General features: G+C 67.9%; 106 protein-coding genes and 2 tRNA genes (2 of these 108 cut by a window edge). 36 read left to right on the top strand and 72 right to left on the bottom strand.

Going from position 1 to position 113706, the window contains the following annotated elements; translation table 11 throughout:
- From KTC28_RS10560 to KTC28_RS10535, 6 genes are all read left to right on the top strand, one after another.
- On the top strand, window positions 1–385 hold the 3' portion of the coding sequence (locus KTC28_RS10560; RefSeq protein ID WP_216710810.1) for a GMC family oxidoreductase. 1235 nt of this gene lie to the left of the window's left edge; only the last 385 of its 1620 coding nucleotides appear in the window; the start codon falls outside the window, past its left edge; its stop codon occupies window positions 383–385.
- Window positions 382–1524 (top strand): epoxide hydrolase family protein, encoded by a 1143-nt coding sequence (locus tag KTC28_RS10555; RefSeq protein WP_216710811.1) that lies wholly within the window; start codon window positions 382–384, stop codon window positions 1522–1524. Before KTC28_RS10560 ends, KTC28_RS10555 begins: the two co-directional genes overlap by 4 nt.
- A gap of 7 nt (window positions 1525–1531) precedes the next feature.
- A complete protein-coding gene (gene lipB / locus KTC28_RS10550; RefSeq protein ID WP_255601913.1) occupies window positions 1532–2191 on the top strand; it encodes a lipoyl(octanoyl) transferase LipB in 660 nt (219 codons plus the stop codon).
- A 113-nt stretch (window positions 2192–2304) separates the two neighbouring features.
- Window positions 2305–2580 carry a hypothetical protein gene (locus KTC28_RS10545; RefSeq protein ID WP_216710813.1) on the top strand — a complete coding sequence of 92 codons (276 nt, stop codon included), beginning with the start codon at window positions 2305–2307 and terminating at the stop codon, window positions 2578–2580.
- A gap of 141 nt (window positions 2581–2721) precedes the next feature.
- Complete coding sequence (locus KTC28_RS10540) at window positions 2722–3021, top strand: SCP2 sterol-binding domain-containing protein (RefSeq protein WP_216710814.1); 300 nt, start codon at window positions 2722–2724, stop codon at window positions 3019–3021.
- 171 nt (window positions 3022–3192) lie between these two features.
- A complete protein-coding gene (locus KTC28_RS10535; RefSeq protein ID WP_223132236.1) occupies window positions 3193–3843 on the top strand; it encodes a hypothetical protein in 651 nt (216 codons plus the stop codon).
- Window positions 3844–4088: 245 nt separating this feature from the next.
- Here KTC28_RS10535 and KTC28_RS10530 read toward each other — a convergent pair whose 3' ends face one another.
- From KTC28_RS10530 to KTC28_RS10425, 22 genes are all read right to left on the bottom strand, one after another.
- A complete protein-coding gene (locus tag KTC28_RS10530; RefSeq protein WP_216710816.1) occupies window positions 4089–5264 on the bottom strand; it encodes an OmpA family protein in 1176 nt (391 codons plus the stop codon).
- 140 nt (window positions 5265–5404) lie between these two features.
- Entirely contained in the window at window positions 5405–5908 is a 504-nt protein-coding gene (locus tag KTC28_RS10525; RefSeq protein WP_216710817.1) for a DUF2793 domain-containing protein, read from the bottom strand.
- Between the two features lie 34 nt (window positions 5909–5942).
- Window positions 5943–8135, bottom strand: a complete 2193-nt coding sequence (locus tag KTC28_RS10520; protein ID WP_216710818.1) for a phage tail protein — start codon at window positions 8133–8135, stop codon at window positions 5943–5945.
- A gap of 4 nt (window positions 8136–8139) precedes the next feature.
- Window positions 8140–8550 (bottom strand): peptidoglycan endopeptidase, encoded by a 411-nt coding sequence (locus KTC28_RS10515; protein ID WP_216710819.1) that lies wholly within the window; start codon window positions 8548–8550, stop codon window positions 8140–8142.
- The gene (locus KTC28_RS10510; protein WP_216710820.1) at window positions 8547–9374 is read right to left on the bottom strand and encodes a phage/gene transfer agent baseplate hub protein; all 828 of its coding nucleotides are present in this window, start codon (window positions 9372–9374) and stop codon (window positions 8547–8549) included. Before KTC28_RS10510 ends, KTC28_RS10515 begins: the two co-directional genes overlap by 4 nt.
- Window positions 9375–11705: a DUF2460 domain-containing protein gene (locus tag KTC28_RS10505; RefSeq protein ID WP_216710849.1), complete on the bottom strand. Its 2331-nt coding sequence runs from the start codon at window positions 11703–11705 to the stop codon at window positions 9375–9377.
- Entirely contained in the window at window positions 11705–12286 is a 582-nt protein-coding gene (locus tag KTC28_RS10500; protein ID WP_216710821.1) for a tail tape measure protein, read from the bottom strand. The genes KTC28_RS10505 and KTC28_RS10500 overlap by 1 nt, the downstream gene beginning before the upstream one ends.
- Window positions 12267–12461 carry a phage tail assembly chaperone gene (locus tag KTC28_RS10495; protein WP_216710822.1) on the bottom strand — a complete coding sequence of 65 codons (195 nt, stop codon included), beginning with the start codon at window positions 12459–12461 and terminating at the stop codon, window positions 12267–12269. Before KTC28_RS10495 ends, KTC28_RS10500 begins: the two co-directional genes overlap by 20 nt.
- Entirely contained in the window at window positions 12458–12769 is a 312-nt protein-coding gene (locus KTC28_RS10490; protein WP_216710823.1) for a gene transfer agent family protein, read from the bottom strand. The genes KTC28_RS10495 and KTC28_RS10490 overlap by 4 nt, the downstream gene beginning before the upstream one ends.
- Window positions 12766–13173 (bottom strand): phage tail tube protein, encoded by a 408-nt coding sequence (locus KTC28_RS10485; RefSeq protein WP_216710824.1) that lies wholly within the window; start codon window positions 13171–13173, stop codon window positions 12766–12768. The genes KTC28_RS10490 and KTC28_RS10485 overlap by 4 nt, the downstream gene beginning before the upstream one ends.
- Window positions 13174–13184: 11 nt before the next feature.
- Window positions 13185–13577, bottom strand: coding sequence for a tail completion protein gp17 (gene gp17 / locus KTC28_RS10480; RefSeq protein ID WP_216710825.1), 393 nt, complete (start codon window positions 13575–13577; stop codon window positions 13185–13187).
- Window positions 13574–13795 carry a hypothetical protein gene (locus KTC28_RS10475; protein WP_216710826.1) on the bottom strand — a complete coding sequence of 74 codons (222 nt, stop codon included), beginning with the start codon at window positions 13793–13795 and terminating at the stop codon, window positions 13574–13576. Before KTC28_RS10475 ends, gp17 begins: the two co-directional genes overlap by 4 nt.
- Entirely contained in the window at window positions 13792–14124 is a 333-nt protein-coding gene (locus KTC28_RS10470) for a phage head completion protein (protein WP_216710827.1), read from the bottom strand. Before KTC28_RS10470 ends, KTC28_RS10475 begins: the two co-directional genes overlap by 4 nt.
- A 10-nt stretch (window positions 14125–14134) precedes the next feature.
- Window positions 14135–14659, bottom strand: a complete 525-nt coding sequence (locus KTC28_RS10465) for a head-tail connector protein (protein ID WP_216710828.1) — start codon at window positions 14657–14659, stop codon at window positions 14135–14137.
- Window positions 14659–14940, bottom strand: a complete 282-nt coding sequence (locus tag KTC28_RS10460) for a phage fiber-tail adaptor protein (protein ID WP_216710850.1) — start codon at window positions 14938–14940, stop codon at window positions 14659–14661. Before KTC28_RS10460 ends, KTC28_RS10465 begins: the two co-directional genes overlap by 1 nt.
- 57 nt (window positions 14941–14997) lie before the next feature.
- Complete coding sequence (locus KTC28_RS10455; RefSeq protein WP_216710829.1) at window positions 14998–15363, bottom strand: hypothetical protein; 366 nt, start codon at window positions 15361–15363, stop codon at window positions 14998–15000.
- 32 nt (window positions 15364–15395) lie between these two features.
- Entirely contained in the window at window positions 15396–18593 is a 3198-nt protein-coding gene (locus KTC28_RS10450) for a hypothetical protein (protein ID WP_216710830.1), read from the bottom strand.
- Window positions 18594–18688: 95 nt separating this feature from the next.
- Window positions 18689–19837, bottom strand: a complete 1149-nt coding sequence (locus KTC28_RS10445) for a phage major capsid protein (RefSeq protein ID WP_216710831.1) — start codon at window positions 19835–19837, stop codon at window positions 18689–18691.
- Entirely contained in the window at window positions 19834–20280 is a 447-nt protein-coding gene (locus KTC28_RS10440; protein WP_255601912.1) for an HK97 family phage prohead protease, read from the bottom strand. Before KTC28_RS10440 ends, KTC28_RS10445 begins: the two co-directional genes overlap by 4 nt.
- On the bottom strand, window positions 20277–20579 hold the full coding sequence (locus tag KTC28_RS10435; RefSeq protein WP_216710833.1) for a DUF6127 family protein: 303 nt from the start codon (window positions 20577–20579) through the stop codon (window positions 20277–20279). The genes KTC28_RS10440 and KTC28_RS10435 overlap by 4 nt, the downstream gene beginning before the upstream one ends.
- On the bottom strand, window positions 20576–21730 hold the full coding sequence (locus tag KTC28_RS10430) for a phage portal protein (protein WP_216710834.1): 1155 nt from the start codon (window positions 21728–21730) through the stop codon (window positions 20576–20578). Before KTC28_RS10430 ends, KTC28_RS10435 begins: the two co-directional genes overlap by 4 nt.
- A gap of 201 nt (window positions 21731–21931) precedes the next feature.
- The gene (locus tag KTC28_RS10425) at window positions 21932–23245 is read right to left on the bottom strand and encodes a DNA-packaging protein (RefSeq protein WP_216710835.1); all 1314 of its coding nucleotides are present in this window, start codon (window positions 23243–23245) and stop codon (window positions 21932–21934) included.
- 87 nt (window positions 23246–23332) lie between these two features.
- Between KTC28_RS10425 and KTC28_RS10420 the strand changes: the two genes are divergently transcribed.
- Window positions 23333–23764 (top strand): DUF4174 domain-containing protein, encoded by a 432-nt coding sequence (locus KTC28_RS10420; RefSeq protein WP_216710836.1) that lies wholly within the window; start codon window positions 23333–23335, stop codon window positions 23762–23764.
- Between the two features lie 84 nt (window positions 23765–23848).
- Here KTC28_RS10420 and KTC28_RS22770 read toward each other — a convergent pair whose 3' ends face one another.
- From KTC28_RS22770 to KTC28_RS10405, 3 genes are all read right to left on the bottom strand, one after another.
- Complete coding sequence (locus KTC28_RS22770; RefSeq protein WP_255601911.1) at window positions 23849–24712, bottom strand: PEPxxWA-CTERM sorting domain-containing protein; 864 nt, start codon at window positions 24710–24712, stop codon at window positions 23849–23851.
- 190 nt (window positions 24713–24902) lie between these two features.
- Window positions 24903–25463: a hypothetical protein gene (locus tag KTC28_RS10410; RefSeq protein WP_216710837.1), complete on the bottom strand. Its 561-nt coding sequence runs from the start codon at window positions 25461–25463 to the stop codon at window positions 24903–24905.
- 307 nt (window positions 25464–25770) lie between these two features.
- Window positions 25771–26319 carry a DUF6456 domain-containing protein gene (locus KTC28_RS10405; protein ID WP_226895927.1) on the bottom strand — a complete coding sequence of 183 codons (549 nt, stop codon included), beginning with the start codon at window positions 26317–26319 and terminating at the stop codon, window positions 25771–25773.
- 102 nt (window positions 26320–26421) lie between these two features.
- Between KTC28_RS10405 and KTC28_RS10400 the strand changes: the two genes are divergently transcribed.
- The 4 genes from KTC28_RS10400 (at window position 26422) to KTC28_RS10385 (ending at window position 28948) form a co-directional block, all read left to right on the top strand.
- Window positions 26422–26985, top strand: coding sequence for a helix-turn-helix domain-containing protein (locus tag KTC28_RS10400; protein WP_216710838.1), 564 nt, complete (start codon window positions 26422–26424; stop codon window positions 26983–26985).
- A gap of 48 nt (window positions 26986–27033) precedes the next feature.
- Window positions 27034–28032 carry a GTP 3',8-cyclase MoaA gene (gene moaA, locus KTC28_RS10395; RefSeq protein WP_216710853.1) on the top strand — a complete coding sequence of 333 codons (999 nt, stop codon included), beginning with the start codon at window positions 27034–27036 and terminating at the stop codon, window positions 28030–28032.
- An 8-nt stretch (window positions 28033–28040) separates the two neighbouring features.
- Entirely contained in the window at window positions 28041–28799 is a 759-nt protein-coding gene (locus KTC28_RS10390) for an NAD kinase (RefSeq protein ID WP_226895926.1), read from the top strand.
- A 74-nt stretch (window positions 28800–28873) separates the two neighbouring features.
- Window positions 28874–28948 (top strand) — tRNA-Asn (locus KTC28_RS10385).
- 98 nt (window positions 28949–29046) lie between these two features.
- On the opposite strand, the gene KTC28_RS10380 is transcribed toward KTC28_RS10385, so the two are convergent.
- From KTC28_RS10380 to KTC28_RS10365, 4 genes are read right to left on the bottom strand one after another with little or no spacing between them, the layout of a single operon-like run.
- On the bottom strand, window positions 29047–30621 hold the full coding sequence (locus KTC28_RS10380; protein ID WP_216710840.1) for an alpha-N-arabinofuranosidase: 1575 nt from the start codon (window positions 30619–30621) through the stop codon (window positions 29047–29049).
- Window positions 30614–31546: a Gfo/Idh/MocA family protein gene (locus tag KTC28_RS10375; RefSeq protein WP_216710841.1), complete on the bottom strand. Its 933-nt coding sequence runs from the start codon at window positions 31544–31546 to the stop codon at window positions 30614–30616. The genes KTC28_RS10380 and KTC28_RS10375 overlap by 8 nt, the downstream gene beginning before the upstream one ends.
- Entirely contained in the window at window positions 31543–32538 is a 996-nt protein-coding gene (araD1, locus tag KTC28_RS10370; protein WP_216710842.1) for an AraD1 family protein, read from the bottom strand. The genes KTC28_RS10375 and araD1 overlap by 4 nt, the downstream gene beginning before the upstream one ends.
- 4 nt (window positions 32539–32542) lie before the next feature.
- Entirely contained in the window at window positions 32543–34072 is a 1530-nt protein-coding gene (locus tag KTC28_RS10365) for an aldehyde dehydrogenase (NADP(+)) (RefSeq protein WP_216710843.1), read from the bottom strand.
- Window positions 34073–34361: 289 nt separating this feature from the next.
- Here KTC28_RS10365 and KTC28_RS10360 point away from each other — a divergent pair, with 289 nt between their 5' ends.
- The gene (locus KTC28_RS10360; RefSeq protein WP_255602435.1) at window positions 34362–35105 is read left to right on the top strand and encodes a FadR/GntR family transcriptional regulator; all 744 of its coding nucleotides are present in this window, start codon (window positions 34362–34364) and stop codon (window positions 35103–35105) included.
- Window positions 35106–35247: 142 nt separating this feature from the next.
- Here KTC28_RS10360 and KTC28_RS10355 read toward each other — a convergent pair whose 3' ends face one another.
- Window positions 35248–36531 carry a sugar MFS transporter gene (locus tag KTC28_RS10355; RefSeq protein WP_255602433.1) on the bottom strand — a complete coding sequence of 428 codons (1284 nt, stop codon included), beginning with the start codon at window positions 36529–36531 and terminating at the stop codon, window positions 35248–35250.
- A gap of 185 nt (window positions 36532–36716) precedes the next feature.
- Between KTC28_RS10355 and KTC28_RS10350 the strand changes: the two genes are divergently transcribed.
- The 3 genes from KTC28_RS10350 (at window position 36717) to KTC28_RS10340 (ending at window position 40624) form a co-directional block, all read left to right on the top strand.
- The gene (locus tag KTC28_RS10350) at window positions 36717–37868 is read left to right on the top strand and encodes an aldose epimerase family protein (protein ID WP_216710845.1); all 1152 of its coding nucleotides are present in this window, start codon (window positions 36717–36719) and stop codon (window positions 37866–37868) included.
- 132 nt (window positions 37869–38000) lie between these two features.
- Entirely contained in the window at window positions 38001–39581 is a 1581-nt protein-coding gene (locus tag KTC28_RS10345) for an amidase (RefSeq protein ID WP_223132235.1), read from the top strand.
- Window positions 39582–39604: 23 nt separating this feature from the next.
- Complete coding sequence (locus tag KTC28_RS10340; protein ID WP_255601910.1) at window positions 39605–40624, top strand: acetamidase/formamidase family protein; 1020 nt, start codon at window positions 39605–39607, stop codon at window positions 40622–40624.
- A 157-nt stretch (window positions 40625–40781) separates the two neighbouring features.
- On the opposite strand, the gene KTC28_RS10335 is transcribed toward KTC28_RS10340, so the two are convergent.
- From KTC28_RS10335 to KTC28_RS10290, 10 genes are all read right to left on the bottom strand, one after another.
- Entirely contained in the window at window positions 40782–41927 is a 1146-nt protein-coding gene (locus KTC28_RS10335; RefSeq protein ID WP_216708828.1) for a M42 family metallopeptidase, read from the bottom strand.
- Between the two features lie 258 nt (window positions 41928–42185).
- On the bottom strand, window positions 42186–42920 hold the full coding sequence (locus KTC28_RS10330; RefSeq protein ID WP_216708827.1) for a DUF72 domain-containing protein: 735 nt from the start codon (window positions 42918–42920) through the stop codon (window positions 42186–42188).
- 4 nt (window positions 42921–42924) lie between these two features.
- Window positions 42925–43314 (bottom strand): MAPEG family protein, encoded by a 390-nt coding sequence (locus KTC28_RS10325; protein ID WP_216708826.1) that lies wholly within the window; start codon window positions 43312–43314, stop codon window positions 42925–42927.
- Window positions 43315–43340: 26 nt separating this feature from the next.
- A complete protein-coding gene (locus KTC28_RS10320; protein WP_216708825.1) occupies window positions 43341–44063 on the bottom strand; it encodes a ParA family protein in 723 nt (240 codons plus the stop codon).
- Window positions 44064–44109: 46 nt separating this feature from the next.
- On the bottom strand, window positions 44110–44517 hold the full coding sequence (locus tag KTC28_RS10315; protein ID WP_216708824.1) for a MerR family transcriptional regulator: 408 nt from the start codon (window positions 44515–44517) through the stop codon (window positions 44110–44112).
- Window positions 44517–44906 carry an integration host factor subunit alpha gene (locus KTC28_RS10310; RefSeq protein WP_216708823.1) on the bottom strand — a complete coding sequence of 130 codons (390 nt, stop codon included), beginning with the start codon at window positions 44904–44906 and terminating at the stop codon, window positions 44517–44519. The genes KTC28_RS10315 and KTC28_RS10310 overlap by 1 nt, the downstream gene beginning before the upstream one ends.
- A 25-nt stretch (window positions 44907–44931) precedes the next feature.
- Window positions 44932–45906, bottom strand: coding sequence for a beta-ketoacyl-ACP synthase III (locus KTC28_RS10305; RefSeq protein ID WP_216708822.1), 975 nt, complete (start codon window positions 45904–45906; stop codon window positions 44932–44934).
- Window positions 45907–46083: 177 nt separating this feature from the next.
- Entirely contained in the window at window positions 46084–47148 is a 1065-nt protein-coding gene (plsX, locus tag KTC28_RS10300) for a phosphate acyltransferase PlsX (RefSeq protein WP_216708821.1), read from the bottom strand.
- 22 nt (window positions 47149–47170) lie between these two features.
- Complete coding sequence (gene rpmF, locus KTC28_RS10295; protein ID WP_216708820.1) at window positions 47171–47350, bottom strand: 50S ribosomal protein L32; 180 nt, start codon at window positions 47348–47350, stop codon at window positions 47171–47173.
- 211 nt (window positions 47351–47561) lie between these two features.
- The gene (locus KTC28_RS10290) at window positions 47562–47738 is read right to left on the bottom strand and encodes a CsbD family protein (protein WP_216708819.1); all 177 of its coding nucleotides are present in this window, start codon (window positions 47736–47738) and stop codon (window positions 47562–47564) included.
- Between the two features lie 99 nt (window positions 47739–47837).
- Here KTC28_RS10290 and KTC28_RS10285 point away from each other — a divergent pair, with 99 nt between their 5' ends.
- Window positions 47838–48230 (top strand): MAPEG family protein, encoded by a 393-nt coding sequence (locus KTC28_RS10285; RefSeq protein WP_216708818.1) that lies wholly within the window; start codon window positions 47838–47840, stop codon window positions 48228–48230.
- 178 nt (window positions 48231–48408) lie between these two features.
- Here the strand turns inward: KTC28_RS10285 and KTC28_RS10280 are convergent, their stop codons facing one another.
- Window positions 48409–49074 (bottom strand): MBL fold metallo-hydrolase, encoded by a 666-nt coding sequence (locus KTC28_RS10280; protein WP_216708817.1) that lies wholly within the window; start codon window positions 49072–49074, stop codon window positions 48409–48411.
- A gap of 31 nt (window positions 49075–49105) precedes the next feature.
- The gene (locus tag KTC28_RS10275; RefSeq protein WP_216708816.1) at window positions 49106–49534 is read right to left on the bottom strand and encodes a PaaI family thioesterase; all 429 of its coding nucleotides are present in this window, start codon (window positions 49532–49534) and stop codon (window positions 49106–49108) included.
- Window positions 49535–49596: 62 nt separating this feature from the next.
- Here KTC28_RS10275 and pabB point away from each other — a divergent pair, with 62 nt between their 5' ends.
- Window positions 49597–51327, top strand: a complete 1731-nt coding sequence (gene pabB, locus KTC28_RS10270; RefSeq protein WP_255601908.1) for an aminodeoxychorismate synthase component I — start codon at window positions 49597–49599, stop codon at window positions 51325–51327.
- Window positions 51328–51483: 156 nt separating this feature from the next.
- Here the strand turns inward: pabB and KTC28_RS10265 are convergent, their stop codons facing one another.
- Window positions 51484–51840: a hypothetical protein gene (locus KTC28_RS10265; protein WP_216708815.1), complete on the bottom strand. Its 357-nt coding sequence runs from the start codon at window positions 51838–51840 to the stop codon at window positions 51484–51486.
- 337 nt (window positions 51841–52177) lie between these two features.
- Between KTC28_RS10265 and KTC28_RS10260 the strand changes: the two genes are divergently transcribed.
- Window positions 52178–53380 carry a pyridoxal phosphate-dependent aminotransferase gene (locus KTC28_RS10260; protein ID WP_216708814.1) on the top strand — a complete coding sequence of 401 codons (1203 nt, stop codon included), beginning with the start codon at window positions 52178–52180 and terminating at the stop codon, window positions 53378–53380.
- Between the two features lie 463 nt (window positions 53381–53843).
- Complete coding sequence (locus tag KTC28_RS10255; protein WP_216708813.1) at window positions 53844–55004, top strand: choice-of-anchor tandem repeat GloVer-containing protein; 1161 nt, start codon at window positions 53844–53846, stop codon at window positions 55002–55004.
- A 225-nt stretch (window positions 55005–55229) separates the two neighbouring features.
- Here the strand turns inward: KTC28_RS10255 and KTC28_RS10250 are convergent, their stop codons facing one another.
- Together KTC28_RS10250 and KTC28_RS10245 are read right to left on the bottom strand one after the other, a co-directional pair.
- Entirely contained in the window at window positions 55230–56141 is a 912-nt protein-coding gene (locus tag KTC28_RS10250; protein WP_216708812.1) for a ketopantoate reductase family protein, read from the bottom strand.
- Window positions 56142–56269: 128 nt separating this feature from the next.
- Window positions 56270–57019 carry an SDR family oxidoreductase gene (locus KTC28_RS10245; protein WP_216708811.1) on the bottom strand — a complete coding sequence of 250 codons (750 nt, stop codon included), beginning with the start codon at window positions 57017–57019 and terminating at the stop codon, window positions 56270–56272.
- Window positions 57020–57110: 91 nt separating this feature from the next.
- On the opposite strand from KTC28_RS10245, the gene KTC28_RS10240 reads away from it, so the two are divergent.
- The gene (locus KTC28_RS10240; RefSeq protein ID WP_216708810.1) at window positions 57111–57524 is read left to right on the top strand and encodes a winged helix-turn-helix transcriptional regulator; all 414 of its coding nucleotides are present in this window, start codon (window positions 57111–57113) and stop codon (window positions 57522–57524) included.
- A gap of 19 nt (window positions 57525–57543) precedes the next feature.
- Here the strand turns inward: KTC28_RS10240 and KTC28_RS10235 are convergent, their stop codons facing one another.
- From KTC28_RS10235 to KTC28_RS10225, 3 genes are read right to left on the bottom strand one after another with little or no spacing between them, the layout of a single operon-like run.
- Window positions 57544–58956, bottom strand: a complete 1413-nt coding sequence (locus tag KTC28_RS10235; protein WP_216708809.1) for a DUF445 domain-containing protein — start codon at window positions 58954–58956, stop codon at window positions 57544–57546.
- A gap of 11 nt (window positions 58957–58967) precedes the next feature.
- Complete coding sequence (locus KTC28_RS10230; RefSeq protein WP_216708808.1) at window positions 58968–62081, bottom strand: efflux RND transporter permease subunit; 3114 nt, start codon at window positions 62079–62081, stop codon at window positions 58968–58970.
- Window position 62082: 1 nt separating this feature from the next.
- Window positions 62083–63264, bottom strand: coding sequence for an efflux RND transporter periplasmic adaptor subunit (locus KTC28_RS10225; protein WP_216708807.1), 1182 nt, complete (start codon window positions 63262–63264; stop codon window positions 62083–62085).
- A gap of 144 nt (window positions 63265–63408) precedes the next feature.
- Here KTC28_RS10225 and KTC28_RS10220 point away from each other — a divergent pair, with 144 nt between their 5' ends.
- From KTC28_RS10220 to KTC28_RS10210, 3 genes are all read left to right on the top strand, one after another.
- Window positions 63409–63663, top strand: a complete 255-nt coding sequence (locus KTC28_RS10220) for a GlsB/YeaQ/YmgE family stress response membrane protein (RefSeq protein ID WP_216708806.1) — start codon at window positions 63409–63411, stop codon at window positions 63661–63663.
- Between the two features lie 59 nt (window positions 63664–63722).
- Window positions 63723–64415, top strand: coding sequence for an SIMPL domain-containing protein (locus KTC28_RS10215; protein ID WP_216708805.1), 693 nt, complete (start codon window positions 63723–63725; stop codon window positions 64413–64415).
- A 96-nt stretch (window positions 64416–64511) separates the two neighbouring features.
- Window positions 64512–64946, top strand: a complete 435-nt coding sequence (locus KTC28_RS10210; protein ID WP_216708804.1) for a CBS domain-containing protein — start codon at window positions 64512–64514, stop codon at window positions 64944–64946.
- 37 nt (window positions 64947–64983) lie between these two features.
- On the opposite strand, the gene KTC28_RS10205 is transcribed toward KTC28_RS10210, so the two are convergent.
- The 10 genes from KTC28_RS10205 to KTC28_RS10160 form a co-directional block, all read right to left on the bottom strand.
- Window positions 64984–65361: a DUF1636 family protein gene (locus KTC28_RS10205; RefSeq protein ID WP_216708803.1), complete on the bottom strand. Its 378-nt coding sequence runs from the start codon at window positions 65359–65361 to the stop codon at window positions 64984–64986.
- Window positions 65362–65413: 52 nt separating this feature from the next.
- A complete protein-coding gene (locus KTC28_RS10200) occupies window positions 65414–65680 on the bottom strand; it encodes a hypothetical protein (RefSeq protein ID WP_216708802.1) in 267 nt (88 codons plus the stop codon).
- A 259-nt stretch (window positions 65681–65939) separates the two neighbouring features.
- The gene (gene gltB, locus KTC28_RS10195) at window positions 65940–70508 is read right to left on the bottom strand and encodes a glutamate synthase large subunit (RefSeq protein ID WP_216708801.1); all 4569 of its coding nucleotides are present in this window, start codon (window positions 70506–70508) and stop codon (window positions 65940–65942) included.
- Window positions 70505–70978: a hypothetical protein gene (locus KTC28_RS10190; protein WP_216708800.1), complete on the bottom strand. Its 474-nt coding sequence runs from the start codon at window positions 70976–70978 to the stop codon at window positions 70505–70507. The genes gltB and KTC28_RS10190 overlap by 4 nt, the downstream gene beginning before the upstream one ends.
- Window positions 70975–71271, bottom strand: a complete 297-nt coding sequence (locus KTC28_RS10185) for a hypothetical protein (protein WP_216708799.1) — start codon at window positions 71269–71271, stop codon at window positions 70975–70977. Before KTC28_RS10185 ends, KTC28_RS10190 begins: the two co-directional genes overlap by 4 nt.
- Complete coding sequence (locus tag KTC28_RS10180; protein WP_255601905.1) at window positions 71268–72698, bottom strand: NAD(P)-dependent oxidoreductase; 1431 nt, start codon at window positions 72696–72698, stop codon at window positions 71268–71270. The genes KTC28_RS10185 and KTC28_RS10180 overlap by 4 nt, the downstream gene beginning before the upstream one ends.
- A gap of 401 nt (window positions 72699–73099) precedes the next feature.
- Entirely contained in the window at window positions 73100–73774 is a 675-nt protein-coding gene (locus KTC28_RS10175; protein ID WP_216708798.1) for a hypothetical protein, read from the bottom strand.
- A 136-nt stretch (window positions 73775–73910) separates the two neighbouring features.
- Window positions 73911–74627, bottom strand: a complete 717-nt coding sequence (locus KTC28_RS10170; protein WP_223132234.1) for a hypothetical protein — start codon at window positions 74625–74627, stop codon at window positions 73911–73913.
- A 315-nt stretch (window positions 74628–74942) separates the two neighbouring features.
- Window positions 74943–75725 carry an undecaprenyl-diphosphate phosphatase gene (locus tag KTC28_RS10165; RefSeq protein ID WP_255602432.1) on the bottom strand — a complete coding sequence of 261 codons (783 nt, stop codon included), beginning with the start codon at window positions 75723–75725 and terminating at the stop codon, window positions 74943–74945.
- An 83-nt stretch (window positions 75726–75808) separates the two neighbouring features.
- Window positions 75809–76783 (bottom strand): complex I NDUFA9 subunit family protein, encoded by a 975-nt coding sequence (locus KTC28_RS10160; protein ID WP_255601904.1) that lies wholly within the window; start codon window positions 76781–76783, stop codon window positions 75809–75811.
- A 217-nt stretch (window positions 76784–77000) separates the two neighbouring features.
- Here KTC28_RS10160 and KTC28_RS10155 point away from each other — a divergent pair.
- Window positions 77001–77087, top strand: a tRNA-Leu gene (locus KTC28_RS10155).
- Window positions 77088–77118: 31 nt separating this feature from the next.
- On the opposite strand, the gene KTC28_RS10150 is transcribed toward KTC28_RS10155, so the two are convergent.
- Window positions 77119–78126, bottom strand: a complete 1008-nt coding sequence (locus KTC28_RS10150; protein WP_216708796.1) for a glycosyltransferase family 2 protein — start codon at window positions 78124–78126, stop codon at window positions 77119–77121.
- Between the two features lie 300 nt (window positions 78127–78426).
- On the opposite strand from KTC28_RS10150, the gene KTC28_RS10145 reads away from it, so the two are divergent.
- Window positions 78427–80928, top strand: a complete 2502-nt coding sequence (locus KTC28_RS10145) for a DegT/DnrJ/EryC1/StrS family aminotransferase (protein ID WP_216708795.1) — start codon at window positions 78427–78429, stop codon at window positions 80926–80928.
- Here KTC28_RS10145 and KTC28_RS10140 read toward each other — a convergent pair.
- Both KTC28_RS10140 and KTC28_RS10135 read right to left on the bottom strand, forming a co-directional pair.
- Window positions 80874–82250 carry a HAMP domain-containing sensor histidine kinase gene (locus KTC28_RS10140; RefSeq protein WP_216708794.1) on the bottom strand — a complete coding sequence of 459 codons (1377 nt, stop codon included), beginning with the start codon at window positions 82248–82250 and terminating at the stop codon, window positions 80874–80876. The genes KTC28_RS10145 and KTC28_RS10140 overlap by 55 nt on opposite strands.
- On the bottom strand, window positions 82244–82975 hold the full coding sequence (locus KTC28_RS10135; RefSeq protein ID WP_369426550.1) for a response regulator: 732 nt from the start codon (window positions 82973–82975) through the stop codon (window positions 82244–82246). Before KTC28_RS10135 ends, KTC28_RS10140 begins: the two co-directional genes overlap by 7 nt.
- A 320-nt stretch (window positions 82976–83295) precedes the next feature.
- On the opposite strand from KTC28_RS10135, the gene KTC28_RS10130 reads away from it, so the two are divergent.
- Window positions 83296–84594, top strand: coding sequence for an MFS transporter (locus tag KTC28_RS10130; protein WP_255601903.1), 1299 nt, complete (start codon window positions 83296–83298; stop codon window positions 84592–84594).
- Between the two features lie 99 nt (window positions 84595–84693).
- Complete coding sequence (locus KTC28_RS10125) at window positions 84694–85287, top strand: DUF4337 family protein (RefSeq protein ID WP_216708792.1); 594 nt, start codon at window positions 84694–84696, stop codon at window positions 85285–85287.
- Window positions 85288–85308: 21 nt separating this feature from the next.
- Here KTC28_RS10125 and KTC28_RS10120 read toward each other — a convergent pair whose 3' ends face one another.
- The 7 genes from KTC28_RS10120 to KTC28_RS10090 form a co-directional block, all read right to left on the bottom strand.
- On the bottom strand, window positions 85309–87000 hold the full coding sequence (locus KTC28_RS10120; protein WP_216708791.1) for a hypothetical protein: 1692 nt from the start codon (window positions 86998–87000) through the stop codon (window positions 85309–85311).
- 119 nt (window positions 87001–87119) lie between these two features.
- The gene (paoC, locus tag KTC28_RS10115; RefSeq protein ID WP_216708790.1) at window positions 87120–89339 is read right to left on the bottom strand and encodes an aldehyde oxidoreductase molybdenum-binding subunit PaoC; all 2220 of its coding nucleotides are present in this window, start codon (window positions 89337–89339) and stop codon (window positions 87120–87122) included.
- On the bottom strand, window positions 89336–90289 hold the full coding sequence (locus KTC28_RS10110) for an FAD binding domain-containing protein (protein ID WP_216708789.1): 954 nt from the start codon (window positions 90287–90289) through the stop codon (window positions 89336–89338). The genes paoC and KTC28_RS10110 overlap by 4 nt, the downstream gene beginning before the upstream one ends.
- Complete coding sequence (paoA, locus tag KTC28_RS10105) at window positions 90286–90921, bottom strand: aldehyde dehydrogenase iron-sulfur subunit PaoA (protein WP_216708788.1); 636 nt, start codon at window positions 90919–90921, stop codon at window positions 90286–90288. The genes KTC28_RS10110 and paoA overlap by 4 nt, the downstream gene beginning before the upstream one ends.
- 124 nt (window positions 90922–91045) lie before the next feature.
- Entirely contained in the window at window positions 91046–92269 is a 1224-nt protein-coding gene (locus tag KTC28_RS10100) for a dicarboxylate/amino acid:cation symporter (RefSeq protein ID WP_216708787.1), read from the bottom strand.
- Window positions 92266–93300 (bottom strand): LLM class flavin-dependent oxidoreductase, encoded by a 1035-nt coding sequence (locus KTC28_RS10095; protein WP_216708786.1) that lies wholly within the window; start codon window positions 93298–93300, stop codon window positions 92266–92268. The genes KTC28_RS10100 and KTC28_RS10095 overlap by 4 nt, the downstream gene beginning before the upstream one ends.
- A gap of 2 nt (window positions 93301–93302) precedes the next feature.
- The gene (locus KTC28_RS10090; RefSeq protein WP_216708785.1) at window positions 93303–94226 is read right to left on the bottom strand and encodes an ATP-grasp domain-containing protein; all 924 of its coding nucleotides are present in this window, start codon (window positions 94224–94226) and stop codon (window positions 93303–93305) included.
- 136 nt (window positions 94227–94362) lie between these two features.
- Here KTC28_RS10090 and KTC28_RS10085 point away from each other — a divergent pair, with 136 nt between their 5' ends.
- The 6 genes from KTC28_RS10085 to KTC28_RS10060 all read left to right on the top strand — a co-directional run bounded on the left by KTC28_RS10085 (window position 94363) and on the right by KTC28_RS10060 (window position 101149).
- Window positions 94363–94794: a DUF2231 domain-containing protein gene (locus KTC28_RS10085; protein WP_216708784.1), complete on the top strand. Its 432-nt coding sequence runs from the start codon at window positions 94363–94365 to the stop codon at window positions 94792–94794.
- Between the two features lie 11 nt (window positions 94795–94805).
- Window positions 94806–96137, top strand: a complete 1332-nt coding sequence (locus KTC28_RS10080; RefSeq protein WP_216708783.1) for a PQQ-dependent sugar dehydrogenase — start codon at window positions 94806–94808, stop codon at window positions 96135–96137.
- 54 nt (window positions 96138–96191) lie between these two features.
- Window positions 96192–96893 carry a glutathione transferase, Atu5508 family gene (gst, locus tag KTC28_RS10075; RefSeq protein ID WP_216708782.1) on the top strand — a complete coding sequence of 234 codons (702 nt, stop codon included), beginning with the start codon at window positions 96192–96194 and terminating at the stop codon, window positions 96891–96893.
- A 172-nt stretch (window positions 96894–97065) separates the two neighbouring features.
- A complete protein-coding gene (locus KTC28_RS10070; protein WP_216708781.1) occupies window positions 97066–98361 on the top strand; it encodes a cytochrome c in 1296 nt (431 codons plus the stop codon).
- Window positions 98358–98822: a (2Fe-2S)-binding protein gene (locus KTC28_RS10065; RefSeq protein ID WP_216708780.1), complete on the top strand. Its 465-nt coding sequence runs from the start codon at window positions 98358–98360 to the stop codon at window positions 98820–98822. The genes KTC28_RS10070 and KTC28_RS10065 overlap by 4 nt, the downstream gene beginning before the upstream one ends.
- Window positions 98819–101149: a xanthine dehydrogenase family protein molybdopterin-binding subunit gene (locus KTC28_RS10060; protein WP_216708779.1), complete on the top strand. Its 2331-nt coding sequence runs from the start codon at window positions 98819–98821 to the stop codon at window positions 101147–101149. Before KTC28_RS10065 ends, KTC28_RS10060 begins: the two co-directional genes overlap by 4 nt.
- Before the next feature lie 335 nt (window positions 101150–101484).
- Here KTC28_RS10060 and KTC28_RS10055 read toward each other — a convergent pair whose 3' ends face one another.
- Both KTC28_RS10055 and KTC28_RS10050 read right to left on the bottom strand, forming a co-directional pair.
- Entirely contained in the window at window positions 101485–103551 is a 2067-nt protein-coding gene (locus KTC28_RS10055) for a TonB-dependent receptor (protein ID WP_216708778.1), read from the bottom strand.
- Between the two features lie 82 nt (window positions 103552–103633).
- On the bottom strand, window positions 103634–105544 hold the full coding sequence (locus KTC28_RS10050; protein ID WP_216708777.1) for a M61 family metallopeptidase: 1911 nt from the start codon (window positions 105542–105544) through the stop codon (window positions 103634–103636).
- Window positions 105545–106005: 461 nt separating this feature from the next.
- Between KTC28_RS10050 and KTC28_RS10045 the strand changes: the two genes are divergently transcribed.
- Window positions 106006–108708, top strand: a complete 2703-nt coding sequence (locus KTC28_RS10045; RefSeq protein WP_255601902.1) for a TonB-dependent receptor domain-containing protein — start codon at window positions 106006–106008, stop codon at window positions 108706–108708.
- Between the two features lie 22 nt (window positions 108709–108730).
- Here KTC28_RS10045 and KTC28_RS10040 read toward each other — a convergent pair whose 3' ends face one another.
- Window positions 108731–110671 carry an alpha/beta hydrolase family protein gene (locus KTC28_RS10040; protein WP_216708775.1) on the bottom strand — a complete coding sequence of 647 codons (1941 nt, stop codon included), beginning with the start codon at window positions 110669–110671 and terminating at the stop codon, window positions 108731–108733.
- Window positions 110672–110812: 141 nt separating this feature from the next.
- Here KTC28_RS10040 and KTC28_RS10035 point away from each other — a divergent pair, with 141 nt between their 5' ends.
- Both KTC28_RS10035 and KTC28_RS10030 read left to right on the top strand, forming a co-directional pair.
- Window positions 110813–112369 carry a DUF1800 domain-containing protein gene (locus KTC28_RS10035; RefSeq protein WP_216708774.1) on the top strand — a complete coding sequence of 519 codons (1557 nt, stop codon included), beginning with the start codon at window positions 110813–110815 and terminating at the stop codon, window positions 112367–112369.
- A 9-nt stretch (window positions 112370–112378) separates the two neighbouring features.
- Window positions 112379–113581, top strand: coding sequence for a DUF1501 domain-containing protein (locus tag KTC28_RS10030; RefSeq protein ID WP_216708773.1), 1203 nt, complete (start codon window positions 112379–112381; stop codon window positions 113579–113581).
- 7 nt (window positions 113582–113588) lie between these two features.
- Here the strand turns inward: KTC28_RS10030 and KTC28_RS10025 are convergent, their stop codons facing one another.
- Window positions 113589–113706, bottom strand: partial view of a metallophosphoesterase gene (locus tag KTC28_RS10025; protein ID WP_216708772.1) — the 3' end only. The gene runs 1265 nt beyond the window's last position; 118 of the gene's 1383 nt are visible here — the last part of the coding sequence; the start codon falls outside the window, past its right edge; it ends in the stop codon at window positions 113589–113591.

Raw genomic sequence — 113706 nt, 5'->3', positions numbered from 1 at the left:
CCTGACGGCGCATGAGGATGTCGACACGCTCGTCGCCGGGGTCGCGATCGCCCGCAAGATCGGCGCGGCACCGGCGTTCGATGCGTTTCGCGGCGCCGAGACGTGGCCCGGCGCTTCGGTGCAATCGCGCGATGTGCTCGTCGCGGCAATGCGCGACTGGGGCGAGACGATCTACCACCCGGTGGGCACCTGCCGGATGGGAGCCGACGACGCCTCGGTCGTCGATGGATCTCTGCGCGTTCGCGGAGTCGACGGGCTGCGCGTCGTCGACGCGTCGGTGATGCCGTATCTTGTCTCGGGCAATACCAATGCGCCGACGATCATGATCGCCGAAAAGGCCGCCGATTTGATCGCCGCGACGGCAAAGCAAAGGCTCGCAGCATGAACACGATCGAGCCGTTCGCGATCCCGGTCAACGCCGACGAAGTGGCGTGGATTCGCGACCGCGTCGCCGGCTACCGCTTCTTCGAGGAGCCCACCGATGCCAAATGGGATTACGGAGCAAACCGCGCGTACATGGCTCGGGTGCGCGACTATTGGCTCGACGATTTCGACTGGGCGGCAGCGGTTGCCGGGCTCAACCGCCACCCGCATTTCCGCGTCGAAGTCGAGCCCGGGCTAAAGCTTCACTGTATTCACCGCCGGTCGACGCGCCCGAACGCGCGGCCGTTGTTGATCGCGCACGGCTGGCCAGGGTCGATCGTCGAGTTCGACGCGATCGTCGATCGCCTTGCCGAACCTGAGGTGGAGGATGGGCCTGCCTTCCATGTGATCGCTCCTTCGCTGGCGGGGTATGCGTGGTCGGACAAGCCGGCGTCGCCGATCGGGCCGCGCGCGATGGCGAGGCTCTACGACCGGCTGATGGCGGTGCTAGGTTACGACGGGTATCTGTATCAGGGCGGCGACTGGGGCTGCGTCATCGGCGGCTGGATCGGGCTTGACAGCACGACGGTCGAGGCGATCCACCTCAGCGGCTACGGGCTGCGCTCGGCCGACATGCACCCCGATACGCCCGCCGAGGTCGCGTGGCTGATGAAGGCGCAGAAGGTGCGTGACCGCGAGACCGCCTATCTCCAGCTCCAGGGAACCAAGCCGCAGAGCCTCGGCTTCGCGATGATGGATTCGCCGATGGGGGTCGCAGCGTGGTTCGCCGAAAAGTTCGTCGGCTGGTCCGACACCGGCGACGGGCGCGACGGTTATGTCGACCCGCCGTTCAGCCTCGACCAGATGCTGACCAACATCATGATCTACCTGACGACCCGTAGCTTCAACACCGCAACATGGATCTACAAGGGTATGTTCGAGGAGGGTGGCGCGGCGATCCCGCAAGGGCGGCGGATCGAAGTGCCGACCGCGGTCGCGGCATTCCCAAAGGACCTGCTCGCCTTCCCGCCGCGTGCGATGGTCGAGCGCGGCTATAATGTCGTTCGCTACACCGAGATGCCGCGCGGCGGCCATTTTGCCAGCCTTGAGGAGCCCGAACTGTTTCTTGCCGACGTTCGCGCGTTCGCCGCGTCGCTGTGAGCGAGGGTTGACCGACTCCATCGAATGGCGCGTCGAACCGGGGCTGCTCGATTACGCCGAGGCGGTCGCGGCGATGGAGGCGCGCGTCGCGGCCATCCGGGCGGGAACCGCGCGCGAGCTGATCTGGCTCGTCGAGCACCCGCCGCTATACACTGCGGGGACCAGCGCCGATGCCGCCGACGTCCTCGATGCGCGCTTCCCGGTTCACGCTACCGGGCGCGGCGGGCGACACACCTATCACGGGCCTGGCCAACGCGTCGTTTATGTCATGCTCGATCTCGACGCCCGCGGGCGCGACGTCCGCCGATACATCACCGCACTCGAGGCGTGGGTGATCGAAGCACTTGCCCGTGAGCGGGTAGCCGCTTTCACCGATCCGGCGCGTGTGGGCGTCTGGGTTCACACAGAAAATCACGACGCGAAGATCGCGGCGATCGGTGTCCGGATTCGCCGCTGGGTCACGTTCCACGGGGTCGCGATCAATATCTCTCCAAATCTCGCGCATTTTGACGGAATCGTGCCGTGCGGCCTCGCGGAATCGGCGGTAACGAGCCTCTTGGCACTGGGCCGACCGTCGACGATGGAAACGATCGATGCTGCGCTGCACACGGAACTGTCGCGGTTCATCGGTCGTTTAACCGTTACGGAGATGCGCAATGACGCTTGAGGGGGAAGAAGTTTCTGTCTAATGTCCACCACGGTTAGGGGATAAGGGCTGAACCGAAACCGCCGCTATCATGCTCGCAAACGATGAACAGGAGTCCAAAGATGGGTGATCTCATGACGAAGATTAAGACGGTTACGCTCGTCGCCGGCCTCGCGCTGGCAGTCGTCGCTTGCGGCGAAAAGAAGGCCGACACGACGTCGACCACGACCACCACCGACACCACGACGCCTGCTTCGGCGCCGATGGCAACCGACACCACGACGATGGCCCCCGCTTCGGGCGCTGCCGACGCGATGGCGACCGCTCCCGCCGCTGGCGATGCGATGGCACCGGCTTCGGGCGGCACCAGCACGACGACGACGGATTCGACGACCACCACCAAGCCGTAATAGCTTCGGTCGTCACGATCTCGGAAGGGCCGCCAGTCAAATGGCGGCCCTTCTTTTATGGCCGATCGGTTTGCGTGAACTTAGTTCATCGCAGAATGTTCGGTCCGCGCGACACCACGTAATCCGCTGGGGAGAACAGCAATGAGCCTTGAACAGATCACTGAAGGCATGCGCACGCGCGTCGGTGCGAGTGCGGGTCTCAAGAAATCGGTCAAGTTCGATTTCGGCGACGATGGTGTCGTCCGGATTGACGATACCGCGACGCCGGCTGTCGTCGACAATCAGAACGTCCCGACCGATTGCACGGTCAAGGTTTCGATGGCCGATTTCATGGACATGGCGAGCGGCAAGCAGAACCCGCAGATGGCGTTCATGATGGGCAAGCTGAAGGTCGATGGCGACATGTCGGTTGCGCTGCAGCTCGGTAGCCTGCTCGGCTAAAGACGTCTGTCCAGATCGATCACCGTGTGACGGCCCATCCGACGTTATATTACAACAGGATGGTGCCGCACCGCGGTAAGCCGCAGCATTGCGGAAACAGACTCTAGCGGCGCGCGATGTGCGGCGGTAAGGCTGTCGGGCGCCGAGTTCTGCGCCGGAGACAGTCGCAATATGCTAAGACAGGCCTTCATCTCGCTCGCCGTTTTGGGCGTTTGCGGTGTTCCCATCGCAAATGCTGCCGCCGCTCCCGCGAAAAAGCCGGTTCGCGCGCGACCGAAGACCGTCGATGCAGCACCCGCAGCAACCCTGCCTGGCGAAGAAGTCTTCACACGATCGGCAGACGGGATGATGACGCCGAATGCCGTCAAGCTGCGGCCGACGACGCCTGCAGAAGCCGAGGCCAATGCGGTGTGGAGCGTCCGCGCCGCACTCAACATCGCCGCGCTGCAGTGTCAATTCTCGCCGTTCCTTGCGACGGTGCGAAACTATAACGATGTTCTCCGCCAGCATTCGGACGAACTCGATCGTGCCCGCGCGACGATGGTCGCGCACTTCCGCCGCTATGACGGGGCGCAGGCGCAGAACAGCTTCGATCGCTATACGACGCAAACCTACAACAGCTATTCGACCCTCGATGCTCAATACTCGTTTTGCGAGCGGGCAGCGGTCGCTGGTCGCGCGGCGCTGACGCTACGCAAGGGCGACCTGGGCAAGCGCGCCGCCGCATTACGCGATGATGTTCGTGCCGGGCTAACGCCGGTCTCGCACAAGGCGTTGCTCACCCCGATCGAAGTGACAGGGGTCGACCTCCCGCCTCTTTGAAGTCCGGCTGAGATCAGCCGCGATCGGGTGATCTTTCATCCCGGCATCAGCAACGCACTTTTCGAAATATCGTCACCGTCACTTCCGGTTTCTTTCCGGGTCAGGACGACGTGCGCGATCTCGCGGGATGATAAGGACGATCGCGCGCATCGGCGCAAACTGCCTCGGTCTGACAGTCGAACTCATCGCAATCGCGCAAAAAAAAGGCCGCCCTTTCGGGCGGCCTTTCCTTTTTCGTGATCCGCTTACTGCGGGGTGCAGGGACCCGCGGAAGCCGGAGCCGGAGCACCACCGAAGGTGATCTCGACGCGGCGGTTCTGCGGTTCGCGAACACCGTCGGCCGTATCGACCAGCGGACGGCTCTCACCGAACGCTTCGGTCGTGATGACGCCAGCGGCGACACCCTTGCCGGTCATGTAAGCCTTGACCGCATCAGCGCGGCGCTGCGACAGCGCAACGTTGTAATCCGGCTTACCCGACTTGTCGGCGTGACCGGCGAGCGTGACGCTGGTCTGACCCGTCGAGGCATACTGGTCGGCGGCACGATCGAGGATCGCGGCGGCTTCCGGTGTGATGACCGAACGATCCCAATCGAAGAAGACGAGGAACGGCCCGGGGGTGACGGCAGCCGGCGGGCACGGCGGCAGCGGAGCCGGCGGCGGCGGCGGGGGAGCCATCGGAGCCGGCGGCGGCGGCGGCGGCGTCTCGCCACCGAAGTTGTACGTCAGACCGACGAGCAGGCTGTGCGAACGAACGCGCGTGTTTGCCTGGTTCCCGGTGAAGGTCAGCGTGTTGACGTTATCGACGTTGAAGTAACGATACTTCAGCGTCACGTCGACGTGGTCGGTCAGCGGCTTGTAAACGCCGGCGAGAAGCTGCCACGCAACGTGCGTGTCGCTGTCGTCGAGATACGGAGCACCGCCAGCAGCGAAGCCATAACCCTGCTGCTTGACGCGAGCGACGCCGACGCCGCCGCCGAGGTAACCACCGAAATCACGCCCCTTGCCGCCGAAGTCGACGAGGCCGTTGACCATGAACGACAGGATGTTCTGGTTGCCGGGAGCGTTGTAATAGTTGCCGAGCGCGGGAACACCGGCGACACCGTTCGCGAGCGTCAGCGGCGGAGTGCCGCCGTTGACCTGAACGTAATCGACGTTGTTACGCTTGTAGCCGACCTCGAACTCGGTACGGAACATACCGAAGTCGTAGCCGAGGATTCCGTCGATGTCGTAGCCGACGTTGTAGGTGTTGCGCAGCGGCGCCTTATAGGCAACGCCGGCGGTCGTCCGCAGGTCGAACGACGAAGCCTGCGAGATGATCCCGCCGCCTTCGAGGCCGACATAGAACGAATCGTCTTTCGCCAGCGCCGGGCCGGCAAGCGCGGTCGAACCCAACGCTATTGCTACGGCAAATTTCCGCATCATTATTCCCTTCACGGTTTCGATAGTCCACTGAACTGCTCGAACGCTCTAACGCAGCAGTTATACCAGCGCAAGTCGAGATTCAGATGGTGTGTTGCATAGAAACAACAGCTTTTCCATGAAGTAACGTTCGGCATTCGCTACGCAACCGCAACGAGTCCCATGGCACGCATCGCGCTGGTTAGCGCCGCCAATTCCGCCCGCGCCTCGGTGTCGATTATCGTGCCGCCAGCCGCTCCGGCAAGCGCGACCGGCGTCACGGCGAGCATCGTTCGCCCGTTAACCGAAAGTGCCCGCACCGGCCATGCGGCACCGTTCCAGACGCCGCCGACACACACAGCATAGACGCCTTCGTCGCGCACGTAGGCGAGGCAGCCATCGCGCGGCACGACGAACGACCAACCGCCGGCTTCGAGGACGGCGATCTCGCCTGTGCGACCAGACCATGCGCCGGTCGCATAGCTGCTGACGATCCAGCTTGCCGGTGACGTCGCTCCTGCGGGTGGTGCCGCAAGGGTCCGGCTTTCGACGGCGAGATGGAGCAGCGCATCGATTGCCGCGATCGCGCTGTTGTGGGTGATTTCCTTCTGCGCCTGCCCGCTTTGGAGCAGCGCAAACGCGTAGCGCGCCGATACCTCAGCCATGATCGTCCTTCCAAAAATGTGAGTTAATGCAAAGTTATATCGTGCATGTCGCTGCACTGCCGGGGCCGACGGCGGCCCCGAGCTGAGCGACGGCGGCGGTTAGCGACCCAGCGGTGCCGCCACCGTCGGCCGCGAACGATGCAGCCGGGTAGGTCCACGACGTTCCACCAACCTCGACCGCGCGAACGACAGTTGCGCCGAACGCGATCGTGACCCGATACCGCTCGGCTTCCTCTCCCAGCGGTGCATCTGCCCCGTCGATCCACGCGAACCCTGCCCGGCTACGGCGGATCCAGCTGATCAGCCGATCGCCATTGGCGAGCGTCGTGACCGTCAGGGCGACCGGCGACAACGGACGGAGCGCAACCCCCACGGGAACGACGGCGATGCCGAATACCGTGACGATGTCCTCTCCGGGGCCGACCGCCTTGAAGATCAGCGGCGATCCAATCGCGTCGATCGGGGGATCGAACGCGGTGACGCTGCCGGCATCGAGCATGACGAAGCGCTCGCTCGCAGCATGGGTGGCGACCGCCGCCTCGGTCCCGCGCCGCCCGCGCAGTAGCACGCTGAGGCGATAGCGCCGCGGTGCGACGGCTTCGGCGCGGGCGAACTGGAACACCTCGTCGCCCGCGAGCGCGAGGTTGGCCCCGGCGAGGACCGCCGCCTCGCTCGCGCTCTCGAGCGTCATCGCTCCCTCGAGCAGGTCGACGTCGATCGTCGACAGCCGGTCCCAGCAGTCGGTCGTGCCGGCGGGGAGCGGGCTCGCGGCGACCCCGAGCGTCGCCGGCGTGTCGATCGTCGCGACCGTCGCATAGCTCGCGCCGCCATCGCGGCTGACGACGACGCCGGCGCGCCGCCAGCCGCTGCTCGGCCCCGCCGCGGCGAGCAATAGCCGCGGCGTGGTCGCGACGCCGTCGAGCGAGGGGAGGTCGAGAACGTGGAGCACGGTCGGGCCATTCGGAGCATCGCCGGGAGCATAGACGCGACCGGAATCGGCAGTCGTCGACGGAGCCCCGGGCGGCGAGGCGATGCGTTCGACCTCGCACTCTATTACTGCGCCGGTGATCGTCGTCCGGCGGACCCGCCACGGATCGGGGTAGCCCTCGACCAGGACAGCATCGCCCGGACGCAGCGCGGCGTAGCGCCACGACATCGCCAGCAGCGCGGTCGACCGCCTGGCGATCGCGCGGCGGAGGAGGATTTCGGCGAGCTGCTTCGCCGCAGCGGCGGTCGCGGCGACGGGGAGGTCATGCGCTTCGCTCCGCAGCACCGGGCTGCGCCGGACCGCGCGCTGCTGCCCCGGCTGGAAGTCGCGCGCGGGGTCGCTGAAGCCGAAGACAAGCGCATCGGGGATGCTGTCGCCGGCCTCGCGGCTCGTGTGCCAAGCCGGAGCGGCGTGCGCCTCGCTCGCGCCGAGGACATCGGCCGGGATCGTCGTCGACGTGCCCGGCCCGAGGACGAGCCCGGCGTCGGCGTCACGGACGACGAGGTCGCCGATCTCGGCGAGCTGGGTCATCGTCGCGCGGATGCTGCCTGCGCGCGCGGCGGCAAAGCCGAGCAGCATCGGGCCGGCGGTGTCCCCACCGAGGCCGGGACCGGCGATGTCGCGGGCGATCGCCTCGACTGCGATATCGTCGTCATCGGCAACGACCTCGAAGGTCAGGTTGGGGATGCGGTTGCCATAGTCGGCGAGCGGCAGGTCCTCGAACACGACGTGCGCGCGGTCGCGGTAGGCGGGCGCGGCACCGACGCCCTCGGCAGCGGCGATCAGCGGATCGACCAGCTGCCCTTCGCTACCGGTGTATGCGCGGATCGTCGCCGGATAGATCAGCGTGCCGTCGGTCGCGCGGAGCAGTTTGCCGTCGGCCCAGATGCGCTCGACGCGAACGATCGCCCGCGCCGCAACGATCACCGCGAACGATGCCGAATAGCTGTAGCTGCTCGTCGCAGCGCCGCGCTTGCCGCCGCTCGAGCTGGTCCGGCTTTCGCGGATGCCTGCGGTCCAGACGAGCGACCCGGCGACGCGCATCCGGCCATAGATGCGCGGCAGCGGCTCGCCATAGGCGGCGCTCTGGACCGCGAGGTTGGCGACGCGCGGCCCTTCTCGCGTCGCGCCGCCGCCGAAGATGCCGCGGTCGAGCGTGCTGCCGATGACGGTGCCGACGAGCCCGCCCAGCGGGCCGCCGAGCGCGCGCCCGACGGTGCCCAAGATCAATGTCGCCATCGGCTCACTCCTGTTCAGGCAGCCGCCACGCGGCGACGATGGTCCAGCCGAGGTCGAGCGGCCCTTCGACGACGCGGCCCAGCCCGGCATGCGCGTGGACGACGCCGGTCCCGGTGACGACGGCAAAGTGGCGGCGGCCGGGCGACGGCGCGATGGTGAGCAGGTCGCCCGGCGCGGCGGTGGCGACACGGCGGCACCCAGCGGTAGCGATCAGATCGTCGAGCGCGGCTTCATGGTCGCCTCCGAGTGCGTAGGCGGGCGGCACGAAGGAAATCCCGGCAGCAGCAGCAGCGATCAGCGCGACGCCGACGCAGTCGAGGCCGAGCCCCGGCGCCCTGCCCTGCGCGCGGAAGCGCGTGCCGACGCAGGCGCGCGCGGCGGCGACGATTACGGCGCTGTGCGGATGCGCGGTCATACGCCGGGGAACCGGGTGAGGACGTCGCCGCCGGGGACGTGCGGCTCGCCGCGAAAGTTGATCGCGTTCGCGAAGCGCGCGCTGCACGTCGCCAACGTCTTGTCGCAGCCCTCGCGGAGTTCGACGCGTGTTCCGGCGGCGAGCGCGAAGGGCAGCGCCTCGAACAGGACAAGCGCGTCGCCGTCGACCCCCGCGATGCGCGCATCGAGACCAGCGTTCGGCCCGTCGAGCGGGCGCACCCGGCCGCCGCTGAAGCGCTCGATCGCCGTCACCGCGACACCGATCCGGTCGCGCGTCGAGGCGGTGGTGCGCGCGGTCGTCGTCAGCGGCGCGAGATCGACCCGGCAGCGGCGGTCGCCGAGTTCGGCGCGGCAGTCGGGCGAGCAGGTCTCGATCGCGATGGCCTCGAACGCCGCGGTCGGCCCGCGCACCGTCGCGGTGAAGCTGCCGCCGCCCGGCCCGGTGCGCTGCTCGATCGCGCCGATCGTACCGCCCGCCAGCCGCAGCGTGCCCGCCGCCGGATCGTCCCAGTCGGCCATGAACACCGTCAGCGCAGCGCCGTCGTAGCGCCCCGCCGCGAGGTCTTCGCCGGTGATCGCCGCCGCCGACAATGCCCCGGCGAACTCCATCGTATCGACCTCGAGCCCATCGCCGAGGCTGATTGCCGACGGCGTCATCCCCGGGGCGGCGGCATAGCGCAGCCCGCCGATGTCGAGCGGGCGGTCGTGCGTGGTGAAGCCGAGGACGACGCCGTCACTCCGGGCGACGCGCCAGCACAAGGCGATCGTCGTCAGGTCGCGGGCGAGACTGTCGGAGAACGCCATCTAAGCCTCGCGGATTTCGATGAGCGGGACCGACGCGGCGTCGCCCGACCGCCAGCCACCGGGCGAGACGTCGAGCCGGTCGTCGGCGAAACGCACGGGCACGTCGAAGGCGAAGCCCGCGGTGACGATCGCCCCGGCGGGCGGAGGCGCGGCGAGATCGACGAAGCCGCCTTCGGCCAGCTGCCAGCCGGTGACGGCGGCCCCGGCGACCGCGACGACGACGCTGCCCGCGACCGGGCGCGTGATCCGGCGGTCGTGCGGATCGTCGGCGGTGCCGTAGCGCTTGGTCAGGACAAAGCGCGTCGCCACCCCGTCACCGATGCCGATCGGCTGGTCGAGCGCGGTAATCGTGTCGCCGTCGCCCGAAGAATGGTCGAGCGGATCGGTGAAGCGGAAGCCGCTCGCCTGCCCGCGCCGCGCGCGGAAGAACGCGAGAAGCAGCCGCAGGTCGGCTTCGGAGCGGACCCCGACCCCGGCGTCGTAGTGGAGCCGCGCCTCGGCCCAGCTGCTGTTACGCTGTTCATACCCCGAGCTCGACGTCGAGATCTGCGTCGAGAATTCGGGGCCGCCGCTCGCGTGCAGGCCGATCGCGAGCGGAAAGCAGACGTCGTCGAATGCGGCCACGGCCTCGTCTCCCATGATGTCGAATGCGACGAAGCCGTCGCGTGCCACTTCGGGCCATGCCCAGACGAAGACCTCGGCGACGCCGCGATCCTGCGCGGCGGCGGCGGCCTCGGCGATCGCCGGCCATTGCCCGCGATCCTCGATTCGCGCGACGAAGCCGGCGAAATAATGCTGGACGGCGGGCGGGTAGCCGAGGCGGCTCGCGACCACCGCGCGCGCCGCCGCCTGCGCGGCGAAGTTGCCGCTCGTGACGAACTCGTAATCCTCGAGCTGGAGGACATCGAATGCGGGGTACGCCCATGCCGCGGGCAGGTCGGCGCGGACCAGTTCTGGCGAGGCTGAGCGAACCACCTGCGGAGCGTAGAACAACAGGTATGTCGTCACGGTGGGAGCGATCCCGCGTACCGCGTCGCGCAGCACCATCGTCGCCGCGCCGAGCTTTACGCCGAGCCAATCGGCGAAGGCGCGGTTCGGCGCATCGAACGTCCCGCGCGCATCGAGCACCAGCGGCGGTGGTGCCCCGCCCTCGCTGTGATACGCCGCAGTCGTCGCCGCGTCGTAGAAGCACGGGCGGTGGTCGGGCCCGACCCACCACCACGGCTCGCCGATCTGGAAGTGCGGCGCGTGACCGGCGGCGACCGCGAGCGCGACGAACGCCCGCGCGACCGCCTGCAGCCACGCCATTGCGGGCGCACTACACGGTGACAGCAGCGTCGACGGCGGGGTGTAGCCGGTCAGCGCCGGAGCCCCCGCCGCGTCGCGCTGCTTCCACGCCGCGGGCGCGTTCTGGTCGAGCAGCTCGAACGACTGCGACACGATCAGCGTCAACCCCGCCGCTGCGGCCCGCTCGGCGAAGTCGCGGTGCCACGCCGCTGCCGGGGCGCACAACGGCCGCGATGGATCGACCTCGTAGCGCGCCGTCGCCGGATCCCACGCCACCTGGAAGAAGTGGCTCATCCCGACATAATGGTTGAGCCACGTCGTATAACCGGTCGCGACGATGCCGCGAAGCAGCCGCTCGGGGGTCACGTTATAGCTGTCGTCATAGCCCGTCGCCATCCGCAACCGGTGCTGGGGTACTACGGTGTCACCGATCGCAATCGTCGAGTTGGGCCCATCGCAGGCGATGTCAGACAGCGTCACGGCTGCATCGACCGCGACCGTCAGCGGCGCTTCGATGCCGGTGAAGCCGGCGGGTACGAGCGAGACGAACAGCCGGTCGATGTCGCCGGTGAACACCGGATCGGCCTCGCCCGGCAGCAGGAACCCGCCGCTCAGCGCGTCGAAGTCGAGCGTGATCACCGCGTCGGTCGGCGTCCCCACGGCGTAATTCCACAGTCGCACGTACCAGCCGCGGAAGTTGCCCGCCGCGTCGCGCCCCTCGATCGTCAGCACCGGGCCGTTGACCGCGTCGAGCGGCATGACCCCGCTCGACTGCCAGCGGAAGCTGAGCACCAGCCCGCGATAGTCGCGGTCGGTGGCATAGCTCAGCAGCGGGTGATCGAAGCGATCGGCCGACTCCCAGATCAGCCCGGCGAGGTCGTTGCTCCGCAGGAAATTGAGGTCGACCCGGATCGATCGCGGCGCGGGGGTCGTCGCGGCGGCCATCATCGGACGCGGGAAATCGACCGTCCAGAAGCGCGCGTCGAAGCGCTTGAGCCAGTCGCGGCGCTGCTGGTCGGCGGGGGTGGCGAGCCAGTGGCGCATCATCCGTCAGCCCGATCGAGCGCTTGGCGGACCGCGCGCGCGACCTGCGCCCCGGTCCGCTGCATCATAGCGGGCGCGGCGTCGCGGGGGGTAGCAACATTGACGGTGATGCTGACCGCGCCGCCCTGCCCGCCCCCCGTCGCGATGCGCCCGGCGGCGGTGGGGACGAACAATTCGGGGCCGCGCTCGCCGACGAGATACGCGCTTCCGCCGGTAACCGGGCCGCCGGTCGCGCGCCCGGGGGCTCCGCCGAACAGCGACCCCGCCGCGCTGGCGAGCGAGGAAAGGATCCCGCCGCCGCCACTCGACGAACCGCCGCCGAACAGTCCGGTGAGGTCGGTCTTGATCGCGCTCGCGGCGATCTCGGCGAGGGTCGACAGCGCGACCTTGCGGAGGTCGTCGAAGCCGAGGCTGCCGGTCTTGACCGCCTTCGCCAGCGCGCTTTCGATCGCCTTGCCGGCGTGGTCGGCACCGCTCGCGAGCGGCCCGTCGAGCTGGTCCTTGATGCCGGCGACGTCGCGGGCGAAGCCGCTGGTGTCGGCGCGGATGCCGATCACGAGGCTATCGAGCTGTTGGTCCATCGGGGAAGGCCTCCATCAGGCGGGCGAGATCGGGAGCGGCGGCAGCGGCGGGAGCAAGATCGAGGCCGAGCGCGGCGCGGAGGTCGGCGGGGGTCGCCGACCAGAACGTCGCCGGGCTCCAGCCGAGCACCGCCGCCACCCGCGCCGCCGTCGTCGCGGATGATGCGAACGTCATCGCCCCTGCAACACCTGCGTCAGCAGCGTCTTGAGCACCGGCGTGACGACCGCCAGCCCGACCTCGACGATGGCGTCGGCGAACTTCTCGCGCGTCAGCGGCCCGCTGTCGGGGCTGAGCGTGTGCCATAGCAGGGCGACCAGCTCGTCGAGCTTGAGATGCCCGGCGGCGGCGCGTTCGACCGCGGCGAACAGCGGCCCGATTTCGCCCTCGGCGGCGACGAGCGCGGCGAAGGTCGGGCGGAAGATGCGCTCGACCCCGTCCAGCACGAGCGAGGCTTCGCCGCGCAACACGTTGGCGACGCTCATGCCGTCACCACGCTGCCCGAGGACTCGAGCGCGACGGTGTAGCTGCGCTCGCCGTTGAAATCGCCGGCATAGTCGAGCCGGGTGACGAGGAACCTGCCCGTCATCCGCTCGCCGCTCTCGAAGCTGACCTGATAGTCGTCGAGAACGCCGCCGAGCGCGTTCGCCTTGATCCGCGCCTCGGCGGCCGAGCCGTTGAACACCCCCGCGCCCGACAGCGAGACCGAGCGGAAGCCCGCCCCCGACAGCAGTTCGCGCCAGCCGCCCGAGCCCTTGTTGGTGATGACGACGGTGTCCGAATTGATCGTCAGCTGCGTCGTCCGCATGCCCGCGATCGTCGTGAAGACGGGAGGGCTCGCGCCGTCGCCGACCTTCAACAGGAATGCGCTGCCCTTTTCGGCGGCCATGTCGGTTCTCCTTAAAGTTGTTCGGTGCGGATGCGGAAGTCGATCGCCGCCTGCGTCCAGCCGCCGGGGTCCTTGACGAAGACGGTGCGGATGAAGGCGACCCCGGCGATGCGGGTGGCGTCGCGGCTGCCGCTGAGCGCACGGATTGCGGTTTCGGCGGCGGCGGCGAGCACCTTGACCCGCGCGGTGCCGGGGCGGTCGTCCCACAAGGCGAGGCGGACCGCATGCTCGTGCCCAGTGCCGGTCTGGTGGCTCCAGTCGGCCATGCTGTCGGGGCCGACGGTGAGGTACGGCGCGACCGCGTCGGGGGCGACGCCGTCGCACACCCCGGTGAGCGGTTCGAGTCCGGGAGCGCTCCGCAGCGCGGCGACGATCAGCGACTGGACGGCAAGGCTCGCGCTCATCGCGTCCTCCGGGTGAACAGCGCCAGCCACGGGTCGCGCGCGGCGTGGCGGCTGCCCCAGGCGCGGGCGAACAAATGCGGCGCTGTCAGGCGGATGCCGTTCGGGTCGATCGAGGCGACGACGCCGGGGAGTTCGGTGACGGCGCGGTCGAGCAGGATCGCGCGGACCTGCGCCTCGGCGATTGCGGCGAGCTGGTCGAGCAGGGTCGCGGCGATCATGTCCGGTCCTCGACGAGCAGCGTCAGCCGGTCGGGGGTGCGCGGATCGGGCTCGACGCGGAGGACGACGAGGATGCGATCGCGCCAGCGGAAGCGGCTCGTCACCCCGGCGCCCGAACCGACGCGCAGCGTGAGGCGGTAGCGCGAGCGGGTGATCCGGCGCTCGCCGACGATGCTGCTGGTGGCGACGACGTCGGTCGGCACGAGCGCGGCCCATGCCGAGCCGGCGGAGCTCCACGCCCCCGCGTCGCCGCCGCTGTCGTCGGGCGCGGGGGTCCAATGCTCGATCGCGACGCTGTCGCGGAGCGAGCCGGTGAATTCGGCGATCATGTCTTTCTCCTCAGCCGAGCCGGAGGCGGCGCCACGGCCGCCACAAGGCAGCGACGGCGGCGGGTGGTCCGCCCGCGTCGGGGGCGTCGCGGTGCGCGTGGAAGTGCGAGACGAGGCGGACGATCCCCAGCCGCAACGGCTCGGGGATGCCGTTCCAGTCGGCGGCGAGCCCCGCCCGGTAGCGGACGGTGACGCGCAATGCGCCGCGCGGGTCGATGACGCGGATCCAGCCGTTGCCCGACAGGTCGATATCGCTCTCGAAAGCCGGGCCGGTGGTTGCCCCGCCGACCGCGTCGACGCCGGTGATCGCGACGCACGGCGCGGTCTTGAGGCGTTGCCACGTCGGGGTGATCAATGCGGTCTCGGCGACGTCGCGGACGATCAGCGCCTGGCCGGTGAACGCCTCGGCGAGTCCGCTCGCGGCGCGGATGAAGCCGGCGATCAGCGCGTCCTCGCTCGACCCGTCGACGCGGAGAAACGCCTTCGCTTCCTCGATCGCGACCGGAGCGACGACGGGCGGCAGGATGTCGCCCATCACCGGACCTCGATGCGGACGGCGAGCGCGCGTTCGTCGGCGCGGCCGTCGGTCAGGACGATGCGGTTGGCGATGCGGTAGACGTGCCCCGGCACCCCGCCGTCGAGCGTCGCGCCGGTGCGGGTGGGCGCGGTGACGGTGCTACCGACGGCGACGCCGCCCGGCTCGTCGGGAGTGACGTGCCAGTCGCTCGCCGCGATCGTCGCGCCGTTGAGAACGTTGATCGACCAGTCGACGGCATAGTCGAGCCGCGCGGCCGGATCCTTCAGGAAGATCCCCACGGTCATGTCTCCATCGATGAGAGGCTTCCCTCCCCGACGGGGAGGGAAGAAGCAGGATCAGACCGGCTGGTTGATCTCGATCTGCCAGCTGGCGAGGCTCACCGTGCCGCCCGCAACGAGTGCCTGCGCCGGGCAGGTCGTGACGTAGAGCAACGTCGCACTGACCGGATCGAGCAGCGCGATATGGTCGGCGGTGCCGGGCGCGATGACCGACAGGCCCGACTTGGCGGCGATCGTCACCTTGCGCCCGGAGATATCGCCGGCGGCGAGGGTGAAGTCGGCGGTGGTCAGCGCGGCTTCGGACAGGCGGCCGGTATCGGCGGCGGCGTAGGTGGCCGGTTGGCCGCTGACCGCGACCATTCGGGTGGCGGTGCGGACGACGGCGAGCGCGCCGTCGAGAACCTGGGTGCTCGAGAATTTCATGCGGATATCCTTTTGGCGAAGAGGAGGAGAACTCAGTCGGCGGTGACGATCTCGAGCCGGAAGTCGCCGGAGACGATCAGCGTCCGTTCGGGGGGCGCGGCGCTGCCGGGCAACATTATCGGCAGCGTGCGGTCGGTGACGGCGGTGCGGCAGTTGCCGGGGGCGAGCGCGGCGGGCGCGATGACGCCGATGACGACAACACTCGCGGCGGTGACGGACCGGGCGTTGCCGGGAGCGAGGAACCCGGCCCAGGCGGCGACGCTGCTTATGGCGCGTGTCATCATCGTCACCGACGCGGCGGCCAGAATTGCCGCCCAGCCGGTCGCCGACGGACTCGCGCGCGTCGTGACCGCGGTCGACATCGGGACGACCGCAATCGCGATTCCCAGCGCGGTTACCGACGCGAGGCTGGCCTCGCGCGCAGCGGCGGGGACGAGCGCGACGGCGACCGCGACGTCGTTCTGGACCGCGCCGGTGGCGAACGAGAGCGGGCGGGCAACGCCGCGTTGGTCGACGTCGATGTTTGCCGACAACGACGTCCGACCGATCAGCGGCGACCCGGCGAGCGGCTTGTAATCGCCGCCGCCGGTGTTCGCCGGGTCGTAGCGCGCGCCCGCGATGTCGGTCCCCGACTTGTCGAGGGTGTATTTCGGGTCGGCCCCGGTCCCGGTGTCGATGGTGTAATTGGGGGTGTTGAGCCCTTCGAACTCGTGGAGGAACTCGGGGTTGATGTTGCCGCGCAGGATGACGTTGTCGGTCATGCCGACGCCGTACAGCGCCGACCAGCCGCGGATCGCGTTCGGCCGATAGCCGTGCTGGCGGATCTCGGTCGCGAACCATGCCCAGTGGACGGTGCCGTCGGTGATGTCGGTTGCGGTGCCGGTCGGGCCGCCCGTCGTCGCGGTCGTCCCCGCGGTGATGCAGTGATAGACGTTGCCGCCGGTGGTCAGTTCGACGCCGACGCCCTTCGCCTTGTTGCGCGACGTCGCAAGGTCGAAGCCATAAAGCGACGTCCCGCCACGTTGCGAGGCGACATAACCGTCGTTGTAGAAGTCGCACTTGATCGCGTGCTGGTCGTAGGCGTTGTTCGCGACCCGGTTGCAAAACATGATGTTGCTGTCGGTGTCGTTCGCCGCGATCGTGCCGAGATTGAGGTCGTCGTACAGCCAGTTGACCCGGTCCCCGGCGAGCGTATTGCCCTCGACGATCGAATAAGTCGCGACGACGGTGTTATTCTCGCCGGCAACGGTGAACATCGCCGCCGATGCGCCATAACTCTCGCAAACATTATTGGCGAAGACTTGTCGATTGAACACGCTGTAGGTCGTTCCGAGCGCGGTCGCGCCGGCATTGGCATTGGCGGTGAAGCCGATCGCCCAGACCGGCGCGCTTTTGACGTAGCGGAAGTCGTTGCCCGCGATGATGATGTCCTGGGTCGCGCCGAGCGGGTCGACGGTCGACCCCGGTGCCGCCGTTCCGCCGCCGCTCGATCCCGGCAGCCGGGCGCAGTTGAGCACGGTGATCCCGGCGATGCCGCTGACGACTTCCGCGTTTCGGCAGAGTTGACCTGAGACATAGCTGCCGAGCTTCCAAAACCGCAGGTTCGTCCAGAAAGCGTTCGTCGCGTTACCGAAAATCTGGACGGTGTTGGACTCGAACCCGGCTGCGCCGCGGACCTCGACATTGTCGAGCCAGCCGTACGTTGTCGCGTTGAACGGAACCGCCGCGGTCGCGCCGACGACGGTCATGTTGCGAAACTGGCATCGCGTCGACCGCGTGCTGCCCCCCGCCCCCTGTGCGACGACGACGTTGACACGCGGGTTGGCGTCGGCGGGGTCACCTTCGACGATCTCCCACGTATAGTTCGTCGTGATGCCGCTGGCGACGGCGACGGCCCCGAGACCGGCATAGCTGCCCGCCTTTACGCGGATGACCATGCCGTCGGTCGCGCCGATCGCACTCGCCGCCTGGCCGTTGCGCGCGGCGACGATGCGGTTCTGGATCTTCAGTGCGTTGCGCGCGGTAGTGTACGCATCGGCGCAGGTGCCGTTTGCAGCGGTCAGCGCGTTGGCGCTGACGGTGACGATGTTGTTGTTCGAGGTGCCACCGCCCTGAAGCGCGATCGTCGCCACGGCGGCGGTGGTCGAGACGGCCCATGTCGACCCGCTGCCGGAGATCACGGTGCAGCCCGCGGTAACGCCGACGCCGCTGACCTTGGTGCCGATCGCGACCGCGCCCGAGGTCGTCGTCGCAACCGTCAGGACATTCGACGCGATCGAGCCGGTCCCGACCCAGGTGTTCGGCTGGACATAGACGTAGAGGACCGGCAGCCACGTCCCGTTCGGATCATAGGCGATAACGAATGGGGTCTGCGCCGCGGGGGCCATCCCAGCGGTCGTCAGGCTCGCCATCGACGGGGTGCCGGTCGACGCCACCGCCGCGAACGCGGTGTCGGTCGTATCGCTCGCGCGCGCCGTGCCGATCCAAGGGAACGCCTTGAAGTCGCAGCGGATCAGCCCCTCGGTCAGCGCCGCCGGGGTCGCGGTGCCGCCGTCGATCGTGACGCGGTAGACGCGGGCCGGAACCCCGCTGCCGCCCGCCCCGTATTTCGGCGAGGACGTCAGCGCGGTCGCCCACCCGGTCGCGGTGTTGGTACCGTCGGTGGCGGTGAACCTGACTGCGGCGACCGGCGCGAAGCCCTTGGGATGGTGCGAGAAAGCGACGACCTCGAGATCGATCGCGCGGCTGTTCGAGATATGCTGGTACGGCACGTCGGCCCAGCGGACGATCGGCGACGGCGCGGCGATCGTCGAACTGTTCGTAACCGCGATCGACCCTGCGCTCTCGCCGGTCCGCCAGCCCGCCAGCGCGGTCAGCGTCAGCCCGGTATCGGTCGCGTAGACGTGCTGCGATAGCGCGATGCGAACCCGGATCTGGCCGCCGCCGAGACTGGCCTCGTCGGGGGTCTTGGCTGATCGCGCGCCTGCTGCGGTCGCTTGAACCGGTAACCGCAGTGGCTTGGTCGCGATCAGGTTGCGCGCGGCCGTGGCGGCGAGTGCTACGCCGCCGCTCAGCGCGAAGCCCGGGGCGATGGTCGCCACGACGAGCCGCGGCGTGCCGTTCGGATCGAGCAGATATTGCGAGAAGTCACCGGCGGCGCTCGGGCCGCCGGTCAGCGTCACGAGCAGCACCCAGCCGTTCGCCTCGATCGAGGCGGAAATGATCGCCATCGGCACGGCTCCTTGTAAATGTCCGGAAACAAAGGCGCCGCGCGGAGGGATCGAACCCCCGCGCGGCGCGGTCGCGGCTCAGCCTGGCTGGAGCGTCAGGCGGCGGCGAATTTGAGCAGCTTGATCGCCTCCGAGTTGATCACCGCCCCGCCGACGCGGCGGCTGGCGTAGAATTGGACGTAGGGCTTGTTGCTGTACGGGTCGCGGAGCAGGCCCGTCGTATTGCGCTCGGTGATCAGATAGCCCGCCTTGAAGTTGCCGAAGGCGATCGACAGACTGTCGGCGGCGATGTCGGGCATCGCCTCCGCGTCGATCACCGGATAGCCGAGGAGCGTCGCCGGCTGTTCGGCCGACAGCGACGGCTGCCAGATGAACGCCCCGGTGTTGTCCTTCATCTTGCGGACGCGGGCGAGCGTCGTCGAGTTCATCACGAAGACCGCGCCCTGGCGATACGGCGGGCGCAGCGCGTGGACGAGGTCGATGATCCGGTCCTGCGGGTTGGTCGCGGCGAAATTGCCCGCGACGCCGGTCGGCAGATACTGGAGCGTCGCGAACGGCCGCGTCGTGTCGTCGGCGGCGGTGGCGGGGTAGCTGAGATAGCCCTTGGGCTGGGCGACGCCGGACCCGGTGACGAAGGCGACGCTTTCGGCGCGGGCGAATTCGGTCGAGATCTCGCTCGCGAGCCACGTCTCGACGTCGAACATCGCGTCGTCGAGCATCGCCTGGCTCGCCGAGGGGTTGGCGTACAGCTCGCCCATCGGCGGCACGACTTCGACGAAGTTCGGCGTCCCCGTCGACGGCCTTGCCGCGACCTCGCCCGCCCAGCCCGAGGCGACGCCGCCGACCGCGATCAGCTTGCGGTAGTTCGCCGAGCCGACCTGGACGACCGAGGCGATGCCACGGATCGGCGAGATCGTCTTTAACGTATCGTCGATAACGGTGTCGATCTCGTTCGGCACCGCGACGCCGCCGTCACCGGGGACGCCGATCGACAGCGACTTCAATTCGGGCGCGCCGGCGTCGAGGCCCTTGCGGAGGTAGCGATCGGTGAACGCGGCGCGCGCGGGATCGGCCTTGGTGCCGGTCAGTGCGCCGCTGAGTGCGGGCCGGGTGAGGCGCGCGCTGAGCTTGTCGATGTCGCTGCGCAGCGCGGCGATTTCGGGATCGGGCACGACCGCGGCGACGGCGGTGAAGCTCGCGTCGAGCGGGTCAGCCTTGGTCTCGTAGCTGGTGGCGAACGTCATGCGGAGGTCTCCTGGTTGGAAAGCGCGCCGGTGCGCGCGGCGGGGGAAATTGCGTGCACACGCGCGAGGCGCTGCATCGGGAAGGTGACGAGGCTGACCTCGATCAGCTCGAAGTCGGTGAGGATGCGGCCGCCGCGCGTCGGGCGACTGGCGCGGACGCGGTAGCCGAACGACAGGCCGGTCAGTGCGCGGGCGGCCAGCAGCGCAAGCGCATCGCGCCCGGTTCGCGTGTCCTCGACGCTGGCGATGATCCGCAGGCCCCGCGCGTCCTCGGCGATGCGGTCGACAAGGCCGATCGGGGTGTTCGCGTCGTGCTGCCACAGCAGCGGCACGCTCGACCCTATCGCCCGGGCAAACGCACCGCGCTCGACGACGTCCCCCCCGGCATCGGGCACGCCGAAGACACTCGCGTATCCAGCGAGGCGGGTCAGCGGGGCGCTCACCGGAACATCATCCCCGTCATCCCGAGCTTCGCCGCGATCCCCACGAGCAGCGCCGCGACCAGCGCCCGCGCTGCCCATGTCACCACCGCCGACACCGCCGAGCGCTTGGCGTCGCGCCAGCCTTGGATCAGCTGGCGGAGTTCGACGATGTCGGCGACGGCGCGGTCGTCGTGGAGGCAGATGCTCGCCAGCGCGCGCGCCGCCCCGGCTTCGCTGGCCTCTTCGATCAGGGCGCGGAGGGTGACGAGGTCGGCCCCCTGCCCTTCGGCTTGTGCGATCAGTCCCGCGAGCATCGTCATGGCCGTGCCTCCAATCCCAGAAGTGAGCGTTTCTCGTCGTCGGTGAGGAAATTCGCCGCCGACACCTGGCTCCACAGCCGCTCGCGGTCGGCGCTGAGCGCCGGGATCGCGTCGCGGTCGACGGTCAGGCTCAAGCCCGGCCACCAGTCGCCGAGGTAGGTCGCGATCGACCCCAGGATGCGCGACGTCAGCGGCAGCAGCGTCAGCCGCCACAGCGCGATGTTCGCCTCGCGGTAATTGGCGAAGGCATTGTCGCCCGACAGGCCGAGCAGCATCGGCGGCACCCCGAACGCCAGCGCGATCTCCCGGCTGGCGGTGTCGCGGGTGCGGGCAAAGTCCATCTCGGCGGGGGTCATCGACAGCGCCTGCCACTTGAGCCCGCCGTCGAGCAGCATCGGCCGCCCGGCGTTGATCGCGCCGGCGAAACCCGCCTCCATCTCGGCCTTCAGCCGGTCGAACTGCTCCGCCGACAGCGTCGCGCCGTCGCCCGGATCATAAACCAAGGCCCCCGACGGCCGCGCGGCATTGTCGAGCAGCGCCTTGTTCCACGTGCTCGCGGCGTTGTGCGTCTCGACCGCCGCCGCTGATGCGCCAAGGCAGCCGAGGCCATAATGATCGTCGAGCGGGTGGAAGCTGCGGATATGGAGCAGCCCCGGCCGCCCCTCCTGCGACCCCGCGCCGACCGTCACCGCCGGGAAGCGCTGGAGGGTCGTGCCGGCACGGTACAGATAGCCGACCGGCCAGCCGCTCGCATCGGACTCGACCGTGACCCGCTCGGGGCGGAGCGAATACAGCGCGACCGGCAGGCCGTTCGCGCCGAGCCCGACCTCGATATACGCATTGCCGTGGAGCAGCAGGTTCGCCGCGACGGTCTCGATCAGGTGCGGCCCCGGCTCGCCACCGTCGAGCAGCGCGACCGCCGGATGCCCGGGCGGACTGCTCAGCACCGGAGCCCCCGCCGCGCCTTCCGCGACGATCCGCACCGCGCGCTGGGCGATCGGATTGCGGACGTACGCGTCGCGGGCGAGCGCCTCGTACGACCGCGTCGCGCCGAGGTTGCCGTTCCAGTTCGAGCGCAACAGCTCGGGGAAAACCCCCGGCGGGCGCGCTTGTGCGGGCCGCGACTTGCGGCCGAAGGGATTGAGATTCATGTGGTTCTCCCTGAATTCAGAAGGCACTGCCTCCCCTCCCCTTCAGTTGAGGGGCGAGAGACGCGCCCCTTGGCGCGGCCCGGGGGTGGGGCGCGGGTGGCGGAGAAGAACACAGACGAATCAGCGAAGAACTCGGCTGCGCCCTCGTTCCCCACCCCCGGCCCCTCCCCTGAAGGGGAGGGGAGGCACCCTCCCCGCGTCTTAAAGCGACCGCACGCTCGGCACGCGCGGCGATTTGCCGAGCAGCAGTTCGCTCACCGCCCACACCAATGCGTCGGCGCGGTCGGGCGAGCGCCCCGGCCCGGCGTAACCGCCGCCGGTCATCAACCCGCACAATTCGTCCTCGAGCGCCGGAAATGCGCCAGCGTGGTGGACCTTGCCCTGGACGTACAGCACCGACACCGGCTCGGCGCGGGCGACCTTGCCGCGCGTCGCGTGGACCGGCTTGATCGGCAGTGTCTTGTCGACCATCCGCAGGACCGAGGCGACCATCTCGCCGCCGTTGTTGACCTCGGCGACGATCAGGTCGGCGGTGAAATCGTCCGCCGCCGCGACGACCGCACGCGCCCACACCTCGGGCGCGGCATGCTCGACCGAGCGGTCGGCAATCACATAGCCATGCCCGTCCGCCCCCAGCGCGACGACGACGATGCCGCACGCGTCGCCGGTCTGCGACGCCGGCGGGTCGACCGCGATCACCGTCCGCGTCAGCCGCGGCACGATCCCGACACGGCACGCCTCGATCCCGCCCCGCGTCCACAGCGCGCCGTCGAGGTCGTCGATGATCTCGCCCTGCAATTCCTGCCGCCCGAGCCGCGTCCCGCCATAGTCGCGCATCACCGCGTCGAGGAACGACGGCGCGAGATTGGCGCGGTTGTCGACCGTCCGCCCGCGCGTCACGACGACCCCGGGGGTCCCTGCGGCCATCGTCTTGAGCCACGGCAGCGGACGCGGCGTCGTCGTCAGCAGCAGCCGCGGCGACGCTCCCAGCCGCAGCGCCAGCCGGAGATTGCTCAGCGCATCGGCGGCACGGTCCCACTTCGCCGCCTCATCGCCCCATGCGAAGTGGAACGACGGCCCGCGCAGCGAGTCGGGCTCGGCCGCGCCGAACAGCGATGCGGTCGACCCGTTCTTCCACGTCAGCAGCCGCCGCGCCGGCTCGAACTTCGGCCGCCGCCGTGCCACCGCGAGCACCCCGGCATCGCCCTCGACCATCACGGCGCGCGCATCGTTGAGCGTCGCCCCGACCAATGCGATCCGCGCGCCCTTGACCGAGCGCGCGCAGGCGTCGACCCACGCCGCCTCGGCCCACGTCTTGCCGAACCCGCGCCCGGCGAGGATCAGCCACGTCGTCCAGTCGCCGCCGGGCGGCAGCTGCCCCGGATGGGCGATAAGATGTGGTGCCGAACCCAACTCGACGAGCTGCTCGATCGGGAGCCGCTCGATCGACTTTGCGGCGTCGATGGGGTCCTGTTCGATAAACTGCCGCCACGGCGATCGGAGATCGTCGGTCATTCCGCGCTCCTTTCAGGATTGGATGCGCCGGTGCCGCTGCGGCGAAACCGGCAGAACAAGTCGTGTCGCTCGCGCGTTGTGCGGAGCATGAAACAGCCGATTGCCGTTGCCGCGCCGCTCGCCGCCTCCCTGCTCGGAGCCGCGTTGCTCGGCGCTTCGATGCCGGCCGATGCCGCGTCGGTCGCGGCACTTCGCGACCAGCGCCGCGTTCTCATTGTCGCCGCGCCTGCCGATAGTGATCCGCAACTCGCGCTGCAGCGCCGCGCGCTGGCTGGTTGGCAGCAGGGCGCGGTCGATCGCGACATCAGCGTGGTCGAGGTGGTTGGAACGTCGGTGACGGGCGCCGCCGACACCGCGAATGCGCTCGAACGGCGCTATGCGCTGCCGTCCGGGCGGTTCGCGGTGGTGCTGATCGGGAAGGATGGGCACGTCGCGATGCGATCGGCCAAGCCGGTGCCTGCGGCGATGCTCGAAGCGACGATCGACGCGATGCCGATGCGCCGCGCGGGGCAGCGGTGAATGCTAAGCTCTGAGTGGTAAGTGCTGAATGGTGAACGGTGAGGTTGGTGAGCGCGGACCGTCATTCCATCACCGTCATCCCCGTCAAGCAATTACCCCCTGCCCCCGCATCCGCATCGCGCCCCCGACAAACCCGAAGCCCGCCACCAGCAGCACCCACGCCGCCGGTTCCGGCACGCCTCCCGCCACCGCGGTATTGCCGAACCCGGCCTCGGGGGTGATCGTGAAATCGGCCGCCGTCAGTCCGAAGCTCGCCAGCGTGTCGGCGTCGAGTGAAATCGTCGGGTCGATCAGCAGCGAGGCGTGCGCTCCGGCCCCGGCGTTGAGGCTGAAGACCGACTCCATCGTGTAACTGAGCGTGATCGGCGTCCCGAACGGCACGGTGCCGCACGGCCCGGTCGTGCAGATGTACGGATTGAACTGCGCGAGGTCGGTAAACAGCGACGTGTGATATGCGGTCCGCCCGCACTTTGCCCCGACGCCACTGTCGCAATTCACCTCGAAGACGCTTCCGCCGCGGCCTTGCGCGACGGATGCATCGAGATGCGAGCCAAACACCTTCGACGCCGCGAGCGTGATATGCCCGGTCGCCTCGCCGATCTTGACGTGCGACGGGTGGAGCCCGAGGTTGACGAAGAACGCCTGCGCCGCCGCCGTCGTCGGCTTGATCGCGACGTCGAACTCATAGAGATCCTCGATGAAGAAGCCGATCGGGCCGCCTTGGATCGCGGTGATCGACAGCGATGGCGACGGCGCGACACCGTAGCCGAGCGTGACGACGCTGCCGTCGGTGTACGTCTCGACATGCGTGCCGAGCGCCTGGTTGACCGTACGCGTGAACGCCTGCGGATAATGCTGGACCTCGTAGCGCGTCGAATACGCCGCCGCCGGGGCGCTTGCGCCGAGTATCGCCGCGAGCGCGACGATCGATTTCACTGCAAGGCCCATATCGCGCTCCCGTCGCGAACCCCCAGTGTCCGCATGGGCGTCGTGGCGGGTCGAGGGCGCGGCGTCGATTGCCTATAGAGGCAGGTCTGGGAGAGGGGTTGGGTTGCAGCAACGTGCCATTCGTTGCGCCTTCCCCCTTACTCTCGTGATCCCCGCGCAGGCGGGGATCACGAAAAGAGAGTGGCCGCCTTTAAGCCGCACCCTGCTCCAGCACCTGCTCCAGTGTATTCTGCTCCAACGCACCCTGCTCGATCGCACGCTGTCTGATCGCGCCCTGCTCGACCGCGCTTTGCTCGACCGCGCTTTGCTCGATCGTCCGCGGCCGGATCGCGATCGCTGCGAGGAAGGCCTCGCGGGTCATCAGTTCGACCGGCTCGGGCGCGTCGGCGGCGTGCCCGGCATATTTCTCCCACAGCAGCGCCACGACGAATTTGAACGCGAGTGGATCATTGAAGACGCGGTAGATGTCGACGACCTTGCCCTGGTAGATCGTCCGCCGTTTGACCCCGTTCAGCAGCCGCTTGAACAACGCCTTCTCGAGCTTGACCGGGTCGACCGCGAGCGCGGGCACGCGACCGAGCGCGGTGTCCCACGCGACGGCGAAATCGGGGTGGTGATCGCGCGCCCGGCGGAAGGCGAAGCGCGACGCCCCGGCACGGTCGGCCGCGACGCTGACTGCGCCGCAATCGCGCAACGCGGCGATGAAAAGGTCGCGCCGGTCGGCGTCGATCACCGGGCCGACGCGGCGCACGACCGCGGTCTCTCGCGCTGTATCTTGCGAGCTTATTACCGGCTGCTTCATCGATCTTCCCTCCGGGTAAAACGCAAAACGCCCACCGGGTAGCCGGTGGGCGGAGTTCTGCAGCATTCCTGAAGACTACACTTCAGCGGTTCGCTTGTCAAGATGTTTTTACCTGTAGGGTTTGTTTCCTACAACCTGTAGGGTTTGTTTCCTACAGGTTGTAGGACTGTTGCGGCGCTATCTTCGTGCGACTGCTGCCTTTCTGCCCCCCGCTACCCTCTCGGCGTCGCCGGGCGAGACGGAGCGGACACTGCCATCACCGCAGCTGATAATGATCCCCCAGCCGGTCGAGTGCGAGGAGGAGTACGACCTTCCCCGCGCGCGCCGGCCAGCCGAGCGCCTTCTCGACCGTCTCGAGCCCGTCGCCGCTGCACACCACCCGCCACAAGACGTCGGACAGCCCCCCGCCGACAGCGGTCACCGCCGACTCGAAGCGCGCCTTCGCCGCGATCTGCGCGCTCGACGCGTCGAGCATGTCGGGCGCGCCGCGCGCCCCGCGCGACGATGCCCCGGCGTCCCAGCTCATCGTCGTCCGCGGCGCGAGGCTCGCGCGCATGAAGTCGCCGCGCAGTTTTTCGCCCGCCTCGAACTGGCGCGCGGTGACCATGCCGCGGCGGACGAGCCAGCCGAGCGGCGATTCGGCGAGGTTGACGGTCACCCGCGCGCGGTCGACGATCGCCGACGGCGGTAATCGCGCTTCGGCGAACAGGCGGTTCGGGCCGGGCGCAGGAAGCTGCGACATCGTCCCCAAAGCCTTGGGAGGACGAACCGGCTTGGCGACTTGGCGGCGGGCGGGCTTCGGCATGACATTCTCCCTGCAGCGAGTACGGCGACTCGGGCGAATCAGTCTTGCCATAGCCGTTCATCTGTAGGACAGAGGCAAACCCTACAGGTTCAGGAGATACTCGTGATCACCCGTATCCGCGAGGTCCGCAAAGCCAAGCGCATGACCCTCCACGAAGTCGCCGCCGCGTGCGAGCCGCCGACGACGGCGCAGACGATCGGCCGCCTCGAAACCGGCATGCGAACCGTATCGGTCGGCTGGCTCAACCGTATCGCCGCCGCGCTTGGGGTTGCAGCCGCCGATCTGGTCACGTTGCCCGACCGCGTCGACGTCCCCGTCACCGCCGTCCTCACCGCCGAGGGCGCGATCCCGCCGCGCCGCGCGACCGCGCTGCTGCCCCCCGCGCCGCAGGGCGATTACGTCGGGATGATCGTCGAGATCGCGCAGGGCGATTACCGCAACGGCGATTCGGTCTGGCTCGAAAAGCTTGCGGCGAAGGATTTCGCGTCCGCGCTCAACCGCGACATCCTCGTGCCGCGCGCCGCCGGGCGCTTCGCCTTCGGGCGGCTGGTTGGGACCGAGGGCAAGAAGCTCCAGCTCCTCCCGCTCGAGCCCGGCGCGCGCCAGCTCGTCGTCGGTGATGCGGCATGGATCGGCGTCGTGCGGATACTCGTGCGCGCGCTGTAATCGCGCAGCAGACTGGACTTAACCCTAACCCAAGCCCACTTGGTGCGGATGCTCCCGCTGATCGACCCCTTCGGCCGAACCGTCGACTATCTGCGCATTTCGGTCACCGACCGCTGCGACTTCCGCTGCGTCTATTGCATGTCGGAAAACATGACGTTTTTGCCGAAGAGCGAGGTTCTAAGCCTCGAGGAAATCGACCGGATCGCCACCGCCTTCGTCCGTCGCGGTACCCGCAAACTGCGCCTCACCGGAGGCGAGCCGCTCGTCCGCCGCGGCGTCGTCGACCTCATCGCGAGGCTGTCGCGCCACGTCGCCAGCGGTGACCTCGACGAGATCACGCTCACCACCAACGGCTCGCAATTGCGCAAGTTCGCCAGCGACTTGTTCGCCGCCGGGGTGCGCCGGATCAACGTCAGCCTCGACACTTTGGACCCCGCGAAATTCGCCAAGATCACCCGCTGGGGGCGCCTTGAGCAGGTGCTCGACGGCATCGCCGCGGCGAAGGAAGCGGGGCTCCACGTCAAGATCAACATGGTCGCGCTGAAGGGTTTGAACGACGACGAAATCGACACGATGTTGGCATGGACCGCCGCCAACGGGCACGACCTCGTCCTCATCGAGACGATGCCGCTCGGTGCGATCGACGAGGACCGCGCCGACCGGTACCTGCCCTTGAAGGCGGTCCGCCGCGACCTCGAAACCCGCCACACGCTGATCGACCTGATCGACCAGACCGGCGGCCCGGCTCGCTACGTCCGCATCGTCGAGACCGGGCAACGCCTTGGTTTCATTACCCCGCTGACGCATAATTTCTGCGAGGGCTGCAACCGCGTCCGCCTCACCGCGACCGGGCAACTGTTCCTTTGCCTCGGTCAGGACGACGCCGCCGACCTCCGCGCCGTGCTTCGCGCGACCGAAGATAACGGCATCCTCGACGCCGCGCTCGACGAGGCGATCTCGCGCAAGCCCAAGGGTCACGACTTCGTCATCGACCGCACCGCCCGCGCCCCCGCCGTCGCCCGCCACATGAGCGTCACCGGCGGATGATCTCGCGGATGGCGCTGCTGGTCTCACCGACCGCGCAGGCGCACGCCGCGGAAGCGCTGCTCCGCCCGCTGTACGACTGGACCGCGATCCGCGATGCCGAGGTCGTCGTGGCATTGGGCGGCGACGGGTTCCTCCTCCAGGTTCTCCACGCCGCGCTCAACGCCCGCCAGCCGCGCCCGGTGTTCGGCATGAACCTTGGCTCGGTCGGCTTCCTGATGAACGAGTTCCGCGTCGACGACCTGCCGCGTCGCCTGACCGACGCACGCGCCTTCGCGCTCCACCCGCTGTCAATGGAGGCGCGAACCGTCGGCGGTGCGATGACGATCTCGCCCGCGATCAACGAGGTGTCGCTGCTCCGCGAGACGCGGCAGGCGGCCAAGCTCGAGATCAGCGTCGACGGCAAAGTGCGGATGCCCGAATTGTCGTGCGACGGCGTCCTTGTCGCGACCCCGGCAGGGTCGACCGCGTACAACCTGTCGGCGAACGGCCCGATCCTCCCGCTTCAGGCCGATCTGCTCGCGCTGACCCCGATCAGCCCGTTCCGCCCCCGGCGCTGGCGCGGCGCGCTGCTGCCGCAGGCGTCGCTGATCGAAATCCGCATCCTCGAAAGCGAGAAGCGCCCGGTCAGCGCGGTCGCCGACCAACTCGAGGTCCGCGACGTCGCTTCGGTCCGGATCGTTAGCGACCGCAGCGTCACGCTCGATCTGCTGTTCGACCCCGGCCACGCGCTCGACGACCGCATCTTTACCGAGCAGTTCGAAAACTAACCGCTACCATCGTCCGGCGAAGCGCCGACAGGGGTTGTTACGCCGAACCGGCATCGCTATAGCCGCTGCTCCGTTCCCTGGTAGCTCAGCGGTAGAGCGTTCGACTGTTAATCGAAATGTCGTAGGTTCGAATCCTACCCGGGGAGCCATTTCAATCATCTCGCTGTGTCGCACTGCACCTGATCCGGGGTGGGCGCTGAGCGCGTCTTTCTCCTCCCCTCCCCTTCAGGGGAGGAGAAGCGGCTCGCTACTTCAGATCGAGCATCACCACCGACTTCGGCGGCAGCGTCACCCGCAGCGCATCCCCCGCCAGCACCACCCCGCTAAACGCCGCCGGCTTTACCGCGTCGGGCCGATCGAACGTGTTGATCGCGGTCATCTCCGGCGCCGTCAGGATACGCCCGCTGACCCCCGTCGCCGCCAGCCCCGGCAGCCGCACGTTCACCGTCGTCGCGCGATTGGGATCGAGGTTGGCGAGGCCGACATGGACAGCGCCGCCGGTATCGCGCACCGCCGACGCACTGACCGCGGGCATCGTCCAGCGGTCCTTGGCGTACCACGGCGACTTGAGCTCGAGCGGCAGCACCGTCGCCCCCATGTACGCCTTGTACATCGCAAACACGTGGTACGTCGGGGTCAGGACCATCCTGTCCTCCTTCGTCATGATCATCGTCTGGAGGACGTTGACCATCTGCGCGATCGCGGTCAGGCGCACCCGGTCGGCATGCTTGGCGAAGATATTGAAGTTGACCGCCGCGACCAGCGCATCGCGCAGGCTGTTCTGCTGCTGCAGGAACCCCGGGTTGGTCCCCGGCTCGGGCGCGTACCACGTTCCCCACTCGTCGACCGCGAGCCACGTCTTCTTCGCCGGGTCGGTCTTGTCTATCTCGACGGCGTGCTTGGTGATCAACTCGTCCATCCGCCCGGTATCAGACAGCGTCTCGGCCCAGCCCGCCTCGTCGAACTTGGTCGCCGAGGCCTTCGGCGGCCAGCCGCAGCAGCCGGGGACGGTGTAATAATGTAGCGAGACCGCATCGACCTGCTTCGACGCCTCGCGCATCATCACGCCGGTCCACGCATAATCGTCGGTGTTGGCGCCGCTGGCGATCTTCTGGATCGTCGTTCCCGCTGGCGTCTTGATGTACGTCGCATAGCGCCGCGTGACATCGGCGGCGTATTCGGGGCGCATGTTGCCGCCGCAGCCCCACAGTTCGTTGCCGATCCCGAAATAGGCGACCTTCCACGGGGCCTTGTGGCCGTTGCGCGCGCGTTCGTCGGCGAGGCTGCCGGCGGGCGAGGTCATATATTCGACCCACTCGGCCATTTCCTGCGGCGAGCCGCTGCCGACATTGCCCGAGATATAGACGTCGGCGCCGATCTGTTCGGCGAGGTCCATGAATTCATGCGTGCCGACCGCGTTCGGCTCGGTAACGCCGCCCCAGTTGGTGTTGATCTTGACCGGGCGCTTGGCGCTCGGGCCGACGCCCTCCCGCCAGTGATATTCGTCGGCGAAGCACCCGCCGGGCCAGCGGACGACCGGCACCGCGAGGTCGCGCAGCGCGCCGACGACGTCGTTGCGGAAGCCGCGGGTGTTCTTGATCTTCGACTTCGGCCCGACCCAGAGCCCGCCGTATATGCCGGTGCCGAGATGCTCGGCGAACTGCGAAAAGATCTGGCGGCTGAATACCGGGCCGGGCTGGTCGGCGTGGATCGTCAGCTCGGCGGTCGGCGGCACTGGCTCGGCGGTCTGGGCATGGAGGACCGGCGCGGACGCCATCGCCAGCATCCCAGCCAATACGCGTAGGGTCGGTGCCTTAGTCATCGAATGCCTCGACAATCTGTTGTCTGCCACGAAGGAATGCGTCGGCGACGAGCTGGAGCGGGCGCGTGTCGACCTCGCTCCGGCGGTCGCGGATCAGGTCGACGAAGCGCGCGTACAGCCCCGGATATTCGCGCTCGTCGTGTGCGATGGTCGCGTCGGGCAGGTGCAGCACCGCGCCGCCCGACGACAAGGTCAGCGTGCCGCCGTCGGTGTCGACGGTGATGTCCCAGCTTTGCGGACCCGTCTGGCGGAAATCGAGGTCCATCGTGATCGCGGTGCCGGCGGTGTCGCGGAACACCAGGTCGGCGGCGATCGGCGCGGCGCGATTCGCCGGGATCGACAGCGTCGCGGCGGTCAGGAAGAAGGCGTGCGGCAGGATATGCGTCGCGATCGACAGCGCGTTGATCCCCGGATCGAACACACCGAGACCGCCGGGCTCCCAGATCCACGCCTGTCCCGGATGCCAGACGCGGACATCCTCGCGCCAGACGATCGCAACGCGGTCGAGCCGCTTTCCCGCCAGCCATTCGCGCGCCGGCTCGACCCCAGGCGCGAAGCGCGAATGCCAGCCGGCGAACAGCGTCACCCCCGACGCCTGCGCCTGATTGGACAGTGCCGCGACCTCGGCGACCGTCGCGCCGGGAGGCTTTTCGAGGAAGACGTGGAGCCCCCGCGCCAGCGCCTGCGCCGCGAGGTCATAGCGCACCTGCGGCGGGGTACAGAGGACGACCGCGTCGATCGCCGGCCCGACCGCGAGCAGGTCGCCGAGGCTCGGGAAATGCGGCGTGCCAGCGACGCCGCCATGATGCGGGCTGACCGTCGCCGCGAGGTCGAACCCGGGGTTGGCGGCGATCGCGGGGAGGTGCTGGTCGTGCGCGATCTTGCCGAGGCCGACGACGGCGAGGCGGATCGGCGCACCGGTCACAGCACGTAGACGGCAATGTCGGCGGCGGTGTCGGCGACCGCGAGGCGGTTGCGCAGCGGAAGGGTGAATGGCGGCGCCTCGATCTCGAAGACGTCGCCCACTTGCGTCCGCACCCCGTCGGCGAGCGACAATGTCGCGGTGCCGAAGAAGTGGACGTGGACGTCGCCCGGGCGGCGGAACAATGGGTATTTGAAGTGGTGCGCTTCGAGGTTGGCGATGCTGTGCGACATGTTCGCCTCGCCGCTGAGGAACGGCTTTTCCCACAGCACCGCGCCATCGCGGACGATCCGGCTGGTTCCCGCGACGCTGGCGGGGGGTGGGCCGACGAGAAGTTCGGGGCCGAGCGCCGCCGGGCGCAGCTTCGAATGCGCCAGCCACAGGTAATTGTGCCGCTCGGTAACATGGTCGCTGAACTCGTTCGCCAGCGCGATGCCGAGGCGGAACGGCGTGCCGTTGGGGCCGATCAGGTAGATCCCCGCAAGCTCGGGCTCCTCGCTGCCGTCCTGTGCGAACGACGGCGAGATCAGGTCCCCGCCCGGTCCGACGAGGGTCGTGCCGTCGCCCTTGAAGAACCATTCAGGCTGCTGCCCGGTCTCGCCGGGCGCGGGCTTGCCGCCCTCGACGCCTTCGAGGAACATCCGCATCGAATCGGTCTGGGTCGCCGCCGCTGCCGCCGCGCGGTGCATCTGGTCGCGCCCCTCGGCTGAACCGAGATGCGTGAGGCCGGTGCCGGTCATCAGCAGATGCGCCGGATTGTCGTGGTCGATCGGGGCGAGCAGCTCCCCCGCCGCGAGCGCGGCCACGATATCGACCGCCGCGCCGGTGCCGCACATCGCGACCATCGCCGCGAGGTCGACCCCGGCGGCGATTGCCCGCGTTGCGAGCGCGCGGACCGTGTCGACGCCGGTGACGAATGCCGCACCGTCGTCAGTTGCGGCGATCACCGACCTGGTGCCGTTGGCGCTGCGATGCTGGAGGAGGCGCAGCGTCATGCGTCTACGCCGCGATGCCGTCGATCAGGCGCGGGAACGCCATCGCGCCGTCGTCGCGCAACACCGCCGGAAGCAGCTCGGCGGCGAGGTTCTGGTAGCACACCGGGCGGAGGAAGCGGTCGATCGCGAGGCTGCCGACCGACGTCGTGCGGCCGTCGGAGGTCGCCGGGAACGGCCCGCCGTGGACCATCGCGTGGGCAACTTCGACCCCGGTCGGCCAGCCATTGGCGAGGATTCGGCCTGCCTTGCGCTCCAAAACGGGCAAAAGGCGCGAGGCCATCGGCACATCGTCGGCGTCCATCTGCAGCGTCGCGGTGAGCTGGCCCTCGGTCGTCGCGAGAACCTTCGCGAGTTCAGCCTCATCGGCGCAGCGGACGACGAGCGATGCCGCGCCGAAGACCTCATGGCCAAGGCTTTCGTCGCTCAGGAAGTCGGGCGCACCCGTGGCGAACAGCGCCGCACGGCCACGGCTCGCGCCCTCACCCAACGCGCCCTGCGCGAGCGTCTCGACATTGTCATGAGCGAGCAGGTGCGCGACGCCCTGCTCGTACGCGGCGTGGATGCCGGGGGTGAGCATCGTCGCCGCGCTCGCCGCCGCCATCGCGGTCCGCGCTGCCGCTTCGAACGCGTCGAGGCCCGGTCCGGGGATCGCCAGCACGAGGCCCGGGTTGGTGCAGAACTGCCCCGCGCCCATCGTCAGCGAACCGACGAATGCGGTGCCGAGCGCCGCGCCGCGCGCCGCCAGCGCCGCGGGGAACAGCACGACCGGATTGACGCTGCTCATCTCGGCATAGACCGGGATCGGCACGGTGCGGGCCTGTGCGAGACGGACGAGAGCGAGGCCGCCGGTGCGCGAGCCGGTGAAGCCGACCGCGGCGATGCGCGGGTCCTGGACGAGCGCCGTCCCGAGCGCGGTGCCGGGCCCCTGGAGGTGCGAGAACACGCCCTCGGGCAGGCCGCACGCGGCGACCGCGGCAGCGATCGCGCCCGCGACCATCGCGCCGGTGCCCGGGTGCGCCGGGTGGCCCTTGACGACGACGGTGCAGCCGCTTGCGAGTGCCGACGCGGTGTCGCCGCCCGCGGTTGAGAAGGCGAGCGGGAAGTTGCTCGCGCCGAACACCGCGACGGGGCCGACCGGGATCATGCGGAGGCGTAGGTCGGGGCGCGGCAGCGGCGCGCGGTCGGGGAGCGCGGGGTCGATCCGCAACCCGAGCCAACCGCCGCGCTCGACGACACCGGCGAACAGGCGGAGCTGGCCGACGGTGCGCCCGCGCTCACCCTCGAGCCGGGCGCGCGGCAGGCCGCTTTCGAGCATCGCCTGGACGATCAGCGCGTCGCCGAGGCCCTCGATCTCGGTCGCGATCCGGCGGAGGAAGGTGGCACGCTCGGCGGTGCCGGTTTCGCGGTAGGCGTCGAACGCGGCGTCGGCGGCGGCGCACGCGGCGGCGACCTCTGCGGGGCCGTCGACGTGATATTCGGGACCGACGGGCTCACCACTATCGGCGGCGATCGAGCGAAAGGATGCCGAAGCCATATTGTCACCTGACGGATTGAGATTTAATAGTCCGACAATAAGGTCCGCGGCTCGCGAAGGCAAGATTTCTCGCCGTGCGGTCGCATCGAAACCTGCCAGCCCGAGCGAAGGGACCCGATCCGTGGCCAAGCCGCCCGCCGATCTCGCCAGCGACGGCCCTGCCCGCAATGCCCCCGTCAGCACAGTCCCCGCCGACGCGGTCAACGCCGGCACCGACAGCGCGCAGGACCTCAGCATCGGTGATGCTTCGACCAACCTGACCACCGATGATGCTGTCGTCGGAACCGATTTGGCGAGCCCGACTGCCGCCGACGACGCGGTCCGCAGCCCGCGCGGCACCGGGCGCCGCCTGCACGGCGCGATCGCGCACAAGCTCGGCGTCGCCATCGTCTCGGGCCATTACGCCCCCGGCGACCGCCTTCCGGGCGAAGTCGCGTTCTCGGGCGAGCTCGACGTCTCGCGCAGCGCATACCGCGAGGCGGTGCAGGTCCTCACCGCCAAGGGGCTCGTCGAAAGCCGCCCCAAGGCCGGGACGAGCGTCTTGCCGCGCAACCGCTGGAACCTGCTCGACCCCGACGTGCTGGCATGGGCGTTCACCGGCGATCCCGACATGCGCTTCATCCGCAACCTGTTCGAACTCCGCGCGATCGTCGAGCCCGCCGCCGCCGCCCTCGCCGCCGAGCGCCGCGACCGCAGCGACGTCAAGCTCATCAAGGAGGCCCTCGCCGCCATGTCGCGCCACACGCTCGCGAGCGACCTCGGCCGCGCCGCCGACCGCGATTTCCACACCGCCATCCTAGCCGCGACGAAGAACGACGCGCTGATCGTGCTGAGCTCGAGCATCGGCGCCGCGGTCAACTGGACGACGGTCTTCAAACAACGCGCCCGCGCGCTGCCGCGAAACCCGATCCCCGACCACCGCCGGGTGTATGAGGCAATCGCCGCGGGGGATGCGGGCGACGCGAGCAGGGCGATGCGGGTGCTGGTGGATCTGGCGCTCGACGATATCAGCCGGCTGGGGGACGAGGGCTAGCTGCTTCCCCTCCCCTTCAAGGGAGGAGCGAGAGACGCGCCGCTTGGCGTGGCCCGGGGGTGAGGAAGTTACGGCCTGTGGTGTTTGGGGTGACTCCCCCACCCCCGGCCCCTCCCCTGAAGGGGAGGGGAGGATAAGGAGGCTAAACCCCCACCACCGGCTCCGGCAGCGCGGCCGTCACCCGCGCCCCCCACACCGCATAGAACAGCACATACAACTCGCACGCCGCCGTCAGCAGGAACGAGTTCTGCAATCCATATGTATCCGCCAGCCACCCCTGCACGATAACCAGCGCGCCGCCCGCGATCGCCATGATCAGCAGGCCCGAGCCCTCCTCGGTCAGTGGGCCGAGGCCGCGGATGCCGAGGGTGAAGATCGTCGGGAACATGATCGAGTGGAACAGCCCGACCGAGATCAGCGCCCACATCGCGACGTGGCCGGTCGTGAACGTCGCGACGATCATCACGACGAACGCCCCGGTGCTGGCGAAGGCGAGGACCTTTTCGGCGGGGATGGTGCGCATCACCGCGCTGCCGACGAGCCGCCCGACCATCATCCCGCCCCACAGCAGGAACAGGTAGTGCGACGCCTGCTCGTGGGTCAGGTTGCCGATCTCGGGCTGGCTGACGAAGTTGATGAACAGGTTGGCGACGCCGATCTCAGCAATCAGGTAGATGAAGATCGCCGGGATGCCGAAGACGAGGTTGCGGTGCGCCCAGAGCGACTGGCCGCGCCGCGCCTCCTTGCCCGAGCGCTGGGTCGCGGTGCCCATCGCGGGGAGCGGGAAGCGCGCAATAACGACCGCGAGGACGACGAGAATGCCCGCGACGATGAGATACGGCAGCACCACCGCATGCGCATCGGCGATCCGCTCGGCCTGGGTCAGGACCGCGGTGCTCCCCGCCGCGGCGGTGCCCGAAGTCGAGCGCCCGAGGATCAGGTAGCCGCCGAACAACGGGGCGAGCGTCGCCCCCGCCGAGTTGAACGCCTGCACCAGATTAAGCCGCGACGACGCGGTTTCGGGCGGGCCGACGACCGCGACGTACGGGTTCGCCGCGACCTGGAGCAGCGTAATGCCGCTGGCGATGACGAACAGCGCGAACAGCGTCACGCCGTACGAGGGAATCCGCGCGGCGGGGACCATGACGAGTGCGCCCGCCGCCATCATGCCGAGGCCGATGACCATCGCGCGCTGATAGCCGACGCGCTCGATCAGCTTGGCCGACGGGATCGAGGCGAAGAAATAGGCGATGAACCAGACGCTCTCGATCAACGTCGTCTGGGTGTAATTGAGGTCGAACACGGCGCGCAGGTGCGGCAGCAGCGTATTGTTGATGACGGTGATGAAGCCCCACATGAAGAACAGGCTGGCGAGCAATGTCAGGATCGGGCGCGGATTGATCGCCGCGCCGCTCGATGTCGTCATGCCTGACGCCGCGCCGCTCGTCGCGGTTGCGCCCGCCGTGGTGACCGGAAGCGCCATGTCTTTCCCCTCCAAGTTTGCGGGCCTGCGACCTTCTCCGGGTCGATCTTGCCGCTGATCCAATTGTCCGACTATATAGCGTCGGCCAGAGCGTCAACGCCGAACGCTCGCGCCGCGCGGGAGATGATATGCGGAATTTGCACGCGAAGCACGCCCTGTCGCTTGGGGCCATCGCCGCCGCGCTCTCCCTGTCGGTCGCCGCCGGGGCGGTAGAGGCGCAGCGCGCGCCCGCGGGCACGCTCGCCGACGGCACGCCGATCGAGCTGATCATGCTGACCAACGCCAAGGGCGTCAGCGCGCGGGTGCTGACCTATGGCGCGACGCTCCAGGGGCTGCTCGCGCCCGATCGCAACGGCAAGCTCGCCGACATCGTTCTCGGCTATGATGCGCTCGCGTCGTACGTCGATCACCCGAACTACTTCGCGGTGACGGTCGGGCGCTATGCCAACCGCATCGCCGGCGGGCGCTTCGTCCTCGACGGCAAGACCTACCAGCTCCCGCTCAACGACATGACCAACTCGCTCCACGGCGGCGGCAAGGGCTTCGACAAGGTCGCGTGGCACGTCGCCAAAATCACCAGCGGGCCGGTCGCGAGCGTCGTCCTGACCCACCGCAGCCCTGACGGCGATTCGGGCTATCCCGGCAACCTCGACGTGACGACGACGTATGCGCTCGACGAGGCGGGGGCGCTGACGATCACCTTCGCCGCGACGACCGACAAGCCGACGATCGTCAACATGACCAACCACGGCATCTTCAACCTTGCGGGCGAAGGCGCGCCGCAGGGGACGTCGCAGCATGTCCTGACGATCCCGGCGTCGGCGATCACTCCGGTCAACGCGAGCCTGATCCCGACCGGCGCACTGATGCCCGTCGCGGGGACGGTGTTCGACTTCCGCAAGCCGCGCCTGATCGCCGAGGGACTGCGCGACGGGCGCGACCAGCAGATGCGCTTCGGGCAGGGCTATGACCATAATTTCGCAATCGATGCCGGGCTGACCGCCGAGCCCAAGCTGCTGGCGCGGCTCCACGATCCGGCGTCGGGGCGGACGCTCGAGGTGCTGAGCACCGAGCCCGGGGTGCAATTCTACACCGGCAATTTCCTCGATGGCACCTATGTCGGCAAGCACGGTCATCTGTACCGGATGGGCGACGGCATCGCGCTCGAGCCGCAGAAGTTTCCCGACGCGCCGAACCAGCCGAAGTTCGTCTCGGCGCGGGTCGATCCGGCTCACCCGTACCGGCACGTCATGGTCTACCGGGTGTCGGTCGACCGCTGAGTTCGCGTCGCCTGCGACGATTTTGCGCTTGGCAGGCGGGCACTGCCGCATGACGATTGCCGCCGTCAGGGGGCAGGCAATGGGCATGAGCGCGGCGCTCCTCACGGCACGACGAAGCCTTGGGAGAAGTCGATGAACCTGCGCGCACTCATTGCCGGCGGCGTCCTGCTCGCGGCCGCCGTGCCCGCCGCGGCGTACGACGTTGCCGAGAAGTCGGTCGTCCAGATCAAGGCCGATCTTGCCGCGGGCAAGGTGACCTCGGTCGAGTTGGTACGACAATACCGCGCGCGGATCGCGGCGCTTAATCCGAAGCTCCACGCCGTCATCGCGCTCAATCCGAACGCGGCGCAGGCAGCACAGGCGGCCGACGCGGCACGGCGCGCGGGGAAACCGCAGGGCGCGCTCGCCGGGGTGCCGATCCTGATCAAGGACAACATCGAAAGCGCCGATCCGATGCCGACGACGGCGGGGTCGCTCGCGCTGGCGAAGAACATGCCCGGCCGCGACGCGCCGCTGGTGGCGAAGCTGCGTGCGGGCGGGGCGATCATCCTCGGCAAGACCAACCTGTCCGAATGGGCGAACATCCGCTCGACGCATTCGATCAGCGGGTGGAGCGCAGTCGGCGGACAGGCGCGCAACCCCTACGCCTTCGACCGCAACACCTGCGGATCGAGCGCGGGATCGGGCGCGGCCGGCGCCGCGAGCCTCGCCGCCGCGACGGTCGGGACCGAGACCGACGGCTCGGTGACGTGCCCGGCGGCGATAAACGGGCTCGTCGGATTGAAGCCGACCGTCGGCGCGATCTCGCGGACCTATGTCGTCCCGATCAGCCACAGCCAGGACACGCCCGGTCCGATGGCGCGGACTGTCACCGACACGGCCTTGCTGTTCGGTGCGATGGCGGGGAGCGATCCCGCCGACCCCGCCACTGCGCGCGCCGACGCGATCGGCACCGACTTCGCGAGCGGGCTGCGCCCCGACGCGCTCAAGGGCGTCCGCGTCGGCGTGTTGCGCTATGCCGCCGGCTTCCACCCGGCGACCGACGTCGCCTTCGACGCGGCGCTGGCGAAGTTGAAGCAGGCGGGCGCGGTGCTCGTCGAGATCACCAAGCCGCCGCACGACAAGGACGGCGAGATCGGCCGCCTCGAGCAGATCGTGCTGATGACCGAGCTAAAGGCCGACATGGCGACCTACCTCGCCTCGACCAAGGCTGCCGACGTGCCGAGCCGGACGCTCGCCGACCTGATCGCCTTCAACACCGCGCACGCCGCGACCGAAATGCCGCTGTTCGGGCAGGAATTGTTCGAGATCGCCGAGCAGACCAAGGGCCTCGCCGACCCCGCCTACCTCAAGGCCGAGGCCGAGGCGCACCGCCTCGCGGGGCCCGAGGGGATCGACAAATTGCTCGCCGACAACAAGGTTTCGGTCCTCGTCGCGCCGACGCTCGGGCCGGCGTGGCTGATCGACCCGGTCCTCGGCGATCACTTCGCCGGAGGCGGCGCGGGGTCGCCCCCGGCGGTCGCGGGGTATCCGCATCTGACCGTGCCGATGGGGCTGGCGAACGGCCTGCCCGTCGGGCTGTCGTTCATCGGGACGGCGTGGAGCGACGCGGCGCTGCTCCGCTACGGCTATGCCTATGAGCAGGCGGCGGGTGCGCGCCAGCCGCCGCGCTATCTCCAGACGATCGATTACGGCATCAAGGCATTGAATTGAGCGGCGATGCAGGGGTGTTCCGAATGACGATGTGGCGATGCGTAGCGGCGGTGTTGCTGGCGGGAACGGCGAGCGCGGCCACGGCCGAGACCTTCACCCTCGAGGCGACGCCGCAGACCGTCGCGTGGGGCAATTACGACGCCGCCGCGAAGCCGGTGCTGCGAATCAAGTCGGGCGATACCGTCGTCTTCAAGACGCTGCTGACAAGCAGCCCGGCCGGACTCGAAAAGGCCGGCGTCGCCCCCGACGCGGTCGAGCCGAGCCTCCGCAAGGTGTTCGACGAGGTCAAGGATCGCGGCCCGGGAGGCCACATCCTCACCGGCCCGGTCGCGATCGAGGGGGCCGAGCCGGGCGACACGCTCGAGGTCCGCATCGACAAGGTCGAGCTCGCGATTCCCTATGCGTATAACGCCTTCCGCTACGGCGCGGGGTTCCTCACCGACGACTTCCCTTACTCGCGGATCAAGATCATCCCGCTCGACAAAAAGCGGATGGTGGCGAACTTCGCCCCCGGCATCGAGGTCCCGCTCCACCCGTTCTTCGGTAGCATGGGGGTCGCCCCGCCCCCCGCGTTCGGCCGCTACGATAGCGCCCCGCCGACGATCAACGGCGGCAACATGGACGACCATTCGCTCGTCGCGGGGACGACGCTGTTCCTGCCGGTCCACGCGGCGGGCGCGCTGTTCGAGATCGGCGACGGCCACGCCGGGCAGGGCAACGGCGAGGTCGACATCACCGCGATGGAGACCTCGCTCGTCGGCACGCTGACTTTCGTGCTGCATAAACACGAGCTGTCGCCCTACCCGCGCGCCGAGACGCCGACGCACTACATTGCGATGGGCTTCGACGACGACCTGTCGAACGCGACGCGCAAGGCGCTGCGCAACATGATCGATTTCCTCGTGAGCGCGCGCCACATGAGCCGCGACGATGCGTACATGCTGATCAGCGTCGCGGGGGATGTCGAGGTCACCGAGCTGGTCGACCACAACAAGGGGGTGCATGTCATGCTGGCGAAGGCTTTGTTTACGGGGAAGCCGTAACGCCGCCGCCGCATTCGATTTCGTCATCCCGGCGAAGGCCGGGATCCATCGCGCCACGGGTACGTCGCGTGGTGAGATGGGTCCCGGCCTTCGCCGGGATGACGAAACTTCTTAGTGAAACGTGCGCCGTCACACCCCTTCGGAACCGTCGTTGAGCTCAAGGCTCGAACGACCGCAGCCGCGCGACTTCTGCCGCGTCGAGCTTGCCGATCACCCCGACAACCAAAGTCACCATCCGGTCGAAATCCCCCCGGTCGATGATCCCGTTGTGCGCGTGCGTATACCGCGCGACGACCACCAGATTGACCGTCGGCACCCCGCCCGCAGTCGCCTGGATCGCCGCCGAATCGTCGCCGTAGCCCTGGACCAGATCGTGCTGGAGCGGGATGTTCGCCTCCGCTGCGACGCGGTCGACAAGCGCCACCAGCTTGCGGTTAGGGATCGTGCTCGAATCATACAGGAACATCCCCGGGCCGCCGGCGAGCACCGCCTGCGTCTCCTCGGGGTTGCGGCCGATGCTGTCGCCGGTGATGCCGCCCTCGATGGCGATGCCGATGTCGGGCTTGATCAGGTCGGCCGCGGTCCGCGCGCCGCGCAGGCCGACCTCCTCCTGCACCGTCGCCGCGACGAACAGCTGGTTCGGGTGACCCTGCGCACGGAGCCGCCGCAGCGCCTCAATCACCACCGCGCAGCCGACGCGGTCGTCCCACGCCTTGCCGAGATAGCGGTCGCCGCCCGCCATCACCTCGAACGGCGCATCGGGAACGACGGGGTCGCCGGGGCCGATCCCGAGCGCCGCGACCTCGGCGGCGTTGCGCGCGCCGACGTCTAGGTACAGGCTTTCGCGCGGAAAGACCTTTCCGCGTTCGTCGGCCGGGACGACGTGGATGTCGCGGATGCCGGTGACCGCCTTGACCGGCCCCTTGCTGCCGATGATCACCCAGCGCTGGTCGACGAGCGCCTGATCGAGCCAGCCGCCGAGCATCTGCATCGACAGAAAGCCGCCGGGCGTCACCCGCCGGACGACCCCGCCGAGCTCGTCCATGTGCGCGTCGAGCATGATCTTCGGCCCGCTGCTGCCCTGCTTGGCGATGACCGAGCCGATCCCGTCGTAGGTTATCGTGTCGCTCAACGGGCGCAGTTCGCGGACCATCACCGCGCGCACCGCCTCCTCGAACCCCGATGGCCCGGGGGCGTCGGCGAGTTCGCGGAGCAGGTGCCCGACGCGGTCGGTCGCGGGCTTGGCGACGGCGGGTCCGGCGATGAGGAGCGCGGCGGTCATGGCCGAGATCAGTCGTTGCATTACCGGCGCGCCTTGTTCGATTACCCGGTCAAAGTTGCAGGTAAGCCGTTGGGCGACAAGGGCGAAAGCGCTCCGTCCCCTCCCCCCTTTTGGGGGGTCAAGCCCTATTGCTTCGCTCCCTTCTGCTCCCCTCCCATTTAGGGGAGGGGTCGGGGGTGGGGGAGTGGCGCGGCGTTGCAATGCCGCGCGCCCTGCCCCACCCCCGGGCCAGCGCAAGCGCGCTGTCTCTCGCCCCTCCCCTGAAGGGGAGGGGTAGCGCTAGAGCCTTTCAAGCAGCGCCTTCGCCGCCGCCGGGGCACGGACCTTCCCGCCGTGGATGAAGTAGACGAACGCGTCGCGCCCGCCCTCACCCCAGTGCCGGGCCTGCTCGGCCCAGCCGTCGAGCGCGGCGTCGGGGTAGCCGAGGGGTTCATCGTCATCGCCGTTCTGGAGCCGCGCATAGGTGAAGTCGGCGGTCGCCTCGTCGAACATCGGGTAGGCGTGCGCGTCGGCGAAGACGATCGCCGCCCCGGCGTCGCGCGCCATCGCCACGAAAGCCGGGTCGCGGAAGCTTTCATGGCGCGGTTCGAGAACGTGGCGGAGCGTGCGCAACCCAAGTTTCGCCGGCAACAGCTTGATGAATTTGGCGAAATCGTCGGCGTCGAACTGCTTGGTCGCCGCGAACTGCCACAGGATCGGCCCGAGCTTATCGCCCAATTCGTCGACCCCGCTGGCGAAGAAGCGCTCGATCGATTCGCCCGCCCCGGCAAGCTCGCGGCGGTTGACCGCGAAGCGCGGCGCCTTGAGCGAAAAGACGAAGTCGTCGGGGGTTTCGGCGTGCCACTTGGCGTAGGTCGCGGGCGACATCGAGCCGTAGAAGGTGCCGTTGACCTCAATCGTCGTCAGCGCGCGGCTGGCGAATTCGAGTTCGCGCGAATGCGGCAACCCCTTGGGATAGAACACCCCGCGCCACGGCTCGAAGGTCCAGCCGCCGACACCCGCGCGGATCGTCACGGCGCTACAGGACCGCGATCAGGATCAGCGCGAGACCCGCGACGCTGACCAGCCAGACGAGCGAGCGGACCACCGGCACCCCGAAGGCATACAGCGGTAGGTAGATCACACGCCCCCAGAAATAGAGCTCGGCGCCGAGAACGGTCCGCGGCGTGTGAATGCCAGCAGCGTGCGCGATCAGCACCGCACCGATGAACAACGGCAGCGTTTCGAACAGGTTGGCCTGCGCGCGGCCAAGCCGCTCGGCGACGGGGGACAGCGGCGGCATCGCGGCGTCGCGCGGTCCCATGTTCCATTTCGTGCCGTATTGCCCGGTGCGGACTACGTCGAAGGCGATGATGTAGACGATGGCGAGAACGATCGTCCAGGCGAGCAGCGTCAGTTCGGTCGTCATGTCCTCGTCCCCCCAGATGTTCGCCGTTAGCGCAGCGCCGCTTCGACCTCGCCCCACAACTTATTGAAACTGCGCGCGGCAAGACCGTTCGGCGCGGTCGCTGCGACTGGGGCCTGGTGGACCGCCATCGCCTCGATCTCGACCGCATACGGGATCGCGACGCGGTCGGGGAACGCATCGACCGTCGCCTTGTGGAGCGCGCGCCGCCGGTCGACCATCGTCCACACCGGAACCAGCGCGGGCCCCTTGCGGTGATGCTTGCCGAGATGCGCGACGAGCTGGTCGTACGCGCGTTCGGACAACGGCGATGGCAGCAGCGGCACGACGAGCAGGTCGGCGGCGCGGAACGCCTGCTCGGCAAGCTCGGTCAGCCCCGGCGGGCAGTCGAGGATGACGCGGTCGTAATCGCGATCGAAGCTTTTCAACATCTTCTTGAGGCTGCGTGCACCGTCCTCGGCGATCAGCCGGTCGAGGTGGCGCAGCGACTTGTCGGCGGGGAGCACGTCGAGGTTCGGGTACGCGCTTGGTTGGATCAGCGCGTCGAGCTCGGCGTCGGCAGCGAACAGCTTGCGCGCCGAGGTCCCGGGCTTCGCCGCGAGCCGCAGCGTGAAAGTCGCAGCCCCCTGTCCGTCGAGGTCCCACAACAATGTCCGCCGCGCTGATTGCGTCGCGGCGGCATAGGCGAGATTGACCGCACACGCAGTCTTGCCAACTCCGCCCTTGACCGAGAAGACCGCGATGGTTTTCACGAAAACGTCCCCTCCCCTTCAGGGGAGGGGAGGGGAAAGTGTGTGATCAAAGTGCGCGCGCTTCGGCGAGCGCCGCTGCAAGCCGGGCGCGGATCGCAACGAGCAGGCTCGCGTCGCGGGGTTTGCTGGTATCGGAAACCGGTGTCGGAGCTAGCGGAGCCGCTACCCGCCGCGCCGCAACCTTCGGTGCCGCGCCCGCATCCGCCACGGGTGCCGCGCCATCGTCGAGCAGCTTCTGCACGCCCTTGATGGTATAGCCGTCGGTATGCAGCAGGCGGTTGATCCGCGTCAGCAGCGCAATGTCCTGCGGGCGATAGTACCGCCGGTTGCCGCCGCGCTTGAGCGGCTGGATCTGCGGGAATCGCGTCTCCCAGAACCGAAGCACGTGTTGCGGGACGCCGATCTGTTCGGCGACCTCGCTGATCGTCCGGTATGCGGGTTCGCTCGACGCCATCAGTCGGCGGGTTCGGCGTCGTCGGCCTCGGGACCCGGATCGATGCCGCCGTTGATCCGCGCGCGGAGGAGTTGACTTGGGCGGAAGGTCAGGACGGTGCGCGGCTCGATCGGCACTTCCTCGCCGGTCTTGGGGTTGCGCCCGATCCGCTGGCCCTTGTTCCGCAGCACGAAGCTGCCGAACGACGACACCTTAACGTTGGTCCCGTCGATGAGCGTCCTGCAGATTTGGTCGAGCACCTGTTCGACGAGATCGGACGATTCACTCCGCGCAAGACCGAGCTCGCGGTGAACCGCTTCGCATAGGTCGGCACGGGTAACGCTGCCCGCTGTCGACTTGGCGCGCGCCGCGCCGCGGACCCGGACGCTGGTTTCGCTCGCCGTACTCATTTCCATCATCCCCCTCATGCCCCTGTCACCAACGAACCGCAGCCGCACCCCACGTAAAGCCACCACCCATCGCTTCAAGTATCAGTAAATCACCGCGTTTAATCCGTCCATCACGAACGGCGGCGTCGAGTGCGAGCGGAACCGATGCCGCCGATGTATTTGCATGCCCGTCGACGGTGACGATGACGCGCTCGATCGGCAATCCGAGCTTCTTCGCGGTGCCTTCGAGGATGCGAAGATTGGCCTGGTGCGGCACGACCCACGCGACGTCGGTCGCGGCAAGGCCGGCGGCGGCGAGCGTCTCGGTCATCACGCTGGCGAGATTGGTGACGGCGTGGCGGAAGACCTCGCGCCCCTTCATTCGCAACTTGCCGACGGTGCCAGTCGATCCGGGGCCGCCGTCGACGTAGAGCAGGTCGTTGTAGCGTCCGTCCGAATGGAGCTTCGACGCGAGGATGCCGCGGTCGGCGCTCGTGCCTGGAGCGTTCTCGGCACGCAGGACGACCGCGCCGGCGCCGTCGCCGAACAGGACGCAGGTGCCGCGGTCCGACCAGTCGAGCAGCCGTGAAAACGTCTCAGCGCCGATGACCAGCGCGGTGTTCGCCGCCCCAGTGACGAGCATCGCATCGGCGACGCTCAAGGCATATAGGAACCCCGAGCACACCGCAGCGACGTCGAAGGCGACGCCGCGGACCATGCCGAGCTTGTGCTGGATGACGGTGGCGCACGACGGGAAGGTCTGGTCGGGGGTGGCGGTCGCTACGACGATCAGGTCGACGTCGTCGGCAGTCAGCCTGGCGGCGGCAAGGGCGCGGCGGGCGGCGGCGACGCCGAGATCGGAGGTCAGTTCACCATCGGCGGCGATGTGGCGCTGGCGGATGCCAGTGCGCTCGACGATCCATTCGTCGGTGGTGTCGACGCTCGCAGCGAGGTCGGCGTTGGTCAGGATTCGGTCGGGCAGGTAGCTGCCGGTGCCGAGGATGACCGAGCGACGGATCATCGCGCGAATAGTCCCAACTGCTTGGTCGTCATTCCCGCGAAGGCGGGAACCCATTTTCCAGAGGCTGCCCAGCGTTGCTGCGGGTTGTTGGACGCGCTGAGCTTCACTTCAACCGCCTCTGGAAAATGGGTTCCCGTCTTCGCGGGAATGACGGCAAGAAAGCAAGACCCAACCCCATCACGCGACCGACGCGTCATGGCCGTCGTTCGCGGCGACGACCGGGCGGTGCGAGCGGAAATTGTCGAGGTCGCTCGCGATACGACGGGTGATATCGCCCGCGACGAGGTCGTGCGCGACGCCGATGGCGTGCGCCATACCGCGAACCGTGGCACTGCCATGGCTTTTGACGACGAGTCCATTGAGGCCGAGAAACACCGCACCATTGTGCGCGTTGGGATCGAGATGCCGCGCGAGCGCCCGAAGGGCTCCACGGGACAGCAGGTAACCGAGCTGGGTCAGCCACGACGTGCGGAAAGATTGTGCGAGCAGCCCGGTAACGAGCCGCCCGGTGCCTTCGGCGGTTTTCAACGCGACATTGCCGGTGAAGCCGTCGGTGACGATGACGTCGACGTCACCCGCGCCGATCTTGTCGCCCTCGACGAAGCCGGTGAAGGTCATCGGCAGGTCGGCGGCGCGGAGCAAGGCGGCAGCCATCTTGAGCTCCTCGGTGCCCTTCAATTCCTCCTCGCCGATGTTGAGCAGCGCGACGCGCGGGCGCTCGACGCCGAGGACGGTACGCGCGAACGCGGCCCCCATCACGGCGAATTGGACGAGGTTTTCGGTATCGCACTCAACGTTCGCGCCGAGGTCGAGGACGACCGAATCGTTCTTGAGCGTCGGCAGCAGCGCGGCGAGCGCGGGGCGGTCGATGCCCTCCATCGTCCGCAGCGTCAGCTTGGCCATTGCCATCAGCGCGCCGGTGTTGCCGGCCGAAACCATCGCTTGCGCCTCGCCTGCCTTGATCGCAGCGATCGCCATGCCCATCGACGTCGTCCGCTGGCGGCGGACCGCTGCCGACGGCTTGTCGGTGCCGAGAATCACGTCGGCACTGTGAACAACGACCGCGTTCGCCGCGACGCGCGGATTGCGCTTGAGCTGGTCGCGGATCGCCTCTTCACCGCCGTACAAGCGGTAAAGCAGTTTCGGATAGCGCTCCTGCGCGATTTCAGCAGCAGCGATCACGACTGCAGGCCCGCCGTCACCACCCATGACGTCGAGCGCGATAACGGGGCGGTCGGTCATTTCCGTCCGATCGGACGACAGGTCAGGGCTGCATCTCGAGGACAGCGCGGTCCTTGTAGAAGCCACACGACGGGCAGAGGTTGTGCGGAAGCTTGAGCTCGCCGCAGTTCGGGCACTCCTGGCTCACCACCGCGGTCAGCGCATGGTGGCTGCGACGCATGTTGCGGCGCGAGGGCGAAGTTTTGCGTTTCGGAACGGCCATCGAGGCACCTGTCTTCTTATGCGAGTCGCGGATATCACCGAACCGCACGCGCGGTCCGAGAAAACCGCCAAGGTTTCAGTCGAGGCGCGGACCATAGAGATTTGTGGCGCAGACGCAATCTCAAATCCGTAACGGATCGCACGCGCCCAGCCGACACGAAAACGGCCGCCCCCTGCGAAGGGGACGGCCGCGTAACGCAACTTGTTAAGGCTTAGGCGTCGCCGCGGATCGCGTCCTTGGCTCCGCCGACCGTGTTCTGCACGGTACCTTCGGCCTTCTTAGCCTTGCCTTCGGCTTCCATCTTGGTGTCGCCGATGAGCTTACCAGCGGCTTCCTTGATGCTGCCGCCCATCTTCTTGAGGGCGCCATCGATGCGGTCTTCGTCCATGTCTAGCTCCTTCGGTTGTCGTGGAGTCTCAACAATGTAAGAAGATTTTGGTTGCACGCCAAAAAGAGCGGTAACGGACACACAGGGGAAATCACGCTAATGATGATCACACTCGTCACCGCCGGGTTTTGCGGCTTGCTGTATTTCGTTTTGACCCTGCGCGTCGGCCAGTTGCGCCAGTCGGAAAAGGTCATGCTCGGCGACGGCGGCAACGACGTCCTGCTCGGGCGTATCCGCGCGCACGCCAACTTCGCCGAATTCGTCCCGATCATTCTAATCCTAATGGGCGCGATCGAGGCCAGCATCGGCGCGGGCAACGAATTGCTCGCCTCGACCGGCATCCTGCTGTTCCTGCTCCGCATTTCGCATGCGTTCGGCATGGCCCGTCCCGCGCCGAACCCGTTCCGCCTCGCCGGAGCGGTGGGCACTTGGATCGTGCTGGTCGGCTTAAGCATCTGGGCGATCGTATTGGCTTACGGACACGCGGGGTAGCGCAGCGGGTCGACTTGCTGCCTTTTCGCGCTTGAGCGGTCGGCACCGCACAAATCGCCGTCATCCCCGCCTACGCGGGGATGACGAGCGTTAGAGCGACCGCGTGCAACGACATGGCACAGCACGATCGGCGTCACGTACGTAGCGGCGTCACAGACGTAGCCCCGCAACGAGCGATTCAGCCGCCCGCGAGCACACTATCCGCCACATATGGATTCGACCGTCGCTCCGCCGCGAACGTCGACATCGCGCCGTGTCCCGGGATGAACGCGGTCGCGCCGCCCATCGGCCACAGCCGCGTCGTGATCGCGGCGATCAGGTCGGCGTGATTGCCCTTGGGGAAGTCGGTCCGCCCGATCGATCCCTGGAAGATGACGTCGCCGACGATCGCGAGGTCGGACGCCTTGTGGTGAAACACGACGTGCCCCGGCGTATGCCCGGGACAATGATGGACCTCGAACACCAGGTCGCCGACCGTCACGGTATCGCCCTGCCCGAGCCAGCGGTCGGGGGTAAACGGCGCGGCGAGCGGGACACCATATTGCGGCCCCGACACGGCGTGCATGTCGATCCAGAACTTGTCGTCGGGATGCGGCCCCTCGATCGGCACGCCGAGCCGCTCGCGCAGCACCCCGGTCTCGCCGCAATGATCGATATGGCCGTGCGTCACGAGCAGCTTCTCGATCGTCACATTGTGCTGTTCCGCGACCGTCATCAGCCGGTCGAGATCGCCGCCCGGATCGACGAACGCGCCAAGCATCGTGCGCGTGCACCACAGCAGCGTGCAGTTCTGCTGGAGCGGGGTTACGGGGATGATGACGGCTTGCAGCGGGGGCTTCGACATATCGTGGAGATGAGGAGCCTGCCGGACCGAGTCAACCGCGCCCGAACGGCTCGACGATCTGCTGCGCGGTCGCTTCGGCAATGAGCTCGCCGTCATCGCGGCGGAACTCGACGCGGACCGTGATCAGGCGCTTAGTCACCGCGACGACCCGTGCCTCAATCATCAACGGTGCCGCGCGCCCGATGCGGACGAAGTTGACCGAGAGGTTGATCGTGCGGAACAGGCTGTCGCCCGGAACGACCGTCATCGCTGCGAACGCGAGCATCTGGTCGGCAAGTGCCGCGACATAGCCACCGAACAGCGAACCATCGCTGTTGAGCAGGTCGGGCTTCGGGATCCACGTCTTGCGGACCCAGTTTGCGCCCCATTCATCGAGACCGCCGAGTTGCAGCGTCGCGACGACCGGCGGGACTGATGCCCCAGCCTTGATCGCATCGAGCCTATCGGTCGCCCACGTCATGCCGCCTCTCCCGCTTTGCGCGATATTAAAGCGCCGCATCGCCGACAACGCCAGCCTGTGCGATGAGCGCGATGATGCCCGAGTTCGACCCCGCCCGCCCCTTCGTCCTCCTCGACGACGCCAGTCGCGGCGGCAGCGCGCGGCTTTTCACCGGGCTGCGTGGCGAGATCATTGCAACGACGCCCGCCGACGTCCGCCCCGCGCTCGAGCGGTTGCGTGGGCCCGGCACCTACGCCGGCTTCATCGGCTTCGAGTCGGGCTATGCGCTCGAACCCGTCCTCACCCCGCTCGCGCGAACAGGAGACGACGGGCTGCCGCTGCTGTGGTTCGGCGACTTCGCCGGGTCGGCGGAGGTCGATGCGGCGGCACTGCTTGGCGACGGCGCGGCACGGATCGGCGCGCTCGCCCCCGCGATCGCCGAGGCCGACTATGCCGCGATGCTCGACGGCGCCGCCGCGCTGATCGCCGCCGGGGACATTTACCAGGCGAACCTGACCTTCGCCGCGCGGTTCGGGGTCGCCGGGCACCCGCTGGCGATCTACCGCCGCCTCCGCGCCGCCGCCGCCGCGCCGTACGCCGCACTCGTCCACACCGGGCGCGCGTGGCTGCTCAGCCTGTCGCCCGAACTGTTCTTCGCGCTCGACGACGGTACGCTGACCGCGCGGCCGATGAAGGGGACCGCGCCGCGAGGGAGTACGCGCTCCGACGACGATGTCGCCGCCGCAGCCCTCGCCGCCGACCCGAAAAACCGCGCCGAAAACCTGATGATCGTCGACCTGCTGCGCAACGACCTGTCGCGCGTCGCCGCGCCGGGGTCGGTCGCGGTGCCGGCGCTGTTCGCGGTCGAGCGCTACCCGACATTGCTCCAGATGACCTCGACGATCACCGCGACGACGGCGGCGCACCCGGTCGACGTGCTGGCCGCGCTGTTTCCGTGCGGGTCGATCACCGGCGCGCCGAAGATCCGCGCGATGCAGGTCATCGCCGACCTTGAGGCCGGGCCGCGCGGGGTCTACACCGGCAGCATCGGGCACATTTCCGGCGACAGCGCAGCGTTCAACGTCGCAATCCGCACTTTGGTGATGAAAGGCGACGGCAGCGCGCGGATCGGACTTGGCGCGGGGATCGTCGCCGACAGCGTCGCCGCCGACGAGTGGCGCGAATGCCTCGCCAAGGGCGCGTTCCTCCACCGCCGAGCGCCGCCCGACATCATCGAGACGATGCGCTGCGACGGCGGCACTGTCGCGCTGCTCGACCGCCACCTCGCGCGCGCGGCGGCGACGGCGGACTATCTCGGCTATGATTTCGACCCGGCCGCCGTCCGTCGCGCGGTGATCGCAGCGGCCGACGGCATCATCGGACGGCTGCGGCTGCTGGTGTCGCCGCGTGGTGCGTTTGCGATCCAGCTGTCGCCATTCCCCCCTGCCCCCGCCGAGCCGGTAACGGTCGCCCTCGTGCCGCTGCCGGTTGCGCCGACCGATTGGCGGCTGCGGCATAAGACCACCGATCGCGGCTTTTACGATGATGCCCGCATGGCGAGCGGTGTGTTCGAGGTGGTCTTCACCACGCGAGGCGGCCACCTCACCGAGGGCAGCTTCACCAATGTTTTCGTCGAGCGCGACGGGGTGCTGCTGACCCCGCCGCTTGCTGAGGGGCTCCTCGGCGGCATCCTCCGCGCCGAGCTGATCGCAACCGGCCGCGCGGTCGAGGCTCCCCTCACCCCCGCCGATCTCGCCGGGGTATTCCTGATCGGCAATTCGCTGCGGGGGTTGATCGCGGCACGCCTTCCCTGAGAAAAGGGCCGGCCTGAACGAAAGCGGGCGGCCCCTAAGGTCCGCCCGCTAAGTGATTGATCGTTCCGAATTGAGCGGCGGAGTGTCCCGCGGGAGTGACCGTGCTCGAGCCCGCTCTATCCCACGATTGCTTGCGCGTCGGCGGGCGGCGCTCGATCAGTGGGCAAAACCGCGCGGGCGGCCCCGCAGGCCGATGCCGACCAAGCCGAAGCCGCCGATCATCATCACCCATGTCGCGGTCTCGGAGACCATCGCGACCGAGTGGCCGGCCGCACTGGCGGCGACGATGTGGTGCTCGGCGCTGCGGCAGCTCGGGTTGGCAGCGGTCGACTCGCGGGTCGCCGTCGAGCTGTGGTTCGCGTTGCCGATCCAGACATCGCCGGGGAATGCCGCGAAACCGCAGTCGGCGCGATCGTTCGTTGCGACCATCATCGTACCGGCGGATGCGCTCGCGGCGATCGTAGCCAACGCCAGCAATCCGGCAGGAATTACGAACATGGTAAATAAACGCATAATATTTTACCCGGTTACAACTAGACACAACTTACACACGAGCAATAAGTTCATTACGGTTACACAATGAACTGCAATAAATTACACAGCTTTCGCGTCAATTTCTTAAACTAGTTGTTAAGCAACAACTAGGTCTCAAGAATCTAATGCGCTCATTCAATTGGCTCTACAACTTTAATCGGTCGAGTTCTACGATTTCACTAGCGAGTTTACTTCGCGCACCTCTCGATTGGTCTCAAATAACATCGGCCGTGCCAGCTGTTTTCTTGTACGGTCGAAACGATTGAGCCGGGCGGGCGCATGCCCTATCGGTGCGCTGCCTTTCCGGAGCCCGATCATGTCATTCTTCTCCATTGCCATCGACCGCATCCAGCCGTCGCCGACGCTCGCCGTCACGCGCCGCGCGCTCGAATTGAAGGCAGCGGGACACGACGTCATCGGGCTTGGCGCGGGCGAGCCCGACTTCGACACCCCCGACTTCGTCAAGGAGGCGGCGATCGCGGCGATCCGCGCCGGGCAAACCAAGTACACCGCGGTCGACGGCACGCCCGAATTGAAGGACGCGATCCGCGCCAAGTTCCTGCGCGACAACGGGCTGACGTACGGCGCCGACCAGATCACGGTGAACTCGGGCGGCAAGCACACGATCTTCAACGCGATGATCGCGACGCTCGACCCGGGCGACGAGGTCGTCATTCCCGCGCCGTACTGGGTCAGCTACCCCGACATCGTGTTGCTCGCGGGGGCGACTCCGGTGATCGTGCCGTGCGGCAGCGAGGCGGCGTACAAGATGACGCCTGAACAGCTCGACGCCGCGATCACGCCGAAGACCAAGTGGCTGATCTTCAACTCGCCGTCGAACCCGACCGGGGCGGCGTACACCAAGGCCGAACTCCGCGCGATCGCCGACGTGCTGGTGCGCCACCCGCACGTCTGGATCCTCGCCGACGACATGTACGAGCACATCGTCTACGACGACTTCGAATTCGCCACCCTCGCCGAGGTCGAACCCGCGCTGTACGAGCGCACGCTGACGGTCAACGGCGCGTCGAAGGCGTATGCGATGACCGGCTGGCGGATCGGTTTCGCGGGCGGCCCCGCCCCGCTGATCAAGGCGATCGCCAAGATCCAGTCGCAGTCGACGTCGAACCCGTGCTCGATCTCGATGGCGGCGACGGTCGCGGCACTGAACGGCGACCAGTCGTTCCTGATCGAGCGCAACGCCGCGTTCAAGGTCCGCCGCGACCTCGTCGTCGCCGGATTGAACGCGATCCCCGGCCTCCACTGCCCGACGCCCGAGGGCGCGTTCTACGTCTACCCCGACTGCGCCGGGCTGATCGGGCGCAAGACCCCCGAGGGCAAGACCCTGACCGACGACGAAGCGGTCACCGCCTACTTCCTCGACACCGAGGGCGTCGCCGTCGTCCAGGGCGCAGCGTTCGGCGGCTCGCCCGCCTTCCGCATCAGCTACGCGACGAGCGACGCGCTGCTGACCGAGGCGTGCAAGCGCATCGCGCGCGCGGTCGACCGGCTGGTTTAGGTTGGGGGATTGTCTCGTCATACCGGGTTGGCTGAAACGGTCGCTTCCGCCCCCCAGAATGGACATTTTAGTCTGACGGACGACCGCCTGATTGAAGTCCTGGTTTCCTGCCTGCCGCCTGTCAGCCTAACCACGTCACGCTAAATCGTGATAACCGAGCAATAGCTTGCGTTTCGGACGTGGAACGTTAACCGTCGTCGGGACGGGGGCTGCGGACCATGCTCGTCTGGTCACAATCTAAACGATGGCAGACCCGATGTTGCGGTGCCTCTGCCCGCGTGCGCGATCGATGAAACAGACAAGCGCACCTGTGCGCCACGGGAGCACGATCATGGCAGTCTTTGGGCAGAGCACCGGCACGCCGGTCGATACCGGGCGCATGCGCCGTGCAGCGCGCACCGGCATCATGGTCGGTATCGCGATGTTTGCGGCGTCATCGAGTTATGCCGCGACACTGACGACATTGGTCAGCTTCAACGGCGCCAACGGCTCAGGTTCCCGAGCCGCCCTGATCGCCGATGGGGCAGGCAATTTCTATGGCACGACCAGTTCGGGCGGCGCTTCGTCCAAGGGCACTGTGTTCGAGCTGTCGGCCGGCGGGGCGCTGACGACACTGGCAAGCTTCGACGGCACCAACGGCAGAGCTCCCTATGCCGGTCTGACCGCCGACGCGGCCGGCAACCTCTATGGCACGACCTTCATAGGCGGCGCTGCCAGCTTTGGCGGCACCGTGTTCAAGCTGTCGGCCAGTGGCACACTAACGACGCTGGCAAATTTCGGCGGTAGCAACGGCCTCCGTCCCCAAGCCGGCCTGATCGCCGACGCGGCCGGCAATCTGTATGGCACGACCTCCCAGGGTGGCGCTTCGGGCTATGGCACGGTGTTCAAAGTGTCGAACACCGGCGCGCTGACGACGCTGGTCGACTTCGACGGCACGAACGGCTCGGCATCCCAAGCCGGCCTCATCGCCGACGCGGCCGGCAATGTCTATGGCACGACCAAAAGCGGCGGCGCTTTTAGTGCAGGCGACGTGTTCAAGCTGTCGGCCAGCGGCACGCTGACGACGCTGGTTAGCTTCGACGACGACTCCAGCGGCGGCTATCCCCTCGCCGGCCTGGTCGCCGACGCGGCGGGCAATCTCTACGGCACGACCAGCGACGCCGGCCCGTCGGGTTATGGCACCGTGTTCAAACTGTCGGCCAGTGGCACGCTGACGACGCTGGCAAGCTTTGACGACGCCGCCAACGGCGCGTTTGCCCAAGGCGGCCTGATCGCCGACGCGGCCGGCAATCTCTATGGCACGACCTCCCAAGGTGGCGCTTCGGGCTGGGGCACCGTATTCAAGGTGTCGGCCAGCGGCGTGCTGACGACGCTGGTCAGCTTCGACGGCACCAACGGCAAAGGTTCGTTTGGCGGCTTGATCGCCGACGCGGCCGGCAATCTCTATGGCACGACCTACACGGGCGGCGATTCGGACAAAGGCACCGTGTTCAAATTGTCGGACGCCGGCTTTGTCGTGAGTGTCGGCGGCGTGCCCGAACCCGCGTCCTGGGCGATGATGATCGCTGGCTTCGGCCTCCTCGGTGCCTCCGCCCGGCGTCGGCGGCTGCCCGTCGCCGCCTGACAGCTTCGCCTGTGCACTGTGGTGACAGGTCAGCCGACACCACAGCCAACAGCCGTGTGCATTTCAGCATGCCTGCCAGTCTTGCACTGATCCGCCGAACCGGAACGGCGACTTTATCGGTATCGTTGTCCAAAAGCCGACGTTCCAAATTCCACTCAGTGCAGACACGCGACCCAATTCACACGCGGCACAATCGCCCAAGCGACTCGCGCCCGACCGGCACCCTCAGCCGCCCGGCTTCATTGCCACGATCCTCGCCACGAGGTCCGGCGCCGCAATTCCTGCTCCCGCTGCCGCGATCATATCGACCAGCGCGACACACTCGGACTTCCCCGTCGCCAGCAGGTCACGGAACGAGCGGATGCGCGACATCGCCCATAGTACCGCCGCCAGCCCCGCCGCCGGTGATCGCGCCATCAGCCGTTTCGATCGCGGATAGACCGGGAAGCCGAGCCTTTCGATCAGCGCGAAGCACGCGTGGACACCGCGTGCGAGGACGAGCGCTTCGGTCCATGACGCGCCGCCGTTGCGCCGCACCCCGGCGATCGAAATGCTTTGGAACGCGATGCACAGCGGGGCATGGCAGCGGAGCCACAGCGGCATGTCGGGTTCGAGAACGGCGGGCAGGTCGGCGGCGTTGAACACGTCGACCGACTCGTGCCGCCCGATGATCGTCTTCTGCCCGCCCGCACCGATCGTCGCGGTGAGCCGGCCGTTGCCGTCGAGCATCGCCTGGACGAACGGCATCCCGAAGGCGCAGCGCTCGGCCCCGATCGCGTGGCGCAGGCGATCGGGATCGAACATATTGCCCATGAACTGGACGCACGCCGCCGCGCTCCGCTGCAGGTCGGGGATGACCGCGTCGACCTGATGCGCGAGCAGCGTGACGATGACGAGATCGTAGGCGATCGTCGCATCGAGGCGATCGAAGACGCGGACACCCGCCCGCCCGCCGCCGCTATCGACGATCGCGCCGTCGCGCTGCAGCTGCGCCAACCGCACCGACCCCGGGCGCGCGACGACGGCGACATCGTGACCGGCGCGGGCGAGCTGGCGTGCGAAGGTGCTGCCGATCTGCCCGGCACCGACGATCGCGATCCGCAGCGAAGACGGCACGGAAGCAGAGGGCGCAGGCATTGAGGTGGTCTACGAACGTCGCGGCACGGCGTCCACCGCGCCATCGCCGCACCGCGCGCGCGGCTTTGCCCGGTTGCGCGCTGACGACGCGAGGGCCGCGCCCGGTCGCGGGACCGGGCGCGTCGGCGTTACCCGTGCATCGCGTTGACCATCGCGAACGTTGCCGCATACTGACCCTTCGCCTCGGCATCGCGCAAGGGGCGGCAGCGATCGACGATAACCTCGGCGGTCGCGCCGCCGGTGATGATCTTTATCGTCTCGGCGATGAAGTCAGCGAGCGGCATCGCCATCGGGTCGGTCGCCTGCTGCGGCCCGCCGAGCTCGGTCTGGACGTACGGCGGGGCGATTTCGAGCACCTCGATCGACGTCGCCGCGAGCTGGTGGCGCAGCGACTCGGTGTACGAATGGAGCGCCGCCTTGCTCGCGCTGTACGTCGGTGACGACGCGAGCGGGACGAACGCCAGCCCCGACGTCACGGTGAGGATCGTCGCCGACGGCTGGGCGAGCAGGTGCGGCAGCAGCGCCGCGGTCAGCCGGATCGGCCCGAGGACGTTCGTCGCGATCGTCGCCTCGGCATCGGCAATGTCGCCATCGACGACCTTCTCAACCTTCGCGATCCCGGCATTGTGGATCACCGCGTCGAGCGCGGGGAAGTCGCGCAGCAGGGCGGGAACGACCGCCGCGATCGACGCCGGGTCGGCGACGTCGAGCTCGATCGCGGTGATATTCGGGTTCGCTGCGACGACGTCGTCGAGCGCGCTCCGCCGCCGCCCGGCGACGATGACGGTGTTGCCGTTGGCGGCGAACGCCTCGGCGAGCCCGCGCCCGATGCCGCTGCCGCCGCCGGTGATGAGAATGGTGTTGCCGCTGGTCTTCATGGGGACGTTCTCCTTGTCCCGTCCCAGATAGGCACCCACTTGCGAAAGGAAAGAAGGCACCCGAACGCGCCATACTAACCCGAGGGATACCATGACCGAGCCCGCCGCCGCCGACCTCGCCGCCAGCAGTGCCGACAAGTTGATCGGCACCGACCCCGAACTCGACGCGCTGGTGACCGCGATCATCGGGCGCGTCGCCGACAAATGGACGATGCTCGTCATCGAGACACTCGACGTGAATGGGCGGATGCGCTTCACCCGGCTGAGCGACGCGATCGGCGGGATCAGCCAGAAGATGCTGACCAAGACGTTGCGCGCGATGGAGGCCGACGGGCTGGTGACGCGCACCGTCCACCCCGTCGTCCCGCCGCGCGTCGACTACGAACTGACCGAACTTGGGCGCAGCCTGGGGGAAGCGTTTTGCGGGGTGTGGCAATGGGCGGAGGCGAACCGCGCGACGATCATCGCGGCGCGCGAAGCGTTTACCGCAAAAACTTGCGACTGACCGCCGGACGGAGCGACGCCTAGACCAGCACCTCGACCGCGTGGATCGCCAGCCCGATCAGCCCGCCGATGACGGTGCCGTTGATGCGGATATACTGGAGGTCGCGACCGACCGCCTGTTCGAGCTTGTCGGTCACCGTGCCCGCGTCCCACGACCGGATCGTGTCGCTGACCAGCCGGACGACGCTCGCGCCATAGGTCGCGACGACGCTGACGACCGCGCGGCGGGCCAGCGTGTTGAGCGCGTCGGCGAGGACCGGGTTGGCGGTGATGACCCCGCCCAGCTCGGCGGCGAAGCGCGAGGTCGTTTCGGCGCGCTTCTCGCTGCCTGGACGTGCACCGTCGGCGAGGAAGCCCTTGATCGTGTCCCACAGCGACGCAAACAGGCCGGCGGTCGCAGGCGAGTCGAGCAAGTCGAGCTTCGCCGCCTCGACCTTGCCCGCGACGCTGCTGCCTGAGTTTTGCAGGTCGGTCGACAGTCGCGTCAGCCAGCCGGTGATCGCAATTCGGTCGGGATGCTCGCGGCCGAGCCCGCCGTTCGGCGGCGGCGCGGGGAGCGCGACCGCCTGCGCGCCGAGACGTGCCGGAGCTTCCATTGCCGCGCGGCGCTCGCGGAAGTCGGACATCACCGCCTCGCGGTCGCGGCGGGCGTGGACCGTCGCGGCGTCGGACATCGCCAGCAGCCGCGCGCGGACCGCGTCGATGATGCCGGTCGAGATCTTCTCGTCGACCCACGCCGGGACCCATTTTCCCGAGCGTTCGGCGACGGCGGCGTGGATATCGGCTTCGTGGGTGTCGAGCAGGTCGAGCCCGGCGATGACGACACGCTCGATCACCGCTTCGTGGCGGCCATCGGCAACGAGGCTGCCGAGGAAGCGCCCGATACCGGGAGCGACCGCGGTCGTGCGCAGCTGGTCGGTGACGGTGACCGCGAGCAATTGCGCGACGACCTCGTCGTCGAGCGCGCCGACGAAACGCGCGACGAGCCCGGTCAGCGCACGCCGCAGTCGCCCGGTCGGGCCGCCCGCCGCGCCGCTCGACGGCGTCGACAGCCAGCGCGCGAGCCCGGCGGCGACGTCGAACCCTTCCATCCGCCGCGCCATGACCGCGGGGGTAAGGAAATTATCCTTGAGGAAGGCGGCGAGGCTGTCGCCGATCCGGTCCTTGTTGGTCGGGATGATCGCAGTGTGCGGAATCGGCAGCCCGAGCGGGTGGCGGAACAGCGCGGTCACCGCGAACCAGTCGGCGAGCCCGCCGACGAGCGATGCCTCGGCAAAGGCGCGGAGATAGCCGAGCCCGGCGACATCGGGATAAGCCCCGCGCGCCCAGGTCGCGAAGGCGAAGACCGCCGCCATCGCGACGAGCAACAGCGTCGCCAGCAACCGCATGCGGTGGAACGGCGTCGACGGGAGGACGAACGGCGTGAAGGCCATCCGTCCCCAACTCACTCGGCGGGCTGCGGTGCCACGGGACCGGGTCGAACATGCGGGGCCGCCGGCTCATCGGCGGTGTTAAACACCCCGCCCATCCGCCGCCCCATCCACTTTTCCAAGTCGTCGGCGATGGTGAAGGCGGCCGGCACGATGATCAGCGTCAGGATCGTCGACAGCGTGATGCCGCCGATCACCGCGACGCCCATCGGCTGGCGGAATGAGCCGTCGGTGCCGATCGACAGCGCGACTGGCAGCATACCGGCGACCATCGCGACCGAGGTCATGACGATCGGCTGCGCGCGCTTGCGGCCCGCGTCGAGAATCGCCTCGACCCGGTCGATCCCCATCCGCATCTCCTCGATCGCGAAGTCGATCAGCAGGATCGAGTTCTTGGCGACGACGCCGAGAAGCATCAGCAGCCCGATGCAGACCGGCAGCGAGAACGCCATGCCGGTGATCAGCAGCGCGATCACCGCACCGAGCGGCGCAAGGAACAGCGATGCCATGTTGACGAACGGCGGAAGGATGCGGCGGTAGAGCAGGATCAGCACCGCGAACACCAGCAGCACGCCGGCGACGAGCGCGGTGATGAAGTTGATGAACAGCTCGCCGATCCACTCCTGGTCGCCGACCGCGACCTGCTTGACGCCCTGCGGCAGGTTCTTGAACGCGGGCAGCGCGTAGATCGCGTTCATCGCGTCGCCGCTCTGGGCACCCGGCGCGAGGCTCGCGACGAGCGCGATGCGGCGGCCCTGATTGTAGCGGCGGATCTTCACCGCGCCCTCGCCGAAGTCGATATCGGCGAGCACCTTCAACGGCACCGACGGCCCGGTCAGCTGCGCCACCGACGTCGGCACCGGCAGGTTGCGGATCGTTTCGAGATCGTTGCGCGCATTGTCGGGGAGCTGGACGCGGATCGGGATCTGCCGGTCGCTCAACGAGAATTTGGCGAGGTTTTGCGGCACGTCGCCGATCGTCGCGATGCGGATCGTCTGGCTGAGCGCCTGGACCGACACGCCCATCTGCGCGGCGAGATCGAAGTGCGGCTTGATGACGATCTCGGGGCGCTGGAGGTCGGCATCGATGTGCGAGTCACGCAGCGACGGCAGACGCTTCATCCCCGACACAACCGATTCCGCCGCCTTGTGGAGCGTGATCGGGTCATCGCCGACGAGCATGACAGTGATGTCGTAACCGCCGAAGCCGCCGGTTTGCGACTGGAAGTTGACCCGTGCGTCGGGCAGCGCGCGTAGGGCCGGGGCCATGTCGCGTTCGAAGCCGACGGTCGACAGCTTGCGCTTGTCGCGCGGGACGAGCGTGACCTGGAGGCTGGAGAAGCGAACCTCGTCGCTCTGTCCGACTGATTCGAGAACGTCCTGAACCTCGGGCCGCGCGCGGAGCAATCTAGTTGCCTCGCCCGAGACACGCTTGACGTCCTCGAGCCGGACGCCCGGCGCCATCTCGATCGTCACGGTCGACTGGCCGCTATCGCGCGGCGGCTGGAACGCGACCGGCAGCTGCATGCCGAGATAGATCGTCAGGCCGAAGGCGAAGACACCGCCGAGCACGGTGAGCCAGCGATGCCGGATCGACCAGCGCAGGAACGAGATATAGCGGAGCATGATCGGCCCCCGCCCATGCGGCTGTTCACCGTGCGGGCGCAGGAAGTACGCGGCGCACAGCGGCGTGATCAGCCGCGCGACGAGCAGCGACATCAGCACCGCGATGACGACGGTCAGGCCGAACTGCTTGAAATACTGGCCCGAAATGCCGGGCATCAGCGCGACGGGGAGGAACACCGCGACGATCGCCATCGTCGTCGCGACGACCGCGAGGCCGATCTCGTCGGCGGCGTCCATCGATGCCTGCCACGGCGTCTTGCCCATCCGCATATGCCGGACGATGTTCTCGATCTCGACGATTGCGTCGTCGACGAGGATGCCCGCAACGAGGCTCAGCGCGAGCAGACTGATGCCGTTCAGGGTGAAGCCGAGCGCGTTCATGAAGAAGAACGCCGGGATGCACGACAGCGGGATCGCGATCGCCGAGATCAGCGTCGCGCGCCAGTCGCGCAGGAAGAAGAACACGACGACGACCGCGAGGAACGCGCCTTCGAACAGCGAGCGCATCGCCGCGCGATAGCCTTCGCGGGTATGCTTGACCTCGTCGTCGACGAGCGTGATGTGCGCCTTGGGGTTTTCCTTGGCGATCTTGGCAATCTCCGCCTCGACCTTGTCCATCGTCTGGACTTCGGAGGCCTGCAGCGCCTTCTGGACGGTGAACAGCGTCGTCTCGCGACCGTTGTTGCGCGTCAGCGTCCGCTGCTCGGCATTGCCGTCGCGTACCGTCGCGACATCGCCGAGGCGGACGGTGCGGTTGGCCGAGATCGTGATTTGGGTGTTCGCCAGCGACAGCGCGGTCTGCGCGCCGCCGAGGACACGGACCGCCTGCTCGGCGCCGGCAACTTCGGTTCGGCCGCCGGTCGCGTCGATGTTGAGCGAGCGCAGCGTGCTGTTGATCTGCGCCGCGGTGACGCCGTACGCCTGGAGCTTGACCGGATCGAGGTCGACGCGGATTTCGCGATCGACACCGCCCGAGCGGTTGACGCCGCCGACCCCGGGGATCGACAGCAAGCGCTTGGTGACGACGTTGTCGACGAACCAGCTCAACTGCTCGAGCGTCATGTCGGTCGTCGTCACCGACCACGTGCCGTACGGCCCATTGAACACCTGCCGCTGGACCTGCGGCTCGAGGATGCCATCGGGCAGGTCGGAGCGAATCTTGGCGACCGCGTCGCGGACGTCGTTGACCGCGCGGTCGACCGGCGTCCCGATGGCGAATTCAATGTTGGTGCCGGAAATGCCTTCGACCGCGTACGAGGTGATGTGCTCGGCCCCGGCAACCGAGGCGACCGCGCCCTCGATCTTCTGGGTGATCTGCTTTTCCATTTCGGTCGGCGCCGCGCCGGGCTGGCTGACGGTGACCGAGACGAGCGGAAAGGTGATGTCGGGCTGGTCGTTGATCGCCATGCCGTTGAAGCTGACGACGCCGAGAAACGTCAGGATCAGGAACAGCACGATCGGGAACGTCGGGTTCCGGATCGCCCAGCTTGAGATATTCCGCATCTCAGTTCGCTCCGGTATCCGACGCCACGACCGGCTTGACCTTTTCGCCGGGCTGGAGGAACGCCCCCGCGCTCTCGACGACACGTTCGGTGCCGTTCAATCCGGACGTGATGCTCATGCCCTCGATCGTCACGCTGCCGACCTTGACCGGCCGCTTCACGACGACGCCGTCGGCACCGATGACATAGACGAAGCTGCCGGTGTCGTCGACCATCACCGCCGACTGCGGCAGGACGGGACGCGTTGCCGCACCCGCCGCGACCGAGGCATTGGCGAACGCGCCCACGCGGAGGCCCGGCGCATACGCGAGCGCGATCCGCGCGACGCCCTGGCGGCTGCCGGCGTCGATCACGGGGTCGAGCAGCCAGATGCGGCCGTGATAATCGGTCGACGAGCCGACCGGGCGGACCGTCGCGGGCAACCCGACCTTCAATCGTCCCATGTCCTGTTCGGCGACGAGCGCGCGCATTTCGAGGATGCCGTCCTCGGCGATGCGGAACAGGTTGTTCGACCCCGACCCGACGATCTGCCCGGTTTCGACGTTGCGCATCAGCACCAGCCCGGCGGCGGGTGCGCGGACGTCGAGCCGCGCCATCCGCGCCTGCATCTCGCCCGCCTGCGCCTCGGCAACGCGGACCTTGGCGTTCATGCCGTCGCGCGTCGCGGTCTTCAGATCGATGTCGGCCTTGGAGATGAAGCCCTTGTCGACGAGCTTCGCCGCGCGGTCGAGGTTCGACTGGGCGAGCGCGGCGTCGGCCTTCGCCGAGCGGACGCCCGCCGTCATCGACGCGACCTGCTGCGCCTGGACCGACGAATCGATCCGCGCGAGAACCTGCCCCTTCCGGACGGTTTGCCCGGCGTCGACGAGCACTGCGGTGACGAGCCCGCCCTCGCCGTTGACCCCGACGACCGAATCATGTCGCGCGGCGATGCTGCCGGTCGCGGTGATCTGGTCGGCGACCGCGCGCTGCCCCGGAATGACGACGGTGACGGTCGGCAGGACGGCGGCGGCGGGTGCGGCGTCGGGCTTCTTGCCGCGTCCCAGCAGCGCCCAGGCGATGCCCGCGACGACGAGGATGGCGACGACGATCAGCAGCGGCCGCAGCCAGCGACGGCGCGGCGAAACGGCGTCGTCGAACGGCACCGCCATCGTCGTTTCGTCGATCGGCCTGTGCATGTTCATGCCCGTCATCGTCCCCGCCCGGCTAGTGTCACTGTATTACACTTGTATAGCACCTGCGTGCCGCGTCAACCGCCATAGTCGCATTCGGTGTCGTTGCGAAGCCGTCGCGAAATCGCTATCGCGCGGTCATCTTTGGAGAACCACATGCCCGAACATGGCTTTATTGGCTGGATCGTCGTCGGCCTCATCGTCGGTGCGATCGCCAAGATCTTCACCCCGGGACCGTCGGGGTGCATCGCGACGATCCTGATCGGCATCGCCGGATCGCTGTTCGCCGGCTGGGCGGGATCGCACTGGTTTCACCTCTACCGCGACGGCAGCGCCCCGGGGCTGATCGCGTCGGTCCTCGGCGCGGTTGTCCTGCTCGCGGTCGCGCGACTGGTAACCGGGCGCAACTGATCGTTGCGGCGGCGTTCATGTTCGCTGTCATAGTCAGATCGGGTCAAGGAGACCTTTCGATGATCCGCCACCTGCTTACCGCCGCCGCCCTGATCGCCGCCGTTCCCGCGCTGGCCGACGACGGCCCCAAGGTGCCGACGCTGACCGTCAGCGCCGAGGGCCACACCGACCGCGCGCCCGACGTCGCCGACCTGTCGGGCGGGGTCGTCACCACCGCGGCGACTGCGGCAAGCGCGATGGCGGCGAACGCGACGCAGATGACCGCGGTCGTCGCTGCCGTCCGCAAGGCCGGGATCGCCGAGCGCGACATCCAGACGAGCGGGCTCAGCCTCGCGCCGCAATACAAGTATCAGGACAACCAGCCCCCCGTGCTGACGGGGTATCAAGCGACCAATTCGGTGTCGCTGCGCGTTCGCAAGTTGAACGACGCCGGGCGGCTGGTCGATGCCCTCGTCGCGGCTGGCGCGAACCAAATCAGCGGGCCGAATTTCCTCGTCGACGCCGCCGATGCCGCGCTCGACGAGGCGCGGGTTGCCGCCGTCGCCACCGCCCGCGCCCGCGCCGACCTCTACGCCAAGGCAGCGGGGCTCCACGTCAAGCGCATCGTCTCGATCTCCGAAAGCGGCGGCGAAGGCCCGGTGATCCGCCCGATGGCGATGATGCTGCGCGCGAAGGCGGCGGACTCGACCCCGGTGGTGCCGGGCGAGGTATCGCTCGCGATCACGGTCAACATCGTGTTCGAGCTCGAGTAGCGTTACGGATACCGGGGGCCGGGCTTGCGGCATTAGCGCACTGGCCCCTGCCGGCATGCTTCGGCACTATACCCGGATAACTGGGAAGGCCTGGACATGACGGTTGCATCGATCCTGCGCGATAAGGGCAACACCATCATCTCGGTTCATCCGGAGACGCCGTTAATGGAGCTGGTGGCAACCATCGCCTCGCGGCGGATCGGGGCGGTGCTCGTGCTCGACGGCGCGGGCGATCTCGCCGGGATCGTCAGCGAGCGCGACGTCGTCAAGGCGCTCGCGAGCCGAGGGCCCGAACTTCACAAGGTCAACGCCGGCGACGTGATGACCAGCAATGTCACCACCGTCACCCCGGCGACGACGATCAACGAGGCGATGGAGCTGATGGATCACGGCTATTTCCGCCATCTGCCGGTGCTCGACGACGGCGCGCTGGTCGGAATCGTCAGCGTCCGCGACGTCGTCCGCGCCCGCATCGACCATCACGTCGAGGAAAATCAGACGCTGGTGTCGTACATCAACACCCGGGTCTGACGACCGCCCGGGTATCCCCCGCCGCCCGCGTCGATCGCTACTGGATCAACAGTCCCGGCGGCGGGATGCGCGCGATGAAGTGTCCCAGCACGCCTTTCGGCCATAGGTCGAACGGCACCTCGCCATCGGCGGTCGCGGCATAAGCGGCGGCGAAGGCAAGGATGTCGGGCGCGTCGGCGGCGGCGAATCCGCCCATGACGTAGCCGATCTTGCCGGGCGCGCGGAGCTGGACCGAAGCCCCCGCGCCGCAGCTCCACAGGCACGCCATCTTGTCGACCGCAATGGTGCCATCGAGGTCACGCCCAGACTCGCGCAACGCCTTGAGTAACGCTGCGCCGCCGCCGGCCGCGCCGTCGGGGCCGCGGCAGGTCGAGCAGACGATCAGCGCGGGGCCGGAGGATGCGGGTTTCAGCACCCTGTCCCAATGCCCCAATCGTCGGCCGCGCGAAAGCGGTGCGACCGCGAGGTCAGCCCGCCTTGAGCCGCGCGACTTCCGCCTCCAACGCGACGATCTTCATCGCCTGCGACACGATGATCTCCTGCAGCGCCGATTTCTGCGCGGCATCGGGGGTGTCGGGGGTCGGCGGCGTCGGCGTCGACGGGGCGTTCGGGGTGACGTCGATCGGACGGTCGCGGAACAGCCCCGACGCCTTGGCGCGCTCAAACAGCGGTGCGGCACCGGCAAGGAGTGCCATCAGCGCCTCGGAAATCGGCGGGTCTTTACGGTCGGCCATGTGGGAACTCCTGAAATCGTGCGTGTCTTATATGGATAAGACAGTTGCGACTTCAATATGGGGCTCCGCGCCAAAATCCTCCCCGTCTTCGGGGAGGGGGACCATGCCCTTGCATGGTGGAGGGGCGGTCGAGCGGGCTCACACGCCGACCCTGCCACATCGCCAGTCCTGCCACGCCTGAGCCCGTACCACCGCCCCTCCACCACGCCTGAAGCGGCGCGGTCCCCCTCCCCGAAGGCGGGGAGGATTTAGCAGTCCCCTACTCCGCCGCCTCCATGACCCGCGCGTCGACCAACGGATGCGCCAGCCGCGTCAGCATCTCCTTCGGACACACCTGCCAAAAATCGCCACGGGCACGCTCCCAGTCGAGCAGCAGTTCGGCTGCCCATTTCGACCCGGTCTCCGCCTCATGCTCCTCGATTAGGCCGCGCAGCACGCCGTCCCAATGCGCGCTGGCGATGCGGTTCAGGACGATGCTGTCAGGGTTGATCTTCCGCGCAAAATTGCCGTCGGCGTCATGGACGAACGCCATGCCGCCGGTCATCCCTGCGCCGAAATTCTCGCCCGCCTTGCCGAGTATGACGGCGACGCCCCCGGTCATATATTCGCAGCCGTTTGCGCCGCAGCCCTCGACGACGACGGTTGCGCCCGAGTTTCGCACCGCGAAGCGCTCGCCCGCGCGTCCCGCCGCGAATAGCCGCCCCGACGTCGCGCCGTATAATACCGTGTTGCCGATAATCGTGTTGTCGCGCGCGACGAGCGTCGACGACACCATCGGGCGGACGACGATCGTCGCGCCGCTCAGCCCCTTGCCGACATAGTCGTTCGCCTCGCCGAAGACCTCGAGCTTCAACCCCTGGACGCCGAACGCGCCGAGGCTCTGCCCCGCCGAGCCGCGCAGCCGGACGTGGAGGTGGCCGGGTGCCAAGCCCGTCATGCCGAACTTGCGGACGATCGCCGACGACGCGCGCGTGCCGACCGCGCGGTGGGTGTTGCGGACGGTGTAGGTCAGCTGCATTTTCTCGGCGCGGTCGAACAGCGCCGCGCCGTCGCGCAATATGTCGAGGTCAAGGCTGTCGGGGACCTCGTTGCGGTGGTTGGCGATGCCGAAGCGGCGCGATTCGTCGGGGGCGTCGACCTTGACGAGGATCGGGTTCAAGTCGAGGTCGTCGAGATGTTCGGCGCCGCGGCTGACCTGCCGGAGCAGCTCGGTCCGGCCGATGACCTCGTCCAACGACTTCGCGCCGAGCTTGGCGAGAATGTCGCGGACCTCCTCGGCGATGAAGCTCATCAGGTTGATGACCTTCTCGGGCGTCCCGCTGAACTTGGCCCGGAGCGCCTCGTCCTGCGAGCAGATGCCGACGGGGCAGGTGTTCGAGTGGCATTGGCGGACCATGATGCACCCCATCGCGACGAGCCCGAGCGTGCCGATGCCGTATTCCTCGGCGCCGAGGATCGCGGCGATCACGATGTCGCGCCCGGTCTTCAAGCCGCCGTCGGTGCGCAGCTTAACGCGGTGGCGCAGGCCGTTGAGCGTCAGCACCTGGTTGACCTCCGACAGGCCCATCTCCCACGGCGTCCCGGCGTATTTGATCGACGATTGCGGCGACGCGGCGGTGCCGCCGACATGCCCTGAGATCAGGATGACGTCGGCGTGCGCCTTGGCGACGCCCGCGGCGACGGTGCCGATGCCCGCCGAGCTGACCAGCTTGACGCAGACCCGCGCGAACGGATTGATCTGCTTGAGGTCGTAGATCAGCTGCGCGAGGTCCTCGATCGAATAGATATCGTGGTGCGGCGGCGGCGAGATCAGCATCACGCCGGGGGTCGAATGCCGCAGCCGCGCGATCAGCTCGGTGACCTTGAAGCCGGGAAGCTGGCCGCCCTCGCCCGGCTTCGCCCCCTGCGCGACCTTGATCTCGATCTCGGTGCACGCGTTCAGATATTCCGCGGTGACGCCAAAGCGCCCCGACGCGATCTGCTTGACCGCCGAATTCGCGTTGTCGCCGTTGGCGTAGGGGGTGAAGCGCTTGCGGTCCTCGCCGCCCTCGCCGCTGACCGCCTTCGCGCCGATCCGGTTCATCGCGATCGCCAGCGTCTCGTGCGCCTCGGGCCCGAGCGCGCCGAGCGACATGCCCGGGGTGACGAAGCGCTTGCGGATCTCGGTAATCGATTCGACCGTGTCGATCCGCGCCGGGGTCCGCGCGAAGTTGAATTCGAGCAGGTCGCGGAGGTAGATCGGCGGCAGTTCGGCGACGCCGCGGGTGAAGCGGACATAGTCGGAATAGCTGTCGTTGGTCACCGCAGTCTGGAGCAGGTGGATCAAATTCGCCTGATAGGCGTGGTCCTCGGCCCCGGCGCGGTAGCGGTACAGCCCGCCGACCGGCAATGCGGCGACGTCCTCGTCCCACGCCTTTTCGTGGCGCAGTTGCGCGTTCAAATGGATCGAGGCGAAGCCCTCCCCCGAGATCTTCGCCGGCATGCCCGGAAAGAAGTCGTTGACCAGCGCGCGGCTCAGCCCGACCGCCTCGAAGTTATAGCCGCCGCGGTACGACGAGATGACCGCGATGCCCATCTTGCCCATGATCTTGAGCAGCCCGTCCTCGACCGCCTTCTTGTAGCGCGCGACGCACTCGTCATAGCTCCGCGCGCCGAACAGCCCGCGCGCGTGGCGGTCGGCGATCGCCTCCTGCGCGAGGTACGCGTTGACCGTCGTCGCCCCGACCCCGACCAGCACCGCGAAATAATGCGTGTCGAGGCATTCGGACGAGCGAACGTTGATGCTCGAAAATGCGCGCAAACCCTTGGCAACGAGGTGGGTGTGCACTCCGGCGGCGGCGAGGATCATCGTGATCCCGGCGCGGTCGGCCGACTGGTTCTCGTCGGTCAGGAACAGTTGCGACTTGCCCGAGCGGACCGCGTGCTCGGCCTCGGCGCGGACCCGCGCGATCGCCGCGCGCAGGCCATCGGGACCGCCGCTGACTTCGAAGGTGCAATCGATCGTCGCCGCCTGCGCCGCATAATGCCGCCCGAGCAGGTCCCAGCCGAGGTTGGTCAGGACCGGCGAGTCGAGGACCATCACCCCCTCCTGTCGCGCGTCGTGATCGAGGATGTTGGCGAAATTCGAGAAGCGCGTCTTGAGCGACATCACCCGCGTCTCGCGCAGCGAGTCGATCGGCGGGTTGGTCACCTGGCTGAAGTTCTGGCGGAAGAAGTGGCTGAGGCACCGCGCGCGCGACGAGATCACCGCGAGCGGGGTGTCGTCGCCCATGCTGCCGACCGCCTCCTTGGCGTCCTCGACCATCGGGCTGAGGAGCAGTTCCATGTCCTCCATCGTCAGCCCCGCCGCGACCTGCCGCTGGCGAAGTTCGCTCCGGGTGAAGGCGGGGGCGGGCTGCGCCCCGTCGTGCCCGGGGATGTCGGTGAAGTTGCGGAAATGCTCGACCCAGTCGGCGTACGGCTGCGCCCCGGCGATGCGGTCCTTGATCGCGCGGTCGGAATAGAAACGCGGTCCTTCCCCCAGCTCGCCGTCGAGGTCGACCGCGATCATCTCGCCCGGACCGAGCGCGCCCTTGGCGGTGATCGAGGTTTCCGGAACGACGACCATCCCCGCCTCCGACCCCGTGACGAGCAGCCCGTCGTTGGTCAGCAGGTAGCGCATCGGGCGCAGCGCGCTGCGATCAACGCCCGCAAGCACCCAGCGCCCGTCGGTCATCGCCAGCGCCGCCGGACCGTCCCATGCCTCCATCACGCTCGCGAAAAACGCGTACATCGCGCGGTGCGCGTCGGGCAGCGTGTCGTCCTTCTGCCACGCCTCGGGGATCATCATCAGCTTCGCCGTCGGCGCGTCGCGGCCCGAGCGAACGAACGCCTCGAACACCGCGTCCAACGCGGCGGTGTCGCTCGCGCCTGCCGGGATCAGCGGCTTGATGTCCTCCGAATGCTCGCCAAACGCCGACGCCGCCATCTTGATCTCGTGGCTTTTCATCCAGTTCTTGTTGCCGCGGACGGTGTTGATCTCGCCGTTGTGCGCGAGGCAGCGGAACGGCTGCGCCAGCCACCATTGCGGGAAGGTGTTGGTGCTGTAGCGCTGGTGGTAGATCGCGAAGCGCGACACGAAGCGCTCGTCCATCAGGTCGGGGTAGAAAACCGAAAGCTCCTCGGCGAGGAACAGCCCCTTGTAGATGATCGACCGCGCCGACAGCGAGCAGACGTAGAAGCCCTGGATCTGTGCCGCGATCACCGCGCGCTCGATCCGGCGGCGGATGAGGTAGAGGTCCTTCTCGAACGCCTCGATCGCGGCGTTGCCCGCCGGATCGCCCGCCGCAGTCGGAAGCGGGCCGGCGATCATGATCTGCTCGATCTCGGGACGCGACGCCATCGCCTTGGTCCCGATCACGCCGACGTCGACCGGCACCTGCCGCCAGCCGTAGATCGTGTAGCCGAAGCCGATGATCTCGCTCTCGACGATCGTCCGGCACGTCTCCTGCGCGGCAAGATCGGTCCGCGGCAGGAAGATCTGCCCGACCGCGAGCAGGTTCGGCTTCGGCGCGTGACCCGCGCGCCCGATATGTTCGATGAAGAAATCGCGCGGCAGCTCGACGTGGATCCCCGCCCCATCCCCGGTCTTGCCATCGGCATCGACCGCGCCGCGGTGCCAGACGGCCTTGAGCGCGTCGATCGCCGCGGTGACGACCCGGCGCGAGGGCCGCCCGTCGGTCGCGGCGATGAGGCCGACCCCGCACGCATCGGATTCGAGGTCGGGGCGGTACATGCCGAATTCGGCAACACGGGCGCGTTCTTCGGGGGAGGCGGTGGTGGTGGTCATGCGAGCCATCCTCTCTGCTTGAGATAGCCAAGCGCATTGTCAGCGGTTGTCTTGATGAAGTCCGCGGCTTCGTCCGCCTCGATCAGGCGAGCCAGCCGCGACGCGCTGGTCAGCGGATAGTCGTGGACCAGCTTGTTGCGCAGGCGAACGAGCGACGACCAACGCTCGACGTCATCGACGATTTCGAGCTTGTCCATCATGTCGGCGATATCACGCGCGAAAAGTCCGGTGAGGTCGACGTCGTTGACGACGAGGATCGTGCGGAACAGGCGCGCGAGTTGGTCTTCCAGCTGCTCGATCGTCTTGATGTAGCCGGATGCGACGAGCTTCTTTAGCGGCGGCAGACTTGTCAGCGCGTCACCGTCGACAGGAAGTGGTCGAACCGCCTCAACGCCGGCATCGAGGCTGACCAGCAGGTCGCGCAGCCGCGTCACGATGTCGTCGATAATCTGGCGATCGGCGTCGGTCACAGCACGATCCCGTCGCGATAGGCGATGCGCTCGAACCCGCGTGGCGTCCCACCGCGCTGGCTGACGATCAAGTCGACCTTGCGCGGTTCGATGCGCTCGAACAGCCGATCCTCGAAGCGGCCTTTCGCGTGCCACTCGTCGGGCAAGGGGTCGGACTCGACGTGGAGGTCGACGTCACCCCCCCGCAGACTGTCGTCGATCCGGCTGCCGAACAGGCGCACGACCGCAGTCTCGCCGAACGCTTCGCGCGCAGCCGCCTTGATCGCGGCGACTTCGTGGTCGGTCAGCCTCACGCCGCCACCCGCTCCACCGCAACCTTCGCGCGCAGATATGCGTGCATCGACGTCGCGACGTCGCGCCCGTCGCGGATCGCCCACACGACCAGCGATGCGCCGCGGACGATGTCGCCCGCCGCGAACACCCCGTCGAGGCTCGTGCTCATCGTCTTGCCGTCGCAGCGGAGCGTGCCCCAGCGGGTGACACGGAGGTCGGGGGCGCCGAACATCGCGGGGAGGTCCTCGGCGTCGAAACCGAGTGCCTTAATGACGAGGTCGGCGGGGACGCGGAAGTCGCCGCCGGGGTCGACCTCGGGGGCGCGCCGCCCGCTGCCGTCGGCGGTGCCGAGGCGCATCGCGTTGGCGCGGACGTGGGTGACGGTGTCGCCTTCAAACGCCGCGGGAGCCGAGAGCCAGACGAATTCGACCCCCTCCTCCTCGGCATTGGCGACTTCGCGGGGGGAGCCCGGCATGTTGGTGCGGTCGCGGCGGTAGAGGCACTTGACCGACGCCGCGCCCTGCCGGACGGCGGTGCGGACGCAGTCCATCGCGGTGTCGCCGCCGCCGATGACGACGACGTGCTTGCCGCTCGCGTCGAGCGCCTCAGCTCCCGGCACGTCATCGCCGAAGCCGCGGCGGTTGCTCGCGAACAGATAGTCGAGCGCGGGCACGATGCCGTCGGCCCCGACCCCGGGGGCCGAGATATCGCGCGCGGCATAGACGCCGGTGGCGATGAGGACCGCGTCGTGGCGCGCGCGCAGGTCGTCGAGGGTCGCGTCGCGCCCGACCTCGAACTCGCGGTGGAAGACGATCCCGGCGTCCTCGAGCCGCGCGACGCGGCGCATCACGACCTCCTTCTCGAGCTTGAAGCCGGGGATGCCATAGGTCAGCAGCCCGCCCGCGCGGTCGTGGCGGTCGTAGACGTGGACGTTATAGCCCTTGATCCGCAGCATCTCGGCGGCGGTCAGCCCGGCCGGCCCCGCGCCGATGATGCCGACCGACTGGCCCGAGCGGTCGGCGACGACCCGGACCGGGCGGACCCAACCCATCTCCCACGCGGTGTCGGTGATGAATTTCTCGACCGACCCGATCGTCACCGAGCCGAACCCCGGCTCGATCACGCAGTTGCCTTCGCACAACTTGTCCTGCGGGCAGATCCGCCCGCAGATCTCGGGCATCGACGACGTCGCCGACGACGCCTCATAAGCTTCCTCGAGCCGCCCCTCAGCGGTCAGGCGGAGCCAGTCGGGGATATTGTTGTGGAGCGGGCAATGGACCTGGCAGAACGGCACCCCGCACTGTGAACACCGCGACGCCTGCTCCTCGGCCTTGGCGAGGATATACGGCCGCGCGATCTCGAGGAAATCGTCGGCGCGATCGGCGGCCATCCGCTTCTGCGGATATGCCTGCTCGACGCCGGTAAAGCGCAGCATCGTTTCGCCCATGACTCGATTCCCTTCAGGCGATGCTTTAGGAGCGTTAAGGGCGGTTGTCGAGCAAGTTTTGTTTTATAGGTCAGGCTTGCTGACCTATATTGGCGTTTGGCTATCTGAGCAGTCGGCCAATCGTGCTATCAAACCTATTGTAGTACCGTTTCGGGACTACTCGTTTCGACCACGAAAATTTAAACGTTTGTTTCGATGCTTGGCGGGATCAGCGTCGCGGAACGGCCATGTCAGACGGTGTCGCGTCGCTGGCAGCACGCCGCTGCCGGCGGGCAGAACGTCGCCGGACGCCTTTGCCGCCACAAACTCCGCCGACGGCGACGCACCCTATCGTCGACCCCAAGACACCGACCGTCCCGCCGCTCGACGATACGACCGCAGACGAGAGCGACCACCCTCGTTCAGTCGAGCTCCCACATGATGCCGGGCGTGCTGACGCTGTTCTTGGGGAGGTATTTCGCCCACAGCCCCGAATCCAATTGCCACGGCGGGATGCAGCATACCCCCGCCAGCCAGAACTGGACATGCTCGCGGACCTGCGGAAACACCTTGTTGCGATAGAGCCAGCGCAGTTCGGAATGGGTGATCGTCCGCGTCTTGGCTGTGGCATCCGTGCCATGCGGCGTGTCTTGCCCATGAACCGGGCCGGAGGTGTGGGTCTTGTCGACCACCTCCTTCATATCGATGCCATCAAGCAGGAAATGGACGTGTTTCTTGACGTCCATCGTCGCCCAGTAGAGCGACCCCTTCGACTTGATGCGCCACTCGCGGTTGTTCTTGACCGGCCCGACCTTGAGTCCGGCGAGCGACGTCGCCCGGATATCCATGTCCGAATCGCTGACGATGCCACCATATTTCGGATGCTTTTCAAGCGAGGCAAGGAATGATCGCTTGTCGGCGTCCTTCCCTTTTCCGTCGAGTGCTTGCGCGCGATCCGTCGCCAGCTCCTGGATCTTGTCCTTGTCCGATGCCCCCTCGTCCTTATGGGCGAGCGCGAACTCGGTGATCACATTGGCGTAGCCGAAGATATAATCGCCGGGAACGAATGCGGTCCGCCAAGGCTTTTCCATAGGCATGCGAGACACCTTTCGGCGAGAGAATCAGGAAACTTTGCCAACCGAGCCGTCAACGCTACTTGCTCGCAGGTCACACAAAAGCAACTAATCACGCCCGGCAGCACAGTTGACGGACGCCGATCCAAGTCTAGCGAAGTTATTTTTCTGACGCCAGCGAAACAACTTTCCTACACGACGTAAATTTTACATAGACTCGTCGATGAAACACACACCTCCCCCCTTCGCCCCCGCCACCCTTCGCCCGCGCGACGACGGCTGGACCCCCGATCGCCAGCGTATTTTCATCGAGCGTCTCGGCGATACCGGCAGCGTCAAGAGCGCGTGTCGTTCGGCGGGCATGAACGCATCGAGCGCGTACCGCCTCCGCCAGCACCCGAGCGCATGGGCGTTCGCCGATGCGTGGGAGGCAGCGCGGTCCGCGGGAATGGCGCAGATCACCGATATTGCGATCGAGCGCGCGATGTATGGCCAGAAGCAGGAGGTCTATCAGCGCGGCGGCCTCGTCGGCATGCGGACGATCTTCGACAACCGGCTGCTGATGTTCCTGATGCTCAACCGCGGCCGCCTCGCCGACAACCGCTTTCACCAGCCGTTGTATGCCGTAAGCGACAGCGACAGCGACGACGACACGACCGAAAGCGCTGACGACGCTTATGCCGAAGCCCTTGTCGCGCTCGATGTGGAGCTCGAAGCGGAGGAAGCCGCGATCGCGGCGGAGGAGGCCGCGCGCGATGCGGAGGAGGCCGCGGACGATGCGGCGGAAGCAGCGGCGGCGGCTGAAGCAGCGCTCGTTGCGGCCCGCGCAACGACCCCCGCTTCGTGTGGACTTCGTGGACTTCCGGCAGCACCGCACGCCGCTCCCTCACCCGCGGCGGGTCACTCAATTAATAACCGTCATCCCGGCGAAGGCCGGGACCCATTTTCCGTAGACGGTGGTGCTGAGGCGACGCCCGTTGAACAGCCGGGCACAATGCCCGACGGTCTCTGGAAAATGGGTTCCCGCCTTTGCGGGAATAACGGGGTTAGTGCAGGCTGCACCAGCGATCGTGACGACGTGAGCGCGGGTGGCAGCGGCGCGATGGTCGATTTCCGCGGCGCAGTCGAAACGCCCGTTTCGTGTGGACTTCGTGGACTTCCGGCAGCGTCGGACGACGAAGGTCCGCCAGCCTCAGACCGCGTAGATCCAGACCAGCGCGGCGATCCCCGCCACGATCCGGTAATAGGCGAACGGGGCGAAGCCGTAGCGGCTGATCACCGCGACGAAAGCGCGGACGACGATCACCGCGACGATAAACGCAACGACGAAGCCGATCGCGATGTCGTGGATTTCGCCCGCGTTGATCAGCGCGCGGTTGCTGACGAGTTCGAGAACGGTCGCTCCGAGCATCGTCGGGATCGCGAGGAAGAAGCTGAACTCGGCCGCGGTACGGCGCTCGACGCCCATCGTCAGCGCCCCCATGATCGTCGCGCCCGACCGGCTGACGCCGGGGATCATCGCGAGGCACTGGGCGAGGCCGATGCCGAGCGCGGTCCGCACCGGAATCTCAGACACGCCGTTGACCGTGACGCGCTTCGCCATCCGCTCGATGATCAGGATCGCGATGCCGCCGACGATCAGCGCGACCGCGACGACCTCGGCATGGCCGAGCAGCGCCTCGATCTTCTTGTGAAGGATGAAGCCGATCACCGCGGCGGGAATGAACGCGAGGAGGACGTTGCGGACGAAGCGCAGCGATACGGGATCGCGCGAAAGGACGCCGCGGATCACCGTCATGAAGGTCCGCCAGTACAGCACGACGATCGCAAGGATCGCGCCGAACTGGATGACGATGTTGAACAATTTCCAGCTGTCGGGGTCGTAGCCGAGCAATTTCCCCGCGAGGATCAGGTGCCCGGTCGACGACACGGGGAGGAATTCGGTCACGCCCTCGACGATGCCGAGGATGATGATGTCGGTGAGGCTGTGGCCGGTGCCGCTGGCGGCAGCACTTGCGGTCTGGACGCTGCTGGCAGCGGCGGCGATCAGGGACAGGGTCAAGCTTTCGTCTCCGGGTCGCGGTGAAAGCGGCCGGCGGTGCGATAGCGTTCGAGATAGGCGGGCGCAACCGCCTCGAGCGGGGTCGGCGTGATGCCGAACGCATCGAGCCCCGGCGCGCGCGCGACATTGTCCGACTGGAGCATTTCGAACTGCCCCGACGTCATCGGCACGAGCGGGACGATGTCCCCGGCGCGGCCCATCAGCTTCGCGGCGAAAGCGGGAACCTCGGCCATCGACTTGGTGCTGCGGATCTCGCGCATGATCCACGCGATGATGTCGCGGAAGGCATAAACCTTCGGCCCGCCGAGCTCGAAGGTCTTCCCGCCATACGCCGCCGGGTCGGCGAGCGCGGCGACGATCGCCTTCGCCACGTCGACGACGAACACCGGCTGGAAACGGGTATCGCCCGCAACGATCGGCACGACCGGGAGCGGGCCGCTCGCCATCGCGGCGAAGCGGTTGATGAACTGGTCCTCGGGACCGAAGACGATCGACGGGCGGACGATCGTCGCGTGCGGCAGCGCGGCAGTGACCGCCGCCTCGCCCGCGGCCTTGGTCGAGGCGTATTCGGCCTTGCTGCCCGCGTCGGCGCCGATCGCCGAGACCTGGACGAAGGCGGTGACGTTGGCGGCAGCGGCGGCGCGCGCGACGCTCGCGGCACCCTCGGCCTGGACGCCTGCGAACTTCTGCCCGCTGCGCTCGTCGAGGATGCCGACGAGGTTGACCCCGGCGTCGGCGTGGGTGAATGCCGCGGTCATGCTCGCGGCGTTGGTGACGTTCCCGCCGACGATCTCGATCTGGCCGAGCCCGCCCAACGGCTTGAGGAAGTTGGCGTTCTCGGGCGTCCGCACGACGACGCGGACCCGCGCGCCGGTCTTGACGAGCTCCTGGACGAGATACCGCCCAACGAAGCCCGACCCGCCGACGACGACGACTAGCCGGTCGATCAATGCAGAATTATTCCCGGCCATCGTCAGGCGATTCCCCGCTTGCTGCACAGTGGCGGGTCATGGCGCATCGTCCGCGCGTTTACAACGCCGGTGCGCGCGCGGGCCGCGCCGGGGTCGGGCGTTGCCCGCTTGGGCGTTCCCGCACGGCCCGCTCGCGCGGCGACCCGTTGCCCAGCCGGGCGTTCCGCCGTTGACAACCCGCGCCCCCCTCTCTACGCCGCGCCACTCGGCTCACCGTGCCCTGGTGGCGGAATTGGTAGACGCGCCAGCTTCAGGTGCTGGTATTGGTAACGATGTGATGGTTCGAGTCCATTCCAGGGCACCAGTGACCCCCCTCCCCCGGGGTCGCGCGCACGCTACCGGCGACGCGAACGAGGGTCGCTCCGATAGATCGCCAACTTCCGCCTCGACCGGTCGCCCGACAGCTGCATCGCAATTGCCCATAAGGACAGTTTGAGTATCAGGCCCGGCGCGTGCCGTTCGCGCAGTAAAGAACTGACGTAGCGCAAGACGAGGGATACACTAGGGCGATGACCTCCGCTGGCTTTCGCCAGTATTTCACGCGTGTGGACATAGGAGTGGTGATCGGGGTCGGTGATATCGGGAATGGGAAGGCCGTTCTCCGCCGCGATCGTCTTCAGGTGATGCAGCCTTTCCTTGTGCCGTTGGGCTTCGAGGGCGAATCTGACGGGGTTGAGCTTGCCGTGGTCGGAGAAGTTGGTCGCGTGATAGCGATAGCAGCCAAGCGCGCGGGCGATCTGGCGGACCTCCCCGAGCAACGGCGCGACGAGATAGGGGACGCCGTCGATGCTGTTCTCATAGTCGATGTCGCCGATGTAATTGAAGATGTCGGCACGGTGGACGTTGCCCGAGTTCGGCGGGGCGGCATAGGTCCCCTGCCGCTCGATCAGCTGGAGCAGGTCGGCGCGCGACTGGTCGCCCATCGCCGGCCACGGTCTGCCGACCGGCTCACCCTCTGGCCCAACGGGCAAGAGCTGGAACTGGACCTTGGCGACCCCGGGGGCGCAAACGGCAGCGACGGCGGTCAGGGCTCCGGGGAGAAGGTAGTCGTCGGAGTCGAGGAACAGGATATAGTCGCCCGTGGCATGGGCGACGGCCCGCAGGCAGGTCCGCGCCTGGCCGAGGTTCTCGTGGAAAACCGGGGTGATCGCGGCCCCGTACGACCGGATAATCTCGGGGGAGGCATCGGTCGAGCCGTCGTCGACGACGATGACCTCCTTGTCGGCATAGTCCTGCTGCAGCGCGCTATCGATCGCCTGCCCGAGATACGCGGCATAATTGTACGAGTTGACGATGACCGTCAGTCGTGGGGCCGACGTGCCCCGGTCGGCGACACCCGGCACGTCAGGTGCCGAATGAGTTTAGCGGTCGGGGTCCGGCAGTCAGGCGGCGGGTCAGCGCAAGCTCCTCAGTCTTCATCGGCATCCCGGTCCAGCGTCGCATCGATCGACCAACGCGACACTTCGCAAAACGCGCCACTCGACTGAACCCCCTTAAGACAGGGCCAGCCCCGGTGGCGGCGCAGTTAAGTATGATACTTGCGGCTCCGGCTCGAAACGGGCGTGAATCGTGTTGCCACCTTGCCGGTAACTTGTAGGTAATGGTTGTGAAGCAAGTGTTAGCGTGCGTGAGCGAGGATCGTGATGGACATTCCCCTGATTCGCCCCAATCCGCCGAAACTGTCGACGATGGTCGACCGGGTCCGCGAGATCGAAGACTCGGGCATCTATAGCAATTCCGGACCGGTCGTTCAGCGCTTCGAGCAGGCGATCACCCAGCAGCTGTTCGGCGGTCGCGGCGCCTGTCTCGCGGTCAACAACGCCACCTTGGGGCTGATGATCGCCATCAAGAGCCAGACCTACCGCATGGATCCCGCGCGCCGCCTCGCGCTGCTGCCGGCCTTCACCTTCGCCGCGACCGGGCACGCCGCGCATTGGGCCGGATTGACGCCGCTGCTGGTCGACTGCGACGAGGACGATTGGACGCTGTGCGAGAAGGCCGAGCAGCGGCTGCTGTCGGAGCATCGCGGGCGCATCGCGGCGATCGTCCCGTACGCCACCTTCGGCACCTCGATCGACCTCGAGCGCTATGCGTGGATCGCCCGCCGCCACGACATCGCGGTCGTCATCGATGCCGCCGCCTCGCTCGGCACCCTCGACGAGTCGGGGCGCGGTTTCGGCACCGACTGCCAGTTCCCCGTGGTCTTCTCGATGCACGCGACCAAGACCTTCGCGACGTCGGAGGGCGGGCTGATCTATTGCGCGACCCCTGCCAAGATCGAGACGATGCGGGCGATGTCGAACTTCGGCTTCGAGTCGGGCCGATCGGCGACGCTGCCCGGGATCAATGCCAAGCTCGCCGAGATCCCTGCCCTTTTAGCCGAGGCGAAGCTGGCCGAGATCGAGGACATCGCCGCGCATCGCTATGCCCTCGCCCAGCGCTATCGGCGCCAGTTGAGCAACTTCGCCTTCCAGCGCGCGCGCGGTCATCGCCAAGCCCCCCAGTTCATGCCGCTGCTCTCGCCCGCGTCGCTCGCCAAGCATCGCGCCGCGATCATCGCCAGCCTGAGCGAAGCCGGGATTGGCGCCGGGACGTACTTCAGCCCGCATCTTGGCGAGCAGCCGTGGTTCCGCGAGATCGCGGTCATCGACCCGCTCCCGGTCACCGCCGACATCTCGACCCGCATCCTGTCGCTGCCCATCACTGATTCGATGACCGAAGCCGACGTCGACCGCGTCGCCGAAACGCTGGTCGCGATCTGCGCACGGCTTCCGCGGTCGATCCCCGCGACGGCATTGCCCCGCGACCGGGTGCTGGGCACGGTCATCATCGGCGGCGGACCGGCCGGGACGGCAATCCTGTGTGCGGCGGCACGGTCGGGCAAGCTCGAACAGATGGCGGCGGACGGCATCGCCGTCATCGACCGCAGCGTGGCGATCGGCTCGGGGATGCTCGGGCATTATGCCATCACCTCCGACAGCACAGCCGAGACCTTCCTCAGCGCCAACGCCGCGCTGCCCAAGGGAGCCGGGCGCGAGATCGGAGACGCCAGCCGCGCGCTCGAAGACCATAAGGGCGCGTTGGGCGTGCCGCTAACGAAGGTCGGCGCCTACCTCGAGAAGTTCGGAGACATCCTGACACGGCGGATGGTGTCGCTCGGTGGCGAGGTCCTGCGCGGGCACGAGGTGATCTCCGCCCAGCGCACCTGCGACGGCCTTTGGTCGGTGCGGGCGCGGTGCATCGCCGACGGCAAGTCGATCGTCCTGACCGCGATGAACCTCGTCCTTGCCACCGGCGGGCACCAGCCGGCGCGGGTCATCGCCGAGGAGAAGGTTGCCGGGCGGACGCTCGTCGAACGCTGCGGCGACCGGCTGATCCAGTCGGATACCATCCTGAGCGTCGGCGGGCTCGAGCGGGTCGCCGAACTGCTGCCGAAGAACCGCCCGGCGCGGATCGTGATCGTCGGCGGTTCGACCAGCGCCGCGACCTCGGCCGCGCTGATGCTGCGCGACCGGGCGGACAAGCACTTCCAGGTCGAGCGGGTCACGGTCATGTCGCGGCGGCCGTTCCGCCTGTTCTATCCCTCGGCAGATGCCGCGCGCGCCGATGGCTACAGCGACTTCGACGAGGACGACATCTGTCCCCTGTCGGGCTTCGTCTACCGCCTTGCGGGGCTGCGCCTCGAAGCGCGTGAGCTGATCATCCATGCGCTTGGTATCGGCGGGCGATCGGGCGATCCGCGGCTACGCCTGCACCGGTTGGCCGGGGCGAGCGACCCCACTGCCGAGGCGGCGCTCGACACGGCCGATCTCGTCATTGCAGCGTTCGGCTACCGCCCCAACGCGCTGCCGCTGTTCGACGAGAACGGCCGCGACATTCGCCTGCGGAGCGACGGGCTCGCTGCCGGATCGATGGTCGACGATAGCTGCCGCGTCGTCGATTCGGCCGAGATGCCGCTCGACGGAGTCTATGGCGTCGGACTGGCTTCGGGGTTCGTCCCCGCCGGCCGCTTCGGCGGGGAGCGGAGCTTCCAAGGTCAGGCGAATGGCCTGTGGACGTGGCAGAATCCCGTAGGCGAGATGATCGTCGATCAGCTCACGGCCTCGCGCGTCGACGAGGTGCCGGGGCTTCGGATCACTGCCTGATCCGCTGCGTCGAACGTCACCGTCGCCACCAGCCCGCTGGTCTCCGCATTCCGCAGGCTGACGGTGCAGCCGATACGGCGGGCGAGCAGCCGGGCAATCGTCAGCCCTAGTCCCGATCCCTGACCGCTCGACCGCGCGGTATCGAGGCGGCGAAACGGATCGAACACGCGGTCGAGGTCGGCGGACGGGATGCCAGGACCGCGATCGGCGACGTGGATGCTGGTGCCGCGGTCCGCGACGTCGACCCAGATTTCGGCGCTGCCGCCGTAAAGCAGCGCGTTGTCGATCAAGTTGGCGACAATCCGGCGCAAGGCGTCGGGCTGCGTCCGCGCAATGATCCGCGACGGCGTCCGTATTGAGACCGGCTGCCCGACGTCCTGCGCGTCCTCGCACAGGCTCGCCACCAGCGCGCCGATGTCGACCGGGACCAGCGCGGCCTCACTGCCGCGCGACAGCCTCGCCAGCTCCAGCCCTTCCTCGATCAGCGCCGTCATCGCCTGTGCGTCGCCAATGAGCTTGTCGCGCAGGACCACATCCTCGATGCCGTCGAGACGCAGCCGCATCCGGGTCAGCGGACTGCGCAGGTCGTGCGAGATCGCAGCGAGCATGTACGTCCGCTCTTCCACCGTCCGGCGCAGCTGAACCTGCATGTCGTTGAACGCGATGATCGCCCGTCGAACGTCGCCGGGACCAGTCGCCGCTACCGGCGCGGCATCGAGGTCGGCGGCGATGCCCTGCGCGGCGGCCCCGAGCCGCGCGATCGGCCGCGCCGCCATCCGGGCGACGACCAGCGCAAGCGCCACCACGGCAAGCGCAAGCGCAACAAGGAACGAGGCACTCGCAATCGGCTCGGTCGGCCCCGGGCGCGGCGGCGCATCGACGGCGAGAACAATCGGCCGGCCCGTCCCAAGCGCGAGGCGGACCGCATAACAGATCGGGCGCGGCGGGCGCGGCGGATGGGGGCCGTCAACCGATGACAAGGACGGGGGCGGCGCAGCGCGGCAGGCCGCCGCCTCGACGATGTTGACGGTGACGTCGTGCGCGTCGGCAACACGCTGGATGATCCGCTGCGCGATCGCGGATGCCGCTTCGCCAATGGGGAGCCGATCGAGGCGGCGGGTGCCGGGCGGCGGCGGACCTTCGTCGAGGGCCGCGACGATCCGGTCGACGACGCGGTCGGCGCGTTCGGCCGACACCTCGGCGCGGCGTTCGAAGACGGCCAGCAGCGATGCGACCAACGCCGCAGCGGCGATGCCGATAATCAGCACCATGAAGATCCGCCCGGCCATCGAATCGACGAAGTGGCGGAGCGTGCTCAGCACTGCTCGACTGCCTCGCTGAAGACATAGCCGCGCCCCCGCACCGTCTTGATGATCGGCGAGCCATCGAGATCGTCGCCCAGCTTGCCGCGCAGCCGGCTGATCCGCAGGTCGATCGAGCGATCGAGCGCGGCATCGTCGGTGCCGCCGGTCAGGCGGTGGAGAACCTCGCGCGGCAAGACCTTGCCGCGATGTGCGATCAGCGTCGCGAGCAGCCGGTATTCACTGCCCGACAGCGGAACGATCAAGCCGTCCGCCGCGATCAGATGCCGGCGGCGGTGGTCGAGCCGCCATATGCCGAAGCGAACTTCGGCGGGTTCGCTCTCGAGCACCGGCTCGCCGAGCGGTATCGCCGCGGTCCGGCGCAGGACACTGCGGATGCGGGCGAGTAGCTCCCGCGGCTCGAACGGCTTTGCGAGATAGTCGTCGGCACCGATCTCCAGCCCGATCACCCGGTCGATCGGGTCGCCGCGAGCGGTAAGCATGATGATCGGCACATTGCCGGTCCGGCGCAGCCAGCGGCACACGTCGAGCCCATCCTCGCCGGGCAGGTTGAGGTCGAGGACGACCAGCGCGACGTCGCCGTGCCGGCCGAGCAGCGTCCGCAAAGCCGCGCCGTTCGATGCCTCCGACACGTGATAGCCGTTCGCCCGCAGCATCGCTGCGACCAGCGCGGCGATCTCGCGGTCGTCCTCGACGACAATGATGTGCGGTTCGTCCTGCATCATTCGCCTTTGCCTTAACTGCCGGATCGGGTCTCCGGCAAATGGTGTCAAACCGCCGCCGCTTCGGCCGACGGGTACACTTCGACGCGCGATTTGCCCGGCTCGATACACTGCGACACGCTTTGCCCGGATCGGGCCGCAGTCTGGCCGGATAGCCCGATCACGCCCTGTCGGCTGATCGGCCAGAGCGGCGCGTCCGGTTCGTTTCCCGCCGCGTACTCATCTTCGGGCGCGCACGATCAGCGTGTTCCTGCAGCTATCTCACGGCCTTGGGGTCCATCTTCGGGGCTGTGGACCGGGCAATAACAGGCGAGGCAAAACGGATGGCAACAGGGGCAATGGCACAATCTCGTCCGGGAGATGATGCGAGCGAGGTCAAGCGCGCCAAGACTGCGCTTCAGGCGCTCAATTTCTTCATGGCCGACATGCAGGCGGGGATCGGGCCGTTCCTTGGCGTCTTCCTCCAGCAGCGCGGCTGGGCGACAGGACCGATCGGCACGGTGATGACCGTCGGCGGGATCGCCGGAATGATCATGACCGTGCCGGCTGGTGCGTTCATCGATCATACCGAGAAGAAACGGCTGGTGGTGATCGTCACCGGCATCTGCACCGTGATGGCGTCGTTCCTGATCCTGCTGTCGCAGTCCGGCTGGGTGGTGACGGTGAGCCAGGTCGCAACTGCGATCGCGGGAGCCGCAATCGGCCCGGCGGTCACGGGCATGACGCTCGGTGTCGTCCGGCAGAAGGGCTTCAACGCCCAGAACGGCCGCAACCAGGCGTGGAACCACGCGGGCAACATGGTCGGCGCCGGCCTGTCGGGCTGGCTCGGCTGGAAGTTCGGCATGCCGGCGATCTTCTATCTTGCGGCGGTCTTCGGCGTGCTCGCCATCATCACCGTGATGATGATCCCGGAGGCGGCGATCGATCACAAAGCGGCGCGAGGGCTGGAAAACGAGGGCGGCGGCAAGGACGATGCGGAGGACGGAAAAGCCGAGGGCTTCCGCGCACTGCTCAAGAACAAGCCGATGCTGATCCTTGCGGCGGCGCTGGCGTGCTTCCATCTCGGCAACGGCGCCATGCTGCCGCTCTACGGTCTTGCCGTTGTCGGTGCAGGCAAAGGCAACCCCGCGCTGTTCACCGCGACGACGGTCGTCGTTGCGCAGGCGGTGATGATCGTCGCGTCGCTTGTCGCGATGCGGATGTCCGCCGGAAAGGGATACTGGCTGGTGCTGTTGATCTCGTTCGCGGCCTTGCCGCTACGCGGCTTTCTCGCGGGCACCTTCATCGAGAATTGGGGCGTCTGGCCGGTCCAGGCACTCGATGGTATCGGTGCCGGACTGCAGAGCGTCGCGGTCCCCGGTCTTGTCGCGTGTCTTCTCGCGGGCACCGGCCGGGTCAACGTCGGCCAGGGCGCGGTGATGACGGTCCAGGGCCTCGGCGCATCGCTCAGCCCGGCGATCGGCGGCTGGATCGCTCAGGGGCTCGGCTATCACATCGCCTTTTACATCCTCGGCAGCTTCGCGCTGGCCAGCCTCGCGCTGTGGATCGTATTCGCACGCACCATCAAAGGAGCCTGCGAGAGCGCCGCCAACCCAGACAACGGCGACGCGCAGTCGGCCTGAGTGGTAACAGCATGTCGCCAAAGCGAGAGAGATTTACCCTGATCGCGGGTAATGATCTGCGATAAGGGGCTTGGCAGATCGCGCAAATGAGGGTGCAAAATGGTCGAGCCTGCTGACGCCAAGGAAATGATCGACGAGGCGATCGAGCGCGCCGAAACCGAACGGTCGTCGGTCGACTCGGTCGAGCGTGCCACTGAGCGCCGCTTCCGCGACCGGGTCTCGCTCCTCGTCGGCGTCCTCGCGGTATCGCTGGCGATCGTCCACATGGCGGCAGCCGGCGCGGCGCGTAAAAGCCTGCTGAGCGGCATCGCGGCCTCCGATACCTTCAATTACATGCAAGCGAAGATCATTCGCGAGACCGTCGTCAAAGCCGCCGCGAAGTCGACCGCAGCGAGCGATGCCGACCGGCAAGCGTGGGTTGCCGAGGCCGCGCGGCTGCGCGGCCCGGACAAGGCCGGGCATGGGATCAATCAGCTCGAAGCCACCGGCCAGCGTGAACGGCAGGCAGGTGAACAGGCCGCGACCGCCGGTGAAGGCTATGAACTCGGCGAGACGGCGCTCCAGATGGCCATCGTCCTGCTGTCGATCGCGCTGGTCGCGCGCTCGCGGCCGATCGTCGGGGGCGCGGTCATCCTCGCGGTTGCCGGCATCGCTCTCGCTGTCGTGACCGCTGCGGGCGTGACGCTCCTGTAGTCGCGAGCGCGACCACCGCCGTCAGCCCGGCGGATGTTCAGGCTTCCTGTCCTTCTGCTCGGGTTCAGCCTTCGCATGGGCGAGATCGGCCTTCGGCCGCTCCATCGGCCGCGGCTTTGTAGCGGCGTCTTGCTTGCGTTGGACGTCAGAGGCAGCTCGCATTCTCCCTGCGGCCGCGGCCTCCTGGCGCTGCGCGTCGACGGCCTGCGCTCTGGCCGCCGCCTGGGCGTGCTGCGAGTCGGCCATCGCGCGAGACTTGTCGCGTTCCGCAGCGGCCGTCTGTTGGCGTTGGGCGGCCGCCTGCTGGTGTTGCACTTCAGGTGCAGCGCGGGCGTTGGACGCTTGCTGATGCTGCGCGTCGGCTGCGGCGCGCGCCTGATCGCGTTCTGCTGCCACCGCCTGCTGACGCTGCGCCGCAGCGGCTTCGGCCGACTGTTTGCGCTGTGCTGCCTGTTGGCTCTGCGCAGCCTGCTGGCGTTGAGCGTCGGCAGCGCGTTGTTCGTCGCGGCTAGCCTGCTGGCGTTGGACCTCCGCAGCGCGCTGCTGGCTCTGCATCGCCTGCTGGCGCTGGGCCTCGGCGGCGCGTTGCTCGTCGCGGCTTGCCTGCTGAGTACGCGTGGCGGCTAACCGTGCTTCGACTTCATCGTGCGCGGCCCCCGCGGCGGAAGCTCGCGCCGCATCGCCCTCACGGCGCGCCTCGGCCTGACTTCGCGCTGCCCCCGCTGCGGCCGCTGCCGCCTGAGCGCGAGCCGCATCGGCAGCGCGCGCATACCCGCCGTTGCCGAGCCCGGGCTGATAAGCAGTTGCTGGCCCGCGCGGTGAACCGGGATTATACCCGCCGTTGCCGCCGCCGAACGGCGTATCGTCGCGGCGGTTATCGCGCTCGCGGGTTATTGCCACCGTGGCGACGGCAACGCCGGCACCGATGGCTGCGGCATAGGCCGTGCGGCGGTTGGCCTCATCCTGCCAGCGGCGCCGCTCCTCATCCTGATGGGCGTCGTGCCATGCCTGCCAGTCGGCGTCGCGGGCGCGCGCATCGTCATACGCCTGCTGCCGCGCGGCGAAGTCGGCGCGACGCTCCTGCCACTCGGCGGCATAAGCGGCCTGGCGCTGATCATACTGCGCGGCGTGATAAAGCGCTCGCGCCCGCGACAGATAGGCGGCTGCCTGCGCCGCGCGCTGCTCGGCATAAAGATCGGCGAGCGGAGCACCATCGGGGCCGTAGACCGCGACCAGCGCGCCGTCCTCATACGCATAGCCGCCCTGCGGATCGGCGACGTAGAACGGCTGCTCCGCACCGGCCTGATAGTAATAATAGCGTTCGCCCTGAGGCAGTTGCTCGGCGACGCGATACGCCCCGTCGTTCGCCCTCCAGACCCAAGGCCGGGTGCCCTGATAGTCGACGGTATAGTCGGGCGGCGTGCTGCCGAACGCTTTGTTGTATTGAACCGCGCGATCGACGTAGCGGTACCGCTCGGCGGGCCGCACAGCCACGCGCACTTTTGTTGCACTCGGCGGCAACACAGCGGGCGCTGCAGCGATCGGCGCGGGCGGTGTTGCGGTCGCCAGCGGCAGCGCGGCAATCGGCGCGGCGGTCGCCGGCTGGGTGCCGCTTGCCGGCGTTGCCGGGGATTGGTTGCAGGCGGCGAGCGCCAGCGAGGCGGCGACGGTCGCAAGTGCAAGGCGCGAAGCGGTAAACCGGGCAGATGTCATCACGTGTCCCCATCAACAACTGCCGTGACGATGGACGGCGCGCGCTGAACGCGGGACGAACAAACCCGTTTCAGCCTGCCTTATGGGGGAGCCGCCAGGTGCGGCGGCTCCCCACTCAGTCACGCGACCTTCGGCAGGCGGTCGATGAACTTGTCGAGGGTGATCGGGTAGTCGCGAACGCGGACCCCGGTGGCGTTGTAGACCGCGTTGGCGATCGCCGCGCCGACGCCGCAGAGGCCAAGCTCGCCGACACCTTTGGCCTTCATCGGCGACGACAGCACGTCGGCCTCGTCGAGGAACACGACCTCCTGATGCGGGATGTCAGCGTGGACCGGCACCTCGTACGTGGCGAGGTCGTGATTGACGAAGTAGCCGAAGCGCTTGTCGACCGCGAGTTCCTCCATCAACGCTGCGCCGACGCCCATCGTCATCGCGCCGATGACCTGGCTGCGCGCCGATTTCGGGTTGATGATCCGACCGGCAGCGCAGACCGCGAGCATACGACGGACGCGGGTTTCGCCGGTATAGGCGTTGACGCTGACCTCGACGAAATGCCCGGCGAAGGTCGACTGCTGGAAGCGCTTATCGAGGTCGCCATATTCGATATGGTCCTCGACGGTCAGGTCGCCGTCCTTCGCCGCGTCGCCGATCGCGACGCTACGATTGCCCGCGCCAACCTTGCCGCCGCTGAATTTGGCGTCGGCGGAGTTGAAGCCGAGCTTCTGCGCGACTGCCTCGCGCAGCTTGGTACAAGCGGCATAAACCCCCGAGGTCGAGTTGTTCGCGCCCCACTGCCCGCCCGATCCAGCCGATGCCGGGAAGTCGGAATCACCGAGCATCACGACGACCTTGTCGAGCGGCAGGCCCATCATCTCGGCCGCAGTCTGCGCGATGATCGTGTAGGTGCCGGTGCCGATATCGGTCATGTCGGTCCGGACGGTGACGACGCCGTGGCGGTCGAGGCTGACCTTGGCACCCGACTTGGTCAGCATATTGTTGCGAAACCCGGCGGCCATGCCCATGCCGACCAGCCACTGCCCGTCGCGCACCTGCCCGGGCTTGGCGTTACGCTTACTCCAGCCGAAGCGCTCGGCCCCGAGGTGCATGCACTCGACCAACTGGCGCTGCGAGAATTTGCGCTCGGGCTTTTCCGGATCGACCTGCGTGTCGTTCTTGGCGCGGAAGTCGATCGGATCCATGCCGAGCTTCTCGGCCATCTCGTCCATCGCGATCTCGAGCGCCATCAGGCCGGGAGCCTCGCCAGGCGCGCGCATCGCGTTTCCCTCGGGCAGGTCCATCACGGCAAGCCGCATCAGTGTCATGCGATTGGCCCCGGCATACAGCAGCTTGGTCTGCGATACCGCAGTCTCGGGCTTGCCGTCGGGCAGGTTGCCCGACGTGCTCTCGTGCGCGATCGCGGTGATCGTCCCATCGCGGTCCGCGCCGATGCGAATGCGCTGGATCGTCGCCGCCCGATGGGTCGAATTGTTGAACATCATCGGCCGCTGCATCGTGACCTTGACCGGCCGCCCCGCCGCCTTGGCCCCGAGCGCCGCCAGCGGAGCATCGGCGCGAACGAACAGCTTCCCGCCGAAACCGCCGCCGATATACGGCGAGTCGATGCGCAGGTTGGCCTCCGGGATGCTCAGCGTCTTGGCGAGGTCCTTCTTGCCCCAGGTGATCATCTGGTTCGATGTCCAGATCGTCAGCTTATCGCCGTTCCACGCGGCGATGCTGGCGAACGGCTCCATCATCGCATGGCTCTCGTCGGGCGTCGTGTAGGTCGCGTCGAGCTTGACCGGGGCCGAGGTAAACGCGCCTTCGAAATTGCCGACACGATCGATCTTGGGAGCGCTGCTGCCCTCGCCGCTGCCACCGCCTTCAAGCGGCGCGCTCGGCGCCAGTTCAGCGAGATCGAACCTGCCCTTGCCCCTCGCGTAAGTCACCCGCACGAGATTGGCGGCGGCCCGCGCCTGCTCGAACGTCTCGGCGACGACGAGTGCGATCGCCTGATGATAATGCGCGACATCGGCACCGCCAAACAGGTGAGCGACATTATGCTCCGCCAGCGGCAGCTTCGGCATGTCGAGTGTCGACACGATGGCGATCACGCCCGGAGCGGCCTTTGCCTCAACGAGGTCCATCGCCGTGATGCGTCCCGTGGCGATCGCCGAGCCGACGATATAGCCATACGCCTGATTGGGTGCGACGTCGTGGCGTTCGTACGCGTACGGCGCAGTGCCGGTCGTCTTGAACTTGCCGTCGATTCGATCGGTGGGCTTGCCGACGAGCTTGAGCTGGTCGATCGGGTTCTGACCCGCGGGAGTATCGAACTTCATGCTGCCCTCGCTTCGGCCATGACCGCGCCGAGCGTTCGCTCGACGAGTGGCACCTTGAATGCATTATCGTGGGTCGGCTTCGCGTCGGCGAGCAACCGCGTCGCGACCGCATGGGCCCCTTCCGGCAATGCGGCGTCCGCTGCCGCAACCCGCCACGGCTTGGGCGCGATCCCGCCGATCGCGACGCGTCCGCTACCGTCGCGCTGGAGGATCGCCGCGACGGAGACGAGTGCGTACGCATAAGACGCGCGGTCGCGGACCTTGTGGTAGATGTGCGTCCCGCCAAGCGGACGCGGCAAGGTCACCGCCGTGATCAGTTCGCCGTGCGCCAACGCGTTGTCGATCTGCGGGGTCTTACCGGGCAGCACGTGGAAGTCGCTGATCGCGATGTTTCGCGTCGCACCGTCGGGGCGGATCGTTTCCACCGTCGCGTCGAGCAGCCGCATCGCGACCGCCATGTCGCCCGGGTAGGTGGCGATGCAGGCGTCGCTCGTCCCGATGATCGCGAGCTGGCGGCTGTAACCACCGATCGCGGCGCAACCCGATCCCGGGCGGCGCTTGTTGCACGCCTGGTTGGTGTCGTAAAAATACGGGCACCGCGTGCGCTGGAGCAGGTTGCCGGCGGTCGTCGCCTTGTTGCGCAACTGGCCCGACGCACCCGCGACGATCGCTCGCGTAAGCACGCCGTAATCTCGACGGACCCTGTGGTCGGCGGACAGGTCGGTATTGCTGACGAGGGCACCGATGCGGAGGCCGCCTTCAGCAGTTGCCTCGATGGTGTCGAGCTTGAGCCCGTTGACGTCGACGATGTGCGTCGGTGTCTCGATCTCGAGCTTCATCAGGTCGAGCAGGTTGGTGCCGCCGGCGATGAACTTCGCATTCGGCTGACGCGCGACCGCCGCAGCGGCCTCCGCCGGGCTCGTGGCCCGCTCATAGGTAAAGGCCTTCATGCCCGCGCTCCCGCGACTTCGGTCATCGCTTCGAGAATGTTGGAATAGGCACCGCAGCGACAGATGTTGCCGCTCATCCGCTCACGCATTTCGTCGTTGGTTACGGCTGGCTTCTCGGTCAGGCTTCCGGTGACATGACTCGGAACGCCGGCCGCAATCTCGGCGAGCACGGATACAGCCGAGCAGATCTGGCCCGGGGTGCAATAACCGCACTGATAGCCGTCGTGCTTGATGAATGACGCCTGCATCGGATGCAGATGCTCGGGCGTCCCGAGCCCTTCGATCGTCGTGATATTGTCGCCCTCGTGCATGACCGCTAGGCTCAGGCAGGAATTGATCCGCTTGCCGTCGACGATCACGGTGCACGCCCCGCACTGGCCGTGATCGCAGCCCTTCTTGGTCCCGGTGAGCTGAAGATGCTCGCGAAGCGCATCGAGCAGGGTGGTGCGCGTATCGAGCGTAAGGTCGCGGCGCGTGCCGTTGACGACGAATGAAACACCCATCATCGTCGGCGGATGCGACGGCACGACGCCCTGCGCCTCGGCACCGGACACTTGCGTCAGCGCCGCCGTCGCAGCACCCGCGGCGAGGACGCTGCGACGTGAAATTTCGAGGTCGATCGTGGGGGTCATAGAAATCCGATCCGGCAAGCGCGCCAGTGAGTGTGTGCGCTTAACGGCCGGAAAGCTGGTTCCGCTCCCATCACTTCGCCCAAAAAGACGTCAGGGGCATCAAGCCGCACGTGCTCGACCGAGATTAGCGCCGTTCGGAACGGGCCGAGGTGGCGGCTACCGAGAGGTCGGCGGTAACGTTTGTGACGGTGTAGAAGATGTCGGGGATGACATCGACCGCGAGGAACAGCGGCAGCAGGTCGATCGGCAGGTTCGCCGCGAGCAGCGCCGGGGCATAGGCCGCGAAAAAGGTCGTTTGATTCGGCAGTCCGGCGATGATCAGCGTGCCTAGGATCGATAGCCCGCCGACCGTCGCGAGCGTCGCGGGGGTAAGATGCGCGCCGGTGAGATGCGCGGTCGCGAGCGTCACGATAACAATCGAGGCGGGCGCGGCGAGCCGGAACAGCGCGACCGCTAGCGGGAGAATGGCGGCGGGCGCGCTCGCCGATCCCGCCGGGGCCAATCGGCCGGCGGCGGCAAGCATCGCCGGGAGCGCGGCGAGCGACGATTGGGTGCTCGCGGCGACCGCCTGCGGCTCGAGCGCCGCCCGGGCGAACGACACCACCGGCACGCGCCCGGCCAGCGCCGCGAGCGCATACATCGCGACGCCGAGGACGACGGTGACCGTGATCTGCGTGCCAACGTAGCTTGCAAGCGCTGACCCTGCGCCGAGCCCAAGCCGCGCGCCAAGGGCGAAGCCGAGCGCGGCGACACCGATGGGCGCAAGCGCGAGTACCCAGCCAACGATCACGAGGATGATCTCCGCCGCCTGCGCCAGCGCATCGAGGATCGTCCGCGTCCGCTCAGGTGGCAGGCGTGCCGCAGCGACGCCGAACAGCAGAGCGAAGATCGCGAGCGGCGGGATCGCGCCTTCGGCCGCGGCGGCAACGAGGTTTGGGGAAACGAGGCCGAGCAGCGCATCGCCCGACCCGGCGAAGTGCCCCGGGACCGGCGTCCCTGCCCCGCGCAGCGCCGCTAGCGACGCCGGATCCGGCGCCCACGCCGACAGCAACGGCGGCCCGAGCAGCATCGCGACGGCGGCGGAGACGACCAGCAGGAATAGGCCGAGCAGCGCCGCACGGCGGATCACCGCGCCGCCGCTCGCCGCCGCGATCGCCCGCGCGGTGCCGGTCGCGGTCAGCGTGACGACGAGCGGCAGGACCGTCATCCGCAGCGCATCGAGCCACAGGGTTCCGACGAGGTTCGCCGCTGCCAGCGCATCGGTCGCGGGCCAGCCGCGGGCAATCGTCAGCGCCCCCGCCGCGATCCCGATAATCAGTCCGGCGAGTGTCGCGAGAGTACGGTTCACGCGGCGTGGCGGAGGTTCGCCGGGATAACCTGTGCGGAGAAGCGCTCCATCTCCTCGATCTGCGGGCTCATCTGGAGGAGGAGGAGATCGAGCCCGGCTGCCTCGAATTCCTCGATCCGCGCAGCAACGTGCTCGGGGGTGCCGACGAGGCCAGGGCGGAGGCCGCGGTTGCTCACCGAATACTCGCGGATCTTGAGCTCGCGTTCGAGCTGGGTGCCTGACAGCCACTGGTCGAAGTTGTCGAACCCCGGCGGCGGGGTGTCGCCCATGTCGGTGATCCGCGCGACCTCGGCGTCGGCCTCGCGCGCGCTGTCGCGGACGATGGCGTACGCCGCCATGCCGTAGATCATTGGCTTCAATCCGAGCCGCTCGCGGCGGGCGCGCATGTCGGCGATCTTGGCGGCGATGACCCCGGGCTCGTCGCCGTGCATGACATAGGCGTCGCACTGCCCGGCGATCAGCGCCTTGGCCGCCTCGGACTCGCCCCCCGCATAACGGATCGGCTTGGCGACCGGCTTGGGCGCGAGGATCGCGTCCTCGGTCCGGTACATCTTCCCGTCGAAGCTGAAGCGCGGCTCGCTCCACAGCCCGTCGACGACGCGCAGCCACTCCGACGTCCGGGCATAGCGGTCGTCATGGGCGTCGAACTGAAGGCCGTATTGGCGCGCTTCCTCTGCCCACCACGACGACACGACGTTGAGGCTCAGCCGCCCGCCGCTGATGTTCTGAATGTTCGCGGCTTGCTTTGCGAACAGCGCCGGCTGGTGGAAGTTGGGCCGGACCGCGACCATCAATTCGAGCCGCTTGGTCACCGCCGCGAGCGCCGCCGCGGTCGACCACGCGTCGAGCGCGGGGGCATCGATCCCCTTGATGTCGTTTAGATTGAGCTCGGCAACGAGAGTCAGGTCATAACCGATCTGCTCGGCGCGGACGCAGAGGTCGCGGGTGTATTCCCAGCTCGCCGACATCCGCTCGTCGGCGACGTTGCGCAGCCAGCCGCCGAAGACCGGAGCCCAAAACCCGTAGCGCATGATCAGGTCCTTTTCGCAGCGATGGCCGCTTCGAGATAGTCGACCAGCTGCTCATGCGGGTCCCAGCCGAGGACGTCGAGCGGCTTGGCGACGAAGTTCGACAGCGCGTTGACATCGTAAAACTTCGCGGTGCCGTCGCGGTCGTCGATCATCACCTCGATACCGCCGACGTCGAGCCTTGCGGCACGCGCGATCCGCTCGGCAGCATCGATCAGTTCAGGCGCAGGATCGGCCCGCGTCATCCGGATCGCGCCCGGTCCGCGTCCAATCTCGCAGGCATCGGCGGGGCACAGGTCGAAGCTGTCGGCGGGGCTCTCGATGTCGATCGCGTAGAGGAACTTGCCGTCGAGCGTCTCGATCCGCGTCACGATCCCGTCGCGGGCCGGGATGTACTCCTGCACCAGCAGCACGCGGTCGACGCTTTCGGGGGTCGTCTTATCGGCGATCGACTGGGCCAGCTCGTCGGCGCTCTGATAGCGAACGATGCCCGCGCCCGACCCGCCGATGTTCGCCTTGACGATGAGCGGGAAACCGATCTCCCGCGCCGCGGCGGGCAGGTCGGCCGCCCGGTGGACGACGCGCGTCCGCGGGATGCCGAGCCCAAGGCCGGCGATCAGCGACAACTGCCGCGCCTTCGATCGGTCAACCGCAATGACCTCCGACCCATTGATCACCCGGGCACCGCACGCTGCCCAATGCGCGAACAGCGCCTCGGCATAGAATATCGCGTGATCGGCCTCGCGCAGGAAACTCGACATCGCGACGCGGCTGAGGACGACCGGCGACGGCGGCTTTGGATCGGCGGGATCGAAGCGGTGGTCGGACAGGTGCAACGCCTCGTAGCGCACCCCTCGCCGGTCGAGCGCGGCGAATAACGGCACGAACCACGCGGGATGCTCGTACAGGATTGTGAGATCGGTTGTCATCGATCACAGATAGCATTCGCAGGCCCGGTGTCATCAGTGATGGTATCGCTATCATGATACTGTCGATCGATCGTTGCCGCGACGGAACCTTCACGCCGCCCGAATGTCCTACTCGGCACACGCATAGGGAACGGCCATGACCGAATTTACTCCGCCGACGACACGGCGGTTGTTCCCGCTTTTCCGCTCGGTATTCGGCTTTGCCTCCGCCTGCTTCGCCGGCGCGCTGGTCACCGACATCGTCTACGCCGACAATGCTGACATGCAGTGGTCGAATTTCTCGATGTGGCTGATCACCGCCGGGCTCATCGTCGCCGCGCTGGCTGCGATTGTCGGCCTCGTGGAACTCGCGACCAGCCGTCCCGGGCATTGGTTTCGGACCGGTTGGGCGCTGCCAGTCGGATCCGCCGCCGCGAGTATCGTCTCGGTGTTCAACGCTTTCGTCCACAGTCGCGACGCCTATGAGTCGGTCGTTCCAACCGGTCTGACGCTCTCGATCGTGGTCGTCGTGATCCTGTTGCTCATTCCCTTCTTTGAGCGCGGCGCGCGCGCCGCCCGTTTCGCATGAAAGCTTATCGCATGACCGCTCTCCGCCCGCTGCTCGTCGGTGCCGGCCTGCTCGCGCTCGCCGCGTGCGGCGACAAGTCGACGATCGATCCGAAAACTCAGATCGGGGCGAACCCGGTTCTTCCCGAGCCGCAGGCGTATCTCCTGCCGCCGATGGATGTGCCGAAAGCGGTCGGGTGGAGCGGCACCCAAACGCCGGTCGTCCCGGCAGGGCTGCATATCGAGGCGCTCGCGACCGGGCTGCTTCATCCTCGGACGATGACCGTCCTGCCCAACGGCGACGTCCTGATCGTCGAAACCAACGGCCCCAAAGCCCCGATCTATCGCCCGAAGGACAAGATCGCGGGCATGATCAAGGCCGAGGGCGGGGCGAGCGCGAAGGGCGGCAACCGCATCACGCTCGTCCGCTACGGCGCCGACGGCAAGCCGACGCTGCGGACGATTTTCCTGTCGGGTCTCCATTCGCCGTACGGTGTCGTACTGGTCGGCAGCGACCTTTACGTCGCCAACACCGATGCGGTCCTGCGCTTCCCGTACCACGACGGCGACACCCAGATCACCACGCCCGGCGTGAAGCTGACCGACCTCCCCGGTGGGCCGATCGACCATCACTGGACCAAGTCGATGGTCGCGAGCGCCGACGGGTCGAAGCTGTATGTCGGCGTCGGGTCGAACAGCAACATCACCGAGAACGGCATGGCCGCCGAGATCGGCCGTGCTGCGGTATGGGAGATCGACCGCGCGACCGGTGCGTCGCGGCTGTACGCGACCGGGCTGCGCAACCCGACCAACCTGACGCTCGCGCCGAGCGGTCAGCTGTGGGCGGTGGTCAACGAGCGCGACGAGCTCGGCCCCGATCTCGTCCCCGACTATATGACGAGCGTCAAGGAAGGCGCGTTCTACGGTTGGCCGTACAGCTATTACGGTCAGCACCTCGATCCGCGCGTCAAGCCGCAGCGCCCTGCACTCGTCGCCACCGCGATAAAGCCCGACTATGCGCTGAGTTCGCACGTCGCCCCGCTCGGCATCACATGGTACGATGCGGCGAGCCTGCCTGCTGCCTATCGCGGCGGGATGTTCGTCGGGGAACACGGCAGCTGGGACCGCAGCCCGGTCAGCGGCTACAAGGTCGTCTTCATCCCGTTCAAGGACGGCAAGCCCGCCGGCATGGCGCAGGACGTCATCACCGGCTTCCTCGGCGACGGCAACACGACGCACGGCCGCCCGGTCGGCCTCGCAGTCGACAAGTCGGGGGCGCTGCTCGTTGCCGATGACGTCGGCAATACCGTCTGGCGCGTGACCGGCACAGCGACGCAGACGGCGATGAACGACACGCGGCGCTAACGAGCGGCGGCGTGCTGCGCTAGGGTCGGTGAGCCAACCCGACCGGAGAGCGCGATGTCCGATTACGACCTGTATTACTGGCCGGTGCCGTTCCGCGGCCAGTTCGTCCGCGCGGTCCTCGCTTACGCAGGTAAGACGTGGACCGAAGCTGATGCCGACGCGATCGGCGAGCTGATGAGCGGCGCGGTCTCGGCGATGCCGGTCCCGTTCATGGGGCCGCCGCTGCTGGTCGATAAGGCCGCCGACTTCGCGATCGCCGAGATGCCGGCGATCATCCTGTATCTTGGCGAGACGCTCGACCTGCTACCGTCGACCCCTGCCCTCCGCGCCACGACGATCAAGACCGTCGCCGATGCCAACGATGTGATCGACGAGCTGACCATCGACGGCGGCAAGCAGATGTGGACTCCCGCGCGCTGGGCGGCGTTCGTCCCGCGCCTGAACAAGTGGATGTCGCTGTGGGAGGAAACCGGACACCGCCATGGGCTGGCGGCCGATAGCGGCTTTGTCCTTGGCGGGGCGAAGCCGGGGATCGCCGACGTCGTCACCGCGACCTTGTGGACGACGATGGGCGACCGCTTCCCGACGCTTGCTGCGATGCTCGACGAGGCGGCTCCATTGACCGCCGCTTTATCGCGCCGCGTCTCCGCGCTGCCACCGCTGGCTAAGCTCGCAACGAAAGCGAGGGAGGACTATGGCGACGCATATTGCGGCGGCGAGATCGAGGCGTCGTTGCGTAAGGTGCTCGGCAGCTAACTCGGCAGCAGCCAACACCGACTGTCATCAAAGCTGTCTGACCTTCGCGTCCTGCTCTTGGGGAGGCGATCGGGCGAAAGTCGTGTATGGTACCGATCGACCGGGGTGCGGCGCGGAGTCGCGGCCGCTCCGCAGTGCCGTCGGAGGAAGCCACGATGACCATAGCCTCGCCTTGCTGAGACGCGTCATTATCGGCGTGGCGGTCGTCGGCCTGCTGGTCGTCATCGGCCTTGCCGCTTTGTCGTGGCGGCCCGCGATCGCCGCGATCGACCGCCCGGCAGCGGCGAGCTTCCCCGCCACGCAGGTCGCGCAGGGCGCGGTCCTCGCGAGCGCGGGCTATTGCTCGGCGTGCCATACGGCCAAGGGCGGCAAGGCGTTCGCCGGGGGCTACCCGATGGCGACCGGGTTCGGCACGGTCTATTCGACCAACATCACCCCCGACGTCGCCACCGGCATCGGCGGCTGGTCCGAACCTGCCTTCCGCCGGGCGATGCACGAGGGCGTGAGCCGCGACGGCGCGCATCTGTTCCCGGCGTTCCCCTACGATCACTTCACCAAGCTGACCGACACCGATGTCGCCGCGCTGTACGCCTATTTTATGACCCGCGAGCCCGTCCGGCAGGAGGCGCGCGACAACACCATCCCCTTCCCGCTCAGCCTGCGCCCGCTCCAGGCCGGGTGGAAGCTGCTGTTCTTCACCCCCAGCCGCTACGTCCCGCAACCCCCGCACGGTGCCGCGTGGAACCGCGGCGCGTACCTCGTCGAGGGCATCAGCCACTGCGGCGCGTGCCATACGCCGCGCAACGCGCTTGGGGCCGAGAAGCACGACCGGATGTACGCCGGGGCCCCGGTCGACCATTGGATCGCGCCGCCGCTCGACGCGACCAACCCCGCACCGCTGGCATGGTCGCACGACGAACTTGTCGCGTATCTCGGCACCGGGATCAGCCGATTCCACGGCACCGCCGCCGGGCCGATGGCCGAGGTCCCGCGCGGCCTTGCAGCACTGCCGCCCGAGGATGTCGCGGCGATCGCGACCTATCTCGTCAGCCTCAATGGCTCCGCCGCGCGCGCCGCCGAGGGACCGGCGGTGGTGCAGAAGGCGCTTGCCGCCGACCGGATCGGGGTCGGGCTGCAATACGACCCGGCGGCGCGGCTGTACGCCGGGGCGTGTGCGTCGTGCCACTATAACGGGCGCGGGCAGGTCAACCCGCTGCGCCCCGACCTCGCGCTCAACACCGCGGTGACGATGGACGACCCGACCAATTTGATCCGCGTCATCCTCTACGGGATCGATGCCAAGGACGGCGCTCCCGGAGTGGTCATGCCGGGCTTCGCCCGCGGCTTCACCGATGCCGATATCGCCCGCCTCGCCGCCTACCTCCGCGCAACGCGGACGACCAAGGCGGCGTGGCCGAGCCTCCAGAACACCGTCGCCAGCATCCGCGCGCAGGGCCAGGGCCAATGACCAGCTTCACGATCAACGGTCGCGCGGTGACCACCGACGCCGAGGACGACACGCCGCTGCTGTGGGTGATCCGCGACGGCGTCGGGCTGACCGGCACCAAGTTCGGCTGCGGCATCGGCATGTGCGGGGCGTGCACCGTCCACGTCGGCGGGCGCGCGACGCGGTCGTGCATCACCCCGCTGGCGTCGGTCGCGGGGGCCGACATCACCACGATCGAGGGGCTCGACCCTTCTTCAAACCACCCGCTGCAAGCGGCGTGGCGCGCGCTCCAGGTCCCGCAATGCGGCTACTGCCAGTCGGGCCAGATCATGCAGGCGGCGGCGCTGCTGCAGGACTTCCCGTCGCCGAGCGACGAGGAGATCGACGCGGTGATGACCGGCAACCTGTGCCGCTGCATGACCTATGTCCGCATCCGCGACGCGATCAAGCAGGCCGCCGGCAAGACGGGGACCCCGGCATGAGCCGCCTCGTCTCCGCCGCAACGTCGCCTCTGTCCCGCCGCGGCTTCCTCGTCGCCAGCGCCGCGACCGGCATCGTCTTCGGCTTTTCGCGCGTCGTCGCTGCGATTGACCCAGCAGTCCCCGGCAGCATCCCTGCGCCGACCACCGGCCCGTCGTTCGACCCGACGATCTGGTTCGGCATCGACGGCGACGGCCTCGTCACGGTCAACATCATCCGCGCCGAGATGGGCCAGCACGTCGGCACCGCCCTCGCCCGCATCCTCGCCGACGAGCTCGAAGCCGACTGGGACAAGGTCCGCATCGTCCACGTCGACAGCGACCCGAAATGGGGCCTGATGGTCACCGGCGGCAGCTGGTCGGTGTGGCAGACCTTCCCGGTGTTCAGTGAGGCAGGAGCCGCCGGACGCATCGCGCTGATCGAGGCGGGGGCGAAACTGATGGGCACCAGCCCCGCAGCTTGCACCGCCCGCAACGGCGCGGTCCATGCCGGGGGGCGGTCGGTATCGTACGGCGACATCGCCAGGAGCGGCGCGGTCGCGCGCCAGTTCACCGCCGACGAGCTGGGCAAGCTGCCGGTCAAGCCGATCGCCGAGCGCCGCCTGATCGGTAAGCCGGTCCACGACCTCGACATCGACGCCAAGACCAACGGCACCGCGCTGTACGGCATCGACGCCAAGGTCCCCGGCATGGTCTATGCGCGGCCCAAGCTGCCGCCGACGCGCAACGGCTCGAAGGTCGTATTGGTCGACGACAGCGCGGCGAAGAAAATCCCCGGCTACCTCCGCTTCCTGATCCTCGACGACCCGTCGAACACCGTCCCCGGCTGGGTCATGGTCATCGCCACGAGCACCTATGCCGCGATCAAGGCGACCGACGCGCTCGACGTCGTCTGGTCGGGCGGCACCGGCATCGACGTGTCGGAGGCGATGCTCCAAGACCATGCGAGGGCGCTCGTCGCCAAGCCCGACGGCGGCATCGAGCTCGATATCGTCAATGCCGCGTCCGCCCCCGCCTTCGATGCCGCCGCCGCGACGACGATCGAGCAGGTCTACACCACCGGCACCGTCCTCCATTTCCAGCTCGAGCCGCTCAACGCGCTGGCGTTCGAGAAGGACGGGGTGTTCGAGATTCACACCGGCAACCAGTGGCAGAGCCTGATCCTGCCGACGCTGGCGAAGGCGCTCGGCGTTGCCGAGACCAAGGTCGTCCTCCGCACCTATTTGCTCGGCGGCGGCTTCGGACGGCGGCTCAACGGCGACTATACGATCCCCGCCGCGCTCGCGACCAAGGCATTGGGCAAGCCGATCAAGATGATCCTGACGCGCGAGGACGACGCGCGCTTCGACTCGGTCCGCTCGCCGTCGGTCCAGCGGCTGCGGATGGAGTTCGACGGCGGCGGCACGATCCGGGCGATGGAGCACCACGCCTGCGCCGGCTGGCCGACGCAGGTCATCGCCGGCCCGACGCTGCTGGCGAAGACCAAGGCGGGCGGGCAGTACGACCCGTTCGCGATCTCGGGCGCCGACCATTGGTACGACGTCGGCCACCAGAAGGTCCGCGCGGTGGCGAACGACCTCGCCAACGCCACCTTCCGCCCCGGCTGGTTGCGCTCGGTCGGTCCCGGCTGGACCAACTGGGCGCTCGAAAGCTTCATCGACGAGGCCGCGCACCACTCGAAGCAGGACCCCGTCGCCTTCCGCCTCAAGCTGCTGACCGGCGCGGGGCGCAACGCCGGGTCGGCGCCCAACGCGATCGGCGGGGCGCTGCGCCAGGCCGAGGTCGTCCGCCGCGCCGCCGCCAAGGCGGGCTGGGGGGCGACGCTGCCGCCGGGCACGGGCATGGGGATCGCGACGAGCTTTGGGCAGGAGCGCGACATGCCGACATGGGTTGCCTGCGTCGCGCGAGTCGCGGTCGATCGCAAGACCGGGATCGTGACGGTCGAAAAGCTGACGATCGTCACCGACGCCGGGACGATCGTCGATCCCGACTCAGCGCTCGCGCAGGTGCAGGGCGGTGCATTGTGGGGCCTGAGCATGGCGCTCCACGAAGGCACCGAATTCGTCGCAGGGCAAGTCAGGGACACCAACCTCGACACCTATACCCCGGCGCGGATCGCCGACGTTCCGGTGATGGACATCAGCTTCGTCGAGAGCGCCTACGTCCCCGTCGGCCTCGGCGAGCCCGCGACGACGGTCGTCGGCCCGGCGATCGGCAACGCCATCTTCGCCGCGACCGGCGCGCGCCTCCGCCACATCCCGATCACCCCGGCGGCAGTGCTGGCGGCATTGGGCGGGGGCGACAGGGCCGGGTCGCAACCAGCCGGCTGATCGCGTCGCCGAGTGGCCAAAGGTTACACAAGTCCACTAAACGACCAGCTTTTCGCCATTCGGACGCGCTGCGGTCGCCAGGTTGTCGCGGCGTTTTGGTTATTGGCCAGACGCCGCCCGCCGGTGAAAGGTTACACAAGTCCACCGAACGACCAGCTTTCACGGTTTCGGGCAGCGATCGCGTGGCGAGATTTTACGAATTCGGACTTCGGCCACCGCCTGTCGTGCGCATCATGCCAGCAATGAGAAAGAGCGCGGCGTCGGCAGATTACACGCCGACTCGAACGCCGGACTCTATGCCATTCGCAGCCGTGTAGGACAGAGCTAAGCGTGCCCTAGCGGCTGAAGCGCAGCCCGATCGTCAAGGTCCGCGGCGTCCCCCGGTCGATGATCCCCGTCGTCGACTCGCCCGACTCGATCAGCGCGTCGGTCAAATTCTCCCCGCGCAGCGTCACCGCAATGCCGCGCGCCACCGGCACGTCGATCACCGCGTCGAGCGTGGCGGCATCGGACAGGCGGCGGGTGCCGAGATCGTCCTCGTTCTGCGCCCCCGAATAGCGCCCGGTGAGCGCGACCAGCGCCTGCGGCCACGGCACCCAGCCGATCGTCGCGCTCGCCTGGTTTGCCGGGGTCAGCGCGGGTGGCAGGCCATTGAGCGCCGCCGCGAGCCCCGATCCGCGGACCCGCGCGTGGGTGTAGGCGTAGGACGCGTCGAGCCGCCACGCGCCCTCGACCAGGTGCGCCTCGGCCTCGATCCCCTGCGCGACGATCGCGTCGAGGTTGCGGCGAACGCGGTAGATGCCCCCGGCGGCGACGAAGCCGACTTCCGGATAGGTGCCGGGGCCGACCCCGGCGGTGACGTTGCCGATCGCGCCTTCGAGGCGGTTGGTGAAGGCGGTGATCCCGAGGCGGACCGTCGACGAGGGGTGGAAGTCGGCCCCGACCTCGGCCCCCTTGAGGCGTTCAAGCCCAAGCGCGCTGTTGCTCGCGGTGGCATCGGCGCCGACGCGGAACGGCCGGTACAGCTCGTTCAGCGTCGGCAGGCGGTAGCCGAGATACGCCGCCGCGCGCAGCTTGAGGCCTGCAACCGCGTCCCACGCGATGCCGCCGCGCCCGGTCGGCTCCCAGCCGTCGCGGTCGGCGGGGCGCTCGTCGATCGTCGTCGCGAAGGTCTGCGCGTCGATCTCGTGAAGGAAGCCGCCGGCGATCCGCCAATGGTCGATCCGCCCGCCTGCAGTCAGCGTAATGTCCTCGAGCGGGGTCGCCGACACCTCGGCATAGCCGCCCGCGACCTGGTTGTGGCCGCCGCCCTCACGCAGCCGCGTGTAGCGCCCGAGCAGATAGCGCGAGCGTTCCTCGGTCTGGCCGGTGTCGTCGCGCAGGTCGACGCCGAGGCGCAGCTCGATGCCGTGGCCGACCGGCGGGCGGAGTTCGAGCTTGCCGCCGATGCCGGTCGCGGGGGTGTTGTACTGGTCGAGCGACGGCGTCGCGACCGCGCGCGCGGCGTCGAGCGCGACGACGTCGTTGGCGAAGGTCTGTGCCTGCAGGTACGCGAGCGCCTGCCACTGCCAGCGTCCGGTGCCGAGGAGGCGGACGCTGGTGTCGACGCCGCGGACCGCACTGGTATTGCCGTCGATGCCGCGGACGCGGTGATCCTCGAAGCCGAGCGCGTCGACGAGCAGCTTGGTGTCGTCGCCCACCGGGATGCTCGCGTCGAAGCCGAGGCTGCCCTGCGCATAGCGCGCTGGGATGTCGGCGGGGCCGGCCTGATTGGCGGGGATGATGACATAGCCGTCGCCACGGTCGTAGCGGCCGAACAGCGACACCGCGCCGGTGCCGAGCGTGGTGCTGCCGACCGCACTCGCGGTGAGCGAATTGCGGCTGCCATAGTCGAGTTCGGCCTGCATCCCGGGCAAAGTCGCGGGGTCGGCGCTGCTAAGCTCGATCGTCCCCGCGAGCGCACCGCTGCCGAACGCCCCCGCTCCCGCGCCGCGCGTCACGCGCACATTGCCCAAGCGTTCGGGGGCGAGCGCGAACCACGGAATATACCCAGCGAACGGGTCGGCGACCGGCGCGCCGTCGAGCGTCACCAGCGCGCGCGACGAGGCATTGCCGCCGAGCGAGCGCAACGTCGCGCCTTGGCTCGTCGGGTTGGCGGTCCTGCTGTCGGTGCGCCGGTACTGCTGGAAGCCAGCTACGTCGCGCAGCACGTCCTCGATCCGGTTCGAAGCGCTCGTGGTCAATTGGTCGTGGCCGAGGCTGACGATGTCGTAGGCGGTGTCGCCCTTCGCGACAGGGAGTCCGGTGACGACGATTTCGGGTGCGGTATCGGGCGCTGCCGCGTCCGCAAGCAACGGCGACGCAATCGACGCGCTCGCGGTCAGGGTTAGCAGCAAACGCATCGGATACGACTTTCGGTTACGGACGCACGCGTTGGCAGTCCGCAAGCGCGTTGTCGACCGCAACCGCTAGCCGTCGACCCGGTCAGTGCGCGGCGTAGAGCGCGTCGAGGGTCGACGGTCCCTTGCCGGTCCGTTCGAGCCGCGGGTAACGCAGCCCGCCGGTCCAGTCGACGACGACATCGCGGAAGGCGTCGTTCGACTTGACCAGCAGGCGGATCGGCGTGGTCGTGCCCTTGGCGCTCGTCACCGCTTCCTTGAGGCGGTCGTCGGAATAGGCGTCGCCGTCGACCGCGACGATCGTCGTCCCGACCGTCAGCCCGGCCTTGAACGCCGGTCCGTCCCACTCGACCTTGCCAAGGACGGCATCCTTGTCGACGACCATGCCAAGCGAATACGTCAGGTCGACGATCTTCTTTTCGCCCTCGCCCGCCTTCCAATAATGGGTGGGGGTGTCGGTGAAGGCGAGGCGGTAGCCGCCGCGCTCGATCCCGCCGAGCGGCGCGACCGGGGCCACGGCATCGACCCGGGCGTGGAGGAACCCCGCCCAGTCGTACGGCACGACCCCGTCCAAGGTCTTGACGACGTCATCGAAGGTGTAGGTGACCTCGCCCCAGTCGCGGTCGCGGATGCCGAAGAATGCCTTGGCGAAATCGTCCATCGACTTGCGGCCGTGCGACTGCTCGCGGATGATCGCATCGACTTCGAGCCAGATCAGCTGGCCCTCCGAATAATAATCCTCGGTCCGCTGCCAGCTCGCCCAGCCGACCGGGCGGCGCTGCGAGACGATCTCCTCGTTGGTCGTATCGACGAGCGGACGCCACTTACGGCCTGGCAGCGTCGAGTAGCGTGCGGCGACCTCGGCCAGCGCCCCCATCGCATCGTCGTGGTCGACCAGCCCCGACCGCGCCGCAAGGATATTGCCCCAGAATTGCGTCTGGCCTTCATAGACCCACAACAGGCTGTTGCGCATCGGCGTGCGGAATTCGGGCGTCCACAGGTCGGCGGGGCGACGGAACTTGCCGTTCCAGCTGTGCGTGTATTCGTGCGGCAGCAGGTCGTGTTCGCCGACGGTGTCGCTCCACTTCATGAAGTAATCGCCGGCAACGCCGTCCTCCGACGACCGATGATGCTCGAGCCCGACGCCGCCAAGCCGGTCGCTGATCGCGAGCAGGAAGTTATAATGGTCGTAGTGCTGCGCGCCGTAGAGCTTGTTCGCCTGGACGACGAGGTTGCGGTGCGCGGCGATTTCTTCCGGGGTCGCGAGCAATTGCGACGGGCGGTCGGCGAACAGGTTGAGCGTGACGTCGGGCGACAGCTGCTCGATCCGCGCATAGCGCCCGGCATAAACCGGGGAATCGACGAGCGTATCAAGGTCGACGGTCGGATATTGGATCGCGCCGGTCGCTACCGCGGTCTTCCGCAGCGCGGTCGCCGAGGTCCAGCCCGCGGGATACGTCGCGCCCGCGTCGACCATGATCCGGCGCGCGAAATAGCCCGCCGGATAGAGGATGACACTGTTCCATTCGAGGTTGAGCAGGTCGGGGGTCATCACGACCCGCCCCTGCGCTTCGGCGGTCGCCGACAGGAACTGGAAGCTGATATCGATCGACGCGACGCCGGGCGGCACCACGAGGTGAAAGGCCGAGACGTCGACGTGGTCGCGGACCCACGGAACGGGCTTGCCGCCGGCAGTGATCGTCAGCCCGGCAAGCTTGTCGATCGTCCCCTCGGGCGCGTGATCGCCGGGCAGCCATTCCGGGTAGAGCAAGACGAGCGGCCCGGCGGTGACGGGTATCGTCTCGTGGACGCGAAAGATGCCGCGCGCCGTGTCGCTGGCGTCGACATCGAGCTTGATCGTGCCGGGAAAGGCAATATCGCGCGAGTCCGGGATCGTATCGACGATCGGCGCCGGCTGGGGGGCGCTGTTGGCGGCCCACGCGGCAGGCGCGGTGGCTAGGGCGATGACGGCGGCGAGTGTCGCGCGATAGGTCATGGGCTATGGTTCCGCTGCTCAGCACACCGGCGGCGTGCTGTCGCCAATGCAGTAATACCGCAAAACCAATCGCGTTGTATTATTTCGCTTTCGTTACCATTGCTGACGCGTGTTGCAATAATATCACGTATCTAAAGCTTGTACCGAGGTGCGGCGGATTGTCACTTCCCGGCTTTTAACCAACCCCATAATCCTCGGCCCGTATCGCAGGGGGCTCGATAGTCGATGGTCAAATAGCAAGTTCAATTTTCGACGGGAGTGTTCAGATGGTGCTTGGTCGCGTTGTGGTACGCCCGTCATTGTTGTTCAGTTCGGCCATTCGAAGTTCCCTATTCGCAGTCATTGCCGCCGTCTCCGTCACGCCAATGTCTGCTTTCGCTCAAACGACACCCCTGGCGGCTCAGGCAGCGACTGCTGCCACGCCTGACGCGACGACGACCGCTGCCGCATCGAGCGCCGACATGCCCGACATTGTCGTCACCGGCAGCGTCTTCCGTCGCGCCAACAGCGAGACCCCGTCGCCGGTCACCGTGCTGACCACCGAACACCTGCAGAACGCCGGCATCACGACGATCTCGGACGCGGTCCGGTCGATTTCGGCGGACAGCAGCGGCTCGGTCCCGACTTCGTTCACCGCCGGCTTCGGCCAGGGTTCGTCGGGCGTCTCGTTGCGCGGCCTGTCGGTCAATTCGACGCTGGTGCTAATCGACGGACTGCGGACCGCGAACTACCCGCTCGCCGACGACGGCCAGCGCGGGTTTGTCGATCTCAACAGCATTCCGCAAAGCATCGTCGACCGGGTCGAGGTCCTCAAGGACGGCGCATCGTCGAACTACGGTGCCGACGCGATCGGTGGTGTCGTCAACATCATCCTGAAGAAGCAGATCGTTGGCGTCGAGGCGACCGCCGAGGCGGGGACGTCGAGCCGTTTCGACGGCGGCAACCGGCGCATCGCGCTGTCGGTCGGCCACGGCGACCTCGATAGGGACGGCTACAACGCCTACCTCAATTTCGAATATCAGTCCGACGAGGCGATCTACGCCAACCAGCGCGGGTTTCCGTACAACACCAACGACCTGACCTCGATCGGCGGATTCAACAACAATCCCGGCGCGAATGGTCCCGGTGCCACGACGAGCGCGGTCGTCCGCCCGGCGACATACGGCACTCCCGGCAATATCCTGTCCGGCGTTGCCGATCCGACCCAGCCGTACCGCGTGCTCAACCCCGCCGGCTGCGGCACGGGCACGATCGCCCACGTCAACGCGCCCTCGGCGACGACCGCGGGCGGCGCTTATTGCGAGCAGAACACTGCCGGCCAGTATCTGACCGACCAGCCGTCGCAGCGCCGCCTCGGCGCCACCGCGCACATCACCGCTCGCGTCGGCAGCGATGCCGAAGCCTATGCCACCGCGACCTACTACGAGAGCAAGGTCGACAGCACGAACACGCCGCAGTCGGTGCGGTCGGCGAACCCGATCAACACCCAGACGATCGCTCTGCCCGCGCTGCTGAGCAACGGCACGCTCAACCCGAACAATCCGTATGCCGCGACGGGCCAGTCGGCGCTGCTGTATTACACCTTCGGCGACATCCCCGGCGGGTCGACGACGTACAGTCACGTCGTCCGCGGGTCTGCCGGCATTCACGGCACCTTCGGCACCGGCTGGACGTACAGCGCCGATGCGACCGCGGCGCATAGCTGGCTCGACCTGACCCAGCGCGGCTATCTCAACATTGCCGCGCTGACCGACGCGATCAACACCGGCAGCTACAATTTCGTCAATCCGGGCCTTAACTCGAACGCCATTCGTGCGGCGCTGTCGCCGAACGTCGGCATTCGCGCGACGAGCGATCTCGACCAGCTTCAGGGCGTCGTCACCAAGGAGCTGTTTCAGCTTCCCGGCGGCGCGGTCCAGCTCGGCGTCGGCGGCGCGTTCCGTTACGAGGCCGTCAACGATCCGAACGCCAACCCCGACCTGACGACGATCAACCTCAATCAATATTCGGCGAAGGGCCACCACACCGTCGAGTCGGCGTACTTCGAGCTCAACGCCCCGATCCTGACCAAGCTCGAAGTCAACGTCTCGGGCCGCTACGAGCATTATTCGGAGGGTTACAACAACTTCTCACCGAAGGTCGGGGCGAAGTTCACCCCGTTCCGCCAGCTTGCGATCCGCGGCACCTATTCGAAGGGCTTCCGCGCCCCGAGCTTCGCCGAAGGCGCCCAGGGGTCGGTGATCGGCTTCACCACGACTGCCCCGCCGCAGAGCGTGATCGACGAGCATGGCAATAACGCCTACGTCCAGCGCTACTCGATCGGCTTCAACACCGTGTCGAACCCGAACATCAAGCCCGAAAAGTCGGAAAGCTTCACCGCCGGCGCGGTCTTCCAGCCGACCCCGTGGCTCAGCGTGACCGCCGATTACTACAACATCCGCAAGACCGGGGTCATCACCGGCGGCCCGAACGCAAACGACGCGATCAACGCCTATTACGCCGGAACGCCGATTCCGGCGGGCTACAAGGTCATCCAGGACGCGCCCGATCCCGACCTGCCCGGCGCGACGCGTCGCGTCATCGAGGTCGACTCGCCGTTCGTCAACGCGGCGTCTCTCAAGACGTCGGGCATCGACCTCGCCGCGACCGCAAACTTCAAGTTCAACAACGGCGTCCGCTTCACCAGCCAGGTCGAAGTCACCGACATCTTCAAGTTCGACTTCTCGCCGGGCGACGGCACGACGCTCCATTATGTCGGCACTCAGGCGCCGTACATCCTGTCGTCGGGCGCGGGGACGCCGAAGTGGCGCGGCAACTGGCAGAACACTGTCGAGGCCGGGCCGGTGACGGTGTCGGCGACGGTCTATTACGTCGACGGCTACAAGTCGGTCGCCGAGGATCAGAATGGCGCGGGCGCAACGACGTGCGACGACGCGCTGTATTCGCCTGACTTCTGCACGACGAAGAGCTTCGTCGACGTCGACCTCGTCGGCAGCTTCAAGGTCAACGAGCAGTTCACCTTCTACGCCAACGTGCTCAACGTCGGCGACCGCAAGCCGCCGCTCAACCCGGCAAACTATGCCGGGATCAACTATAACCCGACGTGGACCCAGCAGGGCATTGTCGGCCGCTTCTACAAGATCGGCGCACGGGTGAAGTTCTAGCCCGGATCGGCCCGCTGGGGCGCTAAGGCGTCCCGGCGGGCAGGTTGACGCCAAGGAAATCGACCGTGGCCTTGAGCATCGCGGTGCGCGTCTCGCTGTGGGACAGCCAGTGATCCTCGCCCTTGAGCGTGACGACTTCGGTCGGGCGGCCGGCGCGGGTGAGCGCCGCCGCCATCGTCTTGCTCTGCGCGAACAGAACGACCGTGTCGTCGATGCCGTGGATCAGCAGGACCGGGACGGTGACCTTCGCCGCCTGCTTTGCCGGTGAGATCAGGTCGAGCGCGGGATCGTTGCGCGACGAGGCACCCATGAAGCGCTGCCAGAAGCGCAGCGAAATGCCGACGCCGCCGCCGGCCGCCTGCTCGGTCGCCAGCATCGGCCGAAGGTCGGACGGCCCCGCGAGCGACACCGCGCAGGCGTAGACCCCCGACTGCAGCGTCACCCCGGCCAGCGCGGCATAGCCGCCATAGCTCGCTCCGACAATGCATGCCCGCGCCGGGTCGATCGTCCCGGCGGCGGCGAGGAACTTCACCCCGTCCGATAAGTCGGTCTGCATCTTGCGGCCCCATTCGCCGTAGCCCGCGGCATGGAAATGCTCGCCGAAACCGGTCGAACCGCGGAACTCGGGCTGGAGCACGGCATAGCCACGCGACGCGAGCGCCTGCGACCACCAGTCGAACCCCGCCTCGTCGCGCGCACCCGGACCGCCGTGGGCAAGGACGATGAGCGGCAGTTTGGCCCCCGCGTGCGCCGCGGGCAGCGTCAGATAGGCGGGGATGGGGAGTCCGTCGGCGGCGGGGTAGCTGATCAGCTTTCGTTCGAAGATGTCGTCGCCGGATATCTCGCGATATTCGTCGGCGAGCCATGCGGCGTGGTGCGTCGCCGTGTCGAGCAGGAAGAAGGCAGCGCCAAATTTGCCGCCCTCGACCTTGAGGACGATCTTATGGTGATCGTCCGACCACGACGCGAGTTCGACGACCGCATTCGGGAAGGCCTTCGTCACCTGTGTCCATAACCGGGCATCCTCGGGCGCGAAGAACGAATAGCTCACCCCGAGGCCAGTGGTGTGCCGGACCCCGATCACCACGCCGGTCCGCGAATCGTGCACCGGATCGCCATCATCGAGAACTTCGATGGGCTCGGACGGGTGATCGCCGCCGAGCGCGACCTCGCGATGCCGCTCGATCTCGTCGCCCGGAAAACCAACGAGAATCGTGCTGGCGTCGCGCCCGAAGCCGCGCACCGCCGGAACGTCGATCGGGTAGGTGCCGCGCATCGAGCGCACGAGATGTCCGTCATGGCCGGTCGATAGCGTCCACTCGCCGGGCTTGTCGTCGTAATCGACCCGCGCCACGATCTGGCCTGCCTGGTCGAGCACCCAACCGCGGGTGGTGACCGTGCCCAGCGCAATTTCGCGCGCGTTCGCGGTTTCGAGATCGTCGCGGATCAAGGTCAGCACGCCGGCCCGGTCGGGAAACGAGATGCCTTCGACGAAGGCGATCGGCTTGCCGCCGATCATCCGCACCGTCGGCAATGCGGCGGCGGTGTTGAGCAGCCGCGTGACCCCCGTCACGACGCCATTGAGCACCTCTCGCGGCTTGTGCTTCGCAAGGTCGAAGTCGACGATCTGGAGATATTCGCGCTTGTTGCCGCTGAGATTATAGACCCACGCCGTCGTCGAGGTCGTGATCAGCAAATGATTTTCGCCCGCCCACATCAGGGCGCGGACCTTCGTGTCTCCCGCCTTCGCCCCGAGCAACACCTTCATGTCAGCGGTACTGCGGACCTGTATCTGGCGGTTGTGTTCATCACCGACGAAGAGCGCGAGCTTGCTGCCGTCGGGAGAAATCTCGATCATGTCGACGCTCGGCAGGTGGCCGTAGGCTTCGATTGGCGGGACGGCGGCCGCCGGAAACGCGGCACCGAGCGCGGCAAGGCCGAGCCACACTGAAAACCGTATCATCTGGCCCCCCGACCCCAAGCCCCTCACTCTCGTCCCGGGCGGTCCCGAAGGTCAACCCTATCTTCAGGATAATATGCCGCTGGCGTTCAGGACAGCTTAACGGCCAGTAGCGCAATGCAGCCATTCGATGGAGATGTGGCGATGCGCGACCACTTGCTTTTACCTTGGACGATGCTGGCGGTGCTGCTTGCGACCGCCGCTCCCGTCGCGGCGGCTCCCGCGCGCATGACACCGTCGCAGGCGGCGCTGCTCGACCGGTTGACGTGGGGCACGGATGCGAGCGACGCCGAGGCGATCGCGCATGACGGCACCGCGCGCTGGCTCGATCATCAGCTCCACCCGGCGCGGACGACGGCGCTGCCCGCCGAAGTCGCTGCGCGGATCGCGGCGCTGCCAGTGACCAAGACGCCGATGGCCAACGCTGTCCGTCAGGCCGAGGACCTCAACCGCGTCGCGAACGCGATGGCCGATCCCGATGCGAAGGCGGCGGCAAAGAAGGTTTATAACGATGCGCTCGGCGCGGCGGGGCATCAGGCAGCGACGCGGTCGATCCTGCTCGCGCTTTACTCCCCCGACCAGCTGCAGGAGGTGATGACTTCGTTCTGGTTCAACCACTTCAACGTCCACCTGGGGAAGAACAACATCCGGCTGATGATCGGCGACTATGAGCAGGCCGCGATCCGGCCGCACGCGCTCGGGCGCTTCCGCGACCTGCTCGAAGCGACGGTGCGCCATCCGGCGATGCTCAGCTATCTCGACAATGCGCAGAACGCCAACGGCCACATCAACGAGAATTATGCCCGCGAGATCATGGAGCTCCACACGATGGGGGTCGGGTCGGGGTATAGCCAGAAGGACGTCCAGGAGCTCGCGCGCATCCTCACCGGGGTAGGCATCGATGCCAAGCCCGATGATCCGAAGATCGGCCCGCAGCACGCAGGCGACCTGGTTCGGCAGGGGCTGTTCGAGTTCAATCCGAACCGCCACGATTACGGCGACAAGGACTTCCTCGGCCACCATATCGCCGGGCGCGGGTTCGCCGAGGTCGAGGAGGCGCTCGATATTCTCAGCGCGCAGCCCGCGACCGCGCACCATGTCTCGATGGCGCTCGCCCGCCAGTTCGTCGGTGACGCCCCGCCGCCGCGCCTCGTCGACCGGATGGCGGCGACCTTCGTGCGGACCCACGGCGAGATCGCGCCGGTGATGGCGATGATGATCGGTTCACCCGAGTTCAAGGCGTCGCTCGGTACGAAGTTCAAGGACCCGGCACATTACGTCCTGTCGGCGGTGCGGCTCGCGTACGACGACCGGATCGTCGTCAACACCCAGCCGATCGAGGGCTGGCTCAACCGGCTTGCCGAGGGGCTGTACAACCACCAGACCCCCGACGGCTATCCGCCCGATGCGGCGGCGTGGAACGGCCCCGGGCAGATGTCGGTGCGTTTCGAGATTGCACGCCAGATCGGCGGCGGAGCACCCGCGCTGTTCAAGCCAGAGGGCGCGCCGCCCCCGCCGCCGCCGGTACCGGGCGTACCCCCGACGCCGCAACCCCCGGTTCCCGTTCCGAACATCCGCGATGCGGTCGCCACCTTGTTCCCCGCCCCCGACGCCGCGACGACTGCCGCGCTGGCGCAGGCCAAATCACCCGCCGAGTTCAATACGCTCTTCCTGTCGTCCCCCCGCTTCATGCGCCGCTAGGAGGCCATCATGGACCGCCGTTCGCTCCTCAAGTTCGCCGCTGCCGGGCTCCCGCTCGCCTTCTCCGGCAAGCTGTTCGCCGCGCCCGCTGCGGGTGGCACGCGGTTGCTCGTCGTCTTCCTGCGCGGGGCGTACGACGCCGCCAACGTCACGATCCCGCTCGGCGACTTCTACACCCGGTCGCGGCCGACGATCGGCATCGCCCGGCCCGATCCGGCGAACCCGCTCGCGGCGCTCCCGCTCGACGCGAACTGGGGGCTCCACCCGGCGCTCAAGGACTCGCTCTACCCGTTGTGGGCGAAGCGGCAGATCGCCTTCGTCCCCTTCGCCGGGACCGACGATATGACGCGGAGCCACTTCGAGACGCAGGACACGATCGAACTCGGCCAGCCGATCGGCGCGAGCCGCAACTACGCCTCGGGGTTCATGGCGCGGCTTGCGGCGACGCTGTCGGCGGGAACGGCCGCGCCCTCCCCGATCGCCTTCACCGATCAGGTGCCGCTCAGCTTCCGCGGCGACACCCCGATCCCCAACATCGCGCTCGGCGGCGTCGGCAAGCCCGGCATCGACGATCGCCAAGCGAAGCTGATCTCGGCGATGTACGCGGCCGACCCGATGGGCAAATCGGTCAGCCAGGGCTTCACCATCCGGAACGAGGTGTATCAGAGCCTCGCCGGTCAGGAGGTCGCGGCCAATCGTGGCGCGGTCAGCCCGAAGGGCTTCGAGCTGTCGGCGCGGCGGATGGGGCGGCTGATGGCGACCGACTTCAACCTTGGCTTCGTCGACGTCGGCGGGTGGGACACCCACGTCAACCAGGGCGGCGCGACCGGCTATCTCGCGGGCCGCCTGACCGAACTCGGCACCGGGCTCGCGGGCTTCGTCGAGGAGATCGGACCGGCGGCGTGGTCGAACACCGTCGTCGTCGTCGTCTCCGAATTCGGCCGCACGTTCCACGAGAACGGCGACAAAGGCACCGACCACGGCCACGGCAGCAGCTATTGGGTGATGGGCGGCGGCGTGAAGGGCGGGCGCATCGCTGGGCCGCAGGTCGCGCTGACCGAGGCAAGCCTGAACCAGGCCCGCGACCTGCCGGTGCTGACCGATTACCGCGCGCTGATGGGCGGGCTGTTCGCGCGGATGTACGGGCTGCGTAGCGACCGCTTGGGGAGTGTGTTCCCCGGCGCGGCGGCGAGCGAGCTGGGGCTGGTCTGAGGCGGCGCTAGCCCGCGGTAGCGGTCGGGACCTGCGCGCGGTCGCACGTCGAGTGCTGCCCGGTGATCGTGCAGCGGTTGACCACCCGACCGTCGACGCCGTGGACGAGCGCGCGCCACGTCTCC

It is taken from the genome of Polymorphobacter megasporae (assembly GCF_018982885.2).
In the GTDB taxonomy this organism is placed as follows: Bacteria; Pseudomonadota; Alphaproteobacteria; order Sphingomonadales; family Sphingomonadaceae; genus Polymorphobacter_B; species Polymorphobacter_B megasporae.
Note: the sequence above shows the minus strand (reverse complement) of the source record. Positions and strands in the feature narration are given on the sequence as shown.

Coding starts and splice junctions, on each gene's coding strand:
- KTC28_RS10355 (WP_255602433.1), bottom strand. CDS start 36,531: ATGACGACATCGAGCGGCGCGGCGATCAATCCGCGCCCGATCCTGACA.
- KTC28_RS10035 (WP_216708774.1), top strand. CDS start 110,813: ATGCGCGACCACTTGCTTTTACCTTGGACGATGCTGGCGGTGCTGCTT.
- KTC28_RS10450 (WP_216710830.1), bottom strand. CDS start 18,593: ATGGCGATCATTTCCGCCTCGATCGAGGCGAACGGCTGGGTGCTGCTC.
- KTC28_RS10425 (WP_216710835.1), bottom strand. CDS start 23,245: ATGACCGACGATCTCCGATCGCCGTGGCGGCAGTTTATCGAACAGGAC.
- KTC28_RS10305 (WP_216708822.1), bottom strand. CDS start 45,906: ATGATCCGTCGCTCGGTCATCCTCGGCACCGGCAGCTACCTGCCCGAC.
- KTC28_RS10095 (WP_216708786.1), bottom strand. CDS start 93,300: ATGCGCTACGGGTTTTGGGCTCCGGTCTTCGGCGGCTGGCTGCGCAAC.
- KTC28_RS10470 (WP_216710827.1), bottom strand. CDS start 14,124: ATGATCGCCGAATTCACCGGCTCGCTCCGCGACAGCGTCGCGATCGAG.
- KTC28_RS10055 (WP_216708778.1), bottom strand. CDS start 103,551: ATGCGTTTGCTGCTAACCCTGACCGCGAGCGCGTCGATTGCGTCGCCG.
- gltB (WP_216708801.1), bottom strand. CDS start 70,508: ATGACCACCACCACCGCCTCCCCCGAAGAACGCGCCCGTGTTGCCGAA.
- KTC28_RS10530 (WP_216710816.1), bottom strand. CDS start 5,264: ATGCGGAAATTTGCCGTAGCAATAGCGTTGGGTTCGACCGCGCTTGCC.
- rpmF (WP_216708820.1), bottom strand. CDS start 47,350: ATGGCCGTTCCGAAACGCAAAACTTCGCCCTCGCGCCGCAACATGCGT.
- KTC28_RS10545 (WP_216710813.1), top strand. CDS start 2,305: ATGACGAAGATTAAGACGGTTACGCTCGTCGCCGGCCTCGCGCTGGCA.
- KTC28_RS10220 (WP_216708806.1), top strand. CDS start 63,409: ATGCCCGAACATGGCTTTATTGGCTGGATCGTCGTCGGCCTCATCGTC.
- KTC28_RS10430 (WP_216710834.1), bottom strand. CDS start 21,730: ATGAATCTCAATCCCTTCGGCCGCAAGTCGCGGCCCGCACAAGCGCGC.
- KTC28_RS10335 (WP_216708828.1), bottom strand. CDS start 41,927: ATGCAACGACTGATCTCGGCCATGACCGCCGCGCTCCTCATCGCCGGA.
- KTC28_RS10125 (WP_216708792.1), top strand. CDS start 84,694: ATGGTCGAGCCTGCTGACGCCAAGGAAATGATCGACGAGGCGATCGAG.
- KTC28_RS10445 (WP_216710831.1), bottom strand. CDS start 19,837: ATGACGTTCGCCACCAGCTACGAGACCAAGGCTGACCCGCTCGACGCG.
- KTC28_RS10215 (WP_216708805.1), top strand. CDS start 63,723: ATGATCCGCCACCTGCTTACCGCCGCCGCCCTGATCGCCGCCGTTCCC.
- KTC28_RS10040 (WP_216708775.1), bottom strand. CDS start 110,671: ATGATACGGTTTTCAGTGTGGCTCGGCCTTGCCGCGCTCGGTGCCGCG.
- KTC28_RS10240 (WP_216708810.1), top strand. CDS start 57,111: ATGACCGAGCCCGCCGCCGCCGACCTCGCCGCCAGCAGTGCCGACAAG.
- KTC28_RS10455 (WP_216710829.1), bottom strand. CDS start 15,363: ATGAAATTCTCGAGCACCCAGGTTCTCGACGGCGCGCTCGCCGTCGTC.
- moaA (WP_216710853.1), top strand. CDS start 27,034: ATGCTCCCGCTGATCGACCCCTTCGGCCGAACCGTCGACTATCTGCGC.
- KTC28_RS10315 (WP_216708824.1), bottom strand. CDS start 44,517: ATGGCGTCGAGCGAACCCGCATACCGGACGATCAGCGAGGTCGCCGAA.
- KTC28_RS10250 (WP_216708812.1), bottom strand. CDS start 56,141: ATGCCTGCGCCCTCTGCTTCCGTGCCGTCTTCGCTGCGGATCGCGATC.
- KTC28_RS10345 (WP_223132235.1), top strand. CDS start 38,001: ATGAACCTGCGCGCACTCATTGCCGGCGGCGTCCTGCTCGCGGCCGCC.
- KTC28_RS10435 (WP_216710833.1), bottom strand. CDS start 20,579: ATGACGATGCTCGCGGGACTGATCGCACAAGCCGAAGGGCAGGGGGCC.
- KTC28_RS10225 (WP_216708807.1), bottom strand. CDS start 63,264: ATGAACATGCACAGGCCGATCGACGAAACGACGATGGCGGTGCCGTTC.
- KTC28_RS10065 (WP_216708780.1), top strand. CDS start 98,358: ATGACCAGCTTCACGATCAACGGTCGCGCGGTGACCACCGACGCCGAG.
- KTC28_RS10285 (WP_216708818.1), top strand. CDS start 47,838: ATGATGATCACACTCGTCACCGCCGGGTTTTGCGGCTTGCTGTATTTC.
- KTC28_RS10090 (WP_216708785.1), bottom strand. CDS start 94,226: ATGACAACCGATCTCACAATCCTGTACGAGCATCCCGCGTGGTTCGTG.
- KTC28_RS10210 (WP_216708804.1), top strand. CDS start 64,512: ATGACGGTTGCATCGATCCTGCGCGATAAGGGCAACACCATCATCTCG.
- KTC28_RS10145 (WP_216708795.1), top strand. CDS start 78,427: ATGGACATTCCCCTGATTCGCCCCAATCCGCCGAAACTGTCGACGATG.
- KTC28_RS10120 (WP_216708791.1), bottom strand. CDS start 87,000: ATGACATCTGCCCGGTTTACCGCTTCGCGCCTTGCACTTGCGACCGTC.
- paoC (WP_216708790.1), bottom strand. CDS start 89,339: ATGAAGTTCGATACTCCCGCGGGTCAGAACCCGATCGACCAGCTCAAG.
- KTC28_RS10505 (WP_216710849.1), bottom strand. CDS start 11,705: ATGCGCCACTGGCTCGCCACCCCCGCCGACCAGCAGCGCCGCGACTGG.
- paoA (WP_216708788.1), bottom strand. CDS start 90,921: ATGACCCCCACGATCGACCTCGAAATTTCACGTCGCAGCGTCCTCGCC.
- KTC28_RS10060 (WP_216708779.1), top strand. CDS start 98,819: ATGAGCCGCCTCGTCTCCGCCGCAACGTCGCCTCTGTCCCGCCGCGGC.
- KTC28_RS10260 (WP_216708814.1), top strand. CDS start 52,178: ATGTCATTCTTCTCCATTGCCATCGACCGCATCCAGCCGTCGCCGACG.
- KTC28_RS10420 (WP_216710836.1), top strand. CDS start 23,333: ATGAAACAGCCGATTGCCGTTGCCGCGCCGCTCGCCGCCTCCCTGCTC.
- KTC28_RS10045 (WP_255601902.1), top strand. CDS start 106,006: ATGCCCGACATTGTCGTCACCGGCAGCGTCTTCCGTCGCGCCAACAGC.
- KTC28_RS10085 (WP_216708784.1), top strand. CDS start 94,363: ATGACCGAATTTACTCCGCCGACGACACGGCGGTTGTTCCCGCTTTTC.
- KTC28_RS10500 (WP_216710821.1), bottom strand. CDS start 12,286: ATGGACCAACAGCTCGATAGCCTCGTGATCGGCATCCGCGCCGACACC.
- KTC28_RS10555 (WP_216710811.1), top strand. CDS start 382: ATGAACACGATCGAGCCGTTCGCGATCCCGGTCAACGCCGACGAAGTG.
- KTC28_RS10350 (WP_216710845.1), top strand. CDS start 36,717: ATGCGGAATTTGCACGCGAAGCACGCCCTGTCGCTTGGGGCCATCGCC.
- KTC28_RS10390 (WP_226895926.1), top strand. CDS start 28,041: ATGGCGCTGCTGGTCTCACCGACCGCGCAGGCGCACGCCGCGGAAGCG.
- KTC28_RS10515 (WP_216710819.1), bottom strand. CDS start 8,550: ATGACCGCGCATCCGCACAGCGCCGTAATCGTCGCCGCCGCGCGCGCC.
- KTC28_RS10130 (WP_255601903.1), top strand. CDS start 83,296: ATGGCAACAGGGGCAATGGCACAATCTCGTCCGGGAGATGATGCGAGC.
- KTC28_RS22770 (WP_255601911.1), bottom strand. CDS start 24,712: ATGGGCCTTGCAGTGAAATCGATCGTCGCGCTCGCGGCGATACTCGGC.
- KTC28_RS10245 (WP_216708811.1), bottom strand. CDS start 57,019: ATGAAGACCAGCGGCAACACCATTCTCATCACCGGCGGCGGCAGCGGC.
- KTC28_RS10175 (WP_216708798.1), bottom strand. CDS start 73,774: ATGCCTATGGAAAAGCCTTGGCGGACCGCATTCGTTCCCGGCGATTAT.
- gp17 (WP_216710825.1), bottom strand. CDS start 13,577: ATGAGCGCGAGCCTTGCCGTCCAGTCGCTGATCGTCGCCGCGCTGCGG.
- KTC28_RS10510 (WP_216710820.1), bottom strand. CDS start 9,374: ATGGCGTTCTCCGACAGTCTCGCCCGCGACCTGACGACGATCGCCTTG.
- KTC28_RS10160 (WP_255601904.1), bottom strand. CDS start 76,783: ATGGCCGGGAATAATTCTGCATTGATCGACCGGCTAGTCGTCGTCGTC.
- KTC28_RS10535 (WP_223132236.1), top strand. CDS start 3,193: ATGCTAAGACAGGCCTTCATCTCGCTCGCCGTTTTGGGCGTTTGCGGT.
- KTC28_RS10235 (WP_216708809.1), bottom strand. CDS start 58,956: ATGGCCTTCACGCCGTTCGTCCTCCCGTCGACGCCGTTCCACCGCATG.
- KTC28_RS10080 (WP_216708783.1), top strand. CDS start 94,806: ATGACCGCTCTCCGCCCGCTGCTCGTCGGTGCCGGCCTGCTCGCGCTC.
- KTC28_RS10340 (WP_255601910.1), top strand. CDS start 39,605: ATGACGATGTGGCGATGCGTAGCGGCGGTGTTGCTGGCGGGAACGGCG.
- KTC28_RS10465 (WP_216710828.1), bottom strand. CDS start 14,659: ATGGGCGACATCCTGCCGCCCGTCGTCGCTCCGGTCGCGATCGAGGAA.
- KTC28_RS10050 (WP_216708777.1), bottom strand. CDS start 105,544: ATGACCTATCGCGCGACACTCGCCGCCGTCATCGCCCTAGCCACCGCG.
- araD1 (WP_216710842.1), bottom strand. CDS start 32,538: ATGACGCTGCGCCTCCTCCAGCATCGCAGCGCCAACGGCACCAGGTCG.
- KTC28_RS10280 (WP_216708817.1), bottom strand. CDS start 49,074: ATGTCGAAGCCCCCGCTGCAAGCCGTCATCATCCCCGTAACCCCGCTC.
- KTC28_RS10180 (WP_255601905.1), bottom strand. CDS start 72,698: ATGGGCGAAACGATGCTGCGCTTTACCGGCGTCGAGCAGGCATATCCG.
- KTC28_RS10405 (WP_226895927.1), bottom strand. CDS start 26,319: ATGCCGAAGCCCGCCCGCCGCCAAGTCGCCAAGCCGGTTCGTCCTCCC.
- KTC28_RS10485 (WP_216710824.1), bottom strand. CDS start 13,173: ATGGCCGCCGAAAAGGGCAGCGCATTCCTGTTGAAGGTCGGCGACGGC.
- KTC28_RS10520 (WP_216710818.1), bottom strand. CDS start 8,135: ATGGCGACATTGATCTTGGGCACCGTCGGGCGCGCGCTCGGCGGCCCG.
- KTC28_RS10365 (WP_216710843.1), bottom strand. CDS start 34,072: ATGGCTTCGGCATCCTTTCGCTCGATCGCCGCCGATAGTGGTGAGCCC.
- KTC28_RS10200 (WP_216708802.1), bottom strand. CDS start 65,680: ATGGCCGACCGTAAAGACCCGCCGATTTCCGAGGCGCTGATGGCACTC.
- KTC28_RS10030 (WP_216708773.1), top strand. CDS start 112,379: ATGGACCGCCGTTCGCTCCTCAAGTTCGCCGCTGCCGGGCTCCCGCTC.
- plsX (WP_216708821.1), bottom strand. CDS start 47,148: ATGACCGACCGCCCCGTTATCGCGCTCGACGTCATGGGTGGTGACGGC.
- KTC28_RS10110 (WP_216708789.1), bottom strand. CDS start 90,289: ATGAAGGCCTTTACCTATGAGCGGGCCACGAGCCCGGCGGAGGCCGCT.
- KTC28_RS10310 (WP_216708823.1), bottom strand. CDS start 44,906: ATGAGTACGGCGAGCGAAACCAGCGTCCGGGTCCGCGGCGCGGCGCGC.
- KTC28_RS10230 (WP_216708808.1), bottom strand. CDS start 62,081: ATGCGGAATATCTCAAGCTGGGCGATCCGGAACCCGACGTTCCCGATC.
- KTC28_RS10325 (WP_216708826.1), bottom strand. CDS start 43,314: ATGACGACCGAACTGACGCTGCTCGCCTGGACGATCGTTCTCGCCATC.
- KTC28_RS10525 (WP_216710817.1), bottom strand. CDS start 5,908: ATGGCTGAGGTATCGGCGCGCTACGCGTTTGCGCTGCTCCAAAGCGGG.
- gst (WP_216708782.1), top strand. CDS start 96,192: ATGTCCGATTACGACCTGTATTACTGGCCGGTGCCGTTCCGCGGCCAG.
- KTC28_RS10380 (WP_216710840.1), bottom strand. CDS start 30,621: ATGACTAAGGCACCGACCCTACGCGTATTGGCTGGGATGCTGGCGATG.
- KTC28_RS10135 (WP_369426550.1), bottom strand. CDS start 82,975: ATGATGCAGGACGAACCGCACATCATTGTCGTCGAGGACGACCGCGAG.
- KTC28_RS10490 (WP_216710823.1), bottom strand. CDS start 12,769: ATGAGCGTCGCCAACGTGTTGCGCGGCGAAGCCTCGCTCGTGCTGGAC.
- KTC28_RS10540 (WP_216710814.1), top strand. CDS start 2,722: ATGAGCCTTGAACAGATCACTGAAGGCATGCGCACGCGCGTCGGTGCG.
- KTC28_RS10495 (WP_216710822.1), bottom strand. CDS start 12,461: ATGACGTTCGCATCATCCGCGACGACGGCGGCGCGGGTGGCGGCGGTG.
- KTC28_RS10475 (WP_216710826.1), bottom strand. CDS start 13,795: ATGATCGCCGCGACCCTGCTCGACCAGCTCGCCGCAATCGCCGAGGCG.
- KTC28_RS10265 (WP_216708815.1), bottom strand. CDS start 51,840: ATGCGTTTATTTACCATGTTCGTAATTCCTGCCGGATTGCTGGCGTTG.
- KTC28_RS10290 (WP_216708819.1), bottom strand. CDS start 47,738: ATGGACGAAGACCGCATCGATGGCGCCCTCAAGAAGATGGGCGGCAGC.
- pabB (WP_255601908.1), top strand. CDS start 49,597: ATGAGCGCGATGATGCCCGAGTTCGACCCCGCCCGCCCCTTCGTCCTC.
- KTC28_RS10275 (WP_216708816.1), bottom strand. CDS start 49,534: ATGACGTGGGCGACCGATAGGCTCGATGCGATCAAGGCTGGGGCATCA.